Source organism: Rhizobium sp. TRM95796, assembly GCF_025779995.1.
Classification (GTDB): Bacteria; Pseudomonadota; Alphaproteobacteria; order Rhizobiales; family Rhizobiaceae; genus Rhizobium_E.
In genome coordinates this window covers 399075-509766 of record NZ_JAOXHE010000004.1, presented here as the reverse complement: position 1 = coordinate 509766, position 110692 = coordinate 399075, and the positions used below count along the sequence as shown (strand labels likewise).

At 62.5% G+C, this 110692-nt stretch carries 116 protein-coding genes, 1 tRNA gene and 2 pseudogenes (2 of these 119 only partly in view); 52 read left to right on the top strand and 67 right to left on the bottom strand.

Going from position 1 to position 110692, the window contains the following annotated elements:
- The 6 genes from araD to chvE form a co-directional block, all read right to left on the bottom strand.
- Positions 1-60, bottom strand: partial view of an L-arabinonate dehydratase gene (gene araD / locus OCK01_RS11180; RefSeq protein WP_263823989.1) — the 5' portion only. It extends 1680 nt beyond the left edge of the window; only the first 60 of its 1740 coding nucleotides appear in the window; it begins with the start codon at positions 58-60; its stop codon lies beyond the left edge, outside the window.
- 28 nt (positions 61-88) lie between these two features.
- Positions 89-1522, bottom strand: coding sequence for an aldehyde dehydrogenase family protein (locus OCK01_RS11175; RefSeq protein ID WP_263823988.1), 1434 nt, complete (start codon positions 1520-1522; stop codon positions 89-91).
- 51 nt (positions 1523-1573) lie between these two features.
- Complete coding sequence (gene araD1 / locus OCK01_RS11170; protein ID WP_263823987.1) at positions 1574-2569, bottom strand: AraD1 family protein; 996 nt, start codon at positions 2567-2569, stop codon at positions 1574-1576.
- A gap of 85 nt (positions 2570-2654) precedes the next feature.
- Entirely contained in the window at positions 2655-3875 is a 1221-nt protein-coding gene (gene mmsB / locus OCK01_RS11165; RefSeq protein ID WP_182828551.1) for a multiple monosaccharide ABC transporter permease, read from the bottom strand.
- Positions 3875-5410, bottom strand: coding sequence for a multiple monosaccharide ABC transporter ATP-binding protein (gene mmsA, locus OCK01_RS11160; protein ID WP_182828550.1), 1536 nt, complete (start codon positions 5408-5410; stop codon positions 3875-3877). Before mmsA ends, mmsB begins: the two co-directional genes overlap by 1 nt.
- Before the next feature lie 122 nt (positions 5411-5532).
- Positions 5533-6597 (bottom strand): multiple monosaccharide ABC transporter substrate-binding protein, encoded by a 1065-nt coding sequence (gene chvE, locus OCK01_RS11155; protein ID WP_263823986.1) that lies wholly within the window; start codon positions 6595-6597, stop codon positions 5533-5535.
- A gap of 263 nt (positions 6598-6860) precedes the next feature.
- Here chvE and OCK01_RS11150 point away from each other — a divergent pair, with 263 nt between their 5' ends.
- Together OCK01_RS11150 and OCK01_RS11145 are read left to right on the top strand one after the other, a co-directional pair.
- Entirely contained in the window at positions 6861-7892 is a 1032-nt protein-coding gene (locus OCK01_RS11150) for a LysR substrate-binding domain-containing protein (RefSeq protein WP_182828548.1), read from the top strand.
- A 59-nt stretch (positions 7893-7951) separates the two neighbouring features.
- Positions 7952-8392, top strand: coding sequence for a hypothetical protein (locus OCK01_RS11145; RefSeq protein WP_263823985.1), 441 nt, complete (start codon positions 7952-7954; stop codon positions 8390-8392).
- A 10-nt stretch (positions 8393-8402) separates the two neighbouring features.
- On the opposite strand, the gene OCK01_RS11140 is transcribed toward OCK01_RS11145, so the two are convergent.
- Positions 8403-8687 carry a hypothetical protein gene (locus tag OCK01_RS11140; protein WP_263823984.1) on the bottom strand — a complete coding sequence of 95 codons (285 nt, stop codon included), beginning with the start codon at positions 8685-8687 and terminating at the stop codon, positions 8403-8405.
- A 274-nt stretch (positions 8688-8961) separates the two neighbouring features.
- Between OCK01_RS11140 and iolG the strand changes: the two genes are divergently transcribed.
- Positions 8962-9951 carry an inositol 2-dehydrogenase gene (gene iolG, locus OCK01_RS11135; protein ID WP_263823983.1) on the top strand — a complete coding sequence of 330 codons (990 nt, stop codon included), beginning with the start codon at positions 8962-8964 and terminating at the stop codon, positions 9949-9951.
- Positions 9952-10090: 139 nt separating this feature from the next.
- Positions 10091-11335, top strand: a complete 1245-nt coding sequence (locus OCK01_RS11130; RefSeq protein ID WP_263823982.1) for an acyltransferase family protein — start codon at positions 10091-10093, stop codon at positions 11333-11335.
- Here the strand turns inward: OCK01_RS11130 and OCK01_RS11125 are convergent.
- From OCK01_RS11125 to ruvC, 8 genes are read right to left on the bottom strand one after another with little or no spacing between them, the layout of a single operon-like run.
- Positions 11230-12129, bottom strand: coding sequence for a metallophosphoesterase (locus tag OCK01_RS11125; RefSeq protein ID WP_263824027.1), 900 nt, complete (start codon positions 12127-12129; stop codon positions 11230-11232). The two genes, OCK01_RS11130 and OCK01_RS11125, sit on opposite strands and share 106 nt — an antisense overlap.
- Positions 12130-12131: 2 nt before the next feature.
- Positions 12132-13172, bottom strand: a complete 1041-nt coding sequence (ruvB, locus tag OCK01_RS11120) for a Holliday junction branch migration DNA helicase RuvB (RefSeq protein WP_263823981.1) — start codon at positions 13170-13172, stop codon at positions 12132-12134.
- Positions 13169-13567, bottom strand: coding sequence for a PIN domain-containing protein (locus OCK01_RS11115; protein ID WP_263823980.1), 399 nt, complete (start codon positions 13565-13567; stop codon positions 13169-13171). The genes ruvB and OCK01_RS11115 overlap by 4 nt, the downstream gene beginning before the upstream one ends.
- Positions 13564-13824 (bottom strand): AbrB/MazE/SpoVT family DNA-binding domain-containing protein, encoded by a 261-nt coding sequence (locus OCK01_RS11110; protein WP_182828542.1) that lies wholly within the window; start codon positions 13822-13824, stop codon positions 13564-13566. The genes OCK01_RS11115 and OCK01_RS11110 overlap by 4 nt, the downstream gene beginning before the upstream one ends.
- A 52-nt stretch (positions 13825-13876) precedes the next feature.
- Positions 13877-14494: a Holliday junction branch migration protein RuvA gene (gene ruvA, locus OCK01_RS11105; RefSeq protein WP_137154884.1), complete on the bottom strand. Its 618-nt coding sequence runs from the start codon at positions 14492-14494 to the stop codon at positions 13877-13879.
- Positions 14495-14509: 15 nt separating this feature from the next.
- Positions 14510-14917 (bottom strand): type II toxin-antitoxin system VapC family toxin, encoded by a 408-nt coding sequence (locus tag OCK01_RS11100; RefSeq protein WP_263823979.1) that lies wholly within the window; start codon positions 14915-14917, stop codon positions 14510-14512.
- Between the two features lie 2 nt (positions 14918-14919).
- Positions 14920-15171 carry an AbrB/MazE/SpoVT family DNA-binding domain-containing protein gene (locus tag OCK01_RS11095; RefSeq protein ID WP_263823978.1) on the bottom strand — a complete coding sequence of 84 codons (252 nt, stop codon included), beginning with the start codon at positions 15169-15171 and terminating at the stop codon, positions 14920-14922.
- A gap of 54 nt (positions 15172-15225) precedes the next feature.
- Positions 15226-15747, bottom strand: a complete 522-nt coding sequence (gene ruvC / locus OCK01_RS11090) for a crossover junction endodeoxyribonuclease RuvC (RefSeq protein ID WP_263823977.1) — start codon at positions 15745-15747, stop codon at positions 15226-15228.
- Between the two features lie 288 nt (positions 15748-16035).
- Between ruvC and OCK01_RS11085 the strand changes: the two genes are divergently transcribed.
- Together OCK01_RS11085 and OCK01_RS11080 are read left to right on the top strand one after the other, a co-directional pair.
- Positions 16036-18324: a methyl-accepting chemotaxis protein gene (locus OCK01_RS11085; protein WP_263823976.1), complete on the top strand. Its 2289-nt coding sequence runs from the start codon at positions 16036-16038 to the stop codon at positions 18322-18324.
- Between the two features lie 118 nt (positions 18325-18442).
- A complete protein-coding gene (locus OCK01_RS11080) occupies positions 18443-19447 on the top strand; it encodes an LLM class flavin-dependent oxidoreductase (protein ID WP_263823975.1) in 1005 nt (334 codons plus the stop codon).
- A gap of 223 nt (positions 19448-19670) precedes the next feature.
- Here the strand turns inward: OCK01_RS11080 and OCK01_RS11075 are convergent, their stop codons facing one another.
- The 8 genes from OCK01_RS11075 to OCK01_RS11040 form a co-directional block, all read right to left on the bottom strand.
- Positions 19671-20417: a YebC/PmpR family DNA-binding transcriptional regulator gene (locus tag OCK01_RS11075; RefSeq protein WP_263823974.1), complete on the bottom strand. Its 747-nt coding sequence runs from the start codon at positions 20415-20417 to the stop codon at positions 19671-19673.
- A gap of 98 nt (positions 20418-20515) precedes the next feature.
- Positions 20516-21313: an MBL fold metallo-hydrolase gene (locus OCK01_RS11070; protein ID WP_263823973.1), complete on the bottom strand. Its 798-nt coding sequence runs from the start codon at positions 21311-21313 to the stop codon at positions 20516-20518.
- A gap of 119 nt (positions 21314-21432) precedes the next feature.
- A complete protein-coding gene (locus OCK01_RS11065; protein ID WP_263823972.1) occupies positions 21433-23154 on the bottom strand; it encodes a hypothetical protein in 1722 nt (573 codons plus the stop codon).
- Between the two features lie 106 nt (positions 23155-23260).
- Positions 23261-24085 (bottom strand): YmdB family metallophosphoesterase, encoded by an 825-nt coding sequence (locus OCK01_RS11060; protein ID WP_263823971.1) that lies wholly within the window; start codon positions 24083-24085, stop codon positions 23261-23263.
- Positions 24086-24670 carry a 5-formyltetrahydrofolate cyclo-ligase gene (locus tag OCK01_RS11055; RefSeq protein ID WP_263823970.1) on the bottom strand — a complete coding sequence of 195 codons (585 nt, stop codon included), beginning with the start codon at positions 24668-24670 and terminating at the stop codon, positions 24086-24088. It abuts the gene before it with no gap.
- A 93-nt stretch (positions 24671-24763) separates the two neighbouring features.
- Entirely contained in the window at positions 24764-25432 is a 669-nt protein-coding gene (locus OCK01_RS11050; RefSeq protein WP_263823969.1) for a DUF1345 domain-containing protein, read from the bottom strand.
- Between the two features lie 9 nt (positions 25433-25441).
- Positions 25442-25633 carry a DUF1192 domain-containing protein gene (locus tag OCK01_RS11045; protein ID WP_263823968.1) on the bottom strand — a complete coding sequence of 64 codons (192 nt, stop codon included), beginning with the start codon at positions 25631-25633 and terminating at the stop codon, positions 25442-25444.
- A complete protein-coding gene (locus OCK01_RS11040) occupies positions 25630-26928 on the bottom strand; it encodes an MFS transporter (RefSeq protein WP_263823967.1) in 1299 nt (432 codons plus the stop codon). Before OCK01_RS11040 ends, OCK01_RS11045 begins: the two co-directional genes overlap by 4 nt.
- Before the next feature lie 194 nt (positions 26929-27122).
- Between OCK01_RS11040 and OCK01_RS11035 the strand changes: the two genes are divergently transcribed.
- Positions 27123-27278, top strand: coding sequence for a hypothetical protein (locus OCK01_RS11035; protein WP_263823966.1), 156 nt, complete (start codon positions 27123-27125; stop codon positions 27276-27278).
- Here OCK01_RS11035 and OCK01_RS11030 read toward each other — a convergent pair whose 3' ends face one another.
- The gene (locus OCK01_RS11030; protein ID WP_263823965.1) at positions 27279-28307 is read right to left on the bottom strand and encodes a peptidoglycan -binding protein; all 1029 of its coding nucleotides are present in this window, start codon (positions 28305-28307) and stop codon (positions 27279-27281) included. It lies immediately after the preceding gene.
- Position 28308: 1 nt separating this feature from the next.
- A complete protein-coding gene (locus OCK01_RS11025; protein WP_263823964.1) occupies positions 28309-29337 on the bottom strand; it encodes a flagellar motor protein MotA in 1029 nt (342 codons plus the stop codon).
- Positions 29338-29858: 521 nt separating this feature from the next.
- Here OCK01_RS11025 and OCK01_RS11020 point away from each other — a divergent pair.
- From OCK01_RS11020 to OCK01_RS11005, 4 genes are all read left to right on the top strand, one after another.
- Positions 29859-30377: a DUF1465 family protein gene (locus OCK01_RS11020; RefSeq protein ID WP_182828528.1), complete on the top strand. Its 519-nt coding sequence runs from the start codon at positions 29859-29861 to the stop codon at positions 30375-30377.
- A gap of 222 nt (positions 30378-30599) precedes the next feature.
- Positions 30600-30725 (top strand): type B 50S ribosomal protein L36, encoded by a 126-nt coding sequence (gene ykgO, locus OCK01_RS11015; RefSeq protein WP_025557146.1) that lies wholly within the window; start codon positions 30600-30602, stop codon positions 30723-30725.
- 49 nt (positions 30726-30774) lie between these two features.
- Positions 30775-31389 (top strand): tetratricopeptide repeat protein, encoded by a 615-nt coding sequence (locus tag OCK01_RS11010; RefSeq protein ID WP_263823963.1) that lies wholly within the window; start codon positions 30775-30777, stop codon positions 31387-31389.
- Between the two features lie 66 nt (positions 31390-31455).
- A complete protein-coding gene (locus OCK01_RS11005) occupies positions 31456-32475 on the top strand; it encodes an alpha/beta fold hydrolase (protein WP_263823962.1) in 1020 nt (339 codons plus the stop codon).
- Here OCK01_RS11005 and pyk read toward each other — a convergent pair whose 3' ends face one another.
- Positions 32476-33915: a pyruvate kinase gene (gene pyk, locus OCK01_RS11000; RefSeq protein ID WP_263823961.1), complete on the bottom strand. Its 1440-nt coding sequence runs from the start codon at positions 33913-33915 to the stop codon at positions 32476-32478.
- Positions 33915-34343, bottom strand: coding sequence for a DUF1036 domain-containing protein (locus tag OCK01_RS10995; RefSeq protein WP_182828526.1), 429 nt, complete (start codon positions 34341-34343; stop codon positions 33915-33917). The genes pyk and OCK01_RS10995 overlap by 1 nt, the downstream gene beginning before the upstream one ends.
- A gap of 370 nt (positions 34344-34713) precedes the next feature.
- Between OCK01_RS10995 and OCK01_RS10990 the strand changes: the two genes are divergently transcribed.
- From OCK01_RS10990 to OCK01_RS10980, 3 genes are all read left to right on the top strand, one after another.
- Positions 34714-35508, top strand: a complete 795-nt coding sequence (locus OCK01_RS10990; RefSeq protein WP_263824026.1) for an N-formylglutamate amidohydrolase — start codon at positions 34714-34716, stop codon at positions 35506-35508.
- Between the two features lie 10 nt (positions 35509-35518).
- Positions 35519-35824 (top strand): DUF1244 domain-containing protein, encoded by a 306-nt coding sequence (locus OCK01_RS10985; protein WP_263823960.1) that lies wholly within the window; start codon positions 35519-35521, stop codon positions 35822-35824.
- Between the two features lie 90 nt (positions 35825-35914).
- Entirely contained in the window at positions 35915-36178 is a 264-nt protein-coding gene (locus OCK01_RS10980; protein WP_137154864.1) for a DUF2312 domain-containing protein, read from the top strand.
- Between the two features lie 69 nt (positions 36179-36247).
- Here the strand turns inward: OCK01_RS10980 and OCK01_RS10975 are convergent, their stop codons facing one another.
- Positions 36248-38044 (bottom strand): DUF882 domain-containing protein, encoded by a 1797-nt coding sequence (locus tag OCK01_RS10975; RefSeq protein WP_263823959.1) that lies wholly within the window; start codon positions 38042-38044, stop codon positions 36248-36250.
- Between the two features lie 367 nt (positions 38045-38411).
- The gene (locus OCK01_RS10970) at positions 38412-39992 is read right to left on the bottom strand and encodes a sigma-54-dependent transcriptional regulator (RefSeq protein ID WP_263823958.1); all 1581 of its coding nucleotides are present in this window, start codon (positions 39990-39992) and stop codon (positions 38412-38414) included.
- Positions 39993-40138: 146 nt separating this feature from the next.
- Between OCK01_RS10970 and OCK01_RS10965 the strand changes: the two genes are divergently transcribed.
- From OCK01_RS10965 to OCK01_RS10955, 3 genes are read left to right on the top strand one after another with little or no spacing between them, the layout of a single operon-like run.
- Positions 40139-41995, top strand: coding sequence for a M3 family oligoendopeptidase (locus OCK01_RS10965; RefSeq protein ID WP_263824025.1), 1857 nt, complete (start codon positions 40139-40141; stop codon positions 41993-41995).
- Positions 41996-42013: 18 nt separating this feature from the next.
- Complete coding sequence (locus OCK01_RS10960) at positions 42014-43171, top strand: aminodeoxychorismate synthase component I (protein WP_263823957.1); 1158 nt, start codon at positions 42014-42016, stop codon at positions 43169-43171.
- On the top strand, positions 43168-43806 hold the full coding sequence (locus tag OCK01_RS10955) for an aminotransferase class IV family protein (protein WP_263823956.1): 639 nt from the start codon (positions 43168-43170) through the stop codon (positions 43804-43806). Before OCK01_RS10960 ends, OCK01_RS10955 begins: the two co-directional genes overlap by 4 nt.
- Before the next feature lie 18 nt (positions 43807-43824).
- Here the strand turns inward: OCK01_RS10955 and OCK01_RS10950 are convergent, their stop codons facing one another.
- Positions 43825-44877 carry a calcium-binding protein gene (locus OCK01_RS10950; protein ID WP_263823955.1) on the bottom strand — a complete coding sequence of 351 codons (1053 nt, stop codon included), beginning with the start codon at positions 44875-44877 and terminating at the stop codon, positions 43825-43827.
- A gap of 172 nt (positions 44878-45049) precedes the next feature.
- Between OCK01_RS10950 and OCK01_RS10945 the strand changes: the two genes are divergently transcribed.
- On the top strand, positions 45050-45925 hold the full coding sequence (locus OCK01_RS10945; RefSeq protein ID WP_263823954.1) for a DMT family transporter: 876 nt from the start codon (positions 45050-45052) through the stop codon (positions 45923-45925).
- On the opposite strand, the gene OCK01_RS10940 is transcribed toward OCK01_RS10945, so the two are convergent.
- Positions 45922-46230 carry a hypothetical protein gene (locus OCK01_RS10940; protein WP_263823953.1) on the bottom strand — a complete coding sequence of 103 codons (309 nt, stop codon included), beginning with the start codon at positions 46228-46230 and terminating at the stop codon, positions 45922-45924. The two genes, OCK01_RS10945 and OCK01_RS10940, sit on opposite strands and share 4 nt — an antisense overlap.
- Positions 46231-46321: 91 nt before the next feature.
- On the bottom strand, positions 46322-47098 hold the full coding sequence (fhuF, locus tag OCK01_RS10935) for a siderophore-iron reductase FhuF (protein WP_263823952.1): 777 nt from the start codon (positions 47096-47098) through the stop codon (positions 46322-46324).
- Positions 47099-47389: 291 nt separating this feature from the next.
- On the opposite strand from fhuF, the gene OCK01_RS10930 reads away from it, so the two are divergent.
- The 3 genes from OCK01_RS10930 to OCK01_RS10920 all read left to right on the top strand — a co-directional run bounded on the left by OCK01_RS10930 (position 47390) and on the right by OCK01_RS10920 (position 50877).
- The gene (locus OCK01_RS10930) at positions 47390-48076 is read left to right on the top strand and encodes a calcium-binding protein (RefSeq protein ID WP_263823951.1); all 687 of its coding nucleotides are present in this window, start codon (positions 47390-47392) and stop codon (positions 48074-48076) included.
- Positions 48077-48499: 423 nt separating this feature from the next.
- Positions 48500-49009 (top strand): FecR family protein, encoded by a 510-nt coding sequence (locus OCK01_RS10925; protein ID WP_263823950.1) that lies wholly within the window; start codon positions 48500-48502, stop codon positions 49007-49009.
- Entirely contained in the window at positions 49006-50877 is a 1872-nt protein-coding gene (locus tag OCK01_RS10920) for a CHASE2 domain-containing protein (RefSeq protein ID WP_263823949.1), read from the top strand. The genes OCK01_RS10925 and OCK01_RS10920 overlap by 4 nt, the downstream gene beginning before the upstream one ends.
- A 383-nt stretch (positions 50878-51260) precedes the next feature.
- On the opposite strand, the gene OCK01_RS26560 is transcribed toward OCK01_RS10920, so the two are convergent.
- Positions 51261-51500: a hypothetical protein gene (locus OCK01_RS26560; protein ID WP_412178999.1), complete on the bottom strand. Its 240-nt coding sequence runs from the start codon at positions 51498-51500 to the stop codon at positions 51261-51263.
- Complete coding sequence (locus OCK01_RS26555; protein ID WP_412178998.1) at positions 51497-51766, bottom strand: hypothetical protein; 270 nt, start codon at positions 51764-51766, stop codon at positions 51497-51499. The genes OCK01_RS26560 and OCK01_RS26555 overlap by 4 nt, the downstream gene beginning before the upstream one ends.
- On the opposite strand from OCK01_RS26555, the gene OCK01_RS26550 reads away from it, so the two are divergent.
- Together OCK01_RS26550 and OCK01_RS10910 are read left to right on the top strand one after the other, a co-directional pair.
- Positions 51765-52073 carry a hypothetical protein gene (locus OCK01_RS26550; RefSeq protein ID WP_412178997.1) on the top strand — a complete coding sequence of 103 codons (309 nt, stop codon included), beginning with the start codon at positions 51765-51767 and terminating at the stop codon, positions 52071-52073. The genes OCK01_RS26555 and OCK01_RS26550 overlap by 2 nt on opposite strands.
- Before the next feature lie 365 nt (positions 52074-52438).
- A complete protein-coding gene (locus OCK01_RS10910) occupies positions 52439-53389 on the top strand; it encodes an MYG1 family protein (RefSeq protein ID WP_263823947.1) in 951 nt (316 codons plus the stop codon).
- Positions 53390-53696: 307 nt separating this feature from the next.
- On the opposite strand, the gene OCK01_RS10905 is transcribed toward OCK01_RS10910, so the two are convergent.
- The 3 genes from OCK01_RS10905 to OCK01_RS10895 form a co-directional block, all read right to left on the bottom strand.
- A tRNA-Arg gene (locus OCK01_RS10905) sits at positions 53697-53773 on the bottom strand.
- A 129-nt stretch (positions 53774-53902) separates the two neighbouring features.
- Positions 53903-54949, bottom strand: coding sequence for a Gfo/Idh/MocA family protein (locus OCK01_RS10900; RefSeq protein WP_263823946.1), 1047 nt, complete (start codon positions 54947-54949; stop codon positions 53903-53905).
- 18 nt (positions 54950-54967) lie between these two features.
- Positions 54968-55756: a ThuA domain-containing protein gene (locus tag OCK01_RS10895; RefSeq protein WP_263823945.1), complete on the bottom strand. Its 789-nt coding sequence runs from the start codon at positions 55754-55756 to the stop codon at positions 54968-54970.
- Between the two features lie 216 nt (positions 55757-55972).
- Between OCK01_RS10895 and OCK01_RS10890 the strand changes: the two genes are divergently transcribed.
- The 4 genes from OCK01_RS10890 (at position 55973) to OCK01_RS10875 (ending at position 58530) form a co-directional block, all read left to right on the top strand.
- Entirely contained in the window at positions 55973-56380 is a 408-nt protein-coding gene (locus OCK01_RS10890; protein WP_182828510.1) for a group II truncated hemoglobin, read from the top strand.
- The gene (locus tag OCK01_RS10885; RefSeq protein ID WP_263823944.1) at positions 56377-56742 is read left to right on the top strand and encodes a DUF423 domain-containing protein; all 366 of its coding nucleotides are present in this window, start codon (positions 56377-56379) and stop codon (positions 56740-56742) included. The genes OCK01_RS10890 and OCK01_RS10885 overlap by 4 nt, the downstream gene beginning before the upstream one ends.
- A 99-nt stretch (positions 56743-56841) precedes the next feature.
- The gene (locus OCK01_RS10880; protein WP_182828509.1) at positions 56842-57264 is read left to right on the top strand and encodes a YciI family protein; all 423 of its coding nucleotides are present in this window, start codon (positions 56842-56844) and stop codon (positions 57262-57264) included.
- 3 nt (positions 57265-57267) lie between these two features.
- The gene (locus OCK01_RS10875) at positions 57268-58530 is read left to right on the top strand and encodes an RNA polymerase sigma factor (RefSeq protein ID WP_263823943.1); all 1263 of its coding nucleotides are present in this window, start codon (positions 57268-57270) and stop codon (positions 58528-58530) included.
- Positions 58531-58532: 2 nt separating this feature from the next.
- On the opposite strand, the gene OCK01_RS10870 is transcribed toward OCK01_RS10875, so the two are convergent.
- The 5 genes from OCK01_RS10870 to pobA all read right to left on the bottom strand — a co-directional run bounded on the left by OCK01_RS10870 (position 58533) and on the right by pobA (position 61249).
- A complete protein-coding gene (locus OCK01_RS10870; protein WP_263823942.1) occupies positions 58533-58913 on the bottom strand; it encodes a bleomycin resistance protein in 381 nt (126 codons plus the stop codon).
- Complete coding sequence (locus OCK01_RS10865) at positions 58913-59233, bottom strand: antibiotic biosynthesis monooxygenase family protein (protein WP_263823941.1); 321 nt, start codon at positions 59231-59233, stop codon at positions 58913-58915. Before OCK01_RS10865 ends, OCK01_RS10870 begins: the two co-directional genes overlap by 1 nt.
- 2 nt (positions 59234-59235) lie before the next feature.
- Positions 59236-59487, bottom strand: coding sequence for a hypothetical protein (locus OCK01_RS10860; protein ID WP_263823940.1), 252 nt, complete (start codon positions 59485-59487; stop codon positions 59236-59238).
- Positions 59484-59885, bottom strand: a complete 402-nt coding sequence (locus OCK01_RS10855; RefSeq protein WP_263823939.1) for a DUF2325 domain-containing protein — start codon at positions 59883-59885, stop codon at positions 59484-59486. The genes OCK01_RS10860 and OCK01_RS10855 overlap by 4 nt, the downstream gene beginning before the upstream one ends.
- 194 nt (positions 59886-60079) lie before the next feature.
- Entirely contained in the window at positions 60080-61249 is a 1170-nt protein-coding gene (gene pobA, locus OCK01_RS10850; RefSeq protein ID WP_263823938.1) for a 4-hydroxybenzoate 3-monooxygenase, read from the bottom strand.
- 161 nt (positions 61250-61410) lie between these two features.
- Between pobA and OCK01_RS10845 the strand changes: the two genes are divergently transcribed.
- The 5 genes from OCK01_RS10845 to OCK01_RS10825 all read left to right on the top strand — a co-directional run bounded on the left by OCK01_RS10845 (position 61411) and on the right by OCK01_RS10825 (position 65982).
- A complete protein-coding gene (locus OCK01_RS10845) occupies positions 61411-62316 on the top strand; it encodes a helix-turn-helix domain-containing protein (RefSeq protein ID WP_263823937.1) in 906 nt (301 codons plus the stop codon).
- 277 nt (positions 62317-62593) lie between these two features.
- Complete coding sequence (locus OCK01_RS10840; protein WP_263823936.1) at positions 62594-63925, top strand: NAD(P)-dependent oxidoreductase; 1332 nt, start codon at positions 62594-62596, stop codon at positions 63923-63925.
- 17 nt (positions 63926-63942) lie between these two features.
- Positions 63943-65256 (top strand): NAD-dependent dihydropyrimidine dehydrogenase subunit PreA, encoded by a 1314-nt coding sequence (gene preA / locus OCK01_RS10835; protein ID WP_263823935.1) that lies wholly within the window; start codon positions 63943-63945, stop codon positions 65254-65256.
- A gap of 119 nt (positions 65257-65375) precedes the next feature.
- A complete protein-coding gene (locus OCK01_RS10830) occupies positions 65376-65666 on the top strand; it encodes a type II toxin-antitoxin system ParD family antitoxin (protein WP_263823934.1) in 291 nt (96 codons plus the stop codon).
- Positions 65653-65982: a type II toxin-antitoxin system RelE/ParE family toxin gene (locus tag OCK01_RS10825; RefSeq protein WP_263823933.1), complete on the top strand. Its 330-nt coding sequence runs from the start codon at positions 65653-65655 to the stop codon at positions 65980-65982. The genes OCK01_RS10830 and OCK01_RS10825 overlap by 14 nt, the downstream gene beginning before the upstream one ends.
- Positions 65983-65985: 3 nt before the next feature.
- Here the strand turns inward: OCK01_RS10825 and OCK01_RS10820 are convergent, their stop codons facing one another.
- On the bottom strand, positions 65986-66807 hold the full coding sequence (locus OCK01_RS10820; protein WP_263823932.1) for a mechanosensitive ion channel family protein: 822 nt from the start codon (positions 66805-66807) through the stop codon (positions 65986-65988).
- A 93-nt stretch (positions 66808-66900) separates the two neighbouring features.
- Here OCK01_RS10820 and OCK01_RS10815 point away from each other — a divergent pair, with 93 nt between their 5' ends.
- A complete protein-coding gene (locus OCK01_RS10815; RefSeq protein ID WP_263823931.1) occupies positions 66901-67503 on the top strand; it encodes a dimethylsulfoniopropionate lyase in 603 nt (200 codons plus the stop codon).
- Positions 67504-67506: 3 nt separating this feature from the next.
- On the opposite strand, the gene OCK01_RS10810 is transcribed toward OCK01_RS10815, so the two are convergent.
- The 4 genes from OCK01_RS10810 to OCK01_RS10795 form a co-directional block, all read right to left on the bottom strand.
- Complete coding sequence (locus tag OCK01_RS10810; RefSeq protein WP_263823930.1) at positions 67507-69126, bottom strand: cisplatin damage response ATP-dependent DNA ligase; 1620 nt, start codon at positions 69124-69126, stop codon at positions 67507-67509.
- Positions 69126-70136, bottom strand: coding sequence for a ligase-associated DNA damage response exonuclease (locus tag OCK01_RS10805; protein WP_263823929.1), 1011 nt, complete (start codon positions 70134-70136; stop codon positions 69126-69128). The genes OCK01_RS10810 and OCK01_RS10805 overlap by 1 nt, the downstream gene beginning before the upstream one ends.
- Positions 70137-70266: 130 nt before the next feature.
- Complete coding sequence (locus OCK01_RS10800; protein WP_263823928.1) at positions 70267-71022, bottom strand: sulfite exporter TauE/SafE family protein; 756 nt, start codon at positions 71020-71022, stop codon at positions 70267-70269.
- 324 nt (positions 71023-71346) lie between these two features.
- The gene (locus tag OCK01_RS10795) at positions 71347-72114 is read right to left on the bottom strand and encodes a potassium channel family protein (protein WP_263823927.1); all 768 of its coding nucleotides are present in this window, start codon (positions 72112-72114) and stop codon (positions 71347-71349) included.
- 134 nt (positions 72115-72248) lie between these two features.
- Here OCK01_RS10795 and OCK01_RS10790 point away from each other — a divergent pair, with 134 nt between their 5' ends.
- From OCK01_RS10790 to OCK01_RS10775, 4 genes and pseudogenes are all read left to right on the top strand, one after another.
- Positions 72249-72578, top strand: a complete 330-nt coding sequence (locus OCK01_RS10790) for an SMR family transporter (protein WP_182829410.1) — start codon at positions 72249-72251, stop codon at positions 72576-72578.
- A gap of 103 nt (positions 72579-72681) precedes the next feature.
- Positions 72682-73614 carry a DMT family transporter gene (locus OCK01_RS10785; RefSeq protein ID WP_263823926.1) on the top strand — a complete coding sequence of 311 codons (933 nt, stop codon included), beginning with the start codon at positions 72682-72684 and terminating at the stop codon, positions 73612-73614.
- A gap of 37 nt (positions 73615-73651) precedes the next feature.
- Positions 73652-73906: a type II toxin-antitoxin system Phd/YefM family antitoxin gene (locus OCK01_RS10780; RefSeq protein ID WP_182828497.1), complete on the top strand. Its 255-nt coding sequence runs from the start codon at positions 73652-73654 to the stop codon at positions 73904-73906.
- Positions 73903-74157 (top strand): annotated as a pseudogene (locus tag OCK01_RS10775) (Txe/YoeB family addiction module toxin). The gene OCK01_RS10780 and the pseudogene OCK01_RS10775 overlap by 4 nt, the downstream one beginning before the upstream one ends.
- 4 nt (positions 74158-74161) lie before the next feature.
- Here the strand turns inward: OCK01_RS10775 and OCK01_RS10770 are convergent.
- Complete coding sequence (locus OCK01_RS10770) at positions 74162-74803, bottom strand: TetR/AcrR family transcriptional regulator (protein ID WP_263823925.1); 642 nt, start codon at positions 74801-74803, stop codon at positions 74162-74164.
- Positions 74804-75100: 297 nt separating this feature from the next.
- Here OCK01_RS10770 and OCK01_RS10765 point away from each other — a divergent pair, with 297 nt between their 5' ends.
- From OCK01_RS10765 to OCK01_RS10745, 5 genes are all read left to right on the top strand, one after another.
- Positions 75101-76351, top strand: a complete 1251-nt coding sequence (locus OCK01_RS10765; RefSeq protein ID WP_263823924.1) for a Zn-dependent hydrolase — start codon at positions 75101-75103, stop codon at positions 76349-76351.
- Positions 76352-76400: 49 nt separating this feature from the next.
- A complete protein-coding gene (locus tag OCK01_RS10760) occupies positions 76401-76619 on the top strand; it encodes a hypothetical protein (protein ID WP_263823923.1) in 219 nt (72 codons plus the stop codon).
- Positions 76620-76691: 72 nt separating this feature from the next.
- Entirely contained in the window at positions 76692-77030 is a 339-nt protein-coding gene (locus OCK01_RS10755) for a hypothetical protein (RefSeq protein ID WP_263823922.1), read from the top strand.
- On the top strand, positions 77027-78484 hold the full coding sequence (gene hydA / locus OCK01_RS10750; RefSeq protein WP_263823921.1) for a dihydropyrimidinase: 1458 nt from the start codon (positions 77027-77029) through the stop codon (positions 78482-78484). Before OCK01_RS10755 ends, hydA begins: the two co-directional genes overlap by 4 nt.
- Before the next feature lie 105 nt (positions 78485-78589).
- Positions 78590-78961, top strand: a complete 372-nt coding sequence (locus tag OCK01_RS10745) for an endonuclease domain-containing protein (RefSeq protein WP_263823920.1) — start codon at positions 78590-78592, stop codon at positions 78959-78961.
- An 80-nt stretch (positions 78962-79041) separates the two neighbouring features.
- On the opposite strand, the gene OCK01_RS10740 is transcribed toward OCK01_RS10745, so the two are convergent.
- Positions 79042-79455, bottom strand: a complete 414-nt coding sequence (locus OCK01_RS10740; RefSeq protein ID WP_263823919.1) for a cupin domain-containing protein — start codon at positions 79453-79455, stop codon at positions 79042-79044.
- A gap of 73 nt (positions 79456-79528) precedes the next feature.
- On the opposite strand from OCK01_RS10740, the gene OCK01_RS10735 reads away from it, so the two are divergent.
- The 5 genes from OCK01_RS10735 to OCK01_RS10715 are packed head-to-tail and all read left to right on the top strand — an operon-like array spanning position 79529 to position 83460.
- Complete coding sequence (locus OCK01_RS10735) at positions 79529-80320, top strand: ABC transporter ATP-binding protein (protein ID WP_263823918.1); 792 nt, start codon at positions 79529-79531, stop codon at positions 80318-80320.
- A gap of 33 nt (positions 80321-80353) precedes the next feature.
- A complete protein-coding gene (locus OCK01_RS10730; protein WP_263823917.1) occupies positions 80354-80692 on the top strand; it encodes a hypothetical protein in 339 nt (112 codons plus the stop codon).
- Positions 80689-81576 (top strand): ABC transporter permease, encoded by an 888-nt coding sequence (locus OCK01_RS10725; protein WP_263823916.1) that lies wholly within the window; start codon positions 80689-80691, stop codon positions 81574-81576. Before OCK01_RS10730 ends, OCK01_RS10725 begins: the two co-directional genes overlap by 4 nt.
- Positions 81576-82445, top strand: a complete 870-nt coding sequence (locus OCK01_RS10720) for an ABC transporter permease (protein WP_263823915.1) — start codon at positions 81576-81578, stop codon at positions 82443-82445. The genes OCK01_RS10725 and OCK01_RS10720 overlap by 1 nt, the downstream gene beginning before the upstream one ends.
- 22 nt (positions 82446-82467) lie before the next feature.
- Positions 82468-83460 carry an ABC transporter substrate-binding protein gene (locus tag OCK01_RS10715; RefSeq protein WP_263823914.1) on the top strand — a complete coding sequence of 331 codons (993 nt, stop codon included), beginning with the start codon at positions 82468-82470 and terminating at the stop codon, positions 83458-83460.
- 144 nt (positions 83461-83604) lie between these two features.
- On the opposite strand, the gene OCK01_RS10710 is transcribed toward OCK01_RS10715, so the two are convergent.
- The 11 genes from OCK01_RS10710 to OCK01_RS10660 all read right to left on the bottom strand — a co-directional run bounded on the left by OCK01_RS10710 (position 83605) and on the right by OCK01_RS10660 (position 97407).
- Positions 83605-84723 (bottom strand): branched-chain amino acid ABC transporter substrate-binding protein, encoded by a 1119-nt coding sequence (locus OCK01_RS10710; RefSeq protein WP_263823913.1) that lies wholly within the window; start codon positions 84721-84723, stop codon positions 83605-83607.
- Positions 84724-84837: 114 nt separating this feature from the next.
- A complete protein-coding gene (locus OCK01_RS10705; protein WP_182828486.1) occupies positions 84838-85191 on the bottom strand; it encodes a DUF6867 family protein in 354 nt (117 codons plus the stop codon).
- 72 nt (positions 85192-85263) lie between these two features.
- Positions 85264-85989, bottom strand: a complete 726-nt coding sequence (locus tag OCK01_RS10700; protein WP_263823912.1) for an ABC transporter ATP-binding protein — start codon at positions 85987-85989, stop codon at positions 85264-85266.
- A complete protein-coding gene (locus OCK01_RS10695) occupies positions 85989-86849 on the bottom strand; it encodes an ABC transporter ATP-binding protein (RefSeq protein ID WP_412178996.1) in 861 nt (286 codons plus the stop codon). Before OCK01_RS10695 ends, OCK01_RS10700 begins: the two co-directional genes overlap by 1 nt.
- Positions 86842-88260, bottom strand: coding sequence for a high-affinity branched-chain amino acid ABC transporter permease LivM (gene livM / locus OCK01_RS10690; protein ID WP_263823910.1), 1419 nt, complete (start codon positions 88258-88260; stop codon positions 86842-86844). Before livM ends, OCK01_RS10695 begins: the two co-directional genes overlap by 8 nt.
- Before the next feature lie 5 nt (positions 88261-88265).
- Positions 88266-89168: a branched-chain amino acid ABC transporter permease gene (locus OCK01_RS10685; protein WP_182828483.1), complete on the bottom strand. Its 903-nt coding sequence runs from the start codon at positions 89166-89168 to the stop codon at positions 88266-88268.
- Positions 89169-89573: 405 nt separating this feature from the next.
- Positions 89574-92000 (bottom strand): GcvT family protein, encoded by a 2427-nt coding sequence (locus OCK01_RS10680; protein WP_263823909.1) that lies wholly within the window; start codon positions 91998-92000, stop codon positions 89574-89576.
- A 367-nt stretch (positions 92001-92367) separates the two neighbouring features.
- A complete protein-coding gene (locus OCK01_RS10675) occupies positions 92368-92898 on the bottom strand; it encodes a sarcosine oxidase subunit gamma (protein WP_263823908.1) in 531 nt (176 codons plus the stop codon).
- A 10-nt stretch (positions 92899-92908) separates the two neighbouring features.
- Entirely contained in the window at positions 92909-95869 is a 2961-nt protein-coding gene (locus tag OCK01_RS10670) for a sarcosine oxidase subunit alpha family protein (RefSeq protein ID WP_263823907.1), read from the bottom strand.
- Positions 95866-96144, bottom strand: a complete 279-nt coding sequence (locus OCK01_RS10665; protein WP_263823906.1) for a sarcosine oxidase subunit delta — start codon at positions 96142-96144, stop codon at positions 95866-95868. The genes OCK01_RS10670 and OCK01_RS10665 overlap by 4 nt, the downstream gene beginning before the upstream one ends.
- A 12-nt stretch (positions 96145-96156) precedes the next feature.
- Positions 96157-97407 carry a sarcosine oxidase subunit beta family protein gene (locus OCK01_RS10660; RefSeq protein ID WP_263823905.1) on the bottom strand — a complete coding sequence of 417 codons (1251 nt, stop codon included), beginning with the start codon at positions 97405-97407 and terminating at the stop codon, positions 96157-96159.
- A gap of 293 nt (positions 97408-97700) precedes the next feature.
- Here OCK01_RS10660 and cysD point away from each other — a divergent pair.
- The 3 genes and pseudogenes from cysD to cysQ form a co-directional block, all read left to right on the top strand.
- Positions 97701-98618, top strand: a pseudogene (gene cysD / locus OCK01_RS10655) (sulfate adenylyltransferase subunit CysD); the annotation flags it as partial.
- On the top strand, positions 98618-100510 hold the full coding sequence (cysN, locus tag OCK01_RS10650) for a sulfate adenylyltransferase subunit CysN (RefSeq protein WP_263823904.1): 1893 nt from the start codon (positions 98618-98620) through the stop codon (positions 100508-100510). The pseudogene cysD and the gene cysN, both read left to right, overlap by 1 nt.
- Positions 100511-100513: 3 nt before the next feature.
- On the top strand, positions 100514-101293 hold the full coding sequence (gene cysQ / locus OCK01_RS10645) for a 3'(2'),5'-bisphosphate nucleotidase CysQ (protein WP_263823903.1): 780 nt from the start codon (positions 100514-100516) through the stop codon (positions 101291-101293).
- Between the two features lie 99 nt (positions 101294-101392).
- Here the strand turns inward: cysQ and OCK01_RS10640 are convergent, their stop codons facing one another.
- From OCK01_RS10640 to OCK01_RS10620, 5 genes are all read right to left on the bottom strand, one after another.
- Positions 101393-102793: a capsular biosynthesis protein gene (locus OCK01_RS10640; protein WP_263823902.1), complete on the bottom strand. Its 1401-nt coding sequence runs from the start codon at positions 102791-102793 to the stop codon at positions 101393-101395.
- 295 nt (positions 102794-103088) lie between these two features.
- Entirely contained in the window at positions 103089-105110 is a 2022-nt protein-coding gene (locus tag OCK01_RS10635) for a capsular polysaccharide biosynthesis protein (protein ID WP_263823901.1), read from the bottom strand.
- A gap of 45 nt (positions 105111-105155) precedes the next feature.
- Positions 105156-106367 (bottom strand): polysaccharide biosynthesis/export family protein, encoded by a 1212-nt coding sequence (locus OCK01_RS10630; protein ID WP_263823900.1) that lies wholly within the window; start codon positions 106365-106367, stop codon positions 105156-105158.
- A gap of 273 nt (positions 106368-106640) precedes the next feature.
- Positions 106641-106823, bottom strand: coding sequence for a hypothetical protein (locus OCK01_RS10625; RefSeq protein ID WP_182828475.1), 183 nt, complete (start codon positions 106821-106823; stop codon positions 106641-106643).
- Positions 106824-106978: 155 nt separating this feature from the next.
- Complete coding sequence (locus OCK01_RS10620; RefSeq protein ID WP_263823899.1) at positions 106979-107821, bottom strand: uracil-DNA glycosylase; 843 nt, start codon at positions 107819-107821, stop codon at positions 106979-106981.
- 146 nt (positions 107822-107967) lie between these two features.
- Here OCK01_RS10620 and galE point away from each other — a divergent pair, with 146 nt between their 5' ends.
- Entirely contained in the window at positions 107968-108960 is a 993-nt protein-coding gene (gene galE / locus OCK01_RS10615; RefSeq protein WP_263823898.1) for a UDP-glucose 4-epimerase GalE, read from the top strand.
- Between the two features lie 6 nt (positions 108961-108966).
- On the opposite strand, the gene OCK01_RS10610 is transcribed toward galE, so the two are convergent.
- Both OCK01_RS10610 and OCK01_RS10605 read right to left on the bottom strand, forming a co-directional pair.
- Positions 108967-109419 (bottom strand): paraquat-inducible protein A, encoded by a 453-nt coding sequence (locus OCK01_RS10610; RefSeq protein WP_182828472.1) that lies wholly within the window; start codon positions 109417-109419, stop codon positions 108967-108969.
- Entirely contained in the window at positions 109416-110321 is a 906-nt protein-coding gene (locus tag OCK01_RS10605) for a DMT family transporter (RefSeq protein WP_263823897.1), read from the bottom strand. The genes OCK01_RS10610 and OCK01_RS10605 overlap by 4 nt, the downstream gene beginning before the upstream one ends.
- Positions 110322-110481: 160 nt before the next feature.
- Here OCK01_RS10605 and OCK01_RS10600 point away from each other — a divergent pair, with 160 nt between their 5' ends.
- Positions 110482-110692, top strand: partial view of an adenylosuccinate synthase gene (locus tag OCK01_RS10600; RefSeq protein WP_263823896.1) — the beginning only. Its footprint extends 1088 nt past the window's final position; 211 of the gene's 1299 nt are visible here — the first part of the coding sequence; it begins with the start codon at positions 110482-110484; its stop codon lies beyond the right edge, outside the window.

Here is a 110692-nt window from a genome sequence, read left to right as displayed (position 1 = left end):
CGTGCCGCCATACCATTCCTGCGATCTCAGTTTGCGCGGCCATTCAGCTTTCTTTTTCATCGTCTCGTCCTTTGCCGAAAACCGGTCCTCAAGCCAATGTGTAGGCTGTCTTGACGGAGGTGAAGAATTCGGCGGCGTATTTGCCCTGTTCGCGGCTGCCGAAGGACGAGGCCTTACGACCGCCGAACGGCACGTGGAAATCGACGCCGGCGGTCGGCAGGTTGACCATCACCATGCCGGCTTCCGCATTGCGCTTGAAATGCGTCGCATGCTTGAGGCTGGTGGTGGCGATGCCCGACGACAGGCCGAAGATCGTGTCGTTGGCGACATGCAGCGCCTCTTCGTAATCCTTGACGCGGATGACGGCCGCGACCGGTCCGAAGATTTCCTCGCGCGAGATGCGCATGTCGTTGGTGGCTTCGGTGAACAGCGTCGGCTGAAGATAGAAGCCCGGGTTTTCGCGTTCGATGACGTCGCCGCCGAATGCGAGATTGGCGCCTTCCTGCCGGCCGATGGCGATATAGTCGGTGTCGGTCTTGAGCTGGCGGGCGTCGACCACCGGACCGATATGGGTGCCGGTCTTCATGGCGTCGTCGACCACGAGCGTCTTCAGACGTTCGGTGAGCGCGGCGACGAACTTGTCGTGGATGCCTTCCGTCACGATGATGCGCGAGGACGCCGTGCAACGCTGGCCGGTGGAGAAGAAGCCCGAATTGGCCGCCGCTTCGACGGCAACGTTGAGATCGGCGTCGTCGAGCACGACGAAGGGGTTCTTGCCGCCCATTTCCAGCTGGAACTTGCGGTTATGCTCGATGGAGGCGAGCGCCACGCGCTTGCCGGTGCCGGTGGAGCCGGTAAAGGTCAGGCCCGACAGCAGCGGGCTGTCCAGCATGACCTGGCCGATCACGGAACCCTTGCCCATCACCAGGTTGAGCACGCCCTTGGGCAGGCCGGCGCGGTGCAAGATATCGACGATCGCCCAGGCGCAGCCCGGGACCAGTTCGGCCGGCTTGAACACCACCGTATTGCCGTAGCAGAGCGCCGGCGCGATCTTCCAGGCCGGAATGGCGATCGGAAAGTTCCAGGGCGTGATGATGCCGATGACGCCGAGCGGATCGCGGGTCATTTCGACGCCGATGTTCGGACGCACCGACGGCACGGATTCGCCGGTCAGCCGCAGCGCTTCGCCGGCGAAGAAATCGAAAATCTGCGCGGCGCGCATGACTTCGCCAATGGCCTCCGGCAGCGTCTTGCCTTCTTCCCGGGCGAGCAATGCGCCCAGTTCGTCCTTGCGGGCGAGGATCTCGTCGGATGTTTTACGCAGGATGGCGTGGCGCTGCATGATGCCGGAGCGCGACCATTCCGGAAACGCCGCCTTGGCGGCTTCGATGGCGGCCTGCATGTCGGCGGCGCTGCCCGACGCATAGTGACCGACCACTTCATTGGTGTTGGACGGGTTGATATTCTCGACGGCTTCGGCGCCGACCCATTCGCCAGCGATAAGGTTCTGGTGCAATGTCATGACGATAGTCTCCTTTTCGAGCGCAGCCCAACGGGCCGACGGCTCCTTCGATTACAGAATGCGGACGGAAACGGGCTGTTCGTCCGCAATCTTCAGCGGGTTGCGCAGCGCGAGGCCGAAATCCGGGGCTTCGATCTCGAACACGTCGCCCGGCTCGGGCTTGACACCTTCGGCGAAGGACAGCGTGGCCGTGCCGAACATATGCACATGCACTTCGCCCGGCTGACGGAACAGCTCATATTTGAAATGGTGATATTCGAGATTGGCGAAAGTGTGGGACATGTTCGCTTCGCCCGACAGGAAGGGCTTCTCGAAGATCACCTGATCGCCGCGGCGGATGCGCGACGTGCCGCGAATGTCTTCCGGCGGCGCGCCGATGCGGATTTCCGGACCGAAGCTGGCCTGACGCAGCTTGGAATGGGCGAGGTAGAGATAGTTGATCCGCTCGGTGACGTGGTCGGAAAACTCGTTGGAGACAGCGAAACCGACGCGGAACGGCGTGCCGTCCTCGCCGATCACATAGATGCCGGCCATTTCGGGCTCTTCGCCGCCATCGAGCGCGAAAGAGGGCGAGGTCAGCGGCTGTTCGGGAGACACGGCCTGGGTGCCGTTGCCCTTGTAGAACCATTCCGGCTGCACGCCCTTTTCGCCCGCCTTCGGCTTGCCGCCCTCGAGGCCCATCTTGAACATCTTCATCGAGTCCGTCAGGGTTTCCTCGGCGGCTTCGGACGTCTTCTTGTGCATGGCGTCGCGAGTGGCGGCCGAGCCGAGATGCGTCAGGCCCGTGCCGGTCAGATGCAGGTGCGCCGGATCGGGATGGGTGATCGGCGGCAGGAAGCGCTTCTCGTCGCGGACCTGAATGAGATCGATAACATTAGCAAAACCGAAAGAAAGGACCACGTCCTTCAACGACTTGCCCTCGGACGCCGCCTGCATCGCGAGCCGGTAGACGCTTTCGGCGCCCTTGACGATGCGGGCTTCGCCGCCCAGTTCGCGGGCGACCACAGCCATGTCGCCATCTTCAGTCTTGATCTGCGAAATCAGCACGATTTATTCCTTTCGCAAGCATATCTCATATGGGGTGGCCCGCCCGGGGCATAAAGACCGTCCGGGCGGGAAATCGGCGAAGGGCTCAGCCCTTGCGCTTGTTGTAGACGTCGAAATAGACGGCCGCGAGCAGCACCAGGCCCTTGACGAGCTGCTGGTAATCGATCGACAGGCCCATGATCGACATGCCGTTGTTGAGCACGCCCATGATGAAGGCGCCGACCACGGCTCCGGTAATCTTGCCGACGCCGCCGGAGGCCGAGGCGCCGCCGATGAAGCAGGCCGCGATGACGTCGAGCTCGATGCCGACGCCGGCCTTCGGGGTGGCCGAGTTCAGGCGGGCGGCGATGATCATGCCGGCGAGACCGGCGAGCGCGCCCATATTGACGAAGGTCAGGAAGGTCAGCCGCTCGGTGTTGATGCCGGAGAGCTTGGCCGCCTTCTCGTTGCCGCCCATGGCGTAGATGCGGCGGCCGATGGTCGAGCGCGTGGTCACGAACATATAGAGGCCGATCAGCACCGCCATGACGACGAGCACGTTCGGCAGACCCTTATAGGTGGACAGCTGGAAGCCGAGATAGACAGCGACGATCGCGGTGACGCCCATCTGCACCAGGAAGAAGGTGAAGGGTTCGTTTTGCGAGCCATGCTGCTCATTGACCGAACGGGTGCGGAAGCCGCTATAGATCATGAAGGCGACGGCGGCCAGGACGACGATCAGCGCGAACCAGTTCTTGATCAGGCTGGTCGAGGGGTCGGAGACCAGAAAGCCGAAGAAATCGGGCATGAAGCCGGTGGAGAGAACCTGGAAATCCTTCGGGAACGGGCCGAGGGGACGGTTCTGCAGCACGAGATAGGTCAGGCCGCGGAACACCAGCATGCCGGCCAGCGTGACGATGAAGGCCGGGATCTTCTGGTAGGCGACCCAGTAGCCCTGGGCGGCGCCGACGAGACCGCCGATGATGAGGCAGAGCGGCACCACGATGATCGGGCTCAACTGCCACTTCACCAGCATGATGGCGGATATGCCGCCGATGAAGGCGACGATGGAGCCGACCGACAGGTCGATATGACCGGCGACGATGATCAGCAGCATGCCCAGCGCCATGATGACGATGAACGAATTCTGCAGCACGAGATTGGTCAGGTTGACCGGGCGGAACAGCACGCCGCCGGTGATGACCTGAAAGAACAGCATGATGACGACGAGCGCGATCAGAAGCCCGTATTCGCGAATGTTCTTGCGGAAATAGGCGCCGAAGGACACCTCGTTGGATGCGGTGGTCGTGTTGTTTTCCGAGACCATTAGTGTTTCTCCCCGGAGCGCATGATCGCGCGCATGATGGATTCCTGGCTTGCTTCCGCCTTGGAAAGCTCGGCGACGATGCGTCCTTCGTTCATGACGTAGATGCGGTCGCAGGTGCCGAGCAGTTCAGGCATTTCCGACGAGATCATCAGAATGCCTTTGCCCTCGGCCGCCAGTTGATTGATGATGGAGTAGATTTCGTATTTCGCGCCGACATCGATGCCGCGGGTAGGCTCGTCGAGGATCAGCACTTCAGGATTGGTGAACAGCCATTTCGACAGCACGACCTTCTGCTGGTTGCCGCCCGAGAGGTTCACGGTTTCCTGATAGATCGAATGCGAGCGGATGCGCAGCTTGCTGCGATAATCCGTGGCGATCTTCGATTCCTGCCGGTCGTCGATCACGCCCATCGAGGATACGCCGTCGAGATTGGCCAGCGTGGTGTTTTCCTTGATGTTGTTGATCAGCACGAGCCCGAGATGCTTGCGGTCTTCGGTCACGTAAGCGAGGCCGGCGTCGATGGCCTTGGGAATGGTTGTCACATCCACCGCCTTGCCGTGCATCAGCACGTCGCCGGTGATCTTGTGGCCCCAGGAACGGCCGAACAGGCTCATCGCCGTTTCCGTGCGCCCTGCGCCCATCAATCCGGCGATGCCGACGACTTCGCCGGCGCGGACGTTAAAATTGACGTCATGCAGGAATTTACGGTCGCGATGGTTCTGGTGATAGACGTTCCAGTTCTTAACCTCGAGGATCGTCTCGCCGATCGGCACGTCGCGCGGCGGATAGCGATCCTCCATGTCGCGGCCGACCATGCCCTTGATGATCGTATCCTCGCTGATGTCTTCCTTGTGACAATCGAGCGTGCCCACGGTTCCGCCATCGCGCAGAATGGTGATCTGGTCGGCGACCTTGCGGATCTCGTTGAGCTTGTGGGAAATGATGATCGAGGTCATCCCCTGACGGCGGAACTCCATGAGGAGTTCGAGCAGCGCGTCGGAATCCTTTTCGTTGAGCGAAGCGGTGGGCTCGTCGAGGATCAGCAACCGCACCTTCTTGGACAGCGCCTTGGCGATTTCCACCAGCTGCTGCTTGCCGACGCCGATATCGTTGATCAGCGTGCTGGGCGATTCCTTGAGACCGACCTTGTCGAGCAGGTCCTGGGTGCGCGCAAACGTCTGCTGCCAGTTGATCACGCCCTTTTCGGCGATCTCGTTGCCGAGGAAAATGTTTTCCGCGATCGACAGAAGCGGCACGAGCGCCAGTTCCTGGTGAATGATGATGATGCCGAGATGTTCGCTGTCGGAGATCTTGCCGAAGCGGCGCGCCTCCCCATCGAACAGAATTTCGCCGTCGAACGTGCCTGCGGGATAGACGCCGCTCAGCACTTTCATAAGGGTCGACTTGCCAGCGCCGTTCTCCCCAACCAGCGCGTGGATCTCGCCTTGGCGGACCTTGAAGCTCACGTCGTTCAGGGCTTTCACGCCCGGAAACGTCTTGGTGATGCCCCGCATTTCCAGAATGATTTTATCCATGTTGCTTTTTCCAGCACCAGACAGACGCGAGATGCGCCGGGCCGGGCGACATTCAGGGGTCCCATACTATGTGAGAAAGGGTCCGCAAGAGCTGCGGACCCCAAATACCGTCAGACGCGGGATCAGTTGTTGATCTGGTCTTCGGTGTAGTAGCCGGCGCCGACGAGGACGTCCTTGGCGTTGGTCTTGTCGACCGCGACCGGCTTCAGGAGGTAGGACGGAACGACCTTGACGCCGTTGTCGTAGGTCTTGGTGTCGTTGACCTCAGGCTCCTTGCCCGACATGATGGCGTCGACCATGCCGACAGCAACCTTGGCGAGTTCGCGGGTGTCCTTGAACACGGTCGAGTACTGCTCGTTGGCGAGAATGGACTTCACCGACGGCAGTTCGGCGTCCTGACCGGTGACGACAGGCATCGGCATGTCGCCGGAGCCGTAGCCCACGCCCTTCAGAGCGGAGATGATGCCGATGGAGAGGCCGTCATAGGGCGACAGAACGCCGTCGACCTTGGCGTCGGTGTAGGTCGAGGACAGCAGGTTCTCCATGCGAGCCTGGGCGACGGCGCCGTCCCAACGCAGCGTGCCGACCTGGTCCATGCCCATCTGGCCGGACTTGACGACGATCTTGCCGGAATCGATCAGCGGCTGCAGAACCGACATGGCGCCGTCATAGAAGAAGAAGGCGTTGTTGTCGTCGGGCGAACCGCCGAACAGTTCGACATTCTTCGGAGCGGTCGCGCCGTCGAGCTTCAGGCCTTCGACGAGCGAGGTCGCCTGGAGAACGCCGACCTGGAAGTTGTCGAAGGTGGCGTAATAGTCGACATTGCCGGAATCGCGGATGAGGCGGTCGTAAGCGATGACCTTGACGCCGGCGTCATGGGCCTTCTGCAGAATGTCGGACAGCGTGGTGCCGTCGATGGCGCCGATCACGAGCACTTTCGCGCCCTTGGTGACCATGTTTTCGATCTGCGACAGCTGGTTCGGAATGTCGTCGTCGGCGAACTGCAGGTCCGGGGTGTAGCCGGCTTCCTTGAACAGCTTCTCCATGGTCTCGCCGTCGGAGATCCAACGGGTGGACGTCTTCGTCGGCATGGAGATGCCAACCACGCCCTTGTCGGCGAATGCCGGGGCGACGAAGGTCGCGACAGACATGGCGGCTGCGGCGAGCAGCGAAGTAATGAGTTTCATAAAGGTTCTCTCCCTGGTTCATGAAACAGCCAACAAAGCCGGCTGTCGGCGAAACACTGGGAGGTATAGGCAAACACCCTGGCGTGCCTTCCGCGACCGATCACGGAAGGAGCGGACCGAGGCGCTCCTCCAACTCCCCTCCCCTGCGTTCGAGCGCAAACTGCTCTTAAATCGATATAACTGTCAAATAGAATAGTGATAGCGCCTCATATCAAAAGTGATATAGTTGACAAAAAGTCATACTTTTCAATCGGAAACGTCGGATGAGCGATAGTGGAAATTTCAAGGCGCCAGCCCCGGAAGCGTTCAAAAACCGCTATCAAGCTGAAAAAGAGAGCGATTCTCTCATCAAAAGCGGCCTGAAGCTCAACCACCTGAGACTGATCTCCGCGCTCTCCGATCACGGCCAGGTCAGCGCGGCGGCCGAGGCGTTGATGATATCACAGCCTGCGGCTTCCCGCATGTTGCACGAAATCGAATCGATTCTCAAAGCCCCTTTGTGCGATCGCGTCGCCAAGGGCATGGTGATGACCCGCTTCGGCGAAGCCATGGCGCGCCGGGCCCGCGCCATCCTGCTCGAAATCCGCGAGGCCGATCGAGAGATCACCGAACTGAAGACCGGCTATGGCGGATCGGTGAATATCGGCTCGGTGACGGCGCCGGCCATCAGCCTCGCCGTGCCGGCCATCAACCGCGTCCGGGCGCTCTATCCCTCCATCCAGATCAACATCCAGCAGGACACCAGCAACGCGCTGGCCCGCGACCTGATGTCGGCGCGCTACGATTTCATCATGGGGCGCATGCCCGACGACATGAGTCCGCGCCAGTTCGACGCCCGGCCGCTCGGCCTGGAAAAGGCCTGCATCGTCGCTCGCGCCGGCCATCCGGTGCTTGAGACCGCGCCGGCGAGCCTGGCCGAACTCAGCGAACTCGAATGGGTGTTCCAGCCGCCGGGCTCGCTGCTCCGGAGGACGCTGGAGGTGATGTTCATCGAGCGCGGCCTGCCGCTGCCCTCCAATGTCGTCAGCACACCTTCGGTGACGCTGACCATGGCGCTGATCGCCGAGACCGACGCCATCGCCCCGATCGCCGAGGACGTGGCCCGCTTCATCGCGGGGAGCGGCAACCGCATGGGCCGGATCGCCATCGTGGAGACCGATTTCGACATCAATCTCAAGCCCTACAGCCTGATCACCGCACGCGGCCGGGCCCTGCCGCCCTCGGCCAAGATGCTGCATGACGTGATCCTCGACGAATGCGAGCGCAACCGGGTGGCGGATATCGAACCCCTGTGACCCCCCGCGCCAGCCTCGATCCATCCAGCCGGGGCAGAACAGGTTCGACAGGAGACGTGATGCCGGTTTTTGGACGCAGCCTCTTCGAGACGGTGCTCGAAGGATTGGATCGCGACGAAGAGCCCGCCGAGGAGATCGGCGCGGCCTATACACCGCCGCGCGGGTTGAGGGTTTCATTCGTCGGCCTGGCCGAAGAGGCGAAAGATTCTGCGGCGCTCAGTGACGCCAGGCGCGATTGGGCCGACTTGTTCGACGGCTATGCGCCGCCGCCGAAGCTCGATGCGCCGCCAGTCTGGCTCGCACGCCTTTCGGATGCGGAGATCAGCGAGGATCTCGCCCTCGATCAATGCCTGGGACCGGCGGAGATCCGCGAAAGACGGCGGGAGTTTGCGCTCGCCAATCACCCGGATCGCGTCGGAGCCGACTATCGCGACGCCGCGACGCGGCGGATGATGATCGCCAACCAGCTCATCGATGCGGCGCTGGCCCGCCTCGCCTGAGCGTCAGCGATCAGTCCGACGCATCGCCATCGCCACCGCCATCGCTGTCATCGGTCGTCACGGCAGGCGAGGCCGCAACCTGTTGCGGGGGCTTGTAAGCGATGATCAGCGTATAGACGCAATAGGCCGCCAGCGCGACGGCGATGACCATCCAGAAGGGCTGCCACGCATAGATTTCCAGCCCTGCCCACACGGCGACGGATGCGCAGATCGCATAACGTCTGACGGCGGGACGGTAGAATTCCGACGTCGTGTCGACCAGGTAGAAGGGCGGCTTGTTCTTGTCGGACGCCATGGTTGCCTCGGTTCGAGTTCACGGTTTCGCAAATCGCATGTTCGAGCCCGGGGAGCAAGGGCGATACGCCTGTATCGCCGCCGGGCGTGACGGAACATTTATTCCACCGGCGCTGAATTGATCCGGTCATTCCATTTTGATATGGAGAGGGCGCGACCGGTCGGAGCGAGGCGTTTGGCTGGCCGGAGGAGTCATCACGCCGATATTTCGCGCAGCGGGGCCAGGGGCGAACGAGCCGGTCCACGCGCGCCTGCAAACGAGGAAGAGCAATACAATGACAGTGAGATTCGGGGTTTTGGGCGCGGGCCGTATCGGCAAGGTGCACGCCAAGGCGGTGAGCGGCAATGCCGACGCCAAGCTCGTGGCCGTGGCCGACGCTTTCGCCGACGCGGCGACCGCGCTCGCCCAGCAATATGGCGCCGAAGTGCGCTCCATCAGCCAGATCGAGGCGGCCAACGACATCGACGCCGTGGTGATCTGCACCCCAACCGACACCCATGCCGACCTGATCGAGCGCTTTTCCCGCGCCGGCAAGGCGATCTTCTGCGAAAAGCCCGTCGATCTCGATGCGGGCCGCGTCGAGGCCTGCCTGAAAGTGGTGGAAGACACCAACGCCAAGCTGATGGTCGGCTTCAACCGCCGCTTCGACCCGCATTTCATGGCGGTGAAGCAGGCGATCGACGACGGCAAGATCGGCAAGGTCGAGATGGTCACCATCACCTCGCGCGATCCCGGCGCGCCGCCGGTCGACTACATTGCCCGCTCCGGCGGCATTTTCCGCGACATGACCATCCATGACTTCGACATGGCCCGCTTTCTGCTCGGCGAAGAAGTCGTCTCCGTCTCGGCCCATGCCGCCGTTCTCGTCGACCCGGCCATCGGCGAAGCCGGCGATTTCGACAGCGCCACGGTGATCCTGGAAACGGCGTCGGGCCGTCAGGCCGCGATCACCAATTCCCGCCGCGCCACATACGGCTACGACCAGCGCATCGAAGTGCACGGTTCCGAAGGCGTCGTCTCGGCCGAGAACCAGCGTCCGGTCTCGATCGAAATCGCCAACGGCCAAGGCTACACCCGCCCGCCGTTGCACGATTTCTTCATGACCCGCTATACCGAAGCCTATGCCAACGAGATCGCCAGCTTCATCGCCGCGATCGAACAGGGCGCGGCGATCAGCCCGACCGGCGCGGACGGCCTGCTCGCGCTGAAGCTGGCGGACGCCGCGCTCGAAAGCGTCAAAACGGGCAAGCGCGTCGCAGTCTGACACGATCCTGAGATCAGTGGACGCGTCGATGCGCCAATTCGGCGCGACGCGTCCACTTCGTTAACCAGAGAAGCGGCTCTTTTTGCGGATCGATTTCCTCGCGCGTTAAAGCACCGACGCATCGATGGAGACGCCGCATATGCCCCTCAACACCGACGAACAGCGCTACCAGACGCTGGACGGATTGCGCGGCGTCGCGGCGATCGCCGTGATGTTCGGACATTTTTCCCAGCAGCGGATCAGCATCCTCGGTCACCCGGTCGTTCCCTTCACCCAGAGCTCCCTGGCGGTCGATCTGTTCTTCATCCTCAGCGGCTTCGTGCTCAGCCACGCCTATGGCGCGCGTCTCGCCGACGGGCTGAGCTTCGGCGGCTTGATGCTGCGGCGCGTCGTGCGCCTCTATCCGATGTTTCTGATCGGCCTGACGCTCGGAGCGGCGGGGCTCGTGGCGATCGCCGCCCCCGGGCGCGCCGATCTCGGCGCCGGCGACGCGCTGGCGAGCGTGTGGACCAATCTCTTCTTCCTCCCCTACCTGGCGCATGATCACATGCGCGAGGCGACGGGAGGTCTGCTTTCGTCGCCGATCTTCCCGGCCAATCCGCCGGCCTGGTCGCTGTTTTTCGAGATGGTCGCGAGCGCGGGCCTGTTCTGGCTGATCCGTCTGAGGGGACGCGGCCTGGCGATCCTCGCTGCGGTCGGCTGGATCGGCTTTGTCGCGGCGGGGTTCTGGATCGGGCTCGATGGCGACAAGACCGGCTTCAACCCCTCGATCGGCTGGAGCCTCGACAGTTTCCTTGGCGGTTTTTTTCGCGTCGCCTATGGATTTGCGCTGGGCATGCTGATCCATCGCTGGCGCGCGACGATCGAGCAGGCGCTGCGTCCGCGCCTTCCGCGCATTCTCCTGGATCCCTGGATCCTCTACGCCATCGCCCTGGCTTCGCTCGTCAATCCTTTCGCCGCCCGCGGCGTCCTGACCGCGCCGACGCTGCTTGTGGTGATGCCTATGCTCGTGGCGCTGGCCACCATGTGTCGCCCCTCAGGCCGGGGCGTGACGAGGATCTCGCTGCTGTTGGGATCGCTTTCCTATCCACTCTACTGCCTGCATTATCCGATCGGTCGCCTGCTCGGCCTCGGCTGGCCGGAACTCGCGGCCCACAACGCGGTGTTTACCGGCGTGGCGGCCGCTATCTCGATCGGCGCCGCCTATCTCGCGGCAAGGTTCATCGACGAGCCGGCGCAGAGGGCGATTTCGCGGATGCGCGCCGCCAGAGCGGCTGGTCAACCCAGTTCGATCGACAGGATTTCGGGCCATGACCCGACACGCAGCGGCAGGGCCGAACATCCGAGCCCGCGCGACACGATGAGATCGCGTCCGCCTTCGTGATAATGGCCGGCGGGATAGCGCGCCGATCCCCGAGAGGCCGATACCGGCCGCCAGCCGAACAGATTGATCTGTCCGCCATGCGTATGCCCTGAAAGCGTCAGGCTGACCCGTCCGTTGACGCGATGGAAGATATCCGGCTCATGCGCCATCAGCAGCACCGGCTCGTCTGTCGCGACGCCCGACAAGGTCGACGGCAGATCGTCGACGCCTGCGAATGCCGTCCGTCCGAACCGTTTTCCCGGCCGGAGCGCCAGTTGATCGCCGAGTCCGGCGAGCCAGAAGCCGAGACCGTCCTTCTCGATGCGCGCGGCGCGGTTGACATAGACCTGAACGCCGATGGCCGCCAAGGCCTTCTCGGCGATGGTGGAGGTCTTTGGATCGCGCTGGAAGGACAGATCCTCCCAGTAATCGTGATTGCCGAGAGTGGCGTGCACGCCGAGCGGGGCCGACAGTCCCGCCATCGCCGCAGACCAGTCTGCGGCGGGGACCTCGCCGAGCACGAGATTCATGCCGCTGACATAATCACCCAGAAGCAGGATGATGTCGGGCTGCAGCGCATTGGCCCGATCGCAGATCGACCTGATGCGATCCGCAGTCATCCAGGGATCGCAGGCGTGGAAATCGGCGAGCGCGACGATGTGGAGCTTGAGCCCGGAGGTCCATCTCTTCGGCGTCAGTCGGTAGCGCGCCGCGCGAGGCGACGCCATGGCTTCCACGAAGGGATAACCGGCCAAGGCCGCCATGGCGGCGACGCCGCCGAGCGCCCATCGCAGAAAGGCCCGGCGGCTCAGCAGCATCAGTCGTCGTCCTGAAACAGGCCGATCTGCGTCTGGACGAGATTGGCGGGCGGCGTCAGCCCCAGATGTTTCCAGGCATTCGCGGTCAGCACGCGGCCGCGCGGCGTGCGCTGGATGAAGCCCTGCTGGATCAGATAGGGCTCAATGATGTCTTCGATCGCGTCGCGCGGTTCCGACAGACCAGCGGAAATCGTCTCGACGCCGACCGGGCCGCCGCCGAAATTGACGGCGATCATGGTGAGATAGCGGCGGTCGAGCTGGTCGAAGCCCATGCTGTCGACATCGAGCCGCGTCAACGCCCGATCGGCGATCTCGCGCGTGACGGCCTCGGCCTTGGCGACTTCGGCGAAATCGCGCACCCGGCGCAGCAGGCGGCCGGCGATGCGCGGCGTGCCGCGGGCGCGGCGGGCGATCTCGCGCGCGCCGTCGTCGGTCATGCCGAGACCCATCAGGCGAGCGCCGCGCTTGACGATCAGTTCCAGCTCTTCGACAGTATAGAAATTCAGCCGGACAGGAATGCCGAACCGGTCGCGGAGCGGATTGGTGAGCAGGCCGAGGCGCGTGGTGGCGGCGACCAGCGTGAATTTCGACAGGTCGATCTTGACCGACCGCGCCGCCGGCCCCTCGCCGATGATCAGGTCGAGCTGGTAATCTTCCATGGCGGGATAGAGGATTTCCTCAACCGCGGGATTGAGACGGTGGATTTCGTCGATGAACAGCACATCCCGCTCTTCGAGATTGGTCAGAAGGGCCGCGAGATCGCCGGCCTTGGCGATGACGGGCCCCGAGGTCGAGCGAAAATTGACGCCCAACTCCTTGGCCATGATCTGGGCGAGCGTGGTCTTGCCGAGCCCGGGCGGGCCGACGAACAGCACGTGATCGAGCGCCTCGCCGCGATTCTTCGCCGCCTCGATGAAGATCTTCAGATTGGCGCGCGCCTCCGCCTGGCCGGTGAACTCGTCGAGCGACTGCGGACGAAGCGCGGTGTCGAGATCGTCGCCGCGCTTTTCGGGAGACAGGAGGGTATTGGGGGCGCTCATTGCAGCAGTTCCATTTCGGGCAACTGCCGTGCAGCAGCCGTATCGAAGGTGCGGGTTGTCGGACAACCGTCGCGCTTGTTCCGTAGAGCAATTATGGTGTCGGCAAACTCGACGCTGGTGTCCGACATCCTCATCAAGACTGCTCCGATCAGTTCCTCGTCTTCAAAAACAAGATCTTCAGCCTGCAACAGGCTGAATACCGTATCCGCCACCAGTCGGCGTTCAAGTTTGAGACGCCGGCGAAGGTACCACGTGAATTCCAGCAAAGTGATGCAGTTCACATAGCCCGGGTTTTCTTTCGAAAGGCCGGCAACAAGCCTAACCGCGAGTTCGGTTTGAACCGGGTCATCCTTGAGGACCAAACGCAACAAGATATTGGTGTCAAGACCGATCATCGCGATGCCGCCACGTCATCCGCGATGGCGTCGGCAATAGACGTTTCAATATCAGCCACGCCGACCGCGGGGCGATCCGGATCATGCAGCAATCCGGCCAGATCGACGGCGCGCTTGTTCTTCACCCGCAACATAACTCTCGCTCCATCAATGAAATAATTGATTCGGTCCCCCACCCTTAAGTTGAGCGCATCCCGAACTTCAGAAGGGATGGTGGTTTGAGCCTTGGAGGTCAGCGTGCTGTGGACGATCAACATGACAGTTTCCTTGCGAATTCGTCAATGTAAGGAATAATAGCACAAGTAAGGATCACCGCGCCAGTTCCTTCAGGCCCAGGCGGATGAGCTTGGCGCTGTCGGCCCCCTCGCCGCCGTTCTTGAGCGCCGCAGCCACGGCGCTGGCTGCCTGATCCCGCGAATAGCCGAGATTGGTGAGCGCCGAGACGGCGTCGGCCACCGGCGCCGGTGCAACGCCCTCGCCCAGTTCCTGCTTGAGGCCGATCGACTGGCCGGCGTCGCCGCTGAAAGCCGGCGCCTTGCTCTTGAGTTCGGTGAGGATGCGCACGGCGACCTTGGGTCCGACCCCCGGCGCGCGGGAGATGGTGGTCTTGTCCTGCAGCGCGATGGCGTTGGCGAGTTCCGACGGCGTGAGCGTCGAGAGCACCGCCAGCGCCACCTTTGAGCCGACGCCCTGGACGATCTGCAGCATGCGGAACCATTCGCGCTCGAGCCCGCTCATGAAGCCGAACAGCTTGAGCTGGTCTTCCCGCACATAAGTCTCGATGAACAGCACCACCGCCTCACCGACGGAGCCGATGCGCGACAGCGTGCGGGCCGAGCAATGGGCGACGTAGCAGACGCCATGAACATCGACGAGCACATAGTCTTCGCCGATTTCCTCGATCACGCCTTTGAGTTTTCCGATCATGATAGCTGTCCGCGATTAGGGGTGAGTGTCGGGCGTGATGAGGGGCACGGTCGGAAAATAGCGTCGATAGCCCTTTGGATCGCGCGTCAGAATGTGATGGCCCGAAATGACGGCGTGAGCGCCGATCAGGAAGTCCGGGAGAACCCGTTCTCGCGTTCCGCCGCCGTCTCGATACTTCCGGAAGGCGGCGCCTGCCGCGAAGGCTGCGCTCCAGGGAAGATTCTCTCGGATAAACTCCGTCTCGGGAAGGACGGCGTCGACCTGTTCCTGCCGGGCGTAACGCACTGAAAATTCCGCATAGATAACCGGATTGATCAGCAGCCCGCCACGCGCTTCCGCCAGTCGACGACGGGACCAAGGGAGCCATTGAGGATCCCGCACAGCGATATCGACCAGGACGTTCGTATCGACGAGCACAGCCATTCTCAGCGATCCCGGGTCATCGCCATCAAGGCGTCGCCATCGATCGCCTGATCCCCAGTGCCTTCAATTCGATCCAGAACCTCAAGGAAATCGGCGAGCCGCCGCTGTTGCGCCACCTGCTCGCGACTGTGCTTCGGCGTCAGCACGACGCGGCCGCTTTCGACGGAAAATATGACTTCACTGTTGGGCTCGATGCCGACCAGTTCGCGAATATCGCGGGGTATCGTGACCTGACCTTTGGATGTGACTCGCATGGCGATCTCCTTGAGTAAGGAATATTCTTACCACGGAACAAGTCAAGAACAAACCTACAGCGCCGCCCTCGCCATCGCCTTCAGCCGGCTCGCCGCGCCGCCGAGATGGTGGGCGTGGCAGATGGCGATCGCCAGCGCGTCGGCGGCGTCGTTTCCCTGGAAGACCGCCTTGGGCATCAAGACTTTCAGCATCAGGTGAATTTGCTGTTTTTCGCCATGTCCAACGCCGATCACCGCCTTCTTGACGGCGTTCGGGGCGTATTCGGCCACCGGCAGGCCAGCGCGGGCAGGCACCAGCATCGCGATGCCACGGGCCTGGCCGAGCTTCAGCGTCGCGGTGGCGTCCTTGTTGACGAAGGTCTGTTCGACGGCGGCTTCATCGGGTTGGTGCAGATGGACGACGTCGGCGAGACCATCGTGAAGCTGGCAGAGCCGTGAGGCGAGGTCCGCCTTGTCGTCCGACGTCACCGTGCCGGACGCGACGAAACGCAGGGAGTTGCCGAGCGTCTCGATGACGCCCCAGCCGGTGCGACGCAGGCCGGGATCGATGCCGATGATCCGAATCAAAGCGCTCATCCAATGTTTCTCCTTTTGTTCTCAATAGGCGATATTTCATCCGATGAAAACAGGGAGCGGCAAGCTTTGGCGGAACTCAGACCTGCACTTTTCGAACTCGCCGCGCAGGCGAAGTGATTTGTTAACGTCAACTTAAAGAAATTAGGCAAACTGTAGGATAGTTACAAAAATGATCAGGCGCGTTTCCGCGTCGCCGCTGCGGTCCGAGACGGACATCTTCACGATGACCCGTCGTCCTACCACTGGCGTGCTCGCGGTGTCCGACATGGGTAAAGGTGAAGGCGGATGATGCCCCGAATTTTTCGATCGTTGAAGGCGAAGGTGGTCGGCCTGTTCGTGGCGCTCATCATCGTTTCGGTGAGCGCGCTGGTGTCGCTCAGCTATTTCGGCACACGCTCGGTCCTCGTGGATCAATCGGCCAAGGCGATGCACAGCATTCTGGAATTCCGGGTCGCCACGCTTCAAGGCCGCATCGCCCAGATCCGTGATCAGGCCGGCGCGCTGGCCGCCATCGAAACGCTGCAGAAATCCATGGTCAATCTCAAGAGCGGTTGGAAGACGCTCGACAAGAAGCCGGGCGAAGCCGCAGCCGCCCTGCGCGACGTCTTCGTCGCCAAAAACCCCAACCCGGCCGGCGAGCGGGAAAAGCTGGTGAAGCCGGAAGGTCCCAGCGGCTATTATTTCTCGGCGCATGAAGAATTGCAGCCGGAGGTCAAGAAGCTCCTGGCGTCCAGCCCCTTCTCCGATCTGCTGATGCTCGACGGCAAAGGCAACGTCGTCTATTCCTACAAGAAGGACGAGAGTTTCGCCGCCAATCTCGGCGACGCCGCCTGGGCGTCGACGGGTCTCGGCGCGCTGCAGGCGAAAACCATGGAAGCCGTGAAGACGGCGCAGACCGATGACGTCGCGCCGCTGTTTTCCGGCATCGGCGTCGACGCCAAGACCGGCGCGGCCGACGTCTATTTCGCGGCGCCGCTGCTCAATCTCGGCGCTCATCGCGGCACGTTCATCTTCAGGGTCAAGGACGAGGTTCTGGCGTCGGTTCTGTCGATGGCCATCGCCGAAGGCGGCAGCGAACAGGCAAGCATCGTCACGGCCGCGGGAGACGTGATCGGCCGCGGTTCCGATGGCCGCCTGGCCGCCGCCGGAAAACTATCCGCCGACGAGATGACGGGCCTGGACGAATTCGGCCGGGACATCGTCCGTCCCGACGGGCCCGCCAAGGGCTTCGCCTTGCCGATGGAGATCGACGGGGTCCGCTACCATGTGGCCGAGAGCGTGCTGACGCAGGAGTTGGATGCGGGCTCGTTCACGGTCGCGGAACAATTGACAGGCCTTGGGCTGGCCGTGTTGGTCGCGGCCGCAGCGCTTGCCGGCCTGATCCTCGGCCGGATGTTCCGTCCGCTGGTCAAGCTCGCCCATGCGACCGAAACCGTCGCCGCCGGACATCTGGGCGCCGTCATCGACGGTGCGGAGCGACCCGACGAGATCGGCGTAATGTCGCGCGCGCTCGTCTCCTTCCGCGACAAGCTGGTGCGCCAGCAGGCGCTGGAGAGCGAAGCGGAGGCCGCAAGACGCACCGAGGAAGAAGCGCGGCTCGGCCGCCTCGCCGAACAGGAACGCGAAGCAGCGACGCTGCAACACGTCGTCGATGCGCTGGGCGAAGGTCTTACCCGCATGTCCCGCGGCGACATCGCCTTTGCGATCGACGCGCGCTTCCCGCCGTCGCTCGACAGCCTGCGCCAGAATTTCAACGCCTCGATGGCGACGCTCGCCGATGCGTTGCAGGCCATCCGCCGCAATTCGCTGGCCGTGAGAGCCGGATCCGACGAAATGCGCGAAGGCGCCGACCAATTGGCCGAGCGCACCGAGCGCCAGTCGGTCGCCGTCAGCGAGACCGTCACCGCCATTCACCAGATCGTCCGCTCGGTCGACGCGCAGAAGGCGCGGGCCGGCGACGCCACCCGCATCGCCCGCGAGGCGGCGTCAGGGACAGAGCAGTCCGCCCATATCATGGAAAACGCGGTCAGGGCGATGGAGGCGATCCAGAACTCGTCGACCCAGATCAACTCGATCATCTCGGTGATCGACGAGATCGCCTTCCAGACCAATCTTCTCGCGCTGAACGCCGGCGTCGAGGCGGCCCGGGCCGGTGAAAGCGGCAAGGGTTTCGCCGTCGTCGCCCAGGAAGTGCGCGAGCTCGCCCAGCGCTCGGCCCGCGCCGCCAAGGAAATCACCGAACTTCTCAACAAGTCGACGCTCGACGTGCAGACGGGCGTGGAACTGGTCGAAAAGGCCGGGGCGGCGCTGCAATCGATCGGCGGCTATGTCGGCCAGATCAACGGCCGCATCGCCGAGATCATGACCGCGACCGCCGACGAGGCCGAAACGCTCGGCCATATCTCGGCCTCGGTGAGCGCCATCGACGGCATGACCCAGCAGAACGCCGCCATGGTGGAGGAAACGACCGCCGCGATTCACCAGCTGGCGCGCGAAGCCTCCGAAATGGACGGTCGCATCGCCCAGTTTCGCTTGGAAGCCGATGAGGCGCGCAGCGAGTTGCGCCGCGCCGGCTGATCGTTTTCGACCAAACTTGATGCGCCGCGCGGCCCCCTCGCGCGGCGTTTGTCGTTGAGGCAAGGTTGAAGGCCCCGCCCCTCCACCCTATCTCGGTGCTTTGACAGGGAGCCGAACCATGACCATTCCCTTTTCCATCCTCGATCTCGCCACCGTCGCCGAAGGCGGCACGCTGTCGGAGGCGCTGGCCAACACCCGCCGCATGGCCATTCGCGCCGAGGATCTGGGCTATAACCGCTATTGGCTGGCCGAACATCACGGCATGCCGGCGGTGGCGAGCGCGGCGACCGCCGTGCTGATCGGCCATGTCGGCGCGGCGACCAAGACCATCCGCATCGGCTCGGGCGGCGTGATGCTGCCCAATCATTCGCCTTTGGTGATCGCCGAACAGTTCGGCACGCTGGAAGCGCTGTTTCCCGGCCGCGTCGATCTCGGACTGGGCCGCGCGCCGGGCACCGACATGCGCACCGCCCGCGCGCTGAGGCGCGACCTCGACCAGAGCGCCCAGGGCTATCCGCAGGATGTGCTCGAGCTTCAGGCCTATCTCGCCGATCCCACGGATGAGCGCACCGTTCTCGCCGTGCCGGGCGCGGGTGCGAAAGTGCCGCTCTGGCTGTTGGGGTCGAGCCATTACAGCGCCCATCTCGCCGGCATGCTCGGCCTGCCCTACGCCTTCGCCTCGCATTTCGCGCCCGACGATCTCCTGGGCGCGTTGGAGATTTATCGCGAACGCTTCCAGCCCTCTGCCCAACTCGACCGTCCCTACGCCATGGTCGGCGTCATGAGCGCCATCGCCGAGACCGACGAGGAGGCGAACCATCTCTTCACCTCGGCCCAGCAGCAATTCATCAATCTCCGCCGCAACGACCGCACCCTCTTCCCGCGCCCGGTGAAATCCATGGACGGGATCTGGTCGGAGCAGGAGCGGATCGGCGTCGAACATACGTTGCGCTACGCCATTGTCGGCTCGCCGGAAACCGCCTCGCGCAAACTCGCCCGCTTCCTTGCCGACACAAGAGCGGACGAGGTGATCGTCTCCACGCCGATCCACGACATCGAGGCGCGGCTGCGCTCGATCGAGCTGTTCGCGGGACTGAGGCAGGAGATGGCGAAGGCGGCGTGAGGCTTGAGCAACTCTATGCTTTGGAGTTGAAGTGCCTGCAGCCCCTCATCCGGCTGCCGCCACCTTCTCCCCGCGCATGCGGGGCGAAGGACGATGGAGCGCAGGCTTTGCCAGATCCGCCTTCTCCCCGCTCTGCGCGGGGAGAAGGTCCCGGCAGGGGGATGAGGGGCGGCGCACGCCATCAACAAAAATGGCGCCGAGATCACCCGGCGCCAATCTTTTATTAAGCCGAAAGCTTGGCCATCACGTCTTCGGGAATATCCATATTGGTGTAGACATTCTGGACGTCGTCGTCGTCTTCCAGAGCGTCGCTCATCTTCATAAGCGATTGCGCCCGCTCTTCGTCGACCGGAATGCTGTTCTGGGCCCTCCAGATCGGCTTGACCGTTTCGGCTTCGCCGAGCAGGGCTTCGAGCGCCTTGGAGACTTCGCCGAGAGATTCGAAGGCGCAATAGACGGTGTGGCCGTCTTCGTCGGTCACGACATCGTCGGCGCCGGCTTCGATGGCCGCTTCCATGACCTTGTCGGCGTCGCCGGCGGCCAGCTTGTAGGTGATTTCGCCGACGTGATCGAAGGAGAAGGACACAGAGCCGGTTTCGCCCAATGCGCCGCCGGCCTTGGTGAAGATCGAGCGGACATTGGAGGCGGTGCGGTTGCGGTTGTCGGTCAGCGCCTCGACGATGACGGCGATGCCGCCGGGGCCATAGCCTTCGTAGCGGACTTCGTCATAATTCTCGCCATCGGCGCCCGACGCCTTCTTGATGGCGCGGTCGATATTGTCCTTGGGCATGGACTGGGCCTTGGCGTTCTGGATGGCCAGGCGCAGGCGCGAGTTCATGGTCGGGTCGGGCAGGCCGGCCTTGGCGGCCACGGTGATTTCGCGGGCGAGCTTGGAGAACATCTTCGAACGGATCGAATCCTGCTTCCCCTTGCGATGCATGATGTTCTTGAACTGTGAATGGCCTGCCATGGGCGTTCCTGCCGTCTTTGTTGTGACTGTCTTTTGGATGCGGCCTTATATTGCCGGACAGCACGCCGTTCAAGGGGGCCAAGCGCCGAGCCGGACGGTTAAAGCCCCTGAAGCACGAGGATCGTCGGCTTTTTCGGCAGGGAAGTGAGCGAGACGTCGACGGTTGCGCTCTCAGCGAAACGAAAATCGAAGTCGGACCCGAACAGCGCGAGGAAGGTTTCGACCGGTGGCCCGCGCCGGTGCATGGGCAGCACCAGCGACGAACGAAGGCGCTTGACGACGCGGCTCATCTTGTCGGCGCCCATTGTGAGACCTCCGTCGACGGGGACCATGACCACGTCGAGCCGACCGATTTCGGTGTAATGCCCCTCCGACAATTCGTGATGCAGATGGCCGAGATGACCGATGCAGAGGCCGGCGACCTCGAAGATGAAGATGGAATTGCCGTCCTTCTCCTCGCCGCCGTAACGGCGGATGTCCGTCGTGACATTGCGGATGAACGTATCGCGCAGCATCACTTCATGCTGCGCCTTCTCGCCGGGCGTATCGCTCCAGCCGTGAAGCACGTAATCGATCTCGGGATCCGGCGTCAGGGTGAAGTGGGTGGAATGGGCATGGTTCATCGTCGCCACCATCGGCGGGACTTCCGGCCTGTGCCAGCCGGAATAATCGGTGGCGATGGTGACGCCTTCGGGCGTGACGATATGGAAGGTGGAATGGCCGAGAAAGGTGATGCGCACCGTCTGGTCGGTCATCGCAGCCTTGAGAACCGGAAGTCCCTGGCCCTGATAGGCGGCGTAGCGCGCGCCAGGCAGGCTCTGCGCGATGGCCTGGCACTGGCTGAAATGTCTCGGCCTGTCCTGAGCCGAGGCCGCCGTGGCCGCGACCAACACCATAAACGCCGCCCATTTCAGCATTCATGCACCTCGCTCAAACCAAGGTTTATCGGCGAGGAGCATGCCCTGCGTCGAAGCCCGCGTCCAGTAGGCGGCAACGGTCGACAGTCACGATCGCGTTACGCAAACAAGACGTCGGCCCGGTCCAGATCTGCAAGCGTCGTTTGCTTGAGGGTCAGCGTATCCTCGCCATGACGCCCGAGGATGACCAGGTCGTGGCCCTCTTGATCGATATGTTGCGCCTTGAGATCACGCCAGTTCTCGATACCGGAAAAGGCTGTCAGATCGATCTTGTCCTGTGCGTCGAAATCCAGCACCACGTCATCGCCGTCCCGGCGGCTGAAGACGAACAGATCCGCGCCGCCGCCGCCCCACATCCTGTCGTCGCCGCGGCCGGAGTGGAAGATGTCCGCGCCCACGTCGCCCCATATGCGGTCGTCGCCTCCGCCCGCATGGAACGTATCGGAGCCCTCGCCGCCCCACAGGCGGTCATTTCCGGTCGCGCCGCCGATGTCGCCGAGAAGAATGTCGCCACGCTTTCCGCCTCTCAGCGTGTCGTCGCCGCCGCCGCCCTCGAGCAGATCCCGTCCCGAACCGCCAGTGATGACGTCGTCGCCGCTGAAGCCGAGAATGAAGAGATTGGCGCTCTCCCTGCCATAATTGACGGTGTTGTCGACGGCGACCCCAAAGCCGTTGACGTTGTTGTCGCCGCTGACGCCGCGCAAGGCCGCGCTCTCGCCGAACAATGCGACGAACCGGCCATAAGTCACGTCGGCGGCATAGGTCCAGGCCTTGGAGAATTCCGTGCCGATCAACTCGTAGAGATCGGCATAGTGGTTGACGAGGAATGTCGTGTCGAGATTGGCGGAGATCGCATATTGGTCGATCAACGGCGTCTCGAATTGCAGCCTGTTGTCGTTGAAATGGACCTGATCGGAAATCGCCGCGATGGAAAATCCGGTGATCAACGCCTGGGTGGGATCGACCTCGGCATGCGCCACCGCGTCGTAGCTCGAGGGATTGCGAACGATGTCGTTGGCCTGGTCATACTGGAAATACCAGTCCGGCGTCGACAGCTGCAGAGCTCCGTCCTCGTCGAAGGACGCCAGCGACCTGTCGTAATCCGTCAGGATGTCCAGCGCGGCGGGATCGATGCCGGCGGACGCCAGGGAAACGACCGACAGTTTCACGCCGTCGAGAGCCGCGAAACGGGCGCCGTCATAGATTGCGAAGAGATCCGCCACCGTGCCGCCGAGGCTGTGACCGGAGACCACGATTGCGGTGATCCTGTTGTCGGGATCGCCGACATAGTCGTAGATCTGGTCGATCAGGCCCTGAAGCTGCCGATAGTAACGCGCCTGACCGGACCCCGTGCCCGCTTCGCCATCGGCCAAGGGCCCGTCCGCATCCGTGCCGCGAAAGGTCAGATGCAGCGTTTCGCCGGTGTCGTTCGGCTTGGTGGTGACGATCGCCACCGCGCCGGCGCCCGTAAAGGCCTCGGCGTCTTCGCCGGAGCCGATATAGTTGTTGCGAAACAGACCTCCCGAATAGGTGAAGTTCCGGTCGTAGCCGTCGCTGTCGTCGCTTGCGGAAATTTCGCTGTCCGGGAAGCCGAGATCCGACGATGTCAGCGTGTTGAAACCCGACTTGGCGAGATAGGCGTCATAGGCGTCGTAAACGAACAGGGCCTCTCTATTTCCAGCGGCGTCGGGATCGCTGCTGGCGTCCATCTGATCGCGGTATTTTTCCGCCAGATAGTCGGAACTGCCATAGACGGCGCGATTCAAGCGGACGACATCGGCCAGAAGACCGACCACATGCGACGAAAATTGGCTGCTCATGAAACCCTCGCGTGACAATAGGCTTTGAATTCATAAGTTTCCGCCGAAGCCGGCAGAAATTTATAAATCATTTACTATCGTCTGGCGACAGCCGGATGACGCCGCTTCAAGCCCAGAAGGCAGGGATGGCTTCGGCGAGCCGCGGCCCCAGGCGCAGCGGCGCGACCTTCTCGGCCAGACCTGTGCGATCCGAGATCTCGACGCCGACGCCGCAGATCGTCGCCGGGCCATTGGCCGGCTCGAAGCGTCCGCGGGCGATCTTGGTAATGAAGCGGTTGAGCGGCTCCTCCTTCTCCATGCCGAGCGAGGAATCGTAATCGCCGCACATGCCGGCGTCGGTCATATAGGCGGTGCCGCCGTTGAGTATCTGGCAATCGGCCGTCGGCACATGCGTATGCGTGCCGACCACCAGGCTTGCGCGGCCGTCGACGAAATGGCCGAAGCATTGCTTCTCGCTCGACGCCTCGGCGTGGAAATCGAACAGCACCGCATCGACCTGTTCGCCGAGCGGGCAGGCGTCGAGAATGCGCTCTGCCGCCATGAAGGGATCGTCGAGATCGGGATGCATGAACACCCGGCCCATGATGTTGGAGACCAGCACGCGGGCGCCGTTGCGGGCGATGAACACGCCCGAGCCCTTGCCCGGCGCGCCGGGCGGAAAATTGGCGGGGCGGATGAACTGGTCGTGCCGATCGGCGAAGACCAGCGCCTCGCGCTGATCCCAGACATGGTTGCCGGTAGTCACCACATCGGCGCCGGCGGCGAGCGTGTCGAGGAAGATCTCTTCGGTGATGCCGAAGCCGGCGGCGGCGTTTTCACCGTTGACCACCACGAAATCGAGCTTGAGATCGGAGATGAGGCCCGGCAGACGGTCCCAGACCGCCTGCCGGCCCGCGCGGCCGACCATGTCGCCGAGAAAGAGAAGCCGCATTTACTGTCCTTTCGAAAATGTCCTGTAGCCGCTTTCGGTCACCATGGCGTCGAGCGGGACGTCATGCGCCTCGGCGGGAACCGCCTCGACCTGCTGGCAATCGAAGGCGACGCCGATGAGACGCGGCGTCATGCCCTTGTCGCGGAGCCGCGCGATGGCGCGATCGTAATGGCCGGCGCCGTAGCCGATGCGGTTGCCGTCGGCGTCGAAAGCCGAGAGCGGCATGAGCAGGATCTCCGGATCGACGATCGGCGCGTCCGGGCCCGGACCCGTTGTGCCGAAGCCGGTGCTGACCAGCGGCGCGCCATTCACCAGTTCGCGAAAGGCGATGGTCTGCCGGTCGAGGACCGCGGGCAGGCAGAGCCTCGCGCCCTGGCTCTTGAGATGGTGCATCAGCGGGCGGAGATCGACTTCCGAGCGGATCGGAAAGAAGCCAGAAATGATCTGACCGGGATCGAAGGAAAGCGCGCGAGCGGCGTGATCGGCGATCGCCAGGCTCTTTTCGATGCGGTCGGTCTCGGCGATGGCGTCGCGCGCCGCGAGCCTTCCCGTCCGGATTTCGTTTTTCAGCGCCTTGAAGTCCATGATCGGTCCCTAATTCTAGGGTGAAGCGTTTAGGCTTGTTTTGCGCGGGGGGCAATGCGTCACCGCGCCCGAACCGAGCGCATGGGCGGCGTTTCACAGGAGATTGGAGGCGATGTTGACGGTCAGCGCCAGAATGAAGGCGTTGAACAGGTAGGATATCACCGAATGGACCAGCGCCGTGGCGCGCATGGCGCGGCTTGCGACGGAAATATCGGCCGTCTGACTCGCGACGCCGATGGTGAAGGAGAAATAGAGGAAATCGACATAGTTGGGCGCGGTCTCGTCGGGGAAGATCAGCCCGCCCTGTCCCCGCCGGTCGAGCGACAGATAATATTCATGCGCATAGTGCTCGGTGAAGATCACATGGATGAAGATCCAGGACGAGACGATGGTGAAGGCCGCGAGCGCCGCATGGAATGCGCCGTCCGCGCCTTCGCCATGGCGGACCTGCGAGAGCACCGCGATGGTCGCCCCCAGGCTGATGATCACCGCCAGGAACGAAAAGGCGAGAACGGCAAAACGCCCCTCGTCCGTCGCCTTGGCCCGCTCCTTCATGTCGCCGTCGTCCGAGGTCAGCATCAGCACGAAGATCAGCGCCAAGAACAGCAGAACCGAGACGTTCCAGGACACGAGCAGGCTGACGGCGTGGCTGACGGCTGTCGACCAGACGAGCCCGGCATGCAGCACAACGCCCAGGGCCGCCGCCCCGTAAAAGCGCGGGCGGCGAACGACATGGCGCTTGAGGCGAATGGGCAGCGACAATGGCCCGTCTCAGGATTTGAACAGGGATTCGGCGGCGCTGCGGCTCGACGTCTTGGCGGCGATCTCGCGGTCGAGCCGGGCGATCTCGTCCTCGAGCAGCGCGATGCGGGCGCGGAGTTCGTCCGCCGACAGCATGGAAATGTCCATGCCGATCTCATGGGCGCGTTTGCGGGCGGGCTTGTCGTCGTCGATGAGGCTCATGCGGCTTCCACTCCTGCATCGCTGTCCGGCTTGGCCGGCGTCTGGTCGGCTGCAGCGGAGGATAGCTGAGAACGCGGGTTGAGCGCCAGACTTTCCGGCGTGGTCTGGGTGCCCGACGAAATGCTCTGATAGCTGTCGCGTTCGCCGACCGGGATCGGCGCGCGCAGCCGCGACCGGATGATGGCGTAGGCCGTGATCAGCGCATGCGCAGTCGCCGTGACGCCGAGCAGCGCATAGGGTCCGAAACGCTCCATGATCGGACCGCCGAGCGTCGGGCCGATCACCGTGCCGACGCCGTAGAGCAGCAGCAGACCGCCGGACACATTCATGAAGTCGGAGGGCTTGGCGAAGTCGTTGGCGTGCGCCACGGCGATCGGATAAAGCGCATTGGCGGTCGCGCCGTAGACGCCGATCAGCAGCAGCAGCGTCAGCACATTCTGCGGCTCGAGCACGAAGATCTGGAAGCCGGCGAGCCAGGCGATGCCGGAGAGAATGGCGAGAACATAACGACGGTCCATGCGGTCGGACATGCGCCCCGCCGGCATCTGCATCGCCGCGCCGGCGAAAATGGTGATCGTCATCATCAGCGCGATATCGCCCGAGGACAGGCCGGCCTTGGCGCCGAACACCGCGCCCAGCGTGCCCCAGGCGCCGTTGGCGATGCCGACCAGCAGGATGCCGATGAAGGACACCGGCGAATTGCGGTAGAGCGCGGCCAGGTCGAGCTTGATCTCGCTGAGCGGCGCCGGCGATTGCGCGTTGGACACCAGCGTCGGGATCATCGCCACGCAATAGAAGATGCCGGCGATCATGAACAGGATCGGCGTCTGGATATCGACGAACGCCACGGTCATCTGACCACCCACAACCCCGATCAGCGTGATCGAGATATAGAGCGAGAAGATCATGCCGCGGCTCTCGTTCGTGGCGCGCTCGTTGAGCCAGCTTTCGATGATCATGGCGGTCGCGGCGGTGCCGAAGCCGGTGGCGGCGCGCGACAGCACCCAGAAGGTCGGATTGACGGTGATGCCGGTCATCAGCGCGATGATGGCGATGAGCGAAATGAAGCCCGAGAAGGCGCGGACATGGCCCATGCGCTTGACCAGGGGACGGGCGAAGATGCAACCGAGCACGAAACCCGCCGCCCAGGACGTGCCGAAGAAGCCGAGCACCGTTTCCGAATAGCCTTCGAGCGTGCCGCGCATGGGCATGACCAGGCTGTGCAGACCGTTTCCGAGATAGAGAAACAGCGTTCCGATGAGAAGCGCCATGACGGAAACGAGGTTTTGCGGCATCGTCGATCCCCTGAGCAAGATTGGCGTCTCCCCTCCCCCGCGCGGCTGAGCCTGACGAGACCGGAGAGCGGTGATATGGATTTCGACAAGCCCGCGATTCGTCCGTCGTCCCCCGGCGTCGCGACCTGCCCATGCGCCGCAAACAAGCGGATCATCCCGCCGAGACTAAGGCAAAACTTTTAAGGATTTGAGATTTGGCGAAAATTCTTCCGCTTCTCGGCGTCATCCTGATGGTTTTGCACCTCATCCGCCCGCTCGGCCTGCCGGGGTTGCGGCGACGTCGCGACTTCTGGAAAATCGCCCTCGTGATGCTCGCAGCCCTCGGCATGACCGCGCTCCTGCGCGACTGATTATTTCTCGGTGAGCTTGAGCTCGATGCGTCGGTTCTGCGAGCGCGCTTCCGGCGTGTCGCCCTCGGCGATCGGCTGGAATTCGCCGAAACCCGCCGCCACCAGCCGGTTGGCCGGCACGCCCTTTGAGATCAGGAACTTGACCACCGACGTGGCGCGCGCGGAGGAAAGCTCCCAGTTGTCGCGATAGCGACCCGAGCCGGTGAGCGGCACGTTGTCGGTATGGCCGTCGACGCGCAGCACCCAGTCGATCTCGGCCGGAATTTCTTTCGTCAGCTCGATCAGCGCCGTCGCGAGCTTGCCCATCTCCTCCTGACCGGCCGGATTGAGATCCGGACCACCCGACGGGAACAGAACTTCCGACTGGAAGACGAAACGGTCGCCGACAATGCGGATGTTTTCGCGGTCCGAAAGGATCTCCCTCAGGCGACCGAAGAAATCGGACCGGTAGCGATTGAGTTCCTGGACACGCTGGGCCAGCGCGACATTCAGGCGACGGCCGAGATCGGCGATCTTGGCCTGGGAATTCTTGTCCCGCGTCTCCGACAGTTGCAGCGCCTGTTCGACCGCGGCGATCTGCGAGCGCAATGCGGCGATCTGCTGGTTGAGCAGTTCGACCTGATTGAGCGCCTGCTCGCTGATCTGCTTCTGGGCGTCGAGTTCGCCGGAGAGTTCACCGATGCGCTTGTTGGCGGTCGCCGACGAGCCGGCGCCCTGATCCAGCAACTGCTGCAGCCGCGACTTCTCGCTCTCCGCGTCGGCGAGTTGCGCCTGGATATTGGCGAGACTGTCCTCGACATCCTGCTTGCTGCCTTTTTCGAGCGCGAGCAGCTGGGTGAGTTCGTTGATCTGGCTGTTAAGCCGATCCAGCACCTCGTCCTTGCCGGTGATTTCGCGGCTCAGGATGAACTGGCCGAGCACGAACACCGTGAGAAGGAACATGATGGCCATGAGCAGCGTGGAGAGCGCATCCACGAAACCCGGCCAGTAATCGATGCTGCGCTGGCCGCCGCGACGCCGCAAGGCCATCTCACTTGTCCTCGAATTTTTCGGTCAGTTTGTCGAGCGTGCGCCGGAGCGCCTTGGCCTCCTCCTGCTGCGCCTCGATCCAGTCGCGCAGCATCTGCTGCTCGGTGCGCATGTTGCGCACCAGACCCTGGATACCCTCGGCGAGGCTGGCCATGGCGGCGGTGGAGCGCTGATTGCCGCCGCCTTCCTGGGTGATGCGCACCAGTTGCTCGGAAAGCGACTTCAACTCCTCGGTCGAACCCGTGCCCGCCTCGATCACCGGAGCGAAATCGGAAGAGACGTCGGTGACCGAAGACAGCCAGTTCTCCAGTTCGTTGTAGAAGCGGTTCTGCGCCCGACCGGCCTGCAGGTCGAGAAAGCCGAGGATCAGCGAGCCGGAGAGGCCGAAGAGCGAAGAGGAAAACGCCGTGCCCATGCCCTGCAACGGCGCCGACAGGCCCTGCTTCAGCGTATTGAGAATGTCGGCGCTCTCATTTGTGCCGGGATCCAGCCCCTGGATGACCGAATTGATCGAGCCGATCGTGCCGAGCAGACCCCAGAAGGTGCCGAGAAGACCGAGGAACACCAGCAATCCGGTGAGATAGCGGGTGGTGTCGCGCGTGTCGTCGAGACGCGTTGCGATCGAATCGAGGATGGAGCGCAGCGCCGCGGTCGAGATGGCGCCGGTGTTGGACGACCCCATCAGCGCACGCATCGGCGCGAGCATGACCGGATCGCGTCCGACTTTCTCGGCGCTGCCGGCCGCGCGGAAGGAGTTGAACCAGCGCACCTCGGGCCTGAGCGACAGCACATGATTGAAGGCCAGCAGGATGCCGATCAGCGCCACGCCGAGAATCAGGCCGTTGAGGCCCGGATTGGCCGAAAAGGCGGCATGCGCCTGTCGGAAGAGAATGGCGCCGGCGAAGCCGACCAGTATGAGAAACACCACCATCGTCCAGAAATAGGACATCGGGCTCGAAAGCTTGCGCCCGTAGACCGCTCCCTCCGCCGATTCGCCTTGGTCGCCCCCGAAAAAACCCGCACCGGCCATGAACCTGTCCACTCCTGCAAATGACGGTTGGAAACTAAATGAGAATTGCGCCGAATTGAAGAGGCAAGCAGACGGTGAATCCCATGCTGTCCACCGGCGCGACGCAACGGCGAGCGCGACCCGTCGACCCCCGAGACGCGCTGTTCCATTTCGACTTGCCGCTACGTCAGAAAGCCGGATTTATACTGTTTGTTAACCTTCCCGGCGTATAGCTGTTGTTATCCAGAGCTTCTGGATTCAGGCGGTCTCGTTTCGAGAAGTGGTCTGATTTTTCTCCCTGTTTTACCTTGAGAGCCGCTTTTCGCGGCTCTTTTTTTGCCCGTTTTCCGGCTGGCGCGCGGAGAGCGGAAGCTCGGGAGTTCCACCGCTTTCGAGTCAAGTTGTGGAGATTAACCCTTTCTTAAGAATCATGTTGCGAAAAGCCGGGACTGGCGGCATGATCCTGTTAAGAACAGCGACCCAGATGGATCTTAATGCTCAGACGGATCGTTAGTGTAGTCATGCGTAAACAGGAAACGACAATGCTTGAATCGGGCGCCAACACCATCAGTTTTGCCGGCCACGTCGCTTCGTCTTCACAGTTCAAGGCGCTCTATGCCGAAGGCATGGCGCTGGTCGAAGAGACGGCGGGCTATCTCGACGGCGCAGGCCGCCTGGCTTCAAAGAGCCTGCCGCGCATGTCCTCGGTCCTCTACGCCGCCGAATCGATGCGCCTGACCACCCGTCTCATGCAGGTCGCCTCCTGGCTGCTCCTGCAGCGGGCGATCAACAATGGCGAAATGACGCGCGAGCAGGTCGTCTCCGAAAAGAAGAAGGTGCGCCTGGACTCGTTCAACGTCGACCGCAACGCGCCGGGCTGGAGCGATCTGCCGGAAGCGTTCCGCGATCTGGTCGACCGTTCCGTGCGCCTGCAGAATCGCGTCTCGGTCCTCGATCGCGAAATCTATCGTCCGGCGGAAACCCCGGCGATCGAAGCCAACAATCAGAATTCGGTTCAGGCGCAGTTGTCGCTGCTGAAGACCGCGTTCGGCGGCCAGTAAACCGCCCGCGCTTCAGGCGCACGCATGATTGGAAGCCGGCCCGTGGGCCGGCTTTTTGATTGGGAAAACAGGCTGAAACGTTGAAAAAGCAGCCGGTGCGGTTGACAGAAATAGAGTCTCCCGTTACATGCCTCCCAACTTCGGGCGCGCCCTTCGGTGAATGGCGCGCCTTTGAATTGTCAGTCACGCCGGGCGACCGGCAAACAGGTCCGGATCAGTACAATGAAGATCAAGAATTCGCTGAAAGCGCTTAAGGCACGTCATCGTGAAAACCGTCTGGTCCGCCGCAAGGGCCGGATCTACATCATCAACAAGCTGAACCCGCGCTACAAGGCGCGCCAGGGCTGATCAGCCCGGCTTCAGTTTTTTGTTGGCGAATTGGCGCTGGCGGGTTACCATGCCCGCCATGCGCTTTTTTGTATTTGCCCTATCCCTCGCCTTGACATCTCCTCTTCTGGCCGCCGAGGCGAAGACGGGGACGCCGGTTCCCGAACGCATCGTCGAGCGGAAGATTCCGCCACTGACGCCGCCGGACGAGGAACTGGACCTGCTGTTCGTCCAGCTCAAGAAAGAGCGCAATCCGCAGGCGGCCCGGCTGATCGCCGATCGTATCGCCAACGGCCTGACGGAGTCCGGCAGCGCCACCGTCGACATGCTGATGGAAAACGCCCGAAAAGCGAGCGAGGAAAAGCGTTTCGGCGCGGCGCTCGATTTCCTCGACCAGGTCACCCTGCTCGCCCCCGACTATGCGGGAGGATGGAACGCCCGCGCCACGCTGCATTACCAGATGGGCAATTTCCCCAAAGCCATGGCCGACACGGCGCATGTGCTGAAGCTCGAGCCGCGGCACCTCGGCGCCTTGTCGGGTCTCGCCGCGATTCTCGCGCAATCCGGACGAGACCAACAGGCGTTTGAAGCGATCGAGGCCTATCTCGACTGGTACCCCGCCGACCGAGACGCCCAGAAACGCGCAATCGACCTGATGATCAAGATCGACGGCCAGCGCACCTGAAACCTCCCGGCCGTTCGTGCGTATTATCTGCCGAGCCCATTTCCTGTCCTTCACCCGCCGGCCGTCATGATCGTCTTCGCCAAATGTCTCGCCGCCATTCTCATGGCGGTTGTCGCCCTCGCCGCACTCGCCTACGCCTTCAGCCGTTGGGAAGCGGCGCGCATCGCCGCGCGCTATCCCAATATCGGCGCATTGACCGATATCGGCGGCTTCAGCATGAACAGCCTGCATTGGCCGCGACCGGAAGGCGCGGACTTGCCGCCGCTGGTGTTCATCCATGGCGCGAGCGGCAATCTGCGTGATCCCTGGGGCGCCTTTTTCGAACCGCTCAAGACCCGCGCCGAGATGCTGTTCGTCGACCGGCCCGGCCATGGCTATTCCGAGCGCGGCGGGCCTGAGAACCTCACGCCGGCCGGACAGGCGGATGCGATCGCGACGCTGATGCGCAAGAAGGGTATGTCCCGCGCCATCGTCGTCGGTCATTCCTTCGGCGGGGCGACGGCGGCCAGTTTCGCGTTGCGGCATCCCGACATGACGCAGGGCCTGGTGTTCCTGTCGCCCGCGACGCATCCCTGGCCGGGCGGTGTGGACTGGTATTACGATCTCGCCAACACGCCGGTGGTCGGCGCCCTGTTTTGCAGCACGATCGCGCTTCCGGCCGGGCTGATGCAGTTGAACAAGGGCGTCGAGCACGTCTTTGCGCCCAATCCCGTGCCCACCGGCTATCTCGACAGGGCGGCGATCCCGCTGGTGCTGCGTCCGATGAACTTTTGCGACAATGCCCGCGACGTCGCAAGCCTGCTCGCCTATGTGGAAGACGTGCAGCCGCGCTACAAGGAGATCACCGCGCCGGCGATCGTGATCACCGGCGATAGCGACGATATCGTGCTGGAAGAAATCCATTCTCGCGGGCTGAAACGCGACCTGCCGAATTCGGAGCTCTATTGGGTGCGCAATCTCGGCCATAAGCCCGATTACATCGCCACCGATCTGGCGATCGCCGCAATAGAAAAGATCGCGGGAAAGCCCCGCGATCTCGACAGCATCGTGCGTGAGGTCGAGGCGCGGATCGCGCCCAAACCCTGATCAGACGCCGCTCTGGCCGTCCGAGCCGATATAGGCGATGCGCAGCATGTTGGTCGCGCCCGGCGTGCCGAGCGGAACGCCGGCGGTGATGATGACGCGGTCGCCCGGCTTGCCGAAGCCTTCGGCATGGACGATGCGGCAGGCGCGGTTGACCATGTCGTCGAGGTCGGAGGCGTCTTCGGTCACCACGCAATGCAGGCCCCAGACGACCGACAGACGGCGGGCCGTCTCGATGATCGGCGACAGCGCCAGGACCGGCACGGTGGGACGCTCGCGGGCGGCGCGGAGACCGGTATTGCCCGAGCCCGTGTAACAGACGATCGCCGTCAGCTTCAGCGTCTCGGCGATTTCGCGCGAGGCGAGCGAGATCGCGTCGGCGCCGGTCGGTTCCGGCTTCGGACGCTGGGCGTGGATGATGTTGGTGTAATAGGGATCCTTCTCGACCGTGCTGGCGATCGACGCCATGGTGCTCACCGCTTCGATCGGATACTGGCCCGAGGCAGATTCCGCCGAAAGCATGATGGCGTCGGCGCCTTCGAAGACGGCGGTGGCGACGTCGGAGACTTCGGCGCGGGTCGGCACCGGCGCGGTGATCATCGATTCCAGCATCTGGGTGGCGACGACGACGGGCTTGCCGACCTTGCGGCAGGCGCGGGTGAGCTGCTTCTGCAGGCCCGGAACGGCTTCGAGCGGCATTTCCACGCCGAGATCGCCGCGGGCCACCATCAGCGCGTCGGACATTTCGATGATCTCGTCGATGCGCTCGATCGCCTGCGGCTTTTCGATCTTCGACATCAGGCCCACGCGGCCCTTGGAGATCTTGCGAACTTCGGCGAGGTCTTCCGGGCGCTGCACGAAGGACAGCGCCACCCAGTCGACGCTGCCGGTTGCGAGCACGGCTTCGAGGTCGACGCGGTCCTTTTCGGTCAGCGCGCCGATGCCGAGCAGCGTGTCGGGCAGGCTGACGCCCTTCTTGTCGGAGATACGGGTGCCGGCGACGACCTTGGCGACGATCTTGGTTCCATCGCATTCTTCGGCGACCAGATGCAGCTTGCCGTCGTCGATCAGCAGGCGATGGCCGGGCTTGACGGCTTCCAGAATTTCCGGATGCGGGAGGTTGACGCGGGTGGCGTCGCCGGGCTCGGGATTGTTGTCGAAGGTGAAGATCTGGCCGGGGGTCAGATCGACGGGGCCGTTGGCGAATTTACCAACGCGGAGCTTCGGCCCCTGCAAATCGGCGAGAATGCCGATCGGACGACCCGAACGGGCCTCGACGGCGCGGATGCGGCTGATCAGCGTCCGCATCAGATCATGGCTGGCATGGCTCATATTGATGCGGAACAGGTCCGCTCCGGCCTCATGCAACTTCTCGATCATCGCCTCTTCGCTGGAGGCAGGGCCGAGTGTGGCGAGGATTTTGACTTTCCTGTTCCGCTTCATCAATTCTGACTTTCTTGTGCTGCGGGCGTGTCGGTGAGCTGAACCATCCAGCTTCCCTGCCGCCCCGTGTCATATTCCTTGAATCCGAATTGCTGGTAGCCGCGGGCATAGCAATCCTGGACGCCGGTGATCTTGAACTCGTTCTCCGCCACGCACATGTTGACATTGCCGGTCCAGCGGCCGCCGCGCGTGGCGTCTTCCGCATAGAGATAATAGAACCGACTCTGCAGTTTGCCCTCGATGAGGGTGGCGCATGTGGTTGCGGGGATTTGCCACCATCCTTCGGAAATCCATCCATCCTTGGCGCGATAGCCGATGGCCACGCCGACGAGGTTCTGTGTCGCGTTGCAGACGCGGAACTCCGCCTTTGCAACGCCGGGCGCCGCAAACGCCGCGCCGAAACCGATGGCCAAGGGCGCGGCCAACATCGCGAACGAACGCCGGGACGCCGATTGAGGATCGACTGACGAGCGAACGACTGCGCGGCGATTCGGCGCCACCATACGGAGGATGTAATTCACGAGCATGACGTAGAGCTGGCTCCCACCTGCTGATTGCCCTTGTGCGTTGGCGGCACAGGATTGTCAACGCAAAATTCAATCGATTATATCGGTCCAAAAGCCTGACATTCTCATCAGCGGAGGCTCGCATTATGCAAACTCCCGCCGCATGCGGGGACAAACCGGGTCAGACGCTTGATTCCGATACTATTAGGCCTTGAACAAAGTCTCAACACGGACCGCCTTGAAACCGCCAGGCCGGCATGACAAGACAGCAAAAACGTGAAAAATTATGTCGATGTCCTTGAATCCCGCTTATGAAATTCTGCCTGGCGACCCCGCTTGCGGGCTCGTCCTGCTCGCCGACCACGCCACCAACCGCCTGCCGGCGGATTATGGATCGCTCGGCCTGCCGCCCGAGGCCTTCGAACGGCACATCGCCTATGACATCGGCGTGGAGGCGCTGACGCGCAGCCTCTCGGCCCGGCTGGGCGCGCCGGCGGTGATGAGCCGCTTTTCGCGCCTGCTAATCGACCCCAATCGCGGCGAAGACGACCCGACCCTGATCATGCGCATTTCCGACGGCGCGATCATTCCCGCCAATCATCCGCTGAGCGCGGAAGAGCAGCGCGTCCGCATCGAACGCTTTCACCGGCCCTATCATCAGGCGGTGAGCGAGGTAATCGCGGAAACCGAGCGAGCCTCCGGGCGGGCCGCACTCGTTCTGTCGCTGCATTCCTACACGCCGCACTGGAAGGGCGTGGCGCGGCCCTGGCAGGCCGCCGTGCTGTGGGATTCCGATCCCCGCGCCGCCATGCGGCTGATTTCGGCATTGCGCGACATCGACGGCGTCATCGTGGGCGACAACGAGCCCTATGACGGCGCCTTGAGCGGCGACACCATGCATCGTCACTGCACAGTCGCAGGACGTCCGCATGCGCTGCTCGAAGTCCGCCAGGACGAGATCGCCACGGACGACGGCGTGGCGCTCTGGGCCGACAGGCTCACGCCCGTGTTTACGGCGCTGAACGATGAACCGGACCTGCATCGCATCGAAATCTTTCCATCGCGGACCGACCGCATCTGGGCCTGAGGAGACTGCCATGAGCGCATTGAGCGAGGACGACGTCACCCGGTTGGAGGCCGCGGCCTTCCGGCGGCTGGTCAGCCATTTGCGCAACCGGCCGGACACGCAGAATATCGACCTGATGAATCTGGCGGGCTTCTGCCGCAACTGCCTGGCCAACTGGTATCTCGACGCCGCAGAACAGGCCAACCTGCCGCTGACCAAGGACCAGTCGCGCGAAGCGATCTACGGCATGCCCTATGAAGACTGGAAACGGCTGAACCAGCGCGAGGCGAATGAGGCGCAGAAGGCCTCCTTCGAGATGAACCGCCCGAAGGAATAGACGCCTCCCCGCGATTCCGCTTGACCTCGCCGGCCTTTCGCTGCAGGTCATCGGCCCGGATTGAGAACAGGAATCAGAAGGAGCAGGCATATGTCCGACGCGCATGGCGTGGCCCGCGATCAGCTCAGATCTTTCATCGAGCGCATCGAACGGCTGGAAGAAGAAAAGAAGACGATCGCCGACGACATCAAGGACGTCTATGGCGAAGCCAAGAGCACGGGCTTCGACACCAAGATCCTGAAGAAAGTCATCCAGATCCGCAAGCAGGACAAGGATGAGCGCATGGAGCAGGAAGCGATCCTAGAGACCTATCTGATGGCGCTCGGCATGATCGAAGGTCCGCCGGACGAGTGATCGCCGCAGATCGACGCATATAAAAAAACCGCCGTCGCCGGCGGTTTTTTCATGTCTCGATGACGAGCGTCAATTCATATCCGGGAACTTCTTCACCGGAATGAAATTCACGGCGGATCCCGAAAAGCGCGCCGGATCGATCCGGGCGGACTGCGTGAACCCGTCGGCGTAAATTTCCGTCGGCTGCACGCGCATGGTCTTGCTCACGAAACGCGGGGCCTTGACCGGCTTCGTGACGTCGGCCACGCGGCCTTTGCTCAGCGCCCATTTGGCGATCATATTGCCCGTCAACTCCGGGCCGGACGTCTTCTTTTCGACCTGGTTCTTTTGAAGCGGCTTGGCGACGGGCTTGGCGGCCTGACTTGCAGCAGGTTCGAAGGAACGCGTGGCGGTTTCAGGCGTTACGTCCAAGGAAGCCAGTTCTGCGAGCTTTTCCTGACCGCGAGCAGGTTCGTCGATGCTGTCGATGATGCCGGCCACCTCGTCTTCGTCGGTCGATTCCGTCGAGGGAATGGCGCTGGACTGCGCAGCGAGCGCCGCGATCTCTTCAGGTTTCACGTCGCCGGCGGGAATCGTGATCTCGTCGTCCTTGCCGGCATCCGCCTGCTGCTCTCCGGGACGCGCGCCGGGCACGGGCACCGATGTCAGCAGCGCGGCCGTGGCCGGATCGAGAGACGCCGTCATCATCGCAGGCTGGGTCTCGCCCTGGCCGTCGCCTGGCTGCTTGCGCTCGCCGAGCAGGCTCGGGGCAGGCACATGCACCTTGGCGAGATCGATGAATTCGGGCTGATCTTCGGGCTTCGGCGTCAGAGCCGCCTGCATGGCCTCCTCCGCCGGATTGCGGCGGGTCGACAAGAGCGCGGTCTCGATGGCGGGCTGGACGGGTTCAGCCGGGCGCAATGAGGGAACCGGCGCATTGATCGGCTTGTCCTCGGGCTCGATGGCGGCCGTCAATACGGCCTGCTGGGTCTCCGGCTTGGATTTCTTGGCCGGCGCGGCCGCGACCTGGACTTCGGCGTCCGCGATATCGCTCTCGTCCTCGTCGCCGCCGCCGAACAGCGCGGCCAGCAGGCTCTTGCGCTTAGTCGTGTCGCGGTCGGAATTGTTGGAGCCGCCGCCCGCCACGAGAATGGCGTCGGAGCCGACGCGGCGCTTATAGTCGGCGAGCGCCGACGCATAGCCCGGCATCACTCCGCCTTCGGCAGGCTTGTGCAACGTGCGACCATCGGGGAACAGGCGCGACAATTCGCGGCGCGGCATGCGCGGCCAGGAGCGAACGCCGCCGACGTCCATATGCACGAATGGCGAGCCGGACGTCGGGTAGAAGCCGACTCCGCCGACCTGGAATTTCATGCCGATTTCGCGCAGCTTGCGCAGCGAGACGTCCGGGATATAAAAGTCCATCGCCTTGCCCAGCACATGCTGGCTGCGTTCGGCCACGCCCTTGGTGCGAGAGCGCAACATGGCGTTGGTCTCGGGCGCACGGTAGCCGCCGATGACGTTGATATAATCGCGGGAGCCGGATTTCTGGTAGACTTCCCAGATCAGGTCGAACAGGCGCGGATCCATCCGCGTCGGTTCGTTGCGGCGCCAGTCTCGCAGGATATTATTCAGCTTCTTCAGACCTGCCGCATCATAGCGACCGTTGCGCTTGAAGACGATGATCGCCTTTTCGCGGGAATGGACGTGGTAGATCTTCAAAGCCCGCGTCTGCGCGGCGGAGGCCGGCTCGCCCTGCAGGGCGACGAAAGCGAACAATATCGCCGGGATCACGGCCCGAAGGCCCACGCGCGCCGCGCCGACCGCTTTCGCGATGCGACGAACAGCGCCGGCTGCCCGGCTCTTGGTCTCAACCTCGTGATGCAACTCGATCCCCGTACACTGGCCGCCGCTACCCTTATTTCCAATAATGGTCAATTAAGGTTAGACGATGGCAATCGCGTTTTGACGTCCCGTCCGAAGTTATAGTGAACGATGCACTAACACCGGCTAAACGCCAATCAGGTTTTTTAACAATCGCAGGCTTTATCGCAGCTTTCGCGTTTTTTTCCAGTCTTTTTTAACGAATCAGCCAAGCGTTTCAATATCCAACCTGACGGTCCCTGCTTGCTCCGAACTGGCGCGGCCCGCCATGATCGGCGTCAACCGGCGCGCATTTTCGGTGATGCGCGCCGAAGAGCAAGGCCCGCCGCGTGAGGGACACGGCGGGCCTTGCTCGTCAGCCGGAGCGTTTTCAGCCGGCGACATTCTCCAACGTCAGCTGCTTCAGCGGATCGTCGGGATCGATGCCGTAGTCCTTGAGCTTCCTGTAAAGCGTGGACCGACCGATGCCGAGCCGGCGAGCGACTTCGCTCATCTGCCCCCGGTAGAAGCGCAGCGCGAAGCGGATCAGCTCTTCCTCGACGGAGGCGATGGTGCGCACTCCGCCATCTCTGCCGATCGCCGATAGAATGCCCTCGGTGAGCGGGCTGTGCACCACGGCGCGCGCCGCCTCGGCGCGATAGACCGCCTCCGCCGCCGGGCGCGTGAAGACGGGGAGACCGGCCGGCGGCTCCGCGCCGGCGAGTGAGGGCGCCGCCAGCACGTCGCGGGAGCCGGCGAAGATGCTCTCGCCGCTTTCATTGATGTAGCCGGGAATCTGCGCGGCGATCTGGGTGAAGTCTTCGATGCCCAGCTGAGGGCCGCGGGCGAGCACCACGGCGCGGAAGATCGAATTCTCCAGCTGCCTTATATTGCCGGGCCAGTCGAAGGCGGTGAGCAGCGCCATGGCGGCAGGCGTCAGTTCCGGAACGACATCGAGCTTCTGCGCCGCCGAGAAACGTTCGACGAAAGCGCGGGCGAGAACCGGAATATCTTCCTTGCGCCGGCGCAGAGCCGGGATGGTGATCGGGAAGACGTTGAGGCGGTAGTAGAGATCTTCGCGGAACTCCCCGGCCTTCACGGCGGCGATCAGATCCTTGTTGGTGGCCGAGATCAGCCTGACGTCGACCTTCTGCGGACGACGGGCGCCGATCGTCTCGATCTCGCCATTCTGGATGGCGCGCAGCAGTTTGACCTGGACGTCGAGCGGCAGTTCGCCGATTTCGTCGAGGAACAGCGTGCCGCCGTCGGCCTCGATGAACTTGCCGGCATGCTTTTCGGTCGCGCCCGTGAAGGCTCCCTTTTCATGGCCGAACAGAATGCTCTCGACCAGATTGTGCGGAATGGCGCCGCAATTGACGGTGATGAACGGTTTTCCCGAGCGATCGCTGGCCGCCTGGATGGCGCGAGCGACCATCTCCTTGCCGACGCCGGATTCGCCTTCCAGAACGACCGGGATGTCGGATTGCGCTGCGCGCCGCGCCAGTTCCATGACGCGGGCCATGGCCGGGCTGACGGCGACGATGTCGGTGAAGCGCACCGCGCCGCTGCGCGAACGCGCCGGGTTGCGCGATTGGCTGGTGCGGTCCACCTTCAGCGCATTGTTGATGGCCGAACCGATGCGCTCGGGACTGACCGGCTTGACGACGAAGTCGAAGGCGCCGGCCCGCATGGCCATGACCACTGTGTCGATGCCGCCTTGCCCGGTCTGGACGATGACGGGAATGTCGACGCCTTTTTCATGCAGCGCGTTGAGGAAAGCGATGCCGTTCATTTCCGGCATCATCAGGTCGAGAATGATCACGCTGATCTTGTCGCCGTGGCGCTCGAGCGATTCCAGACCCATCTTGCCGTTCTCGGCGAGATGCGGCGTATGTCCGATGCGCTCGACGGCGTTCTTGAGAAGCCGACGTTGCACGGGATCGTCATCGATCACAAGAATATGCGTGTTCACGGGCTTTTCCCCCTGTTATTTCCGTTCATGGACACAACATGACGAACAGCCTTGAAAATCCCGTTTTGAGAAATGCTTGCATTTTACCGATCAGGACGGCAAACAGATAAAATACAGAAAACAAAAGGAAATCTGCGATGAAGTTCATGCCCGATTTGACCGGCGCGTCCCGTTTGCAGCCGGTTTTCGCCCCTGAGGCGGCTGTTGCGGCGAGCGATCTCGGCGCCCTGCCGGAATGGAACCTCGCCGATCTCTACCCCGGCCCCGACAGTGAAGCCTTCAAGGCGGATCTCGACAAAGCCGGAACCATGTCCGAGGCGTTCGAAGCGCGGTGGAAGGGTAAGCTCGCAGCAGCGGCCGGCCAGTCCGGCGCCGACGGCCTCGGCGCGGCGGTCGAAGCCTATGAAGGCCTCGAAGACCTGATCGGCCGCGTCGGCTCCTATGCCGGGCTGCATTATTACGGCGACATGACCGATCCGGCGCGCGGCAAGTTCTTCGCCGATGTCAGCGCAGGCATCACCGACATGGCGAGCCACCTGCTGTTCTTCGCGCTGGAACTCAATCTCGTCGACGACGCGGCGCTGGCCGCCGCCTTCGACCATGACGCCAAGGCCGCGCATTACCGTCCGTGGATCGAGGATCTCCGCAAGGAGAAGCCTTATCAGCTCGACGAAAGGCTCGAGCAGTTGTTCCTCGAAAAATCCCAGACCGGCGGCCAGGCCTGGAACCGGCTGTTCAACGAGACGATCGCCGCGCTGCGCGTGCCGTTCGGCGGAGAGCAGGTCACGCTCGAGGCAGCGCTCGACAAGCTGCAGGAGAAGGATCCGGATGTCAGGCGCACGGCCGCCGAGGCCATCAGCCAGGTGTTCAAGGACCATATCCGCATCTTCACGCTGATCACCAACACGCTCGCCAAGGACAAGGACATTTCCGACCGCTGGCGCGGCTTCAAGGACATCGCCGACAGCCGGCATCTGTCCAACCGCGTCGAGGGCGAGGTGGTCGACGCGCTGGCCGCCGCCGTCAAAGCCGCCTATCCGCGTCTGTCGCACCGCTATTACGCCATGAAGGCCAAGTGGCTGGGCATGGAGACGCTGAATTACTGGGACCGCAACGCGCCGCTGCCGGAAGCGCCGGCCACTGCGGTGGCATGGGAAGAGGCGCGCGACATCGTACTCTCGGCCTATCGGCAGTTTTCGCCCGAAATGGCCGAGATCACCCAGACCTTCTTCGACAAGAACTGGATCGACGCCCCCGCGCGTCCCGGCAAGGCGCCCGGCGCCTTCGCCCATCCCACCGTGCCCTCGGCGCACCCTTACGTGCTCGTCAATTATCTCGGCAAGCCGCGCGACGTGATGACGCTCGCCCATGAACTCGGCCATGGCGTGCATCAGGTTCTCGCTGCCGGCCAAGGCGCACTGATGGCCTCGACGCCCTTAACGCTGGCGGAAACCGCCTCGGTGTTCGGCGAAATGCTGACCTTCCGGGCGCTGCTCGCCAAGACCAAGGACAAGACCGAGCGCAAGGCGATGCTGGCGCAGAAGGTCGAGGACATGCTCAACACCGTGGTCCGCCAGATCGCCTTCTACCAGTTCGAGCGCAAGCTGCACACGGCGAGAAAAGACGGCGAACTGACCTCCGAGCAGATCGGCGAACTCTGGATGTCCGTACAAGGCGAGAGCCTCGGGCCGGCGATCCAGATGTCCGAGGGCTATGAGAACTGGTGGATGTACATCCCCCATTTCATTCACTCGCCCTTCTATGTCTATGCCTACGCCTTCGGCGATTGCATGGTGAATTCGCTCTATGCGGTCTACCAGAACGCCGAGGACGGTTTTCAGGAAAAGTATTTCGCGCTTCTGAAGGCCGGCGGCAGCAAGCACTATTCCGAACTTCTGAAGCCGTTCGGTCTCGATGCGTCCGACCCGTCGTTCTGGGACAAGGGTCTGTCGATGATCGAAGGGCTGATCGACGAATTGGAGGCGCTTGATAAGAGCGCCTGACCAGAGGACGTGAAACGCATGGCGCCAGCCGACCCCTTCATCCTGCTTCGCGACGATCGCAGGAACGAGACCCTGTTTTTCGCCGAGCCGGAGCAGCTGATCCTCGCGCACGACGCCGCGGCGCTGGACCGCGGTTTCGAACGGCTGGAAACGGCGCGGCGCAATGGCAAATGGATCGCCGGCTTCATGAGCTACGAGGCCGGCTATCTCTTCGAGAAGAGGCTGGCGCGCTATGCGGGCCAGAACCGGACGACGCCGCTGATGGCCTTCGGCGTCTTCGATGCGCCGAAGCCCAATCACCCCCTCGCCCGTCCCCGTCAGCGCCTCGACAACGAGGAGTTTCTGCAGGAGCCGCGAGCGGAATGGCCCTTCGGAACCTATCAGGAGCGGTTCAACCGCCTGCACCGGCATCTGCGCCAGGGCGATTGCTACCAGGGCAATCTGACCATGCCGGTGCGCGCCCGCTGGACCGGCGATCCGCTGGCCGCCTTCTGGTCGCTGATCGAGCGGCAGCCGGTGCATTACGGCGCGCTGGTCAATCTCGGCGGCCCCATGCTGTTGTCGCGCTCGCCGGAACTGTTCTTCAAGGTCGATGAAGACGGCTGGATCGAGACGCATCCGATGAAGGGCACGGCGGCGCGCGGCGCCTCCCCTGCCGAGGACGAGGCGATCAAGGCTGCGATGATCGGCGACGAGAAGACCCAGGCCGAAAACCGCATGATCGTCGACCTCCTGCGCAACGACATTTCACGCATTTCGGAAGTCGGCACGCTCGATGTGCCGAAACTCTTTCATATCGAGACCTATCCGACTGTGCATCAGATGGTGTCGCATGTGCGCGCCAAGCTCTTGCCCGACCTCACGCTGCGCGACATCTTCTCCGCTCTCTTCCCCTGCGGCTCGGTGACCGGCGCGCCGAAAATGAGGGCGATGGAAATCCTGCACGAGATCGAGGCAGGCCCCCGCGACGCCTATTGCGGCTCGATCGGCTTTGTCGCGCCTGACGGCCAGATGTGCTTCAACGTCGCCATCCGCACGATCTCGCTGTTCGACGATGGCGAAGCGGTGTTCAATGTCGGCGGCGGCATCGTCTTCGATTCCAACGCCGAGGACGAATATGCCGAATGCCTGCTGAAGGCGCGTTTCGCGCTCGGCGCTCGGGAGATCGCGCGGTGACGCAAACGCCGGACTTTTCGCTGATCGAGACCATGCGGGCCGAACCGGGCGCTGGCATCGTCAGGGGCAAGCTCCATCAAGCCCGCTTTCACAATTCGACGCGCAAATTGGGCTTCGCCAAGGCCGAGGCCGCTTGGAAAGCCCTCGACAAGGCCGCAAGCGCCGTCGACGCGCCGACGCGGCTTCGGCTGGAATTCTGGCCGGACGGTCGATTCGAGATCCAGTCCGCCGGGTTCACACCTTTGCCGATCGATGCGGTCTGGACGCTTCGCATCGCCACGAGCGCGCATCTCGCCTCGAATGGACCGCTCCTCCGCCACAAGACCTCGCGCCGAACCGTTTATGACGCCGCCCGCGCCGACTATTCCCGCGAAGACGCCGACGAGGTGCTGCTCTTGAACGAAAAGGGCGAGGTTTGCGAGGGAACGATCACCAATCTGTTCGTCACGGGCGACGACGGCGATTTGCTGACGCCGCCGCTCTCGTCGGGATGCCTGGCGGGCGTCCTCAGGACGTCGCTGATCTGCGCCAGGAAAGCGCGTGTCCAAACCTTGCGTCCGGGCGATCTCGTCGGCCGGACGCTCTATGTCGGCAATTCGTTGCGTGGACTCATCGCCGGTCGCCTGCAGTCCTGACAGGCGGGGCGACGCGCGTCAGAGCAGGAAATCGGAAGTCGCCAGCGAAATCGCGCCGGTCAGTTTCAATACGAAGTCGGCCTTTCCGTCGCCATTGATGTCAGCCTGTACGGTCGTATTGCCGCCGGAAATGTTGAACCGCAGTTCGCCCGCGTCGCCCGAAAAGGCGTTGTTGGAGATGAAGGTGAAATTCTGGTTGTTCTTGGCGGTGGTGTCTGCGTCGATGGCGTTCATGTTGATCTGATCAAAGTCCGCCTTGGTGAAATCAGAAATCGTGTCGACGGTTTTGCCGACCGATTCCGCCACGTTCTTGTAAAGGAACGTGTCCGCGTCGGCGCCGCCGGCGAGCTTGTCCTTGCCGAGATAGCCATACAAGGTGTCCGTGCCCGTCCCGCCGGCGAAATTGTCGAGCTTGACGCCGCCGTTCAAGATGTCGGCGCCGTCGCCGCCATCGACGAGACCGTTCACGACGCCCTTCTTGCCGTTGTATTTGTCGTCGACGCCGCCAAGATTGACATCACCGATCATCGTCCCGGAATTGTTGATGATGTCGACGCCGACACCGATGGACGTGAACGATTTTGGACCTCTGATAGTACCAGAGTTGTCTATAATGATGGTCTCCGTCGCCGCAGCATCTCGGATGATGGCGCCATATGTTGGATCTGAGCCGACGATATTGCCCGAGTTGACCAGGCGAGAGGTCGTCGAAACGGAATTCGCCTCAAAGACGACCCCGTAAAAGGATTCGATCAAGCCAGCATTCGTCACCTGTGACGCGCTGGAATAGACGAGAACGCCAAAGGATGAGTTGTCGTCCGGCGTACGGATGACGCCAGTGTCGTGAATGAAAAGGCGGTTGTTCGTATCACTGCTGCTATCGCCGAGGGCGACGCCGTTTTCGGACACGATGCTTCCATAGAGATCAATGCGGTGGTTCGAGTCCGCGCTGGAGATGGCGAAGCTGTTCGTGCTCCCAAAAAAAACATCCTTGGCGAGATAAAAATCTTCTCCGCCGGTCAGCGCAGCCTGTACGCCGGCCCCGGAGGTATTCGTGAATATCAGGCGCATGCGGTTTCTCCTTCCCTAAGAAAACCAACAGACGCTAATTTAGCACCGCCCCGCAGGAGACACGAATTCTTAATATTCATCGCCGGTCGGCCAGCATCAAAAGCCTTGAATTATCGCGCGAACAGGCTCATCAGGCCCCAGGGGGACGACGCAACACGATGACACGCTTCCCATGACGCCTCACAAGACCGGTTATCTCTTCGCCTTCCTGGCTTTCACCATCTTCGCCTGCCAGGACGCCATCTCCAAACATCTCTCGCATGCCTATTCGCCCGTGCTGATCACGATGTTTCGCTATTGGGCTTTCGCCGGTTTCGTGACCGTCATGGCGGCGCGCTCCTCCAAGGGGTTGCAGGGCGCCGTGCGGGCCAACCGGCCTTACCTGCAGATCCTGCGCGGGCTTCTGCTCGCGGGCCAGATCATGGTCACCATCCTGTCCTTCCGGGTGGCGGGTCTCATTCAGTCTCAGGCGATTTTTTCCGCCACGCCGCTGGTGGTGGCGATGCTGTCGGTTCCCATTCTCGGGGAAGTGGTGGGCTGGCGGCGTTGGACGGCGATCGGGGTGGGCATGCTGGGTGTGCTGATCATCCTGAAGCCAAATCCCGCGACCTTCGACATGACGCTGCTCATACCGCTGGCTTCGGCGCTGATCAACGCCGCCTATTCCGTGGCGACGAGGCTCGCGAGCCGCACGGACGATGCGGGCGTGAGCTTCTTCTACACCGGCGTCGCCGGCGCGGCGTTGGCCACGGCCGTCGGGCCGTTCTTCTGGACGAATATGCAGGGATGGGACTTAGGCTGGATGGCGCTGCTCTGCCTCACCGGCATTTCCAGCCACTACTGCCTGATCAAGGCCTATGACCATCTCGATGCGGTGCTGGTGCAGCCGGTCGCCTATTATCAGCTGATGCTCTCCGCCTTTATCGGCGTCTTGCTGTTCGGGGAAAGCCTGGAAACGAACATCGTGCTCGGCTCGCTGATCATCGTGGCCGCCGGCCTCTTCACCCTTTGGCGAGAGGCCGCGCGGCGTCGCATGCGCGTCGATTAATCTTCTTCGTCGACCGCGAAAATCCGCGGCTCGCCGTCGAAGGCGACGAGCACGGCGGCGTTCTGTTCCTTCTCGAGGAAATCGAGAATGGCGATTTCGGTTTCGCTTTCCTCTTCGTCGAGCGCGTCGAAGAAATCGGCGACCGCCATGCCTTCGCTGGCTTCGAAGCGCAGCGTTTCGCCGCTCGTTCCGCCGACGAGCGTGATGAAGCGGAAGACGACGTCGTCATGTTCGTCGCCCAGAAAAATGCTCAGTTCGTTCTCGCCTTCGTAGCCGAGCATCAGGACGCCCATCGGTTCAATCATCGCTGTCTTCCTCTTTGGTGTTTTCGAGTCGATAGCGCGACACTATGCCATTTGCATGACGCTCGATAGCGCAAGGCTGGGGATAAGGACGCTATTCGGCGGCGATGGATACGGCCGAAGCGCGACCTTCCGGCAAAGGGCAAAGGCCGCCGCAACCGCCGATTCCGGGCACGCAGTAACGCAGGCAGCACACCTTGCGCATCGGCTCGCCAGACGTCTCGTCGCGACGCAGCAATCCATGCAGCGGATTTTTGGCGCCGTCGGCGAAGTGCGGCGCATGCAACGCCTCCATCACATCTGCAACGGCCGCATCTCCGAGATGCGCGCCGATTTCGCGGATGATCCAGTCGAGATAGACGATGAGATTGTTCCACAGCATCCGCTTGGACAGTTTCTGCCCGCGGGCGATCGCCTCGATGATCGGCGTGCAAAAGTCCCGCACGAAGCTCTGCAGCGCCTCGACGCCGATGGGATCGGCGCTCCTGGCCCCGCCATGCGGCAAGAGCAAACCCTGTGGCGACCCGTTTCGGTCGTGAAGAAGGAACACGCCGTCGAGCGCCAGCGGCAAGCGCACGCGGTAAACGATCGCGGCGGCCATGACGCCGATCCCGCTCGTCGATAGGAAATAGAGACTCCACAACGATGTCGCGGCGCGCCTGTCGACGTTCGGATGCAACTGCGCGAAAGCCGCAATCAGCGCATCGAAACACGACTCGTCCAGAAGCGCGGCGAGCGGTGTCGCGATCTTGCCGTCGGGCGCGCTCAGAAAGAACTTCCCCGCCAGATAGTCATGGCCCGCCGACGTTACGAGATCCAGGCAACGCGGGTCTAGTTCGTCGAAGGCGGTGAGTTCGGCTATACCAGTCATGACGTCATCCTGCTGAGCGGCGCAGCCATACCGGGCCGAACATCCGTCCGCAAGATTACATGAGTATATTTATCATGTTAATGGGCCTTCTGCCCCGCGCCGCGAGGCGGCCATCGGAAAGATCCGGCACCTTCTTTGAAACAATCTTAGACTTCGTTAAAATTTGCTCTTGCGCGCTCCGACCTCACCCAACATAGATTTAAGAAACGACGCACAAAGCCCGGCTCCCGATCAGAGCAAAGAAATTGGGCGATAGACGCAAACAGCGCCCAAAACGCAGGAGAGGAAAACATGGCGAAAGTAACCCTATACAGCCGACTGGGAAAATACGGTGAGCTGGACTCGTTCTACAATCCCAACAAAATCGGGCTGGAGCGCGCCAAGGACAGCATCGTCATTTACAATGACAGCGACGGCGGCGAAAAGATCAAAATCATGGGCTCTGATCTCAGCGTCAACAAGCTCGGTCTGATCACGGCAGGAACGGTGACAGACGTCACTTTTTCCAGCAAAAACACGTCGCCGCTTTTGAAAGTGGAAGACGTCGATATCGACGCCAAGACCTTCGTCGGGATCCTCAAGAAGCAGGGCGTCGAGGCAGCCTACGAATTTGCGTTGAACGGCAATGACGTGATCACCGGTTCGCTCATTTCAGACTCGATCTATGGCGGCGGCGGAAAAGATACGATCAAGGCCGGCGCCGGTGTCGACCACATCGAAGGCGGCAGGGGGAATGACCGATTGAGCGGCGAAGCGCAGTCGGACCATTTCATCTTCAACGACGGTGACGGGAAAGACACCATTACCGACTTCGACGCGGTCGGCGGCGCCTTGGCGCAGGATTATATCGACACGGATCTCACCGCGTTGACGATCAAGCAGTCAGGCGCCAACACGATCATCGACTTCGGCGGCGGCGACACGATCACATTGTTGGGCGTGAAGGCCACAGACGTCGACAGCAGCGACTTCATCTGAGTTCGACGAACGACGCGCACTCCACCGGCCACGACGCTCGCGGCCGGTGGAGGACGTCGCAAGCGCGACGTCGCATGCCCTCGGCGAAACGTTCGACCCGGCGCCGATCATTCTTTCATCCGACCGCCGGAACGTCCCGCACGAGAGTTCGATCGGCCGTATGGACAATTACGTCTGCGACACCTCGAGCGGCGGACGGCGGCGGTTCGACACGCACCGTGTACCGGCGCTCTCCGTCATGCCGGCGCAGGGCTCGCCCCTATCGAACATCGTTTCGCCCGCGCCCCGACATTCACTTGCGCGCATGCAGCGAGGCGCTTTCGAAAACGATCAAAACACCCGCTGTCGCCACAGCCAAATTGACATTCGGGGATTGCAATCCGATAACGATTCCGTCGCGTCAAGATATAGCGAGAGACTGTCGTGAAGACTTCGCCCCTCCTGTTCCTGCTGGCCTTCTCGGCGCTTGCCGTGGCGGTTTCAGCGCGCGCGGCCGACGCCTCCTGCAAGCGCGAGGATCTCCCGGATCCGCCGCGGGTCGTCTATCGTTGCTCCAATGGCCTCGTGCTGGAAGCGGAGGCGGCGGCAAGCCTCCGTATACCCGACCGCCCGGAGCAAGCGCGTCCCGCCGGCGCGACGATCACCGGCAAGGCGGTGCTGATCGACGTAAGACCGGGCAGCGGCGCATTTCAGATCCTGACGCCGCAAGCAATCGCCGCCGTGCGCGGCACCGCCTATATCGTCGACGTGGCAGCGGAGACGACATCGGTCTTCGTTCTGAGGGGCGCGGTCGCCGTATCCAGGGCTGACGGCTCCGAAACGGTCGTCCTGCAACCGGGCCAAGGCGCAGACGTCTCGCCCGGTCGGCCCGTGGCAGCCGTCGTCTGGGGTCGGGAACGAGCCGAAAAACTTCTCTCGCGCTTCGCGCGATGAAGACGAGCCTGCCGGTCTGGTGCATCGTCGGCCTGCTGTCGATCAGCGCGCTCTGGGCCGGATATCTGTCGCTCACGCATGTCGACGGCGCGGCCAGTTTCGTCGACAAGATGGAGACGGCGCTGCTCGACGCCAGGATTCACGTGATCGGCGGTCGACCGGCGCCGGCCGAGGTCGCGATCGTGGCGATCGATGACGCCACCGTCGCCGCCGCCGGACGCTATCCGTTGGACCGCCGGCAACTGGCGCAGGTGATCGACGGCGTCAGGCTCGCCGGAGCGACCGCGATTGCGATCGACATGCTGCTCGTCGGACCGACGCAGGACGACGCCGACAGGGCCCTGGCCGCCTCGATCGGGCGACTTCCGGTCGCGATCGCCGGCGCGGCGCAATTTTCGGATCGACGGGCGCGGGCGTCGCCGATGCCCGCTCCGTCCGACATCTTGAGGCCGTTGCCGATCCTGGCGGCCGCAGCGCAACTCGGCCTGGTCAATGTCGCGACCGACGCCGGAGGCACGCCGAGACAGATCCCCATGCTGTTCGACGTCGAACCGAGCCCGGAAGCGTCACTGGCTCTGCGCGCCGCCGCTCTCCATACCGGCGCAGCGCCGAGTCTGACGGCCGACGGCGTGCGGATCGGAGCCCGCGACACGCCGCTCGATCTGGGTTGGCACTTGTCGCTCAATTATTACGGTCCGGGCCAGACCGTGCGGACGATCAGCGCACTGAGATTAATGAACGGCGAAGATGTCCGCGGTGATCTCGAGGGCCGTTTGGTGATGCTGGGCGTCACCGCGACGGGGGTCGGAGATCGGTTCACCACCCCGTTCGACCAGATCATGCCGGGCGTCGAGATCCTGGCGACGGGCGTGTCCAATCTCATCGACGGCTCCGCCCTGACGCGCAACGCCACCGTCCGGTCGATCGACGCGGTCTCCGCCGTGCTCGTCACGGTCTTCGGCATCGCTTTGGTGACGTTTTTGCCGCTGGCCGCGGGGTCGATCGCCTTCGCCGCCCTGCTAATGGCCTGGCTCGCGGTCGTCACTCTCGCCTTCGGACATTTTTACTGGCTGAGCGGCGCATTGCCCGTCGCGGCGAGCCTCCCGCCGGTTGCGGCGACAATCATTCTCAGGCAGATATTCGACCGCCTCGAACTCCGGCGAATGACCTCCGCCCGAACCGCCCTCGAACGGTTTCAAGCTTCGTCCCTCGTGCGGCGGATCGCTGAAGATCCGACATTTCTCCTGGAGCCGCGTGAATTGTCGGCGGCGATTTTGTTCGTGGACCTGGCCGGATATACGGGCGTCAGCGAGCGCCTCGGCCCAAGGCGGACCCGCGACATGCTCAAGACCTTTCACACGATCGTCGTCGAGGAAGCGGAGCGACGCGGCGGGGTGGCGATGGATTTCATGGGCGACGGCGTGATGGTCGCTTTCGGCGTCCCCGATCAGCACCCGCAAGACGCATCCAACGCCATTCTGACGGCGTTCAGCCTGGTTAGCGCGATCCGATCCTGGATTGCCGACGACAGACCGGGGGAGCCGAACGTCGTGCGCGTCGGCGTGCATTACGGCCAGGTCGTCCTGTCGCGTCTCGGCCACGACACCCATCAGCAGGTGGCCGCCATCGGCGATTGCGTCAATGTGGCGAGCCGGCTCCAGGAAGTCGCCAAGATGCGGGCGGCGTCGGTCGCGCTGTCCGCGGAGGTGATCCGGGCAGCCGGGGTGGAAGGGGATCTTCTGACTGGCGGCGGTCAGTACGAACGATGCGAGATCAGGGGACGCCGACAGCCGCTGGACGTCGCGCTCTGGTCTGCGGACGACGCCGCGGCCCGCGCTTCGCCAGGCCCGAATCCGGAACAGGCGTGAGATTGCCGTTGAAAGGACGAAAGATGGATGAACGGGCGTTCGAAGGCGATCGCGTATGAAGGCGGCCGCCATAGTTGCAAGGCGATCGCGGGTTTGAAGCGCGATCACGTCGTCTGCAGCGGTCGCGAACCAACTGACGATCAGCCTGTGTTTTCGAAGCGAATTCAAGCGCCTGCCCCATGGCGGTCGGCGCCGGACATCAGTGTGCGATGGAAACCGGCCGGCAAGCTGCACAAATAGCTTTTATCGGCGAAAATGAGAAAAAACGCCCCACGAAGCAGGATGAACGAGCGCACTGTGATGTAACTGGCTCTAAGACATCGTTCTTGATTGCTCGTTGTTGCCGGAGTGCTCGTCACGATGACGGCGCGGCTTCCGTCCCGTCAAAATCTGCCGCCGACCCGCGCCCGCGCGCCCTCCGATCTTTCGCCGCCATCGTCGAAATTGAAGAGCAAGTCGAAATCGAATGGTCGAGGCGAGCAGGCTCTGCCGCGAACGACGAAATCTTCCACGAGCCCGGTCACCTCTTCGGCCACCTCGTCCTTGTCGAGGGCGATGTTGTCGGTCACCGTTCCGGTGTTCGATATGCCGAGCGCGCTGATGAGGCGAAAACCGACCTTCACCTGTCCGGCGTAGCTGGGATTCGGTTTGAACTGCAGATACCAGCCAACAGGCGCGGTCGCCTGCGCCTCAACGAAGCTGCCGCGAATATCGTGGCGACTCCCGCATTCTTCGGCTCGACGAAGGTGTTCTCGGCGGAAACGAAGGGCCCGCCGGTCGAGATATTTAGCGTCAGGCCTTTCGGCAAGTCTCCTGACGCCAGGCTGAATGTCATCGCTCCGACTCCGCCGGTCGCGGTGATCGATTGGCTATATGGTTCGCCCGCCATGGCTTCGGTGAGGGGCGCCTCCGCGCGGCGACAACTTTACGATCCGAGGCGCCGCATTGATCTTCAGCGTATAGGCGGCCTGGCCGGGCTGGTCGTCGGCATTGGTGGCGGAGACCGCGACGGTGCGGTGACGGTGACGCCGGCGTTCGAGCAATTGGCTTGCAAGTCCTTTGCACAGTCGATTTCGAAGCCGACGATACAGGGTGAGAGCAAGAGAAATTTAATTTATGAACGCGTAATGAAGATAGATAAACATAGACAGATCCGCAATACGGGTGACAGATCAGCATCTATGCTTCAGTTTTGAGGTTTTTATGCCTATGGTTGCTCGACATGACATCACCCGTTGCGCCTGATCACTGGTGAACGCTGCGGAAGATTGCATATTCGACAGCCGGCTCCATGCGATCACTCAAGCGGGCCGCTTAGTCGCAAGCGCGCGGCACGACGCGCAGACACGTCACGGAACGCGAGCGCCACACCGCGGCAGCGACGAGATACGTGTCGGCGACGATGCGAGGCATGGACGGTTCACGGCGAATGTCGAGCAAAAGACGGCATTGCTCAGGCGGCACCGGCGCAAAATCAACATTGCTTGGCCGAATGGCGGGTTGAGATGAAGTCTTACGCAGGCTATCTGCTGCTGAACGCGAACAACAGGCGCATCCCCGTATGATCCCGAATTTCCTCGTCACCCATTCCGGCGGCTTCCATGCCGACGAACTGCTGTCCAGCGTGATCCTGACGCAGCTTTTCCCGCAGGCTCGCCTGATCCGCAGCAGGGCCCCGGATTGGATCACGCCCGGCGCAGACCGGATCATCTACGACGTGGGCGGCGTCTATGACGCTTCAGCGCAGATCTTCGATCACCATCAGCGCGGCGCTCCGCTGCGCGAGGATGGCCAACCCTATAGTTCCTTCGGATTGATTTGGAAGCATTATGGCCGCGACTATCTTGCCGCTTCAAACCTTCCCGAAGCGCATATCGACGTCCTGCACGCCTCTTTCGACGCCAGCTTTGTTCTGCCGATCGATCTCATGGACAATGGCGCGCTCAGCCCCTCCATCGCAGGGCCGCTGGCAGGGCTGACGCTGCCGGCGCTGCTGGAAACATTAAAACCCGTTTTCGACGAGGTGGGCCCGGATGCCGAAGATCGCGCATTCCAGAACGCGCTGGCCATTGCGCGTCGTTTCGTGGAGGCGAGGATTGCCCAAAGCGCCGCAAAATTGCGGGCCGAGGCGCTGGTGCAAAAAGCGATCGAGGATGCGGGCCAAGGGCGTATTCTGGAACTCCCTATGGGAATGCCCTTCCGTTCCGCCGTCGTGAAGGCGGGCGCCGATCATCTGCTGTTTGTCGTCCACCCGCGCGACAAGGATTGGTGCCTGACCGGCATCCGACGCGCGGAAGAGGGATTTGAGCTGCGGGCGGATCTGCCCGCAGCCTGGGCTGGATTGACCAATCGCGAGTTGGAGGCCGCGTGCGGCGTCGACGGTGCGAGTTTCTGCCACAACGGCCGCTTCATCGCCGCCGCCGCGACGCGCGAGGCGGCGCTCGCCATGGCGGAACTGGCCGTGCGTGAGGCTCTGTCCGTTGGTTTAGAACAAGCGGCGGCGGCTGGGTGAGCTTGGACGTTGACGAAGAGGCACAGGGCTCCACCAACACAATGGCGGCCAGCATCTTCACAGGCCGTCCAGAGACAGCCCGCTGCTTGGCGCAAAAGCTCGGCTCGCGCCAGATCTCACAGGCCCGTCTGTTGGCCTGGCCTTGATCTGCCGCGCCAAGCGTCCTGCTATCTTGCATTCCGCCGAGCGAACACCGCGTCGACCAGTCTCACGCACCCTTGCCGGGGAGCGTGAACGGTGTGTTTCTCGGCGGGGCGGGATGAGGCAGCCTGCCAGGAGAATTTATTGAATTATTTTAAAGCGTTTGTGGCGCACCCGACAGGATTCGAACCTGTGACCTTTGGAATCGGAATCCAACACTCTATCCAGCTGAGCTACGGGTGCATGCCTTGCGGAGAATCTCCGCGTCCGATGGCTTCGTCTTAGCCCAGACGCAGCCGGTCTTCAATGGTGAAAATGCGGATTATTGGCGGCAGGCAGAACCGGGGCCGGCGGGCGGCCCCGGGTGTCGGATCAGAGGAGCGCCTGCTCCATGCGCTCCTTCTCGGTGACAAACGCCAGGTCGAGCGCCTTTTGCAGGCTGGCGGCGTGGCGGAAGTCGGGTTCGCCGTTGACGCCGGTCTTCACGGCCTCGGCGAATCGCTGGTAATTGGTCGGCGTCGCCTCGGGCTCGACGTCGATCCATTCGGCCGTTTCGGTGTTGTCGCCGAAGCAGGCGCGCATCTTGGTGCCGGTCAGCTTGTGATCGATCTCGATGCCGCCCTTGTCGCCATAAATGCGCAGCTTGAGATCGTTGTAGTGGCCGGCCGCCCAGCGGGTGGCGTGGATGACGCCCAGCGCGCCGTTGGAAAAATCCACCGACATGGTGAAGCTGTCATTGGCGTCGAGCACATAGTCGCCCATCTTGCCGCCTTCGGCCTTGTCGAAGGTTTTGAGCCGGCCAAAAATATGGGCGATGTCGAGGCCGGAGCCGTAGGAGGCGAAATCCAGGATGTGGATGCCGATATCACCGAGCACGCCGTTGGAGCCATGCGCGGTGGAGAGCCGCCACAGCCACTGGCTTTCGGTGCGCCAGTCGCCCCAGGCTTTCGAGATCAGCCAGCTCTGCAGATAGGAGGCCTCGACATGCTTGACGAAGCCGATCTCGCCTGCGCGCACCATGGCCCGGGCCGTCTGCAGCGCCGCGACGTTGCGATAGCTGAGATTAACCATGTTGATGAGACCGGCCTGTTCCGCCGCCTCGGTCATTTCCATGGCGAGATCGTAATTTTCCGCGAGCGGCTTTTCGCAGAACTGGTGCTTGCCCGCCGCGATCAGCCGCATCGTGGTGGGATGATGGGCCCGGTCGGGCGTGACATTGGCCACCGCGTCGAATTCACCCCAGGCGATCGCGTCTTCGAGCGAGGTGAAGGTGTTGGGGATGCCGTGGGTCAGCGCGAAGGTCTCCACGCGGGCGGCGTCCACATCCACCGCCGCCGTCACCTCGACGCCGTCGATCGCTTTGAAAGACATGGCGTGGTTCTTCGCCATGCCGCCGGTGCCGAGAATCAAAAGTCGCATTGAAACGATCCCCTGGTCTCAGCGATAACCGGCTTCGCCGGCCTGATGCAGCGTGGGCCCGCGCTCTTCCACCGGCTCCAGCGTCTTGCCCACCGGCACGTTCGGCGCATCATGGATGGCCTTGTAGGGCGTTGTCCGGGTGGGCTTGGCCCATTTCACCGCATTGCGGATCACCTGCTGCACCTCGGCCTGGTGATAGGTCGGATAGGTCTCGTGTCCGGGACGGAAATAGAAGATGTTGCCGAGCCCGCGCCGCCAGGTCAGGCCGGAGCGGAACACTTCGCCGCCCTGAAACCAGGAGACGAACACGGTTTCGAGCGGCTCGGGCACCGAGAAGTGCTCGCCATACATTTCCTCGTTTTCGATGACGAAATGCTCGCCGATGCCCTCGGTGATCGGATGGCCCGGATTGACGTTCCAGACGCGCTCGCGCTCGCCGGCCTCGCGCCATTTCAGCGCGCAGGGCGTGCCCATCAGCCGCTTGAAGATTTTCGAGAAATGGCCGGAATGCAGGACGATCAGGCCCATGCCTTCCCAGACCCGATGCGCCACGCGCTCGACGATCTCGTCGGCGACCGCGCCGTGATCCTTGTGGCCCCACCAGACCAGCACGTCGGTCTCGTCGAGACGGGCCTGGGTCAGGCCGTGTTCGGGCTCCTGCAAGGTCGCGGTCGTCGCGGAAATCGCCGGATCGACGTTCAGCGCCTGAGCGATCGTGGTGTGCATGCCTTCGGGATAGATCGAGCGCACGACCGCATTGGTCTGCTCGTGGATGTTTTCGCCCCAGACGATGGTGCGGACGGCCATGGGTTCCTCCATAGGGATGGCTAGGATGGGATCTGACAGAAATTGAAACCGCTTTCAATTTTTCATGACGTTACGCAGTCGCCATTCGGCTTGCAAGGCCCCTCGCCTTCAAATTCCCGTCTCGCGCCGAAATTATTTTCGGCTGCCGGAATCCGGGCGGGATCGGGTTTGATTTGCCGCATTGACGGGCCGCATCCGGAAGGCCAAACAGGACCGATGAGCGAAGAGACGATCACCCTGTATGACGCCATCGGCGGCGACGCGACCATTAGAGCGCTGACCCGCCGGTTCTATGAATTGATGGATACGCTGCCCGAAGCGGCGCGTTGCCGAGCCATCCACGCGCCCGATCTCAGCCGCGCCGAGGAGAAGCTCTACGAATATCTGACCGGCTATCTCGGCGGCCCGCCGCTCTACACCGACAAATACGGCCATCCCCGCTTGCGCGCCCGTCATTTCGTGGCGCCGATCGGCCCGGCCGAACGCGACGAGTGGATGCTGTGCTTCAAGCAGGCGATGGACGAGACGATCAGCCATCCCAAGCTGCGCGAGATCATCTGGGCGCCGATCGAACGGCTCGCCTTCCATATGCAGAACCGAGACGAGGCGGGAGGCCCGGCATGAAAGAGATCTATCCCCGCATCGTGCTGTTCCTTGCGGGCGCGCTCGGCGCGACCGGCGTGGCGCTGTCGGCCATGGCCGCCCATGGCGAGGACCCCCGGCTGGTCGGCGCAGCCGCCGCCGCCTGCATGGCGCAGGCGCCGGCGCTTCTCGGTCTGTACCTCGGTTACGGGCGGATCCGCACGGCTTTTGTCGCCAGCCTGCTGGTCGGCCTTGGCTGCCTTCTGTTTGCAGCGGATCTGCTGTTTCGCACCCGCCTAGGCCACGGTCTCTTCCCGATGTCGGCGCCGACGGGCGGCATGATGATGATCCTCGGCTGGATCGCCGTGGCGGCCGGCGCCTTCGCGCCCGCGCGCACATCCTGAGCCCTTACAAAAAAAGTTTCGCCGCCTGTCGAATGCGGTCATAGTCACTCGTCTGGGGAGTGGAAGGCGTGGACCTTCCGGATTCAGAGGAAAAAGACGATGCGCGTAATGGTGTTGGTGAAAGCGACGGAAGACAGCGAGAACGGCGTTCTGCCGACCGATGAACTGATGCAGGCCATGGGCAAGTTCAACGAAGAGCTCATTCAGGCCGGCGTGATGCTGACCGGCGACGGGCTGAAGCCGTCGAAAACCGGCAAGCGGGTGGCCTTCGACGGGCCCGACCGCCGGGTGATCGACGGTCCATTCGCCGAAACCCGCGAGTTGGTGGCGGGCTATTGGCTTTGGGAAGTCCGCGATCTCGACGAGGCGGTGGAATGGGTGAAGCGCTGCCCGAACCCGATGTTGGGTCCGAGCGAGATCGAGATCCGCCCTCTCTATGAAATGGCGGACTTCGCCGAGGCCATGTCGGCGGAAACCACAGCCCTTCATGACCGGCTCCAGGAAGCCCTGCCGAAAGGCTGATCCGTGCAGGACATCCCCCGCCTGATCGAAACGGTGTTCCGCATCGAGCGTCCGCGTTTGATCGCGGCGCTCGCCCGGATGCTGCGCGATGCGACGCTGGCGGAGGATTTCGCGCAAGACGCGATGGCGCAGGCGCTGGTCGAATGGCCGAAGCGGGGACCGCCCCTATCCCCGCAAGCCTGGCTGATGGCGACGGCCAAGCACCGCGCCATCGACCATCTTCGTCACGGCCGGATGATGGCCCGCAAACATATGGCGCTGGTTGAGGCGGAAGACGACGGCGGCGCCGCCATCGCGGCTGTGGACACTCAGCTCGACGATGATATCGGCGACGAGGTGCTGTCGCTGATCTTCACCGCCTGCCATCCGGCGTTGACACGGGACGCCCGGGCGGCGCTGACCATGAAACTGGTCTGCGGATTGACGACCGGGCAAATCGCCCGAGCTTTTCTGGTGTCCGAAACCACGATGGCGCAGCGGATCGTCAGGGCCAAGGCGACGCTTTCCGGGTCCGGCGCGGACTATCTCGTCCCGCGCGGCGCGGAACTCGCCGGGCGGCTGGGTTCCGTATTGGAAGTGGTCTATCTAATCTTCAACGAGGGCTATGCGCCCACCGGCGGCGACGCGGCGCTGCGCGCCGATCTCGCCGGCGAGGCGCGGCGGCTCGGCCGCATGCTGGCGGCCCGGCTGCCGCATGAAGCCGAAGCGCTGTCGCTCTTGGCGCTCATGGATCTGCAGGCGTCCCGCTTTGCCGCACGCGTGGATGCGGGCGGCGCGCTCATCGCTCTGCCCGAGCAGGATCGCGGACGGTGGGACCGTCTTCTGATCCGCCAGGGGCTGGAGGCGCTCGCCCGGGCGCGCTCGCTGTCTGCGCATCCCGGCCCCTACAGGCTGCAGGCGGAAATCGCCGCCTGTCACGCCGGCGCACGGCGTTGGGAGGACACCGACTGGGCCGAGATCGAGACCACCTATGCGGCGCTTTTGGCGCTCAACCCTTCGCCCGTCCTGGCGCTCAACCACGCCATCGCCGCCGGCATGGCGCGCGGACCCAATGTGGCGCTCGCGCTCATCGACGGTGTGACCAGCCTGAACGAACTGGATGGCTATGGCCCGCTGCACGCTGCGCGGGGCGACGCGCTTTTCCGATCGCAGCGATGGGATGAGGCCGAGCGCGCCTATGAGGCGGCCATGCGTCTCGCCGGCAACGCGCGCGAGCGAGACTTCTTGCGCGAGCGGCGTGATCGATGCCGGGAGAGAGGGGAATGACCCTAAACCACGCTCCCGAAACGCAGGAGATTGCCATGCGGATCGCGAATGTAGAATTCCTGCATGCCCCAGGGGCGAATCTGCAGGGGTGAGAGGTCCGGCAGGTCGCGCGTCGAATATTCGGCATGCAAGGCCACAATGCCGCCGCCGCGCAGGTAGACGGAGCTGAGTTCCGGCAGACGACGATCGTCGGTCAGCCAGAAATGCAGCTCCATGCGCCGTCCGGCGAACACGCGCCGGACGATCAGATAGTCGTCCGCCTCATGGACGATCTCATTGAAGCCGAGCTTATCGCGGTAGAAGTCACGGGTCTGGGCAATCGACAGCGACGGCAGGACCGGCAGAACGTCGATGACGTCGGCGTCCTCGATCACCTCGGGCATCATGCGCCCTCGACCACGCGGAAGCCCTCGAACTGCGGCGGACCGACATAGAGGGAGCGGTGATCGCCGGCATTCTTATGCGCCTGGCGGAAATTGTCGGACTTGGTCCAGCTGAGAAAATCCTCCTCCGACGCCCAGAGCGTATGCGAGGAGAACAGCGTATAGCCGTCTTCCGGAAAGCTCTTTCCGCGCAGCAGGCGGAATTCGACGAAGCCAGGAACGGCGTTGAGGCTGGAATCGCGGTTTTTCCAAACGTCTTCGAATTCGCGCTCCTGCCCGAGCGCCACCTTGAAGCGGTTCATCGCGATATAGCCGGCCATGGTCATCTCCCCGGATTTCGTTTTGCGCGAACGGGAAAGGCGACGACATTGTCGTTACCGCCCGCCGGCGCTTTTGCGTCCGACCCATGCTGCATCGGATCGCCCGCGACATCAAGGTCCATGGGCCGGGCGGCTTGGAGGTCGCGGCGTCCACGTTCGAGCAGCAAGCTGAGCAGTTCCGGGGCGAAGCCGTCGCCGCGTTCGGCCGCCAGCTTGTGCAGTCCGATCATTAGAAAAGGGTCTTTGTCATTCACGTCCGCGCGGTCCTTTGATGCATTTCCTGCAGCGCGCGTTCGAAACTCGACTTGGAGCCGTTTCGAAGCGGCACGAAGGATGTGCCGGTCTTCTTGCAGCCGGTCTTCACGCGCAGGCAGGCGTCGTGGCTGATACAGTCGATCGGGCAGAAAACACATTCGACGGAGGGCAGCACGGTGTCGATGCGGGAGACGGCTTCTCGCAGGCCGCCGTCATGGTGAATGAGTTCGGCGCCGAAATTCTCGGCGATCTGGCGAAGATGGGCGACCTGGCAATCGCGTCCGCCGACATAGAGAATGGAGCGGCCCTTGAGTCCCGCCTTGCTTTCGCCGCCGGCCTCGACACGCTCGCGAGCAGAGGCCTGAGCGCCCTTCCCCTTGCCATTCTTCTTCGCCATGGATCCCTCATCAAGCTGCCGCGGCGCTTGCCGCTTCTGCGCAAGGGATACATAACATGACTTTCAAAGTAAAGATTAAACATGATGATTTTTGTCATGTTAACCGCGGCGTCGTTTCTGCTCCGCCCGGACATGAAAAAACCCGGCCATTCACGGCCGGGGGCGCAGCGCTTGGGAGAGACGCGACGAAGGAGTCAATACGGCAGGCCGATGTAATTCTCGGCGATGGACCGGCGCGCCGTTTCGGATGTGGCGATGTAATCGAGCTCCGCCTCCTGGATGCGCAGATCGAACTCGCCCGAGGTCGGGAAGCGATGCAAAAGCGTAGTCATGAACCAGGAAAAGCGCTCGGCCTTCCAGATGCGCGCGAGCGCCCGGCCGGAATAGGCATCAACGCCCGACATCGCGCCGTCGGCATAGAAGTCGCGCAGTCCCTCGAACAGGTAATGCACGTCGGACGCGGCGAGATTGAGCCCCTTGGCGCCCGTCGGCGGCACGATATGGCCGGCGTCGCCGACCAGGAACATGCGGCCGAAGCGCAAGGGTTCCGCGACATAGGAGCGAAGCGGCGCAATCGACTTCTCGATCGACGGACCTGTCGTGACTTTCTCGGCCACATCGTCGGGAAGGCGGCGGCGCAACTCGTCCCAGAAGGCGTCATCGGACCAGACTTCGACCTTATCGTCGAGCGGAACCTGCACGTAATAGCGGCTCCTCACCTTGGAGCGCTGCGAGCAGAGCGCGAAGCCGCGCTTGTGATTGGCGTAGATCAGTTCGTCATGCGCCGGCGGCACGTCGGCCAGCACGCCGAGCCAGCCGAACGGATAGATCTTCTCGTAATGCCGCAGTCCCTTGTCCTCGACGGCGGCGCGGGAGGCGCCATGATAACCGTCGCAGCCGGCGATGAAATCGCAGTCGAGTCGGTGTTCGACGCCGTCGAGCTCATAGGTCACACAGGGCTTGGCGCCGTCGAAATCATGCGGCGTGACATTCTTGGCGTTGTAGATCGTCTTGCCGCCGCGCGCCTCGCGGTCGTCCATCAGGTCGCGGGTCAGTTCGGTCTGGCCATAGACCATGACGTTCTTTCCGGTCAGCGCCTTCAGGTCGATGCGGCAGAGCCGGCCACCGAAGGACAGTTCGAAACCGTCATGCACGAGACCTTCGCGATGCATGCGCGCGCCGACGCCGGCCTGATCCAGGAGCGCCGTCATGCCGCTTTCGAGCACGCCGGCGCGAATGCGGCCGAGAATGTAATCTCGATCCACGCGGTCGATGACCACGGTGTCGACCCCGATCTGGTCGAGCAGCGCGCTCAACAGAAGTCCTGACGGACCCGACCCGATAATCGCGACCTGTGTGCGCATTTTTTCCTCCCATGCTGACAAATTTAGCGAAAGTCCGCCTCTCTCTCTTGCAAAAAGATAAATGGGCGGTCACACTCTTTGAATGCAGTTTCCATGCATGGAATTGCACATTCCGAACATGAGCCTGGAGGAGAGGCTCGGATCGGACGCCAGGAGGAGGCATGAAACAGACGGTACCCACATACGGCCTCTACGGAGAGGCGAGCGAAGCTTTGCCAGATTTCTGGATTCACGCCGAATCCATCTCCGAGCGCAGCAGCCGCTACAAATGGGAAATCAAGGAACACAAGCACGACTTTCTCTTTCAGATCTTGCACATTCGCGCCGGGGCCGGGGATGCGCTGATCGGAAAGGCGCTGCACAGGCTCACGTCGGGCTGTCTGGTCTTCGTGCCGGAAAAGGTCAGCCATGGCTTTCGGTTCTCGCCAGATGTCGATGGCCAGGTGTTGACGGCGATCACCCGTCGCCTGCCCCTGCAGGCGGCGCATCCGTCGCGCGTCACAGCCTTCATCCGTGAGCCGCGCGTCCTGCGGCTCGACCCTGAGCATGGCGATACAGCCTATCTGACCGAGACGCTCGGGCGGCTCGAGCAGGAGATCAATGCGAGTTTCGGCCCGCGCTTCGGTCTGGTGGAAGCCTATCTCGGCATTGTGCTGGCGCTCGCCTCGGACATGGTGATGGAAGCCGAGAGCCGCGACGGCGCCTCAGACCGCGACGGTCTCAGGATCGCCCGGCTCAACGAGTTGATCGCCGGCCATTTCCGCGAGCATCTGCCGGTGGAGTTCTACGCCCGTGAACTCGGCATCTCCGTGACGCATCTCAACCGCATAACCAAGGCCCAGACCGGCAAGACGATGAACGATCTCCTGTCGGAAAAGATCGTCTCCCAGGCGAAGCGCGATCTCGTTTTCACGGTCATGACCGCTCAGGAAATCGCCTATGCCCTGGGCTTCGCCGATCCCGCCTATTTCACCCGCTTCTTCGCGCGCGAGACGGGGGAGACGCCGCGCCAGTTTCGCGAACAGGAGCGGGCGCGCCAGCAGAGCCACAGCCTGGCGGCGGAATGACCCTCGGTCGGCCGGTCTTCCGGCCGACGCAGCGCTCTTCGCGGATGCGGGAAAAATCGCTGCGGCGACAAGATGATTCGCGCAAAACATAACTATACTTTTTCTTTCAACTTTGTAATCCCGACAATGCTGGCGGCGCTAAGCGCTTGACCCGCAAATAGTCTTGATCATCGTCAGGGATAGACGGAAGATTTGTTGCTCTGGAAAAATTTTACCGTTTGATAAATATTTCGGCCTTTGCTAGCTTTTCCCCATAAACAAGAAGGGGAATGCAACCATGGTCAATCTTGCGCCCGGCCTTCATAGCGGCCGGCTCGACCCACAAAGCTATGAGGAAAACTTTTCCGATCTCCATCCCGCCTATGACAGGCACGAGGCGCTGGTCGCCTCCGATCGTTGCTATTTCTGCTACGACGCGCCCTGCATGACGGCCTGTCCCACCTCTATCGACATTCCGCTGTTCATCCGTCAGATCTCGACCGGCAATGCGCTAGGTGCGGCCAAGACGATCTTCGACCAGAACATCATCGGCGGCATGTGCGCCCGCGTCTGTCCCACCGAAACGCTGTGCGAAGAGGCCTGCGTGCGCAACACTGCCGAAAGCAAGCCGGTGGAGATCGGCCGCCTACAGCGCTACGCTACCGACGCGGCCATGGCCGCCGACAAGCAATTCTACACCCGCGCGCCCTCGACAGGCAAAACCATCGGCATCGTCGGCGCCGGTCCCGCCGGCCTCGCCTGCGCCCATCGCCTGGCGATGAAGGGCCATGCCGTCACCATCTATGACGCACGCCCCAAGGCCGGCGGGCTGAACGAATACGGCATCGCCGCCTATAAGGCGCCCGGCGATTTCGCCCAGCGCGAGGTGGATTACATCCTCGGCATTGGCGGCATCGACATTTTCGACGGTCAGATGCTCGGCCGAGATTTCTCGCTCGAAGACCTCCGTCAGAAGCATGACGCCGTCTTCCTCGGAATGGGCCTCGGCGGGGTCAATGCGCTCGGCGCGCCCGGCGACCATATCAACGGCGTCATCGACGCGGTCGAATTCATCGCCCATCTCCGCTCCGCCGACAGCAAGGCGGATGTGCCGGTCGGCCGCCGCGTGGTGGTGATCGGCGGCGGCATGACCGCCATCGACGCCGCTGTCCAGTCCAAGCTGCTGGGCGCGGAGGAAGTGACGATCTGCTATCGCCGCGGCAAGGAGAACATGAACGCCTCGGAATTCGAGCAGGATCTCGCCGCCCAGAAGGGCGTGCTGATCCGCCACTGGCTGAAGCCGGTGGAGATCCATCACAAGGACGGCCATGTCTCGGCGATCGAGCTCGAATACACCCATATCGAAGACGGCCAGCTCAAGGGTAACGGTCACAAGCTGACCATCGCCTGCGACCAGGTGCTGACTGCGATCGGCCAGAAGCTCGATGTCGCTGGCGTCGAGACCATCCGGCTCGACGGCGGCAAGATCGCCATCGACGAGCAGTGTCGCACCTCCATCGCAGGCGTCTGGGCCGGCGGCGATTGCGCCGCGGGCGGCGACGACCTGACCGTATCGGCCGCCGCGATGGGTCGCGACGCCGCCGAATCCATTCACCAGTCGCTCAGCTGAGCGCGAGGAGAAGAGACATGGCTGATCTCCGCAATAATTTCGTCGGCATCAAATCCCCCAACCCCTTCTGGCTCGCCTCGGCGCCGCCCACCGACAAGGCCTACAATGTCGAGCGCGCCTTCAAGGCCGGCTGGGGCGGTGTGGTCTGGAAGACGCTGGGCTCGGAAGGCCCGCCCGTGGTCAATGTCAACGGCCCGCGCTATGGCGCGATCTGGGGCGCCGACCGGCGCCTGCTCGGCCTCAACAATATCGAGCTGATCACCGACCGGCCCCTGCAGGTCAATCTGCAGGAAATGAAGCAGGTGAAGATGAACTGGCCGGACCGGGCGCTGATCGCCTCGATCATGGTTCCTTGCGTCGAGGAAGAGTGGAAGGCCATCCTGCCGCTCGTCGAGGAGACGGGCGCCGACGGCATCGAGCTCAATTTCGGCTGTCCGCACGGCATGAGCGAACGCGGCATGGGCGCCGCCGTCGGCCAGGTGCCGGAATATGTCGAAATGGTCGCGCGCTGGTGCAAGCAATATAGCCGCATGCCCGTGATCACCAAGCTGACGCCGAACATCGCCGATATCCGCAAGCCCGCGCGCGCGGCGCAAGCCGGCGGCACCGACGCCGTCTCGCTGATCAACACGATCAATTCGATCACTGGCGTCGATCTCGACACCTGCTCGCCCACCCCTTCGATTGACGGCAAGGGCACGCATGGCGGCTATTGCGGCCCGGCGGTCAAGCCGATCGCGCTCAACATGGTTGCCGAAATCGCCCGCGACGCCGAAACCCGCGGCCTGCCGATCTCCGGCATCGGCGGCGTGACCACCTGGCGCGACGCGGCTGAATTCATGATGCTCGGCGCCGGCAATGTGCAGGTCTGCACCGCCGCCATGACCTATGGCTTCAAGATCGTCCAGGAGATGATCACCGGGCTGTCAGACTGGATGGATTCCAAAGGCTACGCCACGCTCGAGGATTTCCGCGGCCGCGCAGTGCCCAATGTCACCGACTGGCAGTATCTCAACCTCAACTACATCGCCAAGGCCCAGATCGACCAGGATCTCTGCATCAAATGCGGCCGCTGCCACATCGCCTGCGAGGACACGTCCCACCAGGCGATCACGGCAATGGTCAACGGCGTCAGGCATTTCGAGGTCATCGAGGACGAATGCGTCGCCTGCAATCTCTGCGTCGACGTCTGCCCGGTCGAGAACTGCATCACCATGGTCCCGCTGGCCGCCGGCCAGACCGACACGCGCACCGGCAAGACCGTGACCAGTGACTACGCCAACTGGACGACGCATCCGAACAATCCGATGGCGCGTGAAGCGGCGGAGTGAGACAAAGCTTGGCCGGAGGGCGACCGCCGGCCATTTTACAAGGCGCGAGGGCTGCCGTGGCGGATTGGAGCCATGCCCAAATTCTGATATCATTGGTTTCGTACGCGGAGACGGCGCCAATGAAGACAAGCCAGAGCATCCGGATAATTCTTGACGATGAAACGCTGGACGTGGTTCGCGAGGCTGTGTCTTCCGGTGACTTCGCCAGCGAGAATGATGTCGTCGATGAAGCCGTTCGCCAATGGGCAGAACGCCGGGAAGAAGACGCCCGACATCTGCAGGACATCGTCTTGAGAATTCGCCAGTCACTGGATGACCCCAGACCAAGCCTGACCCAGGAAGAAGCAGAGGCGGAAATGACCCGCTTCATGGCGGAGCAAGAGCGCAAGTTCTCCGATGCAGCGTCTTGACGTCGCCTATCGACCACAAGCGATCAATGATCTGAAAGCCATCCATTTTGCGATCGCTGAAGCCAGCCAGAGCTATGCTGTCGCCGACCGCTTCGTGAACCGCATCATGGCTCGATGTCGCAAGATCGGCGACGCTCCACATGGCGGGCGAAAGCGCGACGATCTCGTTGTCGGACTTCGAAGTGTGCCATTCGAGCGCTCCGCGATCATAACCTATACTGTCACTGAAGATCGGGTGGAGATTTCGAACATCTTCTTCAGCCGACGCGATTATGAAGCGCTCTATCGCGCCCAATCGAAAGACGAACTTCTCTGACTGTTAGGGCGCAGGTACCGGCGCCGTGTCGGACTTCACATCAAACTCCAGCTTCACCCGCCGGGTCAGATCCCGGGTCGCAGCCCCGTAGTCCGCTGTCTTCACCCAGGCCGACAGCGCCAGCGTGACGGTCTCAGTGGAAAATTCCTTGATCGAGACGACCGGCGCCGGCGCGTCGAGAATGCGGTCGTCGCGATGGGCGAGTTCGAGGAGGCGGTCTTCCGTGCGGGCGAGATCCTCCGTCGCCGGCACGGTGACGGCCACTTCGTAACGTCGGGTCGGCAAGCGGGAATAGTTCTTGACCGGAACGTTCCACAGCGCCGAATTCGGCGCGAGCTGGAACAGGCCGTCGCCGGTGCGGAGTTCGGTGGCAAACAGGCCGATTTCGGTGACCGTGCCAGCCACCTGCGGCGTCTCGATCGTCTCTCCCACCCGGAAGGGCCGTAGGATCAGGAGCATGATGCCGGCGGCGATGTTCTGCAGCGTGCCCTGCAGCGCCAGCCCGATGGCGAGGCCGGCGGCGCCCAAGGTCGCGATGATCGAGGTCGTCTGGACGCCGAACTGCCCGAGCGCCATGACAGCTACCAGGATGAGAACGGCGTAACGCACGACATTGGCGAGGAAATGCGCGAGCGTGACATCGAAATGCCTGATGCGGCTGAGGCCGTTCAACGTCCAGCGATGCAGCAGGCGCGACAGCATCCAGCCGACGAGGAACAGCAGGATCGCGCCGACCAGAGACAGCGAATAATGCACGGCCAGGCCGGTAAGCTGAGTGATGGCCGCGCGGCTGGCGACGAGAAAATCCGTTGTCTGAGGGTTCATGAAGCCGTCCTATCCGAAACAATGATCGGGAACGCGGGAATTCCCAAGCAGGTTCCATCTTGCCTCCGGCTCCAGGGGTGCTAGGCTTGTTCCATGAGCAAAGCCGTCAGCCTAGAATCCGCCCTTCAAGAGTTTCTCGACGCGCTCCGGGAGAGCCTTCTGGCCGTCCTGCCCGCTGCCGGCCCGTCGCGCGCGGCCTTCGAGCGCCTCGAGAAAAACATGGCAGATCGCGCGGGCGTATCGGATCGACCACACCAGTCGGCGCCCGCCTGCCGGCATCTTGCGGACAGTTACGCGGCGCTTGAAGGCGCAAACCCGCTCTTGACGCGCCTGACCCGGGCGATCGAGGCGATCGAGCCATCCTTGCGCTGGAGCAACGCCATCGCGCCTGGCCAACCGCCGCTTCTGGAAGAGACCTATGCGGAAGCCATGATCGTCGGCGCCGGCGGTCTTGCCGAAAGCAAATCCGTCGAGATCGGCCTGTCGATCCTGGCGCCGAATACGGATTATCCCGATCATCGACATCCGCCGGAGGAGCTTTACATCGCTCTCTCCGAAGGCGACTGGCGGCAGAATGCCGATCCATGGGTGACGCCCGGCAAGGGCGGGCTCATCTATAATCCGATCGGCATCACCCACGCCATGCGCTCCGGAGATAAGCCGCTATTCGCCATCTGGAGCCTGCCGCTTCCCTGAGCGTCAGTTGCGGCGGCCGGTCTCCATCGTCTCCAGCATCGCTTCCAGCGTCTCGATCGTATCGGCCTCGCCCGACGGCTTGTCCCAGCGCAGGCGGGAGATGCGGGGAAAGCGCATGGCGACGCCGGATTTGTGGCGACTGGAGCGGGCAAGCCCCTCGAAGGCCACTTCGAACACCAGCCCATGCTCCTCCGTCGCCTTGACCGAACGGACCGGACCGAAGCGGTCGATCGTGTTGTCGCGCACGAATTTGTCGATCTGTATCAGTTCCTCATCAGAGAAGCCGAAATAGGCTTTGCCGACCGGCACCAGTTGGCGGATGCCCTCCGCTTCCTGCCAAACCCCGAATGTGTAGTCGGAATAGAAGCTTGACCGCTTGCCATGGCCGCGCTGGGCATACATCAGCACCGCGTCGACCACATAGGGGTCGCGCTTCCACTTAAACCATGGCCCCTTGCGACGGCCCGGCAGATAAGGCGAGTCCTTCCTCTTCAACATCACGCCTTCGATGATCGGGTGGATGGGCGCGCGCCTGAGCGCATCGAGATGATCCCAGTTTTCGAAAGCCACCAGCGGCGACAGATCGAAACGCGAGGGATCGATGCGCGTGATCAGCCGTTCCAGCCGCGCCCGACGCTCGGTAAGCGGCAGTGGCCGGAGATCCTCGCCATCCTCCATCAAGAGATCATAGGCGCGGACGAAGACCGGAAACTCCTTCTCCACCTTGGCCGAAACGGTCTTGCGGTTCAGCCGCTGTTGCAGGTCGGAGAATGTGCCGACGAAGTCGGGCGGACGTCCGACCAGCAGTTCGCCATCGATCACGGCTTCGAAGTCGATGGCCCCCAAGAGATCGGGAAAGGCGCCGGAGATATCGTCGCCGCTGCGGGAATAGAGCCGGTGGACACCGCCTTCGGAGCTGACCTGTACGCGGATGCCGTCCCATTTCCATTCGGCATTGTAATCGTCGATCGACAGCGCAGCGAGATCGCCATCCTCGACAGCGGTCGCCAGCATGACCGGGCGAAACATGGCCCGAGCCGCCTGTTCGGGCTTCTCCGCCTTGCCGGTCAGCCAGGCGAAGAGGTCGGCGTAAGGCGGTTTCAGCCCATGCCACATTTCCTCGATTTCGACCACGTCGCGGGAGCCGAGATCGGCCAGCGCCTGTTTGGTGAGGCCCGATGAGACGCCGATGCGCAGGCCGCCGGTGGCGAGCTTGATGGCGGCGAAGCGCCCCGACGCGTCCATCCTGTCGAGCATGGAGGCGAAGAGTTTCGGCGCATCCGAGCGCGACGCCTTCATCAGCGTCTCCACCACATCGGCAAGCCGCATGTCATGCGCCTGATCCTCGCCGGTCTCGGGCCAGATCAGCGAAATCGTCTCGGCGAGATCGCCGACATAGTCATAGCTATAGGCGAACAGCACCTCGTCCATGCGCTCTTTCGCCAACTGGCGCAAAATCGCCGGCTTGATAGCGGGAATATCGAGCCCGTCGGTCAGCGCCGCCAGCGCATAGCCCCGGTCGGGATCGGGCGTGTCGCGGAAATAATGGCGCAAGAGCGTGAGCTTGCCGTTGCGCGACGGCGTCAGCACCAGCCGGTCGATGAGTTCGGAAAAGCCGCGCATCAGTCGTTCTCGTCCTCATAGCCTACCAAATGCAGCGGCCGCGCCGCGATCTGGTGCAGTTCGCACCACCGCACCAGCGCCTCCTCGCGGCCATGCGTGACCCAGACTTCGCGGGCGCCGGTGTCGCGGATGGTCTGGGTCAGCTCGTCCCAGTCGGAATGATCCGACAGGATCAGCGGCAGTTCGACGCCGCGCTGCTTGACGCGCTGGCGGATGCGCATCCAGCCCGAGGCGAAGCAGGTGACCGGATCGGCAAAGCGCCGCGCCCAGCGATCGGAAAAAGCCGACGGTGTGCAAAGAATGATCTCGCCGGCGAATTTCTCCTTCGAGCCCTTGTCGATGGTCGCCGGCGCAAGCAGTCCGAGGTCGATCCCCTGGCTCTGGTAATAGGCCGAGAGACGCTCCAGCGCGCCGTGCAGATAGATGGTCTTGTCGTAGCCCGCCTGGCGGATGAGGCTGATGACCCGCTGCGCTTTGCCCAGCGCATAGGCGCCCACGAGGTGGCTGCGTTCGGGAAACTGCGCCACCGAATGCAGCAGGCGCGCAATCTCGTCGCGATCGTCGGGATGGCGAAACACCGGCAGCGCGAAGGTCGCCTCGGTGATGAAGATGTCGCAGGCGACCGGCTCGAATGCCTGGCAGGTGGCGTCGGCGCGGCGCTTGTAATCGCCCGAGGCGACGATCCGGAGCCCGTCTTTCTCCACCACAATCTGCGCCGAGCCCAGCACGTGTCCGGCAGGGGCGAAGCGCACGGTGACATCGCCGATCTTGATCTCGCGCCCCAGCTCCGCAGTCTGGCTCTCGCCGGCGAAATTCTCGCCATAGCGGATGCCCATGATATCGAGCGTTTGCTGCGTGGCGAGCACGGCGGCGTGTCCCGAGCGGGCATGGTCGGAATGTCCATGGGTGATGAGCGCCTTGGGCACCGGCGCGACAGGATCGATATAGAAATCGCCGGGGGGGCAATAGAGGCCGCGTGGCGTGGAGCAAAGCAGGTCTGAGGGGCGCATGGTGAGACGAAGCATCCTGTGTTTGGCCTCTATACGCAAGACAGGGAAAAGAGGCCGAGGATGAAACGACTCGGCGCTTGTTTCGGTTCAGTCTACTCTCAAGTCTTGGCCGGAAGAGGCTCGCACCCGTTCAGATCTTCAAGCTATCCCAGAGAGGCAGACTGACAATCGCAGAGATCGCTATCAACGCAAAGCAGATCCGTCGAAACACGTCCTCCCGCGCATAGCCGAAACTGCGCGCGCCGAGATAGAGGCCGAATCCGTAGACCGGCCCCGTCATGATCGCCAGCGCGAACACCTGCAGGCCCAGAAGCTCGGCCCACCAGTAGCTGACCGCCGAGAAGATCGAGGAAATGGCGAAATAGATGACGATGTTGGCGCGCACATGCGCGGCTTTATGCTGTCCGCCGAGCCAATAGGTCACGACCGGTGGCCCGCCGAGTTGCGCCGCGCCGCTGAAAAAGCCGGCGATGACGCCGATGCCGAACGTGGTTGCCGCAACCGGTTTGGACCGATAGCGCCAGCCCGACAACAACAGCAAAAGAAACCCGATCGCCGTGAGCGAGATGCCCCAGCGCGTCGCCAGGGGATCGAAATGCATCAGCGCCATCACGCCCAGGGGCACCGCGACGACAGCGCCCATCGACATCAGGCCGACTGCCTGTTTATCGGCTTTGCCGAACGCGTCGGGGATCAGAGGGAAACTGGCGACGATATCGATGACCAGCAGGATCGGCCCCGCCATGCGCGGGCCGACCACCGCGCTGGCCAGCGGCACGAAGATCAGCGCCGCGCCGAAGCCGGAGAAGCCGCGCGCGAGCCCGGCGACAAAGGCCGCCAACAAGAGGGCGAAGAGGACAGTCGGAGGGTAAAGGCTGAAATTCATCTGGCGCGAACTGAAACTCGAAGAGGCGCCGCTGGCGAGCGCGGAATTCCAAATCTAAAAATCAAAAGGGCCGCCCGTCGGACGACCCCCATGAGATTGGCCTTGTTATGGCCGGGCCCCGAGGACCCTGGAAGGAAGGTTCAGAACGAGGGCTGCCTCGCAGTCTTCACGCTCACTTCCAAGCCATAGCAGAGCGCCGAATACTCATTAGACATTGGATCACCTTCCTTTCTGTTCGTTGCCGATAAGGAAAAGGTATGCCGATTCATGAAGTTTGCAAGAGGGCTCGATGCACGAATTATTTCGCCCGATAACAAAAGCGGATCAGACCGATCCATCCGAGGGAATGTTCAGCACCGCGCCGCAATGTTTGCAATGCACCGCGTCGGCCTCGTGCAGGAAGAGCCCACATTGCTGGCAGTCATAGCGCACCTTGGACGGTCGAAAAATCGTCTGGATCAGCCTGAGGAACAGCGACACGCCGAACACCATGATGATGATGGCGAGGATGCGGCCCCAATCCCCCACCAGCGTCACATCGCCGAAGCCGGTGGTGGTCAACGTCGTCACGGTGAAATAGAGCGCATCGAGAAAATCGCCGATGTTGGGATTGATCCGGGCCTGGGTCACGAAAACCAGTTCCGTCATGATGAACAGGAACACGAACAGGTTCACGGCGCTGAGGATCACATCCTCATGGCGGCGAAACAGCGGAAAATCGGCCCGCAATTTAGCCTGCAGGCGGTAAGAGCGCAGCAGCCTGAGAATGCGCAGGCTGCGCAGAAACGCGAAAGCCGCGCCAAACAGCGGCGCGAACAGCGAGAAGATGACGATCACATCGAGGATGTTGAACGGAGAGAGCAGGAACTGCTTCTTATTGCCTGCAATCCAGTAGCGCGCGATATAATCGAGGGCGACATAAAAGCCGATCCCGACGTCGAGCCAGATCACCCATGTCTCGCCGTAGAAGAACGTGGTGACGACGAGCAGGATCATTGTGATCACGTCCACCGCCAGCAGCAGATAGCGAAAGCGATGCGCGTCTCGCGAATTGGCTTCGTAAAGCGCCTGGATCCTGACCTTGAGCCGCATGATCTCTCCTCTTTGGCAAGGACATATAACGGGTCGCAAGGAATTCGCCAGACCGCATCGCCAGCGTCGCGGGAAAGTCCTGCGGCGACGTGGCGGGACTGGCGCCGTCGCAGCCGGACGGCTACAACGGGATCATGACCTACGCCCTGCTGCTGATCGCCATCGTCGCGGAAGTGATCGCCACATCCGCCCTCGCCAAATCCAACGGCTTCACGATCCTGGCTCCGAGCCTGGTGTCGGCGGTCGGCTATGCTTTCGCCTTCTATCTTCTGTCGCTGGTCACCAAGACCATGCCCGTCGGCATCGTCTACGCCGTCTGGTCCGGCGCCGGCATCGTGCTGGTGGCGCTGGCCGGCTGGTTGATCTTCGGCCAGAAACTCGACCTGCCTGCGCTCATAGGCCTCGCGCTGATCATCGCCGGCGTGCTGATCATCAATCTCCTGTCGAAATCCGTTTCGCATTGACGGCGACCTATAGGTCCGCCCGGGCCCATGCCCGGCTTGCGAGAGCGACCGGGCTGGTGCAGAAGCGCTTCTGACGCGGGCATAACCGCAAGGGAGGACGAGCATGAGCCAAACGCCCAAACCGATTTTGCGGGCCGGCAACAGCCATGCCGTCGGCAAGGAAAAGCTGATGGCGCATCTCGCCATGCTGCTGTTCGCCGTGTTGATCGCGGGTTCCTTCACGCTCGGCAAGGCCGCGACCGCCGTTCTGCCCGGCTACGCCATCAACAGTCTGCGCTATGTGCTGGCGGTGGCGGTGATGGCGGGCGCCGGCCTGTTTCTGCTGAGGGCGCCGCTCACCTATCCCGGCCGCCCCTGGCGCTTCCTCATTCTCGGCCTGTTGATGGCCATCTATATGAGCACGATGTTCAAGGCGCTGGAATTCACCTCCGCCGTCTCGACTGGGGCTGTCTTCACCATGATGCCGCTGTTGAGCGCCGGGTTTTCCTGGCTGTTCCTGCGGCAGACGACACGGCCGGGCGTGCTCATCAGCCTCATCGTCGCCGCCTCGGGCGCGATCTGGGTGGTCTTCCGCGGCGACATAACCGCTCTTCTCGCCTTCGATATCGGCCAGGGCGAGTTGATCTATTTCGTCGGCGTGATCTGCCACGCCGCCTATGCGCCGCTGCTGCGCAAATTCAACCGTGGCGAGGCCGCCTATCAGTTCGCCTTCTGGGCGGTGGCCGCCACCTGCCTCTGGCTGCTGCCGGTCGGCGCGCCCTCGCTGACGGCGGTGGATTTCGCGACGGTTCCGGCCATCGCCTGGATCGCCATCGCTTATCTCGCGGTGGTCACCACCATTATCACCTTCCTGCTGCTGCAATACGCCTCGCTCAGACTGCCCGCGTCGAAAGTGCTGGGCTATGGCTATCTGACCCCGAGTTTCATCATTCTCCAGCAAGGGCTGCTCGGCCATGGCTGGGTGAGCGCGTCGGTGATGGCGGGGGCTCTTACGACCGCGTGCGGCCTGCTAATCATGGGCTTGTTACCGGACTGAAGCTTGTATTGCGTACTTGTACGAGTACAATAGTCGAATGCGTTCGACATCCTACAGCGACCTCCGGAAAAACCTTGCCGCCGTCCTCGACAGTGTGACGGACGACCGTGCGCCTGTGCTGATCACCCGTGATCGCGGCAAGCCGGCGGCAGTGCTGATGTCGGTGGAAGACTTCGCCTCTTATGAGGAAACGGCCCATCTCCTCAAGAACCCGCAAAATGCAGAACGGCTTCTTGAAGCCGTCCGGGAGCTTGATGACGGCAAGGGCGAGGCGCGAGAACTTTCCGAGTGAAACTGATCTTCCACGAACGCGCCTGAGAAGACTATCTCTACTGGCAGGCGACTGATGGAAAGATCCTGGCGCGGGTCAATCTGCTCATCAAGGACGCCAGCCGCCGGCCTTTCCAGGGCGTCGGTAAACCGGAGCCGTTGCGCGGCGAGTTGAGGGGCTGGGGGTCGCGACGCATCGATGCGGAGCATCGCCTCGTTTACCGCCCGAGCGAACAGTGTCTGCTGATCGCCCAATGCCGGCATCATTATTGACCTCTCAGGCCCGAATGCTCAGCCCGCCCATGAACAGTTGCTCGAGAAACCGGGCGGCGTCCTCGAAACGACCATCGCCATCCTTCTCCTGACCGAGCACGGCGCGAACCTGAACGTCGAAGTCGGCGTAATGCTGGGTGGTCGACCAGATCGAGAAGATCAGGTGATAGGGATCGCATTTGGCAATCTTGCCGGCCTTGGCCCAGGCCCTGATGACCTCGGCTTTCTCATCGACCAGTTGTTTGAGCGGCCCCTTGAGCTCGTCTTCGATCAACGGCGCGCCCCGCAGAACTTCATTGGCGAAGAGCCGGCTCTCGCGCGGATAATCGCGCGCCATCTCCAGCTTGCGCCGGATATAGGAGCGGATTTCGCTCTCGGGATTGCCTTCGGCGTCGAAGGCCCGGAGAGGATCGAGCCAGGTGTCGAGCACGCGTTCGATCAGCGCCCGGTGCATCGCCTCCTTGGTGCGGAAATAATAGAGAAGATTGGGCTTGGACATGCCGGCGACCTCGGCGATGTGATCGATGGTCGCGCCCTTGAAGCCGTGCTGGGAGAAGACATCGAGCGCCGCTTCGAGGATCTGCTCCTCTTTCTCTTCCTGTATTCGCGTCCGGCGCTGCGTCTGTGCGGCTCTGGGTATGGGCATCTCTGGCGGCTCCCGCTCCCCTGTCCGTCGCCGGCGGGAACATCGTGGTATTGATGAATTTTTGCGCCAACTTTTCAACCGAAAAAATTTTAGGCAGAACCTCGTTTTTCGTCTTGAGCAGGACGCTGGAAGTTGTAATGTTTACCAAACGGTCAAATTATTGAACAAAAGGCAACTTCGTGCAACTGTTCAGTAAAGGCGAACAAGAAAAACAACGCTTTGACCGACCATGGGAACCATACGGAGCGGAACACCGCCCGCGAGAATGAGGCCTTCAGGCCGCGAGGGAGAGTAATCGTGACTGCACCCGGCGAAAACATGCGCATCAACAGCGACCGTCTCTGGGATTCGCTGATGGAGATGGCCAAGATCGGCCCCGGCGTGGCCGGCGGCAACAATCGCCAGACGCTGACGGATGAAGACGGCGAAGGCCGCCACCTGTTCAAGCGCTGGTGCGACGAGGCGGGCCTGACCATGGGCGTCGACAAGATGGGCACGATGTTCATGACCCGACCGGGAACCGATCCCGACGCGCTGCCGGTTTATGTCGGCAGCCATCTCGACACCCAGCCCACCGGCGGCAAATATGACGGCGTGCTCGGCGTGCTGGCCGGGCTCGAAGTCGTCCGCTCGATGAACGATCTCGGCATCAAGACGAAGCATCCGATCGTCGTGACCAACTGGGCCAATGAGGAGGGAGCCCGCTTTGCCCCCGCCATGCTCGCCTCCGGCGTCTTCGCCGGCGTCCATACGCTGGAGCATGCCTATTCGCGCAAGGACCCGGACGGCAAGACCTATGGCGACGAACTCAGGCGCATCGGCTGGCTGGGCGAGGAAGAGGTCGGCGCGCGCAAGATGCACGCCTATTTCGAATATCACATCGAGCAGGGCCCGCTTCTGGAGGCCGAGAACAAGCAGATCGGCGTCGTCACCCATTGCCAGGGCCTGTGGTGGCTGGAATTCACGCTGAGCGGCAAGGAAGCCCATACCGGCTCCACCCCGATGAGCCATCGAGTCAATGCCGGCCTCGCCATGGCCCGGATCATGGAAATGGTCCAGACGGTGGCGATGGACAACCAACCGGGCTGCGTCGGCGGCGTCGGACAGGTGAAGTTTTCGCCGAACTCCCGCAACGTGCTGCCCGGCACGGTGATCTTCACCGTCGATATCCGCTCGCCCGACCAGACCAAGCTCGACGGCATGCGCGCCCGCATCGAGAAGGAAGCCGCCGAGATTTGCTCGGCCCTCGGCGTCGGCTATTCCGTCGAGGCGGTCGGCCATTTCGATCCCGTCACCTTCGATCCGACCCTGGTCGCCTCGGTGCGCAAGGCGGCGGAAGATCTCGGCTACAGCCATATGGACATCATCTCCGGCGCGGGCCACGACGCTTGCTGGGCCGCCAAGGTCGCGCCCGCCACGATGATCTTCTGCCCCTGCGTCGACGGCCTCAGCCATAACGAGGCGGAAGAGATCTCCAAGGACTGGGCCGCCGCCGGCGCCGATGTGCTGCTGCGCGCGGTGGTGGAGACGGCGGGGATTGTGGAGTGAAAGGTTTCGCTCTATCTTTGGTGGAGAAGACCCAACGCGGGGAACCGCAATGTCCACTGACAATCTCGTACTCGAACATCTGCGCGCCATCCGGGGAAAGATGGAACGGCTTTCCGACGACATGTCGGAAGTCAAAGCCCGTCTCGGCGTTCTCGAATATCAGATCGGCGGCCTCACGGCACAGAATGCGGGCCTGTCCGGACGTCTCGACCGTCTGGATGAACGCCTCAGCCGCATTGAAAAGCGATTGGATCTGGTCGACGTTTAGACAAGGCCGCGTGAAGCAACGCTTTACGCGCTCCCTATTAGGCCATCAATTTAAAGGCAAGGGAGGCACGGCATGAAACTCGACGAGTTCGTTAAGCAGAGCTTGCTCGATATTACCAACGGCGTGGTCGAAGCCCAAAAACAATCAATGCTTTACATTGCGCCCGACTATGTCAACGGCAAGCGCATAGAGCAGGCGCACGACATTAGGTTCGAAGTCTCTGTAACGGTTTCAGTCGAAGGTGGCGGCGGCATAAAGGTGCTTTCGTTTGGCGAACTCAAAGCAGGCGCCAACAGCGAAAACACAAGCAAACTTTCCTTCGAGGTACCGATCTACTTCAACGCGCCAACGCCGCGAAATCCGCTGCATCACAGCAATAACATTGCACGTTCGGAGGGAGAGAACGCATGACCATCACAGTCATCAAGAACGGCACAGTCGTCACCGCCGACCTGACCTACAAGGCGGACGTGAAGATCGAGGGCGGCGTGATCGTCGAGATCGGCCAGAGCCTTTCCGGCGACAAGACGCTCGACGCGACCGGCTGCTACATCATGCCCGGCGGCATCGATCCGCATGTGCATCTCGAAATGCCGTTCATGGGCACCTATTCCGCCGATGATTTCGAAAGCGGCACGCGCGCAGGCCTCGCCGGCGGCACGACCATGGTGGTGGATTTCTGCTTGCCGGCGCCGGATCAATCGCTGCTCGAGGCCCTGACGATGTGGGACAACAAGACCTCGCGGGCCAATGCCGACTATTCCTTTCACATGGCGATCACCGGCTGGAACGAGCGCATCTTCGACGAGATGAAGACGGTCGTCCAGGACAGGGGCATCAACACCTTCAAGCATTTCATGGCCTATAAGGGCGCGCTGATGGTGAATGACGACGAAATGTTCGCCTCCTTCCAGCGCTGCGCCGAACTCGGCGCCCTGCCGCTGGTGCATGCCGAAAACGGCGACGTCGTCGCCTCCATGACGGCCAAGCTGCTGGCTGAAGGGAACAATGGCCCCGAAGCGCATGCCTATTCGCGCCCGCCGGAAGTGGAAGGCGAAGCAACCAACCGCGCCATCATGCTGGCCGACATGGCCGGCGTGCCGCTGTATGTGGTGCACACTTCCTGTGAGCAGGCCCATGAAGCCATCCGCCGCGCCCGCCAGAAGGGCATGCGCGTCTATGGCGAACCGCTGATCCAGCATCTAACGCTCGACGAGAGCGAATATTTCGACAAGGACTGGGACCACGCCGCCCGCCGTGTGATGAGCCCGCCCTTCCGCTCCAAGGCGCATCAGGACAGTCTTTGGGCCGGCCTGCAATCGGGCTCGCTCTCCTGCGTCGCCACCGACCATTGCGCCTTCACCACCGAGCAGAAGCGCTTCGGCCTCGGCAATTTCGCCAAGATCCCCAACGGCACCGGCGGGCTTGAGGATCGCATGCCGATGCTCTGGACCCACGGCGTCGCGACCGGCCGCCTGACCATGAACGAATTCGTCGCGGTCACCTCGACCAACATCGCCAAGATCCTCAACATCTATCCGAAGAAGGGCGCGATCCTCGTGGGCGCCGACGCCGACATCGTGGTGTGGGACCCCAAGCGCTCCAAGACCATCTCGGCCAAGACCCAGCAGTCGGCGATCGACTACAATGTCTTCGAAGGCAAGCAAGTCACCGGCCTGCCGCGCTTCACACTGACCCGCGGCGAGGTGGCGATCGAGGAAGCGACTATCAAAACCCGCGAGGGCCATGGTCAGTTCGTCAAGCGCGAACCCTTCACGGCGGTGAACAAGGCGCTGTCGACCTGGAAAGAGCTGGTTGCGCCGCGCAAGGTGGAACGAATGGGGATACCGGCAAGCGGGGTGTAAGGCGCGATGCTGAGCGGCATGGCGAACATCGGCGGCGCCACTCTCCCCCCTTGTGGGGGAGATGTCGCGAAGCGACAGAGGGGGGTATTCCCCAGGAGGACAAGCATGCCGCATGCATCTGTTGCTCCTAAACTTCGCCGAAACGCCAAAACCCTGCGGCGAGACATGACCGACGCCGAACGGAAGCTCTGGAGTCAAATCCGAGGGCATCGCCTAATGGGACTTGGTTTTCGGCGTCAGTTTCCTCTTGGCGGCTACATTGCCGACTTCGCTTGTCTGGAACATCGCTTGATCATCGAGGTGGACGGATCACAGCATGGGCACGCAGAGCAACGCGTCTATGATGCGGCGCGAACCCTGAGATTTGAGAGGGACGGCTGGACTATTCTTCGTTTCTGGAACACGGACGTGCTGACCCATATCGACGATGTCTGTGAAATGATCGTCCGCGCCGTCGGGACGGATAAATTCAGATGAGGTCGCGTCCGGTGATATACCCCCCTCTGTCGCTTCGCGACATCTCCCCCACAAGGGGGGAGAACGGGCGGCATGAGCTCTCAATCCGCCAGCCTCTCCAACGCCGGCAACAACACCACGCTCTCCTGCTCGTTCGGGTCCGTCCGCGCGATGACCGCCGAACAGCTCTCCGTCTGGGATCGGTTGACCGGAAGATGCGGCATGCCGGCGGGGATGTAGAACATGTCGCCGGCTTTGGTGACGACGCGGTGTTCAAGATTGGGGCCGTAGAAGCATTCGACTTCGCCGGAGAGCACGAAGATCGCCGTCTCGTGCCCCTCATGCATATGCGCCTTGGCGCGTCCGCCGGGCGGCACGGTCAAGAGCATCATCGCGATGCCCTGCGCGCCGGAGGACTCCTTGGAAATACCCTCGAGATAGGAAAAGCCCTGCTTACCGTCATAGGGGATGGCGGGGCGGATCAGCTTGCAATCGGACGCGGGGGATGATGACATAAACCAAATCTCCTTCGAACCAAGACAGAGCGGATCAACCGCCAGGGGAGAATAATCATGATACTGGGTGCACATGTCCACTTCTAAAACACCAGTGGTGACGGCGCGCGATCTCGGCCTGGTCTTTCCGACCAATGACGGCCCAGTCACCGCGCTGACCGGCGTCGATCTCGACGTCAACAAGGGCGATTTCGTCTCCTTCATCGGCCCCTCGGGCTGCGGCAAGACGACATTCCTGCGCGTGATCGCCGATCTCGAAAAGCCGACGTCTGGCTCGATCCTGATCAACGGCATGACGCCTGAGAACGCCCGCAAGAGCCGCGCCTATGGCTATGTCTTCCAGGCGGCGGCGCTCTATCCCTGGCGGACGATCGAAGAGAATATCGCGCTGCCGCTCGAAATCATGGGCTACGCAAAGTCGGAGCAGAAACAACGCATCGAGCGCACGCTCGATCTCGTCAATCTCTCGGGCTTCGGCAAGAAGTATCCCTGGCAGCTGTCGGGCGGCATGCAGCAGCGCGCCTCCATCGCCCGCGCGCTGGCCTTCGACGCCGATCTGCTGCTGATGGACGAGCCATTCGGCGCGCTCGACGAAATCGTCCGCGACCATCTCAACGAACAGCTCCTGAAGCTCTGGGACCGCACCAACAAGACGATCTGTTTCGTCACCCATTCCATTCCGGAAGCCGTCTATCTCTCCACCAAGATCGTGGTGATGAGCCCCAGGCCCGGCCGCGTCACCGATGTGATCGAATCCACCCTGCCCCGGGAGCGTCCGCTCGAAATCCGCGAAAGCCCGGAATTTCTGGAAATCGCCCATCGCGTTCGCGAGGGCTTGAGAGCGGGACATTCCTATGACGAATAGTCCCCTTACACGCATGCGCGGGAGAAGCGGTCGATGAAAGCGGGTTTCCTTCTCTGGCTCTCCGTCTCCGCGGTCATTTTTGTCGGCGCCGCAACCGCATCGCGCACCTATGTCGCCACCGCAAACTGGCTCTGGGTGCTCTTGTCGATGAGCCTTTACATCATCGGCAATCTGATCATGCTCCGGCTCATGCGCGAAGGCGGGCTGGGCCTGGCCGTGTCGATTTCCGCCATCGCGCAGCTGATCCTCGCCAATATCATCGCCTTCCTGGTCTTCAACGAGCGACTGACGGGTGTCCAGACCGCGGGCCTTGCGCTCGGTCTGGTGGCCATGACGCTGATGATGTGGCCGACCAAAGTGGTGGCGCCATGATCTGGCTGCGCGACAAGGCCTTTCCGGTGCTGACGATCGTCGCGGCGCTGATCGCGCTCTGGCTCGTCTTCGTGGTCGTGCTGAACGCGCCCTTCGAGCGCAGTCAGGCGGCCAGCGCCGGAAGCGAGATCGGCTTCTCCGAACTGGTCAAGAAGACGTTTACGCAGGAGCGGCCGGTTCTGCCCTCCCCGCACCAGGTGCTGGCGGAATGGTGGAAAACCACCTTCGAAATGAAGCCGACCTCCAAGCGCAGCCTCGTCTATCACGCCTGGATCACCATTTCGGCGACGCTGGCGGGCTTCGGCATGGGAACGGCGCTCGGCGTGGCGCTGGCCGTAGGCATCGTACACAACCGCGCCATGGATCGCTCGCTGATGCCCTGGGTGATCGCCAGCCAGACCATTCCGGTCCTGGCGATCGCGCCGATGATCATCGTCGTGCTCAATGCGATCGGCATTTCCGGCCTGTTGCCCAAGGCGCTGATCTCGACCTATCTCAGCTTCTTCCCGGTCGTCGTGGGCATGGTGAAGGGCTTGCGTTCGCCCGAACAGATCCAGCTCGACCTGATGCACACCTATAACGCCAGTTCGCTACAGACGCTCGTCAAGCTGCGCTGGCCGGCCTCCGTGCCCTATCTCTTCGCCTCGCTGAAAGTGGCGATCGCAGCGGCTCTCGTCGGCGCCATCGTCGGCGAATTGCCGACGGGGGCGGTAGAAGGCTTGGGCGCGCGCCTTCTGTCCGGCTCCTATTACGGCCAGACGGCGCAGATCTGGGCGGCGCTGTTCATGGCGTCCGCCGTCGCCGCCGGCCTGGTGGCTCTGGTGGGACTGCTGGAGAGACTGACCATGAAAGCCATGGGCGCAAAACCGGAGGGCGCGCGCTGATGAACATGTCGCTCATTCTCTTCGGCCTCGTCTTCTGGATCGCCGCCTGGGCTTTCAACGCCTGGCTGACGAAGCAGAAGTTCTCCAGCCCGGCCCTGGCGCGCGCCGCCAATCTCGCGGTGCCGGCTTTGTTCGGCATGACACTTCTGGTGCTGTGGGAATGCCTGACACGCGGCTTCAACGTGCCGCATGTGCTGCTGCCGCCGCCCTCGATGATCTGGGCGCGACTCATTTCCTCCCTTCCGATCCTGTGGGCCGATGTGCAGCAGACCTTCTTCAAGGCCGTGCTGGCGGGTTATGTCATGGGCTGCGGCCTGGGCTTCATCGCCGCGATCCTGATCGACCGCTCGCCTTTCCTGGAGCGCGGTTTCCTGCCGCTCGGCAATTTCGTCTCGGCGCTGCCGATCGTCGGCGTCGCCCCGATCATGGTGATGTGGTTCGGCTTCGACTGGCCGTCCAAGGCGGCCGTCGTGGTGATCATGACCTTCTTCCCGATGCTGATCAACACGCTGGCCGGGCTGAAGGCGTCCTCGTCGATCGAGCGGGACCTGATGCACACCTATGCCGCCGACTGGCGCAACACGCTTCTCAAGCTACGCCTTCCCGCCGCCTGGCCGTTCATTTTCAATGCGCTGAAGATCAACTCGACGCTGGCAATGATCGGCGCCATCGTGGCGGAATTCTTCGGCACGCCGATCGTCGGAATGGGCTTCCGAATTTCGACCGAAGTCGGGCGCATGAATATCGACATGGTCTGGGCCGAGATCGCCGTTGCAGCGCTGGTCGGCTCACTGTTTTATGGTCTCGTCGCCTTCTTCGAGCGGCGGGTCACATTCTGGCATCCGTCTGTCCGTGGTGGGCAGGCGTAATATAAAGAGGGAACAAAACACCATGAAAAAGACGATCGCACTTTTGATGACCGCGAGCGCCCTGACGCTCGGAGCACTGTCGGCCCAGGCCGCCGACAAGGTGACGCTGCAACTCAAATGGGTTACCCAGGCCCAGTTTGCCGGCTATTACGTCGCCAAGGACAAGGGCTTCTACACCGAAGAAGGCCTCGACGTCGACATCAAGCCGGGCGGCCCGGACATTGCCCCGGCGCAGGTGATCGCCGGCGGTGGAGCCGATGTCGTCGTTGACTGGATGCCCTCGGCGCTGGCCACCCGCGAAAAGGGCGTGGCTCTCGTCAACATCGCCCAGCCCTTCAAGCATTCCGGCCTGATGCTGACCTGCGCCAAGGATTCCGGCATCACCAAGCCCGAAGACTTCAAGGGCAAAACCATCGGCGTCTGGTTTTATGGCAATGAATATCCCTTCCTCACCTGGATGGGCAAACTCGGCCTCAAAACCGAAGGCGGCGCTGATGGCATCACCGTGCTGAAGCAGGGCTTCAACGTCGATCCGCTCTTGCAAAAGCAGGCGCAGTGCATTTCGACCATGACCTATAACGAGTATCACCAGATCCTCGAAGCCGGCGTAAAGGCCGACGACCTCGTGACCTTCAAGTATGAAGACCAGGGCGTCTCCACGCTCGAAGACGGTCTCTATGTGCTGGAAGACAAGCTGAAGGACGACGCCTTCAAGGCCAAGATGGTCAAGTTCGTGCGCGCCTCGATGAAGGGCTGGAAATACGCCGAAGAGAATCCGGACGAAGCAGCCGGCATCGTGCTCGAAAACGACGCCTCCGGCGCACAGACCGAACAGCATCAGAAGACCATGATGTCGGAAGTCGCCAAGCTGACGGCCGGCTCGAACGGCGCCCTCGACCCGGCCGACTATGACCGCACCGTCGCCACGCTGCTGGCCGGCGGCTCGGACCCGGTGATCACCAAACAGCCGGAAGGCGCCTATACGCTCGACATCACCAACGAAGCGCTGAAGTAAGCGACCTATATCGTCAATCTCGAAAGGCGCCGGAGACGGCGCCTTTTTTGTTGCGCCGCTTCCAGCGCAAACACGGCCGCACACAAACAAAAAAACCCGGAGCCGAAGCCCCGGGTCTGATAGTCCGAAAACGTAGGCCGAAGCTTACTTGTTTTCGAGATAGGTGTACTTGCCGTCGGCGCCCTTCTGCCAGGTGTACATCGTGTAGTCCGGACGGGTGATGTCGCCCTTGGAGTCGAAGCCGATGTCGCCGATGACGGTCTTGAACGGCCCCTTGGCCTTGGCGGTTTCAGCGACCGTCTGCGGGTCGTTGGAGCCGGCAGCCTTGGCGGCTTCGGCAATGATCTGCAGAGCGGCGTAGGAGTACAGCGTGTAGGCTTCTGGCTCGAAACCGGCGTCGCGGAACTTCTTGACGGCGTCGGCGGCGTTCGGGTTGTTGCGCGGATCCGGCGGGAAGGTCATCAGCGTGCCGTTGACGGCGTCGCCGGCGATCGAAGCCAGTTCGTTGGAGGTGATGCCGTCGCCGGACATCAGGGTCGCCTTGAGGCCCTGGTCGGCCATCTGACGCAGGATCAGGCCGGCTTCGGTGTGCAGGCCACCGAAGTAGACGATCGAGACGCCGGCTTCCTTCATCTTGGCGATGAGGGCGGAGTAGTCCTTTTCGCCGGGCGTGATGCCTTCGTAGAGCGCTTCGGTGATGCCGAGGCCATTCATCGCCTTCTTGGTTTCGTCGGCGAGACCCTGGCCGTACGGGGTCTTGTCGTGAACGACGGCGACCTTGGCGTCCTTGAAGTTGTCGGCGATGTACTTGCCGGCCACTGCGCCCTGCTGGTCGTCACGGCCGCAGGTGCGGAAGGTGTTCCACAGGCCGCGCTCGGTGAAGTTCGGGTTGGTGGAGGCCGGGGTGATCTGGAAGATGCCGTTTTCGGCGTAAACTTCGGAAGCCGGGATGGAAACGCCCGAGTTGAAGTGGCCGATCACGAACTTCACGCCGTCACCGACGAACTTGTTGGCGACGGAAATACCCTGCTTCGGGTCGGAGACGTCGTCGCCGAGCACGATCTTGACCTGCTCGCCATTGATGCCGCCGGCCGCATTGATGTCGGCCGCCGCCTGTTCAGCGCCCTTCTGGAGCTGAGCGCCGAAAGCGGCGTTCGGTCCGGTGAGCGGGCCCGCCACGCCGATCAGCAGATCGGCCCAGGCGTTGCCGCCGAAGGCCACCATGGCCGTCAGGGCCACGGCGGAGAGAAGCATCTTCTTCATCTTTAACTCCCAATATTTGAGGCGTGTTGGTTCCTGTTTGCCCCCGTCGCCCGCCTTTTGCGCCAAGGGTTTTTTTCCCCGTTCCGCTATCTGTTCACAGCGGATGGAAACTTGTCAAACGCTCTTTTTCTTCCAGCCGAACGGGCCGGATTTCTCATAGAGCCAATAGTATTTTGTCGCCATCTGGCCGGCGCGGGTGTGGCGGAAGCCGAGGATCGCCACGACCATCAGATAAGCGGTGTCCACCGCGTAATATTGCAGCGTGAACATGGTGCCGCCATAGAGCGCGTGATGGATGAAGCGGACGGCGATTCCGAGCAACAGGATGTAGACCACCACCTGCGGCCAGATCTCGCCCCAGTTGTCGGCGACGCTCTTGCCGGTGCGCCAGGCGGTCCAGCCGCCGATCAGGATCGTCACCAGGAAGAACTCCCAGATGATCGGTTCTTCGTAGAGAATACCTTGCATTTTCAAAGCTCCCTCGGGCGTGAGAGTATCCGATTGCGCGCGGCGCGCAAGATGCTCTCCGCCCTGTTCTACTTAATGATGACCGCCTTCGAGATAGGCTCCGCGCACTTCCGGATTGGCGAGAAGCTCCTGGCCGGAGCCGCTCATCGTCACCTGGCCGTTGACCATCACATAGCCGCGATGGGCGAGCCGGAGGGCGGCGAACGCGTTCTGCTCGACGAGGAAGACGGTGAGGCCTTCGGTCTTGTTGAGCTTGCCGATCGCCTCGAAGATCTGCTTGGAGATCAGCGGCGCGAGGCCCAGCGACGGTTCGTCGAGAAGCAGCAGCTTCGGCCGCGCCATCAGCGCGCGCCCGATCGACAGCATCTGCTGCTCGCCGCCCGAAAGCGTGCCGCCGCGCTGATACTGCCGCTCCTCGAGCCGCGGAAACAGCGCGAAGATCCGCTTCACGTCCTCATCGAAGAATTTCTGCTTGTCGAGGGACGCGCCCATCTGCAGGTTTTCGAACACGGTCATGCGCGGGAAGATGCGCCGTCCCTCGGGCGATTGCGCAATGCGCAGCCGGGCGATTTCATGGGTCGGCATGCGGGTGATGTCGCGTCCATCGAACAGAACCCGGCCGCTGCGGGCCTGCGGGCTGCCGCAGATGGTCATCATCAGCGTCGACTTGCCGGCGCCGTTAGCCCCGATCAGCGTGACGATTTCGCCCTGATTGGCGGTGACGGTGACGCCGCCGAGCGCGCGGATATTTCCATAATAGGTCTCGACATTCTCGACCTGGAGAAGAGGCTGGGACATCAGACAACGCCTCCTGCAATCTTGGCGGCTTCTTCTTCGTCGTCGACGCCGAGATAGGCGGCGATGACCTTGGGATCGGACTTCACATGCGCCGGTGTGCCGTCGGAAATCTTGCGGCCATATTCGAGCACCACGACATGGTCGGAGATTTCCATGACCACCGACATGTCATGCTCGATGAGCAGGATCGACGTCTCGCTCTCCTTGCGGATCGAGCGCAACAGCGTGTTCAGCGCCAGCGATTCCTTGGGGTTGAGGCCGGCGGCCGGTTCGTCCAGGCAGAGAAGCTTCGGCCCCGTACACATGGCGCGGGCGATTTCCAGACGGCGCTGGGCGCCATAGGGCAGATCGCCGGCGGGATCGTCGGCGCGCTCGGTGAGATCGGCTTTGTCCAGCCAATAGCGGGCGAGCTCGATCGATTCCCTGGAGGCTTCTTTGTAGCCGCCGATGCCGAGCAGGCCGAGAATGGTGAAGCCCGAAGCCTTCATCAGCTTGTTGTGCTGCGCCACCAGGAGGTTTTCGAGAACCGTCAGACCCGAGAAGAGCCGGATGTTCTGGAAGGTGCGGGCGACCTTGGCTTTCGCGGTGATGCGGAAATCCGGCATCTGCTCCAGCTGGAACGTCTGGCCCTGGCCGTGATTGAGACGGATCATGCCCATCGTCGGCTTGTAGAAGCCGGTGATGCAGTTGAACACGGTGGTCTTTCCGGCGCCGTTGGGACCGATCAACGCGGTGATCTCGCCTTCATGGCAGTTGAACGACAGGTCGTTGATGGCCATCAGGCCGCCGAATTTCATCGAAAGGTGCTCGACTTCGAGCAGGGGTGTCTTTTCCATTGTCATCGCTCCCGCCTCAGCCATGGCCTTCCTTGGTGAAACTGCCCGAGACGTTCTTGCGCTCGAACAGGAAGGCGGTCGGCTCGCGGCTGCCCACGAAACCACGCGGCTTCCACACCATGATCACCACCATCGCCAAACCGAAGATCAGCATACGGTAGAGTTCGGGCGTGAATTCCGGACCGAAGATCAACTTGAGGAACTCCATGTTGCGCAGGAGTTCGGTGCCGCCGACCATGGCGACCGCGGCGACCGCGATGCCGACCAGAGACCCCATGCCGCCGAGAACGACGATCGCCAGAATGATCGCGGATTCGAGGAAGACGAAGGATTCGGGCGACACGAAGCCCTGACGCACCGCGAAGAAGGAGCCCGCGAAACCGCCGAACATCGCGCCGATGGCGAAGGCCGTCAGCTTGGTGTTGGTCGTGTTGATGCCAAGCGAGCGGCAGGCGATTTCATCTTCGCGCAGCGCTTCCCAGGCGCGGCCGATCGGCATGCGGCGCAGGCGGATCGTCACATAGGCGGTCAACAGGCAGAGCGCGAGGATGAGATAGAACAGGAAGATCTTGTAGTAGACCGAAGACATCGGAAGGCCGAAGGCCTTGGTGAAGTTGTTGGCCGCGCCGACGTCGAAGGACCAGATGCCGAAGATCGACGCCTTCGGGATGCCGGAAATGCCGGCGGAGCCGTTGGTGACTTCCTTCCAGTTGATCAGAACCAATCGGATGATTTCCCCGAAGGCCAGCGTCACGATGGCCAGATAGTCGCCCTTCAGGCGCAGAACCGGGAAGCCGAGAATGACGCCCCAGAAAGCGGCGAGAATGCCGGCCAGCGGCAGCAGGATCCAGAAGGAGAAGCCGAAATGCTGCGACAGGAGGGCATAGGAATAGGCGCCGACCGCATAGAAGGCCACATAGCCGAGATCGAGCAGACCGGCGAGGCCGACCACGATGTTGAGGCCCCAGCCGAGCATCACATAGATCAGGATCTGAATGCCGAAATTGTCGACCCACTTCAGCGAGCCCTGCAGGCCGAAGATGCTGACGCAGAGAGCCGGATAGATCAGCAGGAAGGCGAGACCGATCTTGCTGAAGTTGTTGACGAAGAACCTCCAGGCCTGCACGGGTCCGGAGACGGGATCGCCCTCGACATAGGCCGGCGCAGCGTCTTTGGCGGACTTCCGGGCGGCGAGCCACGGATTGATGACCGTGATCATCGCGAACCGCACCACCATCACCAGGCCGACGACGAAGGCGAGCTTCACCCAATGGGTGACGATAATCAGCTCGTTATGGATGTTCTGGGTGGATTCGAGCCCGATGAACAGCAGGAAGAGGCCAAAAGCCACCACGCCGGCGAAGATGGATTCGCGCAGGGCTCGGGCAGTCAGAGATGCTCCGGCCGCCTGATTGTTTGATGAGAGGTTTTGCATGGCTGTCAGACCTTTTCCACTTCAGGACGACCCATCAGGCCCGACGGCTTGAAGATGAGCACGATGGCGAGGATCGAGAAGGTCGCGACGTCCTTGTAGTCGATGGTGAAATAAGCCGACCACAGGGATTCGATGAGACCGATCAACAACCCGCCCAGCACGGCGCCCGGAAGCGAACCGATGCCGCCGAGAACCGCGGCCGTGAAGGCCTTGACGCCCGGAATGAAGCCGTCGGCGAAGGAGATGACGCCGTAATACATCAGATACATCGCGCCGGCGACGGCGGCGAGCGCCGCGCCCATCACGAAGGTGATGGAAATCGTCCGGTCGACATTGATGCCGAGCAGCGCGGCCATCTTGCGGTCCTGTTCGGTGGCGCGCTGGGCGCGGCCGAGCGAGGTGTAATTGACCAGATACCAGAAACCGGTCAACAGCACCGCCGTCAGGATGACGATGACGATCTGCTTGAGCGACAGCGACACGCCGCCGAAGGTGTAGACATCGGTGATCATGCCCGGGATCGCCTTGTTGCGCGGACCCTGGGTGACCTGAACGAAGTTCGAGATCAGGATCGACATGCCGATCGCGGTGATCAGCGGCGCGAGCCGGAACGAGCCGCGCAGCGGACGATAGGCGATCTTTTCGATCGTCCAGTTCCACAGGCTGGTCACAGCCATGGCGACGATGATCATGATGAGAAGGGCCACAGCCACCGGCACGCCGGCGATCGCGCCGGTCAGCACCAGGAACACGATCAGCGCGACGAAGCCGCCGAGCATGAAAATATCGCCATGGGCAAAATTGACCATGCCGATAATGCCGTAAACCATGGTGTAGCCGATGGCGATGAGGCCATAGATAGAGCCAAGCGTCAGCCCGTTGAGGAGCTGCTGGATAAAATATTCCATCCGTCTCTTTTCCCCCGCATGCAGTCGTTAGATCGCTGCTGCTTCTGTTCTTAGGAAAGGCCGCGAGTGGAACGGCCTTTCCAAAAACCCATAGCGTTTTCGCTTGAAATGTGAAGACTCAAAGTGCGGTTTTCAGACGCTCCTGCGTTCAAATTCGGAATTTGATCACAATTTATGCATATTGCAGTTTTTTTGAGCGCGAATTGCAACCGTATTGGACGCGCCGATATCGGCCAATCGCCGCCATACATAGGGCGGGATCATAAAAAACCACGTAGGTGCGCAGAGTTTAACAAAATTCAAGGTTGCGCCGAAACGCCGCAAGCCCCGACAAATGCGAATCGCCCGGCGATGGAGCGCGCCGGGCGAAAAACGGGACAATTCGTTTCAGGATAAAACGGCGCCTCAGCCGCGCATGACGGCTCCGTCGGCATCGAAGAGCGCCGTGGACTGCAGCTTTGCAGGCAGCATGTCGCCAAGCAGCTCGATCTGCCATCCCTCGACGTCTTCGGCGATCTCCCTGGGCACATAACCGACCGCCACCGACAGGCCAGGGCCATGCGCATAACCGCCGGAGGTCACCCAGCCCTTGACCTCGCCCTTGTGCCAGATCGGTTCGTCGCCGACCACGTCGGCGTCCTTGGCCTCGATGATGAAGGTGCGCAGACGCAGCGCGCCGCCCTCTTCCTTCTCCTTTGCGGCCGCGGCCTTGCCGATGAAGTCGGCGTCCTTCTTGAGCGCGATGAAGCGGCCGAGTTCGGCTTCAAAGGGACCATAGAGCGGACGATATTCGCGCGACCAGCTGCCATAGGCCTTTTCCAGCCGAAGCGAATTGAGAGCGCGCAAGCCGAAGAGACCGATGCCGAATTCGGCCCCCGCCTCGAGGATCTTCTCGAAGATGTAGCGCTGATATTCCGGCTTCATCCAGATCTCGTAGCCGAGATCGCCGGTATAGGAAACGCGGCCGACGATCGCCGGGGCCATGCCGATATCCATCTTGCGGATCGCCATGAAGGGAAAGGCGTCCTTGGACATGTCGAGATGGGTGAGCTTGGACATGAGCTCGCGCGACTTGGGCCCGGCGATGGCGAGGCCGGCGAGGCCGAGGCCGATCGCTTCGAAGCGCACCGAGCCGTCTTCAGGCAGATGGCTCTCGAACCAGCGCATATGATAGTTCTCGGCCACGCCCGAACCGATCAGCAGGAAATCGTCCTCGCCCATCGTGGCCAGCGTGAAGTCGCCGATCAGCTTGCCGTCATGCTTGAGCATCGGCGCGAGCGTCATCTTGCCGAGCGCCGGGATGCGGCAGGCGAGCAGACGATCGAGATAGGCGCGCGCGCCCTTGCCGGTGATCTTGTATTTGGCGAAGCCCGACGTCTCCATCATGCCGACGCCGTCGCGCACGGTCTTCACCTCGCGGGCGACATGCTCGAAATCGGTCGAGCGGCGCCAGGAGAACTTGTCCTCGACGCCTTCGGGCGCGAACCACAGCGGCTGCTCCAGCCCGTAATACTGGCCGAACACCGCGCCCATGCCCTTGAGCCGATCATAGATCGGCGTGGTCTGCAGGGGCCGGCCGGCCGGCAGCTCCTCATTGGGAAAGCGGATTGAGAAGCGGCGGGAATAGCCTTCGCGCACCTTGGCGTTGGTGTAGGCCATGGTGGAATAGTCGCCATAGCGCGACACGTCCATCGCGAAGACGTCGAAGCCCGGATCGCCCTGCATGATCCAGTTGGCGAGCGCGAGGCCGACGCCGCCGCCCTGGCTGAAGCCCGCCATCACGGCGCAGGCCGACCAGAAATTCTTCAGGCCGCGGATCGGGCCGACCAGCGGATTGGCGTCCGGCGAGAATGTGAAGGGCCCGTTGATGACCTTGCGGATGCCGGCATTGTTGAAGGCCGGGAAGTGGCGGAAGCCGACTTCCAGCTCGCTGGTGATGCGGTCGAGATCCTCGCCCAGCAGTTCGTGGCCGAAATTCCAGGGCGTGGTGATCGGCGACCAGGGACGGCAGTCCTTCTCATAGGTGCCCATCAGCATGCCGCCGCGCTCCTGGCGGATATAGATCTCGCCGTCGAAATCGACGCAATGGACGATTTCCTTGCCGGTGGCGGCGTTGAACTCGGCGACCTCGGGCATGTCCTCGGTGATGAGATACATATGCTCCATGGCGAGCACGGGCAGTTCGAGACCAACCATGCGGCCGACTTCGCGCGCCCAGAGGCCGGCGGCGTTGACGACATGCTCGGCGATGATCTCGCCCTTGTCGGTGATCACCCGCCAGCAACCGTCTTCGCGCTGTACGAGATCCTCGACCTTGGTGTGCAGATAGATCTCGGCGCCGTTCTTCTTGGCCGACTTGGCGTAGGCATGCGTGGTGCCATAGGGATCGAGATGGCCTTCGACCGGGTCGTAGAGGGCGCCGACGAACTGGTCGGGATCCATCAGCGGCATGAATTCCATCGCCTCGCGCGGCGTCAGGAGTTCGGTGTCCAGCCCGCCGTAGCGACCCTTGGCCTGGATCGTCTTCAGCCAGTCGAAGCGGTCCTTGGTGGCGGCCAGCATCAGGCCCGAGGTCATGTGCAGGCCGACATCCTGGCCGGAATATTCCTCGATCTCCTTGTAGAGTTCGACCGTGTATTTCTGCAGCTTGGCGACGTTCGGATCGCCATTGATCGTGTGCATGCCGCCGGCGGCGTGCCAGGTGGAGCCGGAGGTCAGTTCCGACCGCTCGAGCAGAACGACGTCGGTCCAGCCGAATTTCGTGAGGTGATAGAGGACCGAACATCCGACGACGCCGCCGCCGATTACGACGACCCTGGCATGGCTCTTCATGGCATAGCTCCGCTCCCGGTAAGAGCGGACACGCCCTCCCGGCTATAGATAACCGATTGATTGGAAAAGGCTTTCCGTTAATGCGCCGCCCGCCGGCCGGCGCCTGGAACCGCCTTCAGTTCACAGTCAAAACACTATTTCCGAAGGATCGCATTTCTTGTCGCTCAGGCGAAAACAATTTGTCTGTTTGCGCCAAAATGCGCAGCGGGATCGTTGTTTCGTCGGTTCGGCCGCCATTTGCAGACAAACAGGCTGGACGCTTTTTCTCCGATGCGCGGCGTCGAGGGCGAATGCTGGGAACGATGGGCCCAAATGAAAGAGCCGGCCCCTCACGGAGCCGGCTCGGACGATCGGGCGCGCCCCGGTTTCAGCGTTCCGCCACCGCAAAGGACAGCGAGAATTCCCGGCCCGCGAGGCGCAGGTCGTGATAGAGACTTTCGGCGAAACTGCGCAGCACGATCAGCTCGAACGCGTCATCGCCGCTGCGGGCCAGATTGACGGTCAGATGCTGGAACGCCATCATCGCCGACTCCCCGACCGGCAATGCGCCGCCGGCCAGATCCACGCCGACGCCCTTCATCAGGATGCGCAGCGCATGCGGTCCCCTGAGGCGGAAATGCGTGCGGCCATGGCTTTGGTCGACCACCATTGCGCCGGCGATCTCTCCGAGACCGCTTCCTTTCTCCAGGGTCACGACCAGCCATTCGCCCGGGCCGACCTTCCGTGGGCTGACGCCCGGCAGCGCCTTCAGCGCTGCGTACAACGCGTCCGCCTGGCCCTTGAAAGCCAGGACGGAAAAGATGCCGGAGCCTTCGACGAGTTCCAGATGATTGGCGTTCGGCATTTCGATGCCATGCACGGCGCCGTCGGCCAGGGGATGACGATATTGATAGGTCATGGGATCCTCCTCAGGCGTGCAGCTTCTTGTTTTCGGGATCGAAGAACACGGTGGAGCTGATCACCGCTTCGGTCTCCTGACCGCGGAGCTTGTCCCAGACCACCACTTTCTCGCCCATCCGTTCGCGTCCAGATTTGACGAAAGCCAGACCGATCATATGGCCGAGCGCCGGCGAATAGCAGACCGACGACACCCAGCCCTGATCGGCCACCGTCGACGGCGTCGCGCCGACCTTCAGGATATGCGCGCCGGACTTGAACTCGACCTTGGGATCGACGGGCACGAGACCGACGAGCTGATGGCGGTCCGCCGCCTTCATGCCATAGCGATCGAGCAGGCGCTTGCCGACGAAATCCGGCTTCTGCGCCGAGACCAGCTTGCCCAGGCCGACATCGTCAGCCGTCACGCGGCCGTCGAGTTCGGCATGGGTGACATGGCCTTTCTCGATGCGCATGACGTTGAGCGCTTCGACGCCATAGGCGCAGATGCCGTGATTGGCGCCGACCGCCATCACAGCGTCGGCGACCGCTTCGCCGTAACCGGCGGGCACGCCCAGTTCATAGGCGAGTTCGCCCGAAAACGAGATGCGGTAGAGCCGCGCCTCGGGGCCGTCGACCATCTTGACCGCGCGCGCGGTCATGAAGGGGAAGGCGGCGTCAGAGAGATCGTCGACGATCAGTTCCTGCAGGATCTCGCGCGACTTCGGTCCGACCACGGACATCTGCGCCCATTGATCTGTGACCGTCACGAAACGCACGTCGAGTTCCGGCCAGACGGTCTGGTGGAAGAACTCCATATGCGTCAGCACCTCGCCCGCATAAGCGGTGGTGGTGGTGATGAAGAAGTGGTTCTCGCCGAAACGGCTGACGGTGCCGTCGTCATAGACCATGCCGTCTTCGCGGAGCATGATGCCGTAGCGCGCCTTGCCGACCGGCAATTTCAGCATGGCGTTGGAATAGATGCGGTTGAGGAATTCCGCCGCATCGGGACCCATCACTTCGATCTTGCCGAGCGTGGAGACGTCACAGACGCCGGCTTTCTCGCGCACCGTGATCACCTCGCGGTCACAGCTCTGCCGCCAACTCGTTTCACCGTCGCGCGGGAACCAGGAGGAGCGATACCAGAGGCCGGCCTCGACCATCTTGGCCCCGTTCTTCTTGGCCCAGCCATGCAGGGGAGAGACGCGGATCGGCTGCGCATGCTCGAAACGCGCCGCGCCCGCCAGCGCGCCGAAAGTCACGGGCGTATAGAACGGCCGGAAGGTCGTGGTGCCGGTCTGGGCGGGGGTCACGCCCTGCATGCCGGCGAGGATGGCGGCGGCGTTGACGCCCGACAGCTTGCCCTGGTCGGTCGCCATGCCGTTGGTCGTATAGCGCTTGGCGTGTTCGACATGCCCATAACCTTCGCGCAACGCCAGGCCGAGATCGGCGACATGCACGTCGTTCTGGAAATCGACGAAGGCCTTGGACTTGGACCCGGCGACATACCAGAGCGGCGTGAAGCCTTCTCCCGCCTCGCCTTCGATATCGGGCCGGACATAGGCCGGCGCCGACAGACCGAGGGAGGATGCAGCTTCCGCGCCGGCCTTCCAGCCATCGGCGAGGCAGGCGCCGAGTCCTTCGAGACCCGAGGCGCCACCGGCGGCGAAGAAGGGTTCCGCAAGCGACGGCGCGAGGAAGGCCGCCTTCTCTTCCGACCAGACCGGTCGCTGGCCGCGATGGCACATCAGATGAATGATCGGGCTCCAGCCGCCGGACATGGCCAGCGCGTCGCAGGCGATGGTTTCCATATAACCGGAGCGTTCGATGGTCGCGCTCTTGATCCGCAGCTTGCCTGACGTGTCGACCACCTGGGCGCCGGCGACGACGCGGGCTCCCTGCGGCGCGACATCGGAAGCGCCGACGCGGCTGTCGATGATCGCCGCGATCTCGACGCCCCTGGCGGCCAGATCGCGCGCGGTTTCATAACCCGAGGCGCCATTGGCGAAGACCGCGACCTTGCGGCCGGCCGCCACGCCGTAACGATTGGCGTAAGTGCGCATCGCCGACGCGGTCATCACCCCCGGCAGGTCGTTGCCGCCGAACACCAGCGGGCGCTCTTCCGCGCCCGAGGCGAGCACCGCCCGCTTGGCGGCGATACGCCAGACGCGTTCGACGGCGCGGTCGGCATGCGGCTGGGCGACATGCTTCTGCACACGCTCGACCGCGCCGAACACCATGTCGTCGAACCAGCCGAACACGGTGGCGCGCGGCAGCACCGTCACATTCGGCATGCTCGCCAGCTCGGTGATCACCGTCTGCGCATAGTCGGCGGCGCCTTCGCCGCCGATGGACGTGCGCGAGGCGAGCAGCGAGCCGCCGAGACGGGCGCTTTCGTCGGCGATCAAGACTTTCAGCCCGGCGCGACCCGCGGCCAACGCCGCCATCAGCCCGGTCGGACCTGCGCCGATCACCAGCAGATCGCAGAAGGCCCAGCTCTTCTCGTAATTGTCCGGGTCGCGCTCGCCGATCGACAATTTGCCGAGGCCGGCGGCCTTGCGGATGAAGGGCTCGTAGATCTTTTCCCAAAAGCTCTTGGGCCACATGAAGGTCTTGTAATAGAAACCCGCCGACAGAAAGGGCGACAGCAGCGAATTGACGCTGCCGATGTCGAATTTCAGCGACGGCCAGCGGTTCTGGCTGACGGCGGACAGTCCCTCATACAATTCGGCGACGGTGGCGCGGACATTGGGCTCCATCCGCCCGCCCTCGCCGATGGTCACCAGCGCATTGGGTTCGGAGACGCCCGCCGTCACAACGCCGCGGGGGCGATGATATTTGAAACTGCGGCCGAGCAGCAGCTGGTCGTTCGCCATCAGCGCCGAGGCCAGCGTGTCGCCTTCGAAGCCCTTATAGGCCACGCCGTCGAAGCGAAAGCCGACGGATTTGGCGCGATCGACGACACCGCCGGTGGAAAGACGATAAGCGGTCATTCGGAGCCTCCCTGGCGAAACGCGGCGGCGTCCTGAACCGAATAGACCTCGTGGCTCACCGTGTCGCGCTCCACGACGAGGAAACGCCGGCAGCCGTTGAGGTGATGCCAGAGTTCGCGATAACGGCCCATCGGATTGTCGCGCAGATAGACATAGTCATGCCATTCCTTGTCGGACGCGCTGGCCGCCGGGCGAACCGGGGCGGCGTCGCCCTTGATGGTGAATTCTTCCTTGGGTCGGACCCCGCAATGCGGGCAGGTGATGAGGCTTGCCATGGAGATGCGCTCTTAATGCAGGTTCGGTTGAGGGCCTTTGCCGCCCTCGTCGATGTGATAGCCGCGCTCGAAGCGGTCGAGGCGCATTTCGCGCGTCACAGCATGCGGTTCGTTCTTGGCGATGAGATGGGCGAAGGTGAAGCCCGAGGCGGGCGTGGCCTTGAAGCCCCCGTAATTCCAGCCGGTGTTGAGATAGAGATTGGGGACCGGCGTCTTGTCGATGATCGGCGAGCCATCCATGCTCATATCCATGACCCCGCCCCAGGTGCGCAGCACCTTGGACCGCGACAGGCCCGGGATCATCGACACGCCGATCTCGAACACATGCTCGATCATGGCGAGGCCGCCGCGACGGGCGTAGGAATTGAAGCCGTCGATATCGCCGCCGAACACCAGCCCGCCTTTGTCGGACTGCGACACATAGAAGTGTCCCATGCCAAAGGTGATGACGCTGTCGACCACCGGCTTGAGCCCTTCGCTGACGAAGGCCTGCAGCACATGGCTTTCGATCGGCAGGCGCAAGCCCGCCATGGAAGCGGTGACGGTGGAATGGCCGGCGGTGGCGAGCGCCAGTTTGTTGCAGCCGATGAAGCCGCGGCTGGTTTCGACGCCGGTAATCATGCCGTTTTCTCGGGTGACGCCCGTCACCTCGCAATTCTGGATCAGGTCGACGCCGCGCATGTCGGCGCCGCGCGCATAGCCCCAGGCGACGGCGTCGTGGCGCGCCGTGCCGCCGCGGCGCTGCAACAGGCCGCCGAGGATCGGGAAGCGATGATGGTCGAAATTGAGATAGGGCGCGAATTGCTTCACCTGTTCGCGATCGAGCAATTCGCCGCCGGCCCCTTCGAGATGCATGGCGTTGCCGCGCCGCGCATAGGCGTCGCGCTGGCCGTCGGTGTGGTAGAGATTGAGCACGCCGCGCTGCGACACCATGGCGTTGTAGTTGAAATCCTGCTCCATGTTTTCCCAGAGCTTCATGGACAGCTCATAGAAGGGCTCGTTGCCGGGCAACATGTAGTTGGAACGGATGATCGTGGTGTTGCGGCCGATATTTCCCGAGCCGAGCCACGACTTCTCCAGCACCGCCACATTGGTGACGCCGAATTCCTTGGCGAGGTAGAAGGCGGTGGCGAGCCCATGCCCGCCGCCGCCGACGATGATGACATCGTAATGACGCTTCGGCTCGGGCTGACGCCAGACCGGCGCCCAGCCCGTATTCTTCTTCAAGGCTTCGCGAAAGATCGATAAAGCAGAAAATCGCATGCAAATCCGTCCTGGATGCGGGCGCGTATCGTCGGCGCCGTGATGGATCTACAATGCCGCGTCGCAGCGAAAAACTCTATACCGGGACGGACATAATCGCGGCGTTTTGAGACAAGTCGCTGTCGTCGGTGGGAACCTTCCCCGCGGAAGAGAGACGACGGCCCGCTGCGTCGGCGGCGTTGCCGGTTTGCACAAAACCGCCGACATAGCCGGTTCGGCGAAAGTAAGCTGTTTATTAAAGGTTGCCTTGACCTTCCAAAGTCAATAAACGCTCTCAAACTCAAAAGACCAAGAGCGGAGCGACCAAGCGCATGTCACTCACCCACCTTCAGCGTCTCGAAGCTGAATCCATCCATATCTTCCGTGAGGTGGCGGCCACCTTTTCCAATCCGGTGATGCTGTATTCGATCGGCAAGGATTCATCGGTGATGCTGCATCTGGCGATGAAGGCCTTCTATCCCGCCAAGCCCCCCTTCCCCTTCCTCCATGTCGACACAACGTGGAAATTCAAGGAGATGACGGCGTTCCGCGACAAGATGGCCAAGGATCTCGGCATCGACCTCCTGGTGCATATCAATCAGGACGGCGTGGAGCAGGGCGTCGGCCCCTTCACCCACGGCTCCAACACCCATACCCACATCATGAAGACCGTCGCGCTGCGCCAGGCGCTGGATAAATACGGCTTCGACGCAGCCTTCGGCGGCGCCCGCCGCGACGAGGAAAAGTCCCGCGCCAAGGAGCGAATCTTCTCCTTCCGCAACGCGCAGCACACCTGGGATCCCAAAAACCAGCGCCCGGAGATGTGGAAAACCTACAATACCCGCGTCGGCGCCGGCGAATCCATCCGCGTCTTCCCGCTGTCGAACTGGACCGAGCTCGACATCTGGCAATATATCATGAAGGAAAACATTCCGATCGTGCCGCTCTACTATGCGGCCAAGCGCCCCGTGGTGGAGCGCGACGGCATGCTGATCATGGTCGACGACGAGCGCATGCCGATCGGCCCCGACGACGTGGTGGAAGACCGCCTCGTGCGCTTCCGGACGCTTGGCTGCTATCCGCTGACCGGCGCGATCGACTCCGACGCCGCCAATCTGCAAGACATCGTCCGCGAAATGCTGACGGCGCGCACCTCGGAACGTCAGGGTCGCCTGATCGACAAGGATGAAGCTGGCTCGATGGAAAAGAAGAAGCGCGAGGGTTATTTCTGATGACTGTTGTGAACCCGGCCGACGTTTCCGGCGACATGATCGAATATCTGCGCGAGCAGGAAAAGAAGTCCCTGCTGCGCTTTCTGACCTGCGGTTCGGTGGACGACGGCAAGTCCACGCTGATCGGTCGCCTGCTCTACGACACCAAGCTGATCTTCGAAGACCAGCTCGCCACGCTGGAGCGCGACAGCGCCAAGCACGGCACCGACGGCGACAATATCGATTTCGCGCTGCTCGTGGACGGCCTCGAAGCCGAACGCGAACAGGGCATCACCATCGACGTCGCCTACCGCTTCTTCGCCACCGACAAGCGCAAGTTCATCGTCGCCGACACGCCCGGCCACGAACAATACACCCGCAATATGGCGACCGGCGCCTCGACCGCCGATCTCGCTATCGTGCTGGTGGATTCGCGCCAGGGCATCCTGCGCCAGACGCGTCGGCATTCCTTCATCGCCTCGCTGCTCGGCATCCGCAACATCGTGCTCGCCGTCAACAAGATCGACCTGATGGATCATTCCCAGGAGGTCTTCGACAAGATCGTTGCGGATTACATGTCGTTCGCCGCCAATCTCGGCTTCAAGTCGATCCAGCCCATTCCGATGTCGGCCCGCTACGGCGACAACGTGACGGTCAAATCGGCGAAGATGCCGTGGTATCAGGGCCCTGCCCTGCTCGAACATCTCGAATCCGTCGCTATCGAAAACGACGGCGTCGACAAGCCCTTCCGCTTCCCCGTCCAGCACGTGGTGCGCCCCAACCTCGATTTCCGCGGCTTCGCGGGTCAGGTCGCTTCGGGCCGCGTCGCGCCCGGCGACAAGGTCACCGTCGCAAAATCCGGCCAGGAATCGGTCATCAAGGAAATCGTCACCCAGGACGGCAATCTCGACAGCGCCGTCGAGGGCCAGGCGGTGACGATCGTGCTCGCAGACCAGATCGACATTTCGCGCGGCGACATGCTGGTGGACCCCACCAATCGTCCGCATGTGGCCGATCAGTTCCAGGCGCATATCATCTGGTTCGACGCCCAGCCGATGATCCCGGGCCGCAGCTATATCCTGCGCACGGAAGTCGACAGCGTCAGCGCGACGATCACCACGCTGAAGCATCAGGTGAACATCAACACCTTCGCCCATGAAGCGGCAAAGCACCTCAACATGAACGAGGTGGGCGAGTGCAACATCTCGACGCAATCGCCGATCGCCTTCGACCCCTATAAAACCAACCGCGTCACCGGCAATTTCGTCCTCATTGACCGCTTCACCAATGCGACCGTGGGCGCCGGCATGATCGATCATGCGCTGCGTCGCGCTTCGAACGTTCATTGGCAGGCGACCGACGTCAACAAGGAAGCGCGCGCCGAGATCAAGAACCAGAAGCCGGCGGCCATCTGGTTCACCGGCTATTCGGGCTCGGGCAAGTCGACCATCGCCAATACGTTGGAAAAGCTGCTGCACGCCCAGGGCAAGCACACTTTCATGCTCGACGGCGACAATATCCGCCATGGCCTCAACCGCGACCTCGGCTTCACCGACGACGATCGGGTCGAGAATATCCGCCGTGTCGCCGAAGTCGCCAAGCTGATGACCGAAGCCGGCTTGATGGTGATCGTGTCCTTCATTTCGCCGTTCCGTTCGGAGCGGCAGATGGCGCGCGACCTGTTCGCGCCGGGAGAGTTCATCGAAGTCTTCGTCGACACGCCGCTCGAAGAATGCATGCGCCGTGATCCGAAGGGTCTCTACAAGAAGGCGCAGTCCGGCGAAATCGCCAATTTCACGGGCATCACCTCGGGTTACGAAGCGCCGACCAGTCCCGAACTGCATCTGCATACGCTGGGCCACGAACCGGCCGAGCTGGCGATCCAGATCGAAGCCTTCCTCAACAAGCGGTGAACCATGCTGGACATCCTTGAAAAAATTGCTCTGGATGCGGGTCGTGCGATCCTGGAGGTTTACCAGGCCGGTCCGAACGTCGCCTATAAAAACGACTGTTCGCCGGTGACGGAAGCGGACGAACGCGCCGAAGCCATCATCCTCTCCGGCCTGGCTGCAGCCTTTCCGGAGATCCCCGTGGTCGCGGAAGAAGCCGCGGCGGCCGGCCGCATCCCGGATGTCGAGGGGCGGAGCTTCTTTCTCGTCGACCCCTTGGACGGCACGAAGGAGTTCATCAATCGACGCGACGATTTCACCGTCAATATCGCGTTGATCGAGAATGGCGCGCCGACCGTGGGCATCGTCTACGCGCCCGCCAAGCGGGTCGCTTATACGGGGGCGCAGGCGCAGGCGAGCAAACTGGACATCACCGAGGATCTGACGGTCGCGGGACGGACAACGATCGCTTGCCGCGCTCCGTCCGGCGACTTGACGGCGGTGGCGAGCCGATCGCACAATTCGCCCGAGACCGAGGCTTTCCTGGCGGAAAAAGGAGTGGCCTCCACGAAATCCGTGGGCTCGTCGCTCAAGTTCTGCCTGGTCGCCGAAGGCGAAGCCGATGTCTATCCGCGTTTCGGCCGGACGATGGAATGGGATACCGCGGCGGGCGACGCCGTGTTGCGCGCGGCCGGCGGCATGACCGTCGATATTGACGGCGCGCCTTTCCGTTATGGCAAGACGAAGCAGGCCTTCGACAGCGACTTTGCGAACGGCCATTTCATCGCCTGGGGCAGAAATCCCTGAAGTTTGCAAAGACCGCATTGAAAAAGCCGCCTCAACGGGCGGCTTTTTTCATTCCGGAAATTCTCGAACATAACGTCGCCCGTCAGGGTCCGCCAGCGGTCAGCCCTCGCGCGCGGCTCCGAAATTGGCGGCCACGACCTTGCCCGACTTGCGGTTGACCAATGCGCTCTCCAGTCTCACGCGCAGACTGGTGATAGCGGCCTCAATCCCCTCTTTGGCGTAGAAATCACCGCCCACCAGGCATTCGTGCTGCATCCAGCCGAGATAACGTTCGCGCATATCGGCCGGAGCCACGAAGCCCTCGGACCAGAACCGGTCGAGATCCTTGCCGCGCTGAACGCAGAAGACCAGATCGGGGTGGCGATAGATCGCCTGTCCCATAACGGCCAGAGGAACGCCGTGATGGATCGCAGACAGGCCGGAGGTGGAATTGATGGTGATCATGCCGGCAGAATGGCGCGTGAGCAGGCTCAACGATCCGCCGTCGAGCACGTGCACCCGATCCTTGACATTGTTGAGCGCGCTGACCTGCCGGATGAAATTCCAGTCACGCGTATGACCACGCTCCATCGGATGGATCTTGAACACCAGATGGTGATCGCCCGGCGCGTTGCGGGCGAAGGAGACGATCGTCTTCAGGATGAGTTTCTGGTTGTTCCAGGCATTGGCGGCTCGGCCCAGCTGCATGTCGTCATGGACCTGCAGCGGCACGAGAAAGAAGCGCTTGTCGTGATGCTCGAGCAGCCGCTCGGAAATCCGGTAATTCCGGCCGACATGCGCAAATTTCCGGTAATAGTTCTTGAACCAGTAAAAGCCCTCCGACACCAGGGTGCGCTTGTGCTTGTGAAACAGCTTGCGCTCGCCGGGCGTCGAGATCAACGCGCGGATGGTGAAATACTGAAAGGCGCTCCAGGCCATGCTGCTGAACGAACCCGCCGACGGCACGGCCTTGGGTCCGCTCTGGCGGGTTCCCTCAAACTCGGCCGGAGGCAGCTTTCCCGCGATAGGCGAGCGCCAGTTGTTGCCGCCGAATTCCATCGTCACGTAACCCGGCCGCACATAACCCTCTTCCAAGCAGAGGACCGGTATGCCTTCCGCCTCGGCGCATTCGGCTGCGATGCGATGGATGAGACGCTCCGCGCCGAACATCACGACGGCGTCGAAACCGTTTTCATGCAGGATTTCCGAGAACCAGGAACGCCAGGTTTCCGGAGAGCCGGAAAAGTTCAGGACGCGTTCGCCAGGAGAATACAGACGGTCGCCTGCATTGAAACAGACTCGCCAGGCCTCGAAACCCGATGCGTTGAGATAGTCCTGAGCGCGGCGAAAGAAAGCGCCTACGGGGCCCTGAAGGAAAATAACGCGCGCGCAATGTTTATTCGGAAACTTCCGCGGCTGCCGCCCGATGAAAGGCAGGCCGATGATGTTCTGCGTCTTGGCCCGAGAGCCCTTGTGTGATCCAACCGCTTGCTTTTTCATGTTGTCCAAGGGCAGCGTCATATCGAAGTGTCTTTAAAAATCCACTGAGGGAACTGCTGGACCCTGTTTACACGAACCTTGCGTCATTTCAACCACGCCTTACCTTTTTGCTCACACCTCGATCCCATGGTGTCACATTTCCGTGCAGCGCCCCGTCCGGCGCGGCCGGCGCGAACATCCGCTCGCTTTGGAGACCCGGCGACGAGATCGACCGATAGCGATTTGATTCCGCTATATTTTTACGGTCACAAATTTGAGAGCCGGATCTGCGGTTGCATCCAATTCTAAAAAGCGGCGGCCGAGACATCGTCGCGGCCTAAGCCCCGCTATCACGAATCCTTACGGCCGTTCGATTTATTGATTGCGCGAGCCAAGCTTTGAACCGCGTCCAGGCCGACGTCGGCATGCTTCTGTTGAGCGCGATTTCCTCCACCAAGGCCTCCGGCGTGCAGGGCATGCCGCTCAAAGGGTGAACATAGAGCGGATAGAGAATCAGTGTCGCGGCGGCGAGTTTGTCGACGGTGAGCGGCCGGCCCCGGCGCGACACGGGGAAGCGATCATCAGTCAATCCCCAGCCGGCATAAAAGGGCATGCCATGCACGCCGACCGGCTTGTCTCGGATCAGCGCTTCGAAACCGGCGAGCGAAGTCATCGTCTCGATCCGGTCGGCCCAGGCGATCCAGTGTTTGATGTCGCCCTGCGTCACGATCAGGTCGGCGTCGACCGGCCGTATCCCGCCGGAGCGAAGACCCGCCGTGACGTCGGGATGCTCCTTGTATGCGATGAATGCGTCGGGATAGAGCTTTCTGATGCGGGCGACCAGTTCGTGATTGGTCTTGACGTCGGGCGAGCCGTACCGGATCGAAGCGTCCTTCTCCACCTGTCCCGGAGCGAGGATCTTCAATCGCCCCTGCTGCGTGACCGGCGCTTCGAACAGGGTCTTCAAATTATATTTGGAGACCCCGCGCGTTACAACGAGATCGATCAGCGCCCGCGACCGGGCCAGCAACTCGTCCGGGAACGGATGCGTGGCCAGGATATGTTCCAGCACGCTTTCGCCACGCGCGTCGAAATAGACATGCTCGCCATCCATAGCGAGCGAGCACGGCAGCGAAAGATTGACGCCGAGCCCGCGCGAACGGATGAAACCGTCCTCGAAGCGGATAGCCGGCGCCCGGGCAGGCATCGGTTTGGCCACTCCCCACAGCGCAACCTGGCCGCCCGATATCAGGGCCTGATCTTCGGCGGCGGCGAGCGAACGGCAGTGAACCGGAGGCCCTTCCGGCCCGATGAGGAACGGCGTCATCGCCTTGCGCTTCCAAGGCGAAAGGCCGCCCGTATAGACGCGCTTTTCGATCCTCGAGCGCTGGTCGCGCACGACGAGAAGCTGGTCGAGCGCCGTTTCGATGTCCACCGGCTTCCGGTCGTGTAGATCCAGATAATGGGAGTAGTCGATATAAGCGGCGTGAAACAGCTGTTCGAGCGAGCGCCTGCCCCGGGCGAGGCCAGACGCGGCATGATCTTCGGTCAATCCGCAATGGGAGTAGAATGTCGTCCCGAAGCAGTGCACCTTGGACCCGGCCATCAAAGCCTCGAAGCCGAGGTGGCTGGAAATCGTATAAACCGCGTCGGCGTTCTCGATCAACGGCCACGGGTTCATGCGTGGCGTCGCGACGACTTCGACGCCCAAGGCCCGCGCCGCAGTCAGGATGAGGCTCCGGTCGCCGGCCGCGGGATGGGTTCTGACCGCGATGCGGTGGCGGGGGTAATGATCGAGAGCGTGCCGCAGCATTGCGCCGAAGGCGGCGTCCTTCGCCCCCGCCCCCCGGATCGAGGCGTCGCCCGGGACCTGATCGATTAGGAGCACATAGGCGCCCTTTAGCCCGGTTTCGCTCAATCCTTTGATCGGCGCGTTGTTGTATTTCGACAGCCGGTTGCCGCGAATGAAGTCCATCGCTCGCCGCGCCCGATCATGATCGATCGAGGTCGCATCGGAACGCTCGAGAAGTCTGGAGAGGTCGTTGATTTCGAGCGGCTCGAAATAAATCCCCGATCGGTCGACAACGAAAGAATGCGCCGGCTCCGCATTCCCGGGCGCATAACTCTTGAGGAAGCCATCTTCGAGGGTGATGACGGGCTTCCCAGCCCGTGCGCCGAGCGCCGAAGCGCGCATTCCCGAGGGCCTTCGTCCCCAACCGACATAGCCGTCGACTTGTCTGCCGATCGATGCGCTCGGCCATGGAGCCACGCGACAACGCAACAGCGTTTCGATGTCGCGTCGCTGCTTCCACAAACCAGCAGATGTCACCGCATAGAACGGCTCACCGTTTTCGGCCATCATGACCCTTGGAGTTCGACGACGTGGAGACGCGGCGAAACCCTTTTACAGCCTCTGCACATTACGCGCCACAGACACCGGTCCGCCGATCAGGCGCATGAACACGGCGAAGTCCGTCGCCGGATGCCTCGAGAGATAGAGGACGTCCTTGTTGCGGACCGGGAAGGACTGGGTGACGATGTAACTCTGCGGATCGTTCATGTCGATCCGATAGACGATCGGGTAGCGACCATCCTTGTTCGCCATCATGCCCTTCGACAGCAATTGCCGGAAGCGGCTTTCCCCGACGACTTCGCGATACACCGCCTCGTTTTCATACCGGAAGATGAAATAGCCGGCAGGATCCGCGATCGTCAGCTTCGCGCCGCCCGCCATGGCGGTCGCTTCCACGAGGCTGATCGAACTCGCCTGGAACGAGATCTTGCCGGTCTTCTCCGTCGATCCCAGAACCGTAAAGCTCTGCGGATCATAGGTCAGGAAGATCTTGTCGCGCGGGCTGACGTTGATGTCGTCCCTCGGATTGTCGATGATGCTCTGCAACAACACCGTGCCGGACTTCCGTCCGCGCGTCACGGTCACGTAAGTGTCATAAGACGGCTTTGAGGCGCCGCCCGCCATGGCGATGGCGCTGGTCAGCGGCAGTGGCGAAAGCCCGATCTGAATGATGTTCGGCTGGTTGACAGCCCCCTGCACCGACGCCGTGCGGGATGTGTTCTTGCTCATGCCGACGATCACGTCGGGCTCGACCGCCTTGGCCTTGAGCGCGGCGGCGATTTCTTCGCGCGCGCCATCGAGAGTCTTGCCGGCGAAACGCACGGCGCCCGCATAGGGGATCTGGCCGTTGCCGTCCGGCTGGACAATGACCGGAATCGTCGTCTGCTTGCGCTCGGATGTCGAGAACAGCCCGTCCGCGCCCGCTTCGAAAATCGTGACCTGCAATTCGTCGCCCACGCCGATCACCGGCTGCCCGTTCGTTCCGCCGACCCCGAAAGTTCGCACGAGAGATGGCGTGCCGAGCGTCGTGACGGAATTGGCGACCCGCTGATCGACGCTGACGATGTCGAATACGATGCTGGTCTTGGGAATCGAATAGGATGCGCCGGGCGCGCCGGAATTGTTGACCTCGATCGCGAGCGGACCGTTGCTGGGCACGGCGGAACAGCCCGAGGTAATGGAGATGGAAGCCGCAACCAGCGTCAGAATCGACACCCGCGCGAACAACTCCATATTCGAGGAATACTTTAGAGTCTGACGCATTTCACTCAAATTCCCTCCGGCAGCCGTTCATGCCGCCTTCTCCGCGCCTGCGGAACCAGCAGACCTGTCGTCAGACGAACATTACTCGTCCAATCCCCGCATGGCTCGCCGCAGTCTGCGTTCCGTTTTGCAACAAGTTCGTTAAACAGTTCCTAATCGAAGCAACTCATCTGAACGTCGCACGGCACGTTAAACGCCGAAGCGAGATTTTTTGCAAGAGCGTCCACTCCCGGGCGCGCTTTCCGCAACTGATTTTTTGTTACGGACGGGTTCTTACCGCGAAAAGCCCTGATCGAACAGCCGGCAGGGCCGTCGCGCCAATTCCAGCGCCAGAGCGGTCATCTGCTCGTTGGCCGGAAAGCACTGGCGACGCAGACGCCCCAGCCTCGCTTCCGTCGCCCGACGGAGCCTAAGTGTCTCGAAACCCGAATGAACGGGACGTTGAAGTTCGCGCATCGCAGCCTTCCTTTCCTGTCCTCCCGTTCGAATCCCTCGCATTGCGACAATGTAATTGTGCAATGCAACAAATTCAAACTATGCAGGATTTACAAGACCAAGGTGACGCGATTGTGTCCCCTGACGTTGCAATGCAGCAACAACGGCCGAGGATTTTACGGCTGCGACAGCCGCAGCTTGAAATTCAACAGGTCTTGCCACGCCAATCGCTTGCAGGCCGGGGCAGAAATCAGATCCTGCGGGTGAAACGTCGGCAACAGGGGAACGTGTTGACCATCGACGGTCAATGCAATCCAGCGCCCCCGAAGGCTATGGATGCTCTCCTGAGACCCCGAGAAGAATCGCGCCGGGAAATTGCCCATGCTCAACAGCGCCTTGGGCCGCAGCAGTTCCACCAGCCGCGTCGAAAAGGGTCGGCAGATCTCCACCTCATGCGGGGTCGGAGCGCGGTTTCCCGGCGGACGCCATGGAATGACGTTGAACACCGCGACGTCGTCCCCACCCCAGCCGAGCGCTGCGATCATCCGGTCGAGCATGTCTCCATGCGCGCCGGAAAAAGGCGCGCCATGCCTGTCGTCGTCCGGGCCCGGGCAGCCGCCGGCGATGGCGATCTTCGCCGAGGTCGAGCCTTTGAAAAAGGCGCTGGCCCTGGCGCTGTTCCTCAGATTGCAGCCCGTAAAGGCGCTTACGGCCTCGATCAACTCCGCAACGGACTGCGCGGCCGAAGCCACGCGTTGCGCCTCCGACACGGCTTCGCCATCGGGAAGCGCCGCGGGTCTGATCGGCGCCGGGGCGGCGTTGCGGTCGCGCGGAGGGGTTTCCACCCTGGTTTCCGTCAACGCGGCGCGGCCGCGTTCGGCGACCTGTCGTTCGAACTCGGCGAAACGATCGACCGGCTCGTCCTCCAACAGCCATTCCACGCCCGACTCGGCGTAAAAATGCATCAACTGGCCGAGTTCGGCCGGGCTGAGCGCATCGATGGATGAAGAGATGGTCATGGACCTATTTACGCTGCTCGCGACGACGCGCAACAGACAAATGCAGCTGAGACCGGCGAATCTCGGCGGGCTGTGCACAACAGAGATTTACGGTTTTGCCGCCACGCGCTAGAACGCCGCGACTTTCTATTTCGAACGGAGTTTCCATGACGGTACTGGTTACGGGCGGCGCAGGCTATATCGGCAGTCACATGGTTTGGGCGCTTCTGGACGCCGGCGAAGACGTTGCGGTCCTCGATCGGCTGTCGACGGGCTTCCGCTGGGCGATCCCGCCGGAAGCCACGCTCTATGAAGGCGACATCGCCGACGAGGCGCTGCACGAAAGGATCTTCTCTGAAAAGAAGATCGACGCGATCATCCATTTCGCCGGCTCGATCATCGTGCCGGAATCGGTCGCCAATCCGCTGATGTATTATGAGAACAACACCGTCAAATCCCGCGCGCTGATCGCGGCTGCGGTGAAATATGGCGTACCGCACTTCGTCTTCTCGTCGACGGCGGCCGTCTATGGCACGCCCGAAGGCGTCGATCCCGTCACCGAAGATGCGCGTCTCAACCCCGAATCGCCTTACGGCTCTTCCAAGCTGATGACCGAGATCATGCTGCGCGACACCGCCAAGGCGCATGATTTCACCTATACGGCGCTGCGTTATTTCAACGTCGCCGGCGCCGATCCCAAGGGCCGCACCGGCCAGTCGACCATCGGCGCCACCCATCTGATCAAGGTGGCCGGCGAAGCGGCGCTCGGCAAGCGTAGCCATATCGACGTATTCGGAACCGATTATCCGACACCCGACGGCACCTGCGTGCGCGACTATATCCATGTCAGCGATCTCGCCAACGCCCATCTGAAAGCGCTGGAGCGCATGCGCGCCGGCGGCGGGTCGCTGGTGGCCAATTGCGGCTATGGCAAAGGCTTCTCCGTCCTGGAGGTTCTGCAGACGGTCAAGAAGGTGCATGGCAAGCCCTTCGAAGTCCGCTTCGCCGATCGCCGGCCGGGCGACGCCGTGCGCATCGTCGCCAATCCCGCCACCGCGATGCGCGAGATGAAGTGGGAGCCGCAGCACGACGATCTCGAATTCATCGTGCGCACCGCGCTCGATTGGGAAGCGAGCCTCGCCCGGCGCAATCATCGCTGAAACGCCTTAGTTCGTCTTCCGCCGCGCGAGCAACCATTGCGCGGCGGAAACCGCGAGCGTCGAACCGGCATAGAACCACAGTCCCGGCCGGCTGAACGCTTCGGCGAGACCGGACGTCTTCGCCGCCGCAATCACGATCGCCACCAGCAGGACATCCATCAGCGACCACTTGCCGAGCATCGGCACCAGCCGCGCGGCAAGGCCGCGTGGTCGCTCAGGCCAGAGAGCCTCGGTCGCCACCGCCGCCATCTTGAAGAGCGGAAAGACCAGCGAGACCAGGGCGACGACGATCGCCAGCGCAACGTCGCCCGCCCCATAGAGACTGGCGACCAGATCGAGCAGCGACGGATCCTCGGTGAAGAAATAGAGTTTTTCGAATGTCATCAGCGGCAGGCTGACGCCGAAGGCGAAGCAGAGGGCGGCCGCCGCGATCAGCGCGAGCGCAGCCGCGCGTCTCATTTGCCGCGGCCCTTCTCGGCGATCGCGATGCCGCTGAGCACCATGCACAGCGCGATGATGTGGAACGTCATCAGCGGTTCGTCGAGAAACAAGGCGGACATGACCGTGCCGAATGCCGGGATGGCGTTGATGAACAGCCCGGCCCGGTTCGGCCCGATCAGCTCCACCCCGCGAACATAGAGAATCTGCGAGACGAGCGACGGGATCGTGCCCGTATACAGTATAGCCGTCCATCCGATCGCGTCGGGCATGATGAAGCCCGGGGACGTGAATTCGTGCAATGCGAGCGGCGCGGAGGCGAGCATGGCCCCCAGCGCGGACGCAGCCATCAGGCTTTTCCAGTGAATTTCGGGTTTCCAGCGCAGGGCGACCGTGTAGCCCGCATAGAGGAGCACGGCGATCATCATGAGCCCGTCGCCGAAATTGAGATCCAGCGACAGAATGGAGCCGAGATCGCCATGGGTGGCGGTGATGATGACCCCGAGCAGAGTGATCGAGAAGCCGAGAACCTGAGCCCAGGCGACCCTGGTCCTAAACAGGATGAAATTGGCGATGAAGATGACCCCGGGAATGCCGGCCTGCTCCACGACGCAATTGATGGCGGAGGTGTATTGGAGAGCGGAATAGAGAAATGCGTTGAAGCCGGCGAAGCCGGCCGCGCCGAAACCCAGAAGCAGCGGAAAATTGGCGCGGATCAGCGGCCAGTCGCGGCGAACCTGCGGCGCCGAGATCAGCATGATCAGCACGAAAGCGATGGTCCAGCGCGCGCCCGACAGCGTGAAAGGCCCGACATGGCCGACGGCGAATTTGGCGATCACCGCATTGCCGGCCCATCCAAACGTCGTGACGATCAGGAACAGATAGGCTTTGACATGGGCGGGCATCGGAATTGTCTTTCGCATCGGTCGGCCCCGTCCTTTAGCCGCCCTTGGCTGGCAACACCATGCAAAAAGCCGATATCAGTGCAAATTCCGGGTCGCATTCCTGAATTGAACCCAGTATATGTGCGCGGGTTTGGACCCGCTGTGGCGGAGATCCCGTTAGGAAAACAGGACAGATCTTATGGCGAACGTAGTGGTGGTGGGCTCCCAATGGGGTGACGAAGGCAAGGGCAAGATTGTCGACTGGCTTTCGGAACGCGCGGACATCGTGGTCCGCTTCCAGGGTGGGCACAATGCCGGCCATACACTCGTCATCGACGGCGTGAGCTACAAGCTGTCGCTTCTGCCCTCGGGCGTCGTGCGCCCCGGCAAGCTCGCGATCATCGGCAACG

Coding starts and splice junctions, on each gene's coding strand:
- OCK01_RS11115 (WP_263823980.1), bottom strand. CDS start 13,567: ATGATCGGTCTTGACACCAATATCTTGTTGCGTTTGGTCCTCAAGGAT.
- OCK01_RS11175 (WP_263823988.1), bottom strand. CDS start 1,522: ATGACATTGCACCAGAACCTTATCGCTGGCGAATGGGTCGGCGCCGAA.
- OCK01_RS11075 (WP_263823974.1), bottom strand. CDS start 20,417: ATGGCAGGCCATTCACAGTTCAAGAACATCATGCATCGCAAGGGGAAG.
- OCK01_RS10795 (WP_263823927.1), bottom strand. CDS start 72,114: ATGCGGCTCAAGGTCAGGATCCAGGCGCTTTACGAAGCCAATTCGCGA.
- livM (WP_263823910.1), bottom strand. CDS start 88,260: ATGCAAAACCTCTCATCAAACAATCAGGCGGCCGGAGCATCTCTGACT.
- OCK01_RS10715 (WP_263823914.1), top strand. CDS start 82,468: ATGAAAAAGACGATCGCACTTTTGATGACCGCGAGCGCCCTGACGCTC.
- OCK01_RS10805 (WP_263823929.1), bottom strand. CDS start 70,136: ATGCGCCCCTCAGACCTGCTTTGCTCCACGCCACGCGGCCTCTATTGC.
- OCK01_RS10895 (WP_263823945.1), bottom strand. CDS start 55,756: ATGGCCGTCCGCACCATCGTCTGGGGCGAAAACATCCACGAGCAGACC.
- OCK01_RS11140 (WP_263823984.1), bottom strand. CDS start 8,687: ATGGCGTCCGACAAGAACAAGCCGCCCTTCTACCTGGTCGACACGACG.
- preA (WP_263823935.1), top strand. CDS start 63,943: ATGGCTGATCTCCGCAATAATTTCGTCGGCATCAAATCCCCCAACCCC.
- OCK01_RS11060 (WP_263823971.1), bottom strand. CDS start 24,085: ATGCGGCTTCTCTTTCTCGGCGACATGGTCGGCCGCGCGGGCCGGCAG.
- OCK01_RS10965 (WP_263824025.1), top strand. CDS start 40,139: ATGCCCGATTTGACCGGCGCGTCCCGTTTGCAGCCGGTTTTCGCCCCT.
- OCK01_RS11045 (WP_263823968.1), bottom strand. CDS start 25,633: ATGAGCCTCATCGACGACGACAAGCCCGCCCGCAAACGCGCCCATGAG.
- OCK01_RS10640 (WP_263823902.1), bottom strand. CDS start 102,793: ATGACGCTGCCCTTGGACAACATGAAAAAGCAAGCGGTTGGATCACAC.
- OCK01_RS10890 (WP_182828510.1), top strand. CDS start 55,973: ATGAGCGAAGAGACGATCACCCTGTATGACGCCATCGGCGGCGACGCG.
- OCK01_RS10630 (WP_263823900.1), bottom strand. CDS start 106,367: ATGCGTCAGACTCTAAAGTATTCCTCGAATATGGAGTTGTTCGCGCGG.
- OCK01_RS10730 (WP_263823917.1), top strand. CDS start 80,354: ATGAAAGCGGGTTTCCTTCTCTGGCTCTCCGTCTCCGCGGTCATTTTT.
- OCK01_RS10790 (WP_182829410.1), top strand. CDS start 72,249: ATGACCTACGCCCTGCTGCTGATCGCCATCGTCGCGGAAGTGATCGCC.
- OCK01_RS10735 (WP_263823918.1), top strand. CDS start 79,529: ATGTCCACTTCTAAAACACCAGTGGTGACGGCGCGCGATCTCGGCCTG.
- OCK01_RS26550 (WP_412178997.1), top strand. CDS start 51,765: ATGGCTTCGGTGAGGGGCGCCTCCGCGCGGCGACAACTTTACGATCCG.
- OCK01_RS10900 (WP_263823946.1), bottom strand. CDS start 54,949: ATGCGACTTTTGATTCTCGGCACCGGCGGCATGGCGAAGAACCACGCC.
- OCK01_RS11025 (WP_263823964.1), bottom strand. CDS start 29,337: ATGGCCGGTGCGGGTTTTTTCGGGGGCGACCAAGGCGAATCGGCGGAG.
- OCK01_RS10815 (WP_263823931.1), top strand. CDS start 66,901: ATGAGCAAAGCCGTCAGCCTAGAATCCGCCCTTCAAGAGTTTCTCGAC.
- OCK01_RS10745 (WP_263823920.1), top strand. CDS start 78,590: ATGCCGCATGCATCTGTTGCTCCTAAACTTCGCCGAAACGCCAAAACC.
- chvE (WP_263823986.1), bottom strand. CDS start 6,597: ATGAAACTCATTACTTCGCTGCTCGCCGCAGCCGCCATGTCTGTCGCG.
- OCK01_RS10700 (WP_263823912.1), bottom strand. CDS start 85,989: ATGTCCCAGCCTCTTCTCCAGGTCGAGAATGTCGAGACCTATTATGGA.
- OCK01_RS10620 (WP_263823899.1), bottom strand. CDS start 107,821: ATGACCATCTCTTCATCCATCGATGCGCTCAGCCCGGCCGAACTCGGC.
- OCK01_RS10825 (WP_263823933.1), top strand. CDS start 65,653: ATGCAGCGTCTTGACGTCGCCTATCGACCACAAGCGATCAATGATCTG.
- OCK01_RS11085 (WP_263823976.1), top strand. CDS start 16,036: ATGCCCCGAATTTTTCGATCGTTGAAGGCGAAGGTGGTCGGCCTGTTC.
- OCK01_RS10725 (WP_263823916.1), top strand. CDS start 80,689: ATGATCTGGCTGCGCGACAAGGCCTTTCCGGTGCTGACGATCGTCGCG.
- OCK01_RS11150 (WP_182828548.1), top strand. CDS start 6,861: ATGAGCGATAGTGGAAATTTCAAGGCGCCAGCCCCGGAAGCGTTCAAA.
- OCK01_RS10680 (WP_263823909.1), bottom strand. CDS start 92,000: ATGAAGAGCCATGCCAGGGTCGTCGTAATCGGCGGCGGCGTCGTCGGA.
- ruvB (WP_263823981.1), bottom strand. CDS start 13,172: ATGAGCGCCCCCAATACCCTCCTGTCTCCCGAAAAGCGCGGCGACGAT.
- OCK01_RS11095 (WP_263823978.1), bottom strand. CDS start 15,171: ATGCGAGTCACATCCAAAGGTCAGGTCACGATACCCCGCGATATTCGC.
- OCK01_RS10830 (WP_263823934.1), top strand. CDS start 65,376: ATGAAGACAAGCCAGAGCATCCGGATAATTCTTGACGATGAAACGCTG.
- galE (WP_263823898.1), top strand. CDS start 107,968: ATGACGGTACTGGTTACGGGCGGCGCAGGCTATATCGGCAGTCACATG.
- OCK01_RS11030 (WP_263823965.1), bottom strand. CDS start 28,307: ATGGCCTTGCGGCGTCGCGGCGGCCAGCGCAGCATCGATTACTGGCCG.
- pyk (WP_263823961.1), bottom strand. CDS start 33,915: ATGAAGCGGAACAGGAAAGTCAAAATCCTCGCCACACTCGGCCCTGCC.
- fhuF (WP_263823952.1), bottom strand. CDS start 47,098: ATGACTGGTATAGCCGAACTCACCGCCTTCGACGAACTAGACCCGCGT.
- OCK01_RS11130 (WP_263823982.1), top strand. CDS start 10,091: ATGCCCCTCAACACCGACGAACAGCGCTACCAGACGCTGGACGGATTG.
- OCK01_RS11145 (WP_263823985.1), top strand. CDS start 7,952: ATGCCGGTTTTTGGACGCAGCCTCTTCGAGACGGTGCTCGAAGGATTG.
- OCK01_RS10840 (WP_263823936.1), top strand. CDS start 62,594: ATGGTCAATCTTGCGCCCGGCCTTCATAGCGGCCGGCTCGACCCACAA.
- OCK01_RS10985 (WP_263823960.1), top strand. CDS start 35,519: ATGAGCGCATTGAGCGAGGACGACGTCACCCGGTTGGAGGCCGCGGCC.
- OCK01_RS26555 (WP_412178998.1), bottom strand. CDS start 51,766: ATGGCGGGCGAACCATATAGCCAATCGATCACCGCGACCGGCGGAGTC.
- OCK01_RS10855 (WP_263823939.1), bottom strand. CDS start 59,885: ATGGCGAAGAAGAATGGCAAGGGGAAGGGCGCTCAGGCCTCTGCTCGC.
- hydA (WP_263823921.1), top strand. CDS start 77,027: ATGACCATCACAGTCATCAAGAACGGCACAGTCGTCACCGCCGACCTG.
- OCK01_RS10870 (WP_263823942.1), bottom strand. CDS start 58,913: ATGCCCGAGGTGATCGAGGACGCCGACGTCATCGACGTTCTGCCGGTC.
- mmsB (WP_182828551.1), bottom strand. CDS start 3,875: ATGGTCTCGGAAAACAACACGACCACCGCATCCAACGAGGTGTCCTTC.
- OCK01_RS11040 (WP_263823967.1), bottom strand. CDS start 26,928: ATGCCGCAAAACCTCGTTTCCGTCATGGCGCTTCTCATCGGAACGCTG.
- OCK01_RS10930 (WP_263823951.1), top strand. CDS start 47,390: ATGGCGAAAGTAACCCTATACAGCCGACTGGGAAAATACGGTGAGCTG.
- OCK01_RS11005 (WP_263823962.1), top strand. CDS start 31,456: ATGATCGTCTTCGCCAAATGTCTCGCCGCCATTCTCATGGCGGTTGTC.
- ykgO (WP_025557146.1), top strand. CDS start 30,600: ATGAAGATCAAGAATTCGCTGAAAGCGCTTAAGGCACGTCATCGTGAA.
- OCK01_RS10940 (WP_263823953.1), bottom strand. CDS start 46,230: ATGATTGAACCGATGGGCGTCCTGATGCTCGGCTACGAAGGCGAGAAC.
- OCK01_RS10810 (WP_263823930.1), bottom strand. CDS start 69,126: ATGCGCGGCTTTTCCGAACTCATCGACCGGCTGGTGCTGACGCCGTCG.
- OCK01_RS10845 (WP_263823937.1), top strand. CDS start 61,411: ATGAAACAGACGGTACCCACATACGGCCTCTACGGAGAGGCGAGCGAA.
- OCK01_RS10820 (WP_263823932.1), bottom strand. CDS start 66,807: ATGAACCCTCAGACAACGGATTTTCTCGTCGCCAGCCGCGCGGCCATC.
- OCK01_RS10685 (WP_182828483.1), bottom strand. CDS start 89,168: ATGGAATATTTTATCCAGCAGCTCCTCAACGGGCTGACGCTTGGCTCT.
- OCK01_RS10760 (WP_263823923.1), top strand. CDS start 76,401: ATGTCCACTGACAATCTCGTACTCGAACATCTGCGCGCCATCCGGGGA.
- OCK01_RS10705 (WP_182828486.1), bottom strand. CDS start 85,191: ATGCAAGGTATTCTCTACGAAGAACCGATCATCTGGGAGTTCTTCCTG.
- OCK01_RS11055 (WP_263823970.1), bottom strand. CDS start 24,670: ATGGACTTCAAGGCGCTGAAAAACGAAATCCGGACGGGAAGGCTCGCG.
- OCK01_RS10800 (WP_263823928.1), bottom strand. CDS start 71,022: ATGAATTTCAGCCTTTACCCTCCGACTGTCCTCTTCGCCCTCTTGTTG.
- OCK01_RS10670 (WP_263823907.1), bottom strand. CDS start 95,869: ATGACCGCTTATCGTCTTTCCACCGGCGGTGTCGTCGATCGCGCCAAA.
- OCK01_RS10770 (WP_263823925.1), bottom strand. CDS start 74,803: ATGCCCATACCCAGAGCCGCACAGACGCAGCGCCGGACGCGAATACAG.
- OCK01_RS10990 (WP_263824026.1), top strand. CDS start 34,714: ATGTCCTTGAATCCCGCTTATGAAATTCTGCCTGGCGACCCCGCTTGC.
- OCK01_RS10980 (WP_137154864.1), top strand. CDS start 35,915: ATGTCCGACGCGCATGGCGTGGCCCGCGATCAGCTCAGATCTTTCATC.
- OCK01_RS10610 (WP_182828472.1), bottom strand. CDS start 109,419: ATGAGACGCGCGGCTGCGCTCGCGCTGATCGCGGCGGCCGCCCTCTGC.
- OCK01_RS11020 (WP_182828528.1), top strand. CDS start 29,859: ATGCTTGAATCGGGCGCCAACACCATCAGTTTTGCCGGCCACGTCGCT.
- OCK01_RS10665 (WP_263823906.1), bottom strand. CDS start 96,144: ATGGCAAGCCTCATCACCTGCCCGCATTGCGGGGTCCGACCCAAGGAA.
- cysN (WP_263823904.1), top strand. CDS start 98,618: ATGACTGTTGTGAACCCGGCCGACGTTTCCGGCGACATGATCGAATAT.
- OCK01_RS11100 (WP_263823979.1), bottom strand. CDS start 14,917: ATGGCTGTGCTCGTCGATACGAACGTCCTGGTCGATATCGCTGTGCGG.
- OCK01_RS10945 (WP_263823954.1), top strand. CDS start 45,050: ATGACGCCTCACAAGACCGGTTATCTCTTCGCCTTCCTGGCTTTCACC.
- OCK01_RS11080 (WP_263823975.1), top strand. CDS start 18,443: ATGACCATTCCCTTTTCCATCCTCGATCTCGCCACCGTCGCCGAAGGC.
- iolG (WP_263823983.1), top strand. CDS start 8,962: ATGACAGTGAGATTCGGGGTTTTGGGCGCGGGCCGTATCGGCAAGGTG.
- OCK01_RS10785 (WP_263823926.1), top strand. CDS start 72,682: ATGAGCCAAACGCCCAAACCGATTTTGCGGGCCGGCAACAGCCATGCC.
- ruvC (WP_263823977.1), bottom strand. CDS start 15,747: ATGAGCGCTTTGATTCGGATCATCGGCATCGATCCCGGCCTGCGTCGC.
- cysQ (WP_263823903.1), top strand. CDS start 100,514: ATGCTGGACATCCTTGAAAAAATTGCTCTGGATGCGGGTCGTGCGATC.
- OCK01_RS10605 (WP_263823897.1), bottom strand. CDS start 110,321: ATGCGAAAGACAATTCCGATGCCCGCCCATGTCAAAGCCTATCTGTTC.
- OCK01_RS10740 (WP_263823919.1), bottom strand. CDS start 79,455: ATGTCATCATCCCCCGCGTCCGATTGCAAGCTGATCCGCCCCGCCATC.
- OCK01_RS10635 (WP_263823901.1), bottom strand. CDS start 105,110: ATGGCCGAAAACGGTGAGCCGTTCTATGCGGTGACATCTGCTGGTTTG.
- OCK01_RS10780 (WP_182828497.1), top strand. CDS start 73,652: ATGCGTTCGACATCCTACAGCGACCTCCGGAAAAACCTTGCCGCCGTC.
- OCK01_RS10695 (WP_412178996.1), bottom strand. CDS start 86,849: ATGGCTGAGGCGGGAGCGATGACAATGGAAAAGACACCCCTGCTCGAA.
- OCK01_RS10755 (WP_263823922.1), top strand. CDS start 76,692: ATGAAACTCGACGAGTTCGTTAAGCAGAGCTTGCTCGATATTACCAAC.
- OCK01_RS11110 (WP_182828542.1), bottom strand. CDS start 13,824: ATGTTGATCGTCCACAGCACGCTGACCTCCAAGGCTCAAACCACCATC.
- OCK01_RS10960 (WP_263823957.1), top strand. CDS start 42,014: ATGGCGCCAGCCGACCCCTTCATCCTGCTTCGCGACGATCGCAGGAAC.
- OCK01_RS10920 (WP_263823949.1), top strand. CDS start 49,006: ATGAAGACGAGCCTGCCGGTCTGGTGCATCGTCGGCCTGCTGTCGATC.
- mmsA (WP_182828550.1), bottom strand. CDS start 5,410: ATGGATAAAATCATTCTGGAAATGCGGGGCATCACCAAGACGTTTCCG.
- OCK01_RS10950 (WP_263823955.1), bottom strand. CDS start 44,877: ATGCGCCTGATATTCACGAATACCTCCGGGGCCGGCGTACAGGCTGCG.
- OCK01_RS11010 (WP_263823963.1), top strand. CDS start 30,775: ATGCCCGCCATGCGCTTTTTTGTATTTGCCCTATCCCTCGCCTTGACA.
- OCK01_RS11065 (WP_263823972.1), bottom strand. CDS start 23,154: ATGAGCAGCCAATTTTCGTCGCATGTGGTCGGTCTTCTGGCCGATGTC.
- OCK01_RS10865 (WP_263823941.1), bottom strand. CDS start 59,233: ATGGCCGGCTATATCGCGATGAACCGCTTCAAGGTGGCGCTCGGGCAG.
- OCK01_RS10660 (WP_263823905.1), bottom strand. CDS start 97,407: ATGCGATTTTCTGCTTTATCGATCTTTCGCGAAGCCTTGAAGAAGAAT.
- OCK01_RS10910 (WP_263823947.1), top strand. CDS start 52,439: ATGATCCCGAATTTCCTCGTCACCCATTCCGGCGGCTTCCATGCCGAC.
- OCK01_RS10625 (WP_182828475.1), bottom strand. CDS start 106,823: ATGCGCGAACTTCAACGTCCCGTTCATTCGGGTTTCGAGACACTTAGG.
- OCK01_RS10710 (WP_263823913.1), bottom strand. CDS start 84,723: ATGAAGAAGATGCTTCTCTCCGCCGTGGCCCTGACGGCCATGGTGGCC.
- OCK01_RS11070 (WP_263823973.1), bottom strand. CDS start 21,313: ATGGTGTTGGTCGCGGCCACGGCGGCCTCGGCTCAGGACAGGCCGAGA.
- ruvA (WP_137154884.1), bottom strand. CDS start 14,494: ATGATCGGAAAACTCAAAGGCGTGATCGAGGAAATCGGCGAAGACTAT.
- pobA (WP_263823938.1), bottom strand. CDS start 61,249: ATGCGCACACAGGTCGCGATTATCGGGTCGGGTCCGTCAGGACTTCTG.
- OCK01_RS10880 (WP_182828509.1), top strand. CDS start 56,842: ATGCGCGTAATGGTGTTGGTGAAAGCGACGGAAGACAGCGAGAACGGC.
- OCK01_RS10995 (WP_182828526.1), bottom strand. CDS start 34,343: ATGTTGGCCGCGCCCTTGGCCATCGGTTTCGGCGCGGCGTTTGCGGCG.
- OCK01_RS10675 (WP_263823908.1), bottom strand. CDS start 92,898: ATGACCTATCAATATCGTCATCCCCTGGCCGACGGCGCCGTGCATGGC.
- OCK01_RS10885 (WP_263823944.1), top strand. CDS start 56,377: ATGAAAGAGATCTATCCCCGCATCGTGCTGTTCCTTGCGGGCGCGCTC.
- OCK01_RS10720 (WP_263823915.1), top strand. CDS start 81,576: ATGAACATGTCGCTCATTCTCTTCGGCCTCGTCTTCTGGATCGCCGCC.